This is a genomic window from Pseudomonas sp. LB3P93 (assembly GCF_054898025.1).
Window position 1 is genome coordinate 3,667,018 of record NZ_CM142713.1, and the last position, 115,343, is coordinate 3,782,360.

A 115,343-nucleotide genomic window follows, 5' to 3' on the forward strand; every position below is an offset into this window, starting at 1 on the left:
CCCCCGGCGGCAATGCGGCCAGGCTGTCAAAGAGGCGCTGATCGGCCCATTGCTTGTAATCGGCAAGCATGCGGGCAGTGCGTACGTTGATCATCACAGTTCTCCCATTACGATGGGCGCACTGGCAAGCATAGCCCTCACAGCGGGCGGCATTGCAAAGGCTGATAACCGGCACTTCGCCACGATGCGTTCGGTGTAGCAGCTGCCGAGCAGCGCGAGGCTGCGTTCGGCTGCGCAGCAGTCGTGAAATCAGGCAATGCAGTGTTTCAGAAAAACCGCGTGCGCAGGATTTACGTCTGCTGCGCAGCCGAACGCAGGCTTCGCCAGCTGCTACGGGTGCGTTACGACTTCGGACGGTGGGTGTCAGCGTATCGCGACCGGGTTGATGTTGACCTGGGTCGAGCCCTTGTACAGCGGCTGTCCGAGGACAAACATGAACTCCCACGCCTTGTCTTTGACCAGCGCGCGGCTGTCGATCAACTCGAGGTTGTAGATGCCGTTCTTGGCCAGCATGAATTGGTTGACCGGGAATTCCTGGCCGTCTTTGGCCGGGTAGATTTCCGAAGCCCAGGTGTCGCCGCCGAACGCGACGATCTGCTTGTCCACCAGCCATTTGGCCGCAGCCATGCCGATGCCCGGTTCCACGGCGAGGAATTTTTCGTTGTCCTTGCCCAGCAGTTCCAGCCAGCCGGTGTTGAACAGCACCACGTCGCCCTTCTGAATGCTGATGCCTTGCAGGTCCAGTGCCTTCTGAATGTCGGCGACGCTGAACTCGGTTTTTTCCGGCACGATGGCGCTGCCGTAGACGGCGGTCATGTCCAGCACCACGCCACGGGTGACGATGGGCGGGACTTTTTCGATGCCGAGCTTCTTCACCCCTTCCACGGTCACGAAGTCGGCGGCACGGTTACCGTTGTAGTAGACGTTGTCGATGCCGATGTGTCCGATCCCGTTGAGCTGGGTGCCGACGCCGGTCCAGCCGACCACCAGCTCATCGTTGAAGGTGAATTTGTTCGGCCCCATGGTGGTGCCGCCCGCCTCGCCTGGCTGGATGTTGGTCAAGTGAAAGCTGCGATGACGGAAGGCCGGCAGGGTTTTGTCGATGGGCACGGCCAGCGGGTAGGTTTTGCCGGTCTTGATCAGTTTCGAGGCGTTGATCACCGACTCGGCGTTGAGCAGGTTCAGCGCACCGATTTCATCGTTGGCGCCGTATTTCGAGGGGTACCATTTTTCGGCATCCGCCGCGTGGGCGGCATTGAGGGTGAACAACAGGGCAAACGGCAGTACCAATCGATTGAGCATGAGCGAGTCCTTGTGAGGTTGCAGTGGACCCAAGGTACGCAGCCCGTCTGTGGCGAAACAGACAAGGATGGGCAATACAATTGTTCTGGATTGTCACGAGTGACACTTGTAGGAGTGAGCCTGCCTGCAATGACGGCGGCACATTCAAGAGTTGCGCTGTCAGAGATAGACCTATCGCCAGCAGGCTAGCTCCCACACTGGATGGGCGTCACTCCAGGTTTTTTTGACCATCGCTGAACCCCTGTGGGAGTGAGCCTGCTCGCGATGACGGCGGCACATTCAACAGATGAGCTGGCAGGCAGACCGCTATCGCCAGCAGGCTAGCTCCCACACTCGATGGGCGGCACTCCTGGTTTATGTGACCACCGCTGAACCCCTGTGGGAGTGAGCCTGCTCGCGATAGCGGTGGGTCATTCAGCACCGACGTGGCTGACAGACCGCTATCGCGAGCAAGCTCACTCCTACAGGGAATGTGGTAAGCCGACTGGTATTCATGGGACTGGCGGCCACTTCGTCGCTTGAAGGTTGAACTCTGCCGGCAGCAATGACATAAACCCCGGAAATCCAGCCGCTTGAACCGGCGTCGCTGACACAGAAGCCCATGAACGACATAACCCGAACACCTCAGCCCGATCAGCCGCGCTCTATCGTGTTCGTCGCGTTCCCGGAGATGGGCCTGCTGGATCTGACCGGGGCGCAAACCGTGTTCTGGGCGGCTTCCAAAGCCATGGCCGAGCGCAGTTTGCCGGGTTACATCCGGCACACCGCCAGCCTCACTGGCGGGTTGATTCAGACCGCGGAAGGTCTGTCGGTAGACACGTTGCGATTGAGCGACTTCGACGAGCATTCGATCGATACCCTGATCGTCCCCGGCGCGCCGGATATTCGTCATGCAATGAGCAGTTCCCAGGCGTTGGTCGCCTGGCTGAAATCGGCAGCGGTCAACGTCAAGCGTACCGCCTCGGTGTGCAGCGGCGCCTTCCTGCTGGCGCAAGCCGGTTTGCTCGACGGCCGTCGCGCAGCGACTCACTGGGCCATGTGCGACATGCTCAAGCGGGGATTCCCGTCGATTGAAGTCGATAGCGATGCGATCTTCATCCAGCAAGGTTCGGTGTGGACATCGGCGGGTGTCAGCGCCGGAATCGACTTGGCGCTGGCGATGGTGGAAGCCGACTGCGGCCGTGAAGTGGCGCTGGAGGTAGCTCGGGAACTGGTGGTGTTTCTCAAGCGTCCCGGCGGCCAGGCCCAGTACAGCCAATTGCTGCAATCGCAGACCGAGGACGGTGCCGCCTTCGACGATTTGCACCTGTGGATCGCGCAAAACCTGAGCAGCGAAAAGCTCACCGTCGAAGCGCTGGCAGAAAAGATGCAAATGAGCCCGCGAAATTTTGCCCGGGTCTACAAACTCAAGACTGGCCGCACCCCGGCCAAATCGGTGGAAGTGCTGCGACTGGAAGCCGCCCGACGCCTGCTGGAAGAATCCGAGCGCAACATTGATCAAATTGCCCGGCAATGCGGGTTTGGTGATGAAGAGCGCATGCGCTTTACCTTTCAGCGCAACCTTGGCATCTCGCCAAGGGATTATCGCAATCGATTCTCCCGTTAATCACGGAGCATGCAACTAACTGTCATTTAGCTGAACCCGTTTCAACTTCAATATGAAGATTTGAAGTTTTTCCATTCAATTCGGTATTTAGCGGACATTGAAGGTTGACTTCACCCACCTCCCTGAGTAAATTGCCCGGGCCTTCGAAGAAGGCCTTTTTTCAACTCACAAAAGAATCCAATGGACACAGTATCTAGTCGCTGTCGGGACACTGCGAATTCGCGGAACCTGGCACATAACCCAGTAAATGACGGGACTCGACTTTTCGGTCGGGTGAGCTGCGCTAGAGCTTGATGCTCCACCGTAACTTGCCTCACCGGCGTCCGTCCGGTCCAGAGGCATGTTATGAACTTCAAAACCACCGTAATGCCGGGCGTACGCGCCTTTGCATCGACCATGCGGGTCAAGCTGTGCCGTGAGCGTCTATTGACGACTCGGGTCAGCGCCCCGTTTTCCACCCCTTCTTCCCCTGCCAAGGCACACCCTCGTGCCAACTGGCGCGTCTGCCCGATGACGGGCCGGCTTCAGCAACGCTGGAGCTTCGACGACAGCCAGGAACCACCGAGTCGGCGCATCGCGCGAATGTTCGGCCTGACCCTCGGGGCCTGCACTTTCAGCTGATCTGAAGGCACTTCAAAGTCCTTCCATCGACGTCTTCCTTAATACGGAATTCGGCAACTTCCTGTTGCCTGTTAAAACATAAAGTTGTTGGAGTTAGTTATGGACGAAGCCAGTAGACGGTTCGCTGCGCATCAACTTTTCGTTGATACGCAGCGAACGTTAAAACACAAGAAAACAACACTTTCGAAATTGATCGCCTGTTTGCGACTCGACATACATTCGCTCGCCTATGAATAGATGAGTGGGCTGTGTGTCGTGCCGCAAGTCGGCGGCAGGAGCACACACAATGACGACTGTAAAAACTCCGGATACTCGCGCCAAAGGCGCCAGCAGCGACAACGCCAAACTGTCGATGCGCGCCGCCCGGGAAGCGCAAAACGGCCTGGCCGTGACCCTCGCCAATCTCAACGCCACCCCTGACGGTTTGACCGAACTCGAGGCCGAAGGCCGGCTGGCGCGTGCAGGCTTCAACGAAGTCGCCCACGACAAGCCGCCTCACGCCATCGTCCAACTGCTCAAAGCCCTGAACAATCCCTTCATCTATGTCCTGCTGACCCTGGCCGGCATCAGTTTCTTCACCGACTACTGGCTGCCGATCAGCCAGGGCGAAGGCGACGATGCGGACCTGACCAAGGTCATCATTATCATGACCATGGTCACCCTGAGCAGCCTGCTGCGGTTCTGGCAGGAATACCGCTCGGCCAAATCCGCCGAAGCCCTCAAAGCCATGGTGCGCACCACGGCGACCGTGTTGCGGCGCGGACAAAACGGCAACAGCCCGGTGCTGCGCGAAGTGCCGATGCGCGAACTGGTGGCCGGCGACATCGTGCAGCTCAGCGCCGGCGACATGATCCCGGCGGACATCCGCCTGATCGAATCCCGCGACCTGTTCATCAGCCAAGCGGTGTTGACCGGCGAAGCCTTGCCCGTCGAGAAGTACGACACCCTGGGCGACGTTGCGCAGAAGTCGGCGACCTGCAACGCAGCCGATCAATCCAACCTGCTGGACCTGCCAAACATCTGCTTTATGGGCACCAACGTGGTCAGCGGCACCGCCAAAGCGGTGGTGGTCGCGACCGGCCCGCGCACCTATTTCGGTTCGCTGGCCAAAGCCATTGTCGGCTCGCGGGTGCAAACGGCATTTGACCGTGGGGTGAACAGCGTCAGCTGGTTGCTGATCCGCTTCATGCTGGTCATGGTGCCGATCGTGTTCCTGCTCAACGGTTTCTCCAAAGGCGACTGGAGCGACGCGTTCCTGTTTGCCCTGGCGGTGGCGGTCGGCCTGACCCCGGAAATGCTGCCGATGATTGTCAGCGCCAACCTGGCCAAGGGCGCGATGGCCATGGCCAAGCGCAAAGTGGTGGTCAAGCGCCTCAATGCAATCCAGAACTTCGGTTCGATGGACGTGCTGTGCACCGACAAGACCGGCACCCTGACCCAGGACAAGATCATTCTTGAGCACCACGTCGACAGCAACGGCCGGCGCGACGACACGATCCTCGAACTGGCGTGGCTCAACAGCCATCACCAGAGCGGTCTGAAAAACCTGATGGACCAGGCCGTGGTGCAGTTCGCCAATAGCAATCCAAAATTTCGCGTGCCCTTTGCCTACAGCAAAGTCGATGAGTTGCCGTTCGACTTCGTCCGTCGGCGCCTGTCGATCATCGTCAAGGACAGCCGCGACGATCACTTGATGGTGTGCAAAGGCGCGGTCGAGGAAATGCTGACCATCGCCAGCCACATTCATGAAAACGGCACGGTCGTGGCACTCGATGAGCAGCGCCGCAAAGACCTGCTGGCCCTGGCCAACGAGTACAACGAGGACGGTTTCCGGGTACTGCTGGTCGCCACCCGCGACATTCCGAAAGCGCAAAGCAAAAACCAGTACAACACCGCGGATGAACGCGAACTGGTGATCCGTGGCTTCCTGACCTTTCTCGATCCACCGAAGGAAACCGCGGGCCCGGCGATTGCCGCGCTGCGCGACATGGGCGTGACCGTCAAGGTGCTGACCGGCGACAACGCCGTGGTGACCTGCAAGATCTGCCGCGAAGTCGGGCTGGAGCCCGGCACGCCGCTGCTCGGGCAAGACATCGAGAACATGGACGACACCACGCTCAAGCTGCGGGTTGAAGAACGCACGGTGTTCGCCAAGCTGACGCCGCTGCAAAAATCCCGGGTGCTCAAGGCTCTCCAGGCCAACGGGCACACCGTGGGTTTCCTTGGCGATGGCATCAACGACGCCCCTGCCCTGCGCGATGCCGATGTCGGCATTTCCGTGGACAGCGGCACCGACATTGCCAAGGAATCGGCCGACATCATTCTGCTGGAAAAGAGCCTGATGGTGCTGGAGGAAGGCGTGCTCAAGGGCCGCGAAACCTTCGGCAATATCATGAAGTACCTGAACATGACCGCCAGCTCCAACTTCGGCAACGTGTTCTCGGTGCTGGTGGCCAGTGCCTTCATTCCGTTCCTGCCGATGCTGTCGATTCACCTGCTGCTGCAAAACCTCATGTACGACATCTCTCAGCTGTCGCTGCCGTGGGACAAGATGGACAAGGAGTTCCTGCGCAAACCACGCAAGTGGGATGCGAAAAACATCGGGCGTTTCATGTTGTGGATCGGGCCGACCTCGTCCGTCTTCGACATCACCACTTTTGCCCTGATGTGGTACGTGTTCGCCGCCAACAGCGTGGAAATGCAGAGCCTGTTCCAGTCCGGCTGGTTCATCGAAGGGCTGCTGTCGCAGACGTTGGTGGTGCATATGTTGCGCACCCAGAAGATCCCGTTCTTCCAGAGCACGGCGGCGTTGCCAGTGATTTTGATGACTGGGTTGGTGATGGCGTTGGGGATCTACATTCCGTTCTCGCCACTGGGCACGCTGGTCGGCCTGCAACCGCTGCCGTGGGCGTACTTCCCTTGGCTGGTGGGCACCTTGCTCAGCTACTGCGTGTTCGCGCAGGTCATGAAGACGATCTACATCCGCCGCTTCAAGCAGTGGTTCTGAGGGCCTGAGCCCCTGAAGCACGGGGACAAACCCAAATATCTTGAACACCACATAAACCTGTGGGAGCGAGCTTGCTCGCGATAGCTGACTGACATTCAAAAGAGATGTCGACTGATACACCGCCATCGCGGGCAAGCCCGCTCCCACAGTTTTTGTGGTCGGGCCATAAATTAATGCAACACGGAAAAAGGGAGAGTCCTGATGTCGGGAACTACTCTACTGATCAACCTCGCAGGCTCCATCGCACTCTTGCTGTGGGGCACTCACATGATTTCTTCGGCGTTGTTGCGCGGCTTCGGCACGCCACTGCGCCAGTGGCTGGGCCACAATTTGAACAACCGCTGGATGGCCTTGCTCTCGGGTATCGGTATCACCGGCATCCTGCAAAGCAGCACCGCCGTCAGCCTGATGGCGACGTCGTTCACGGCCGCCGGCACCCTGGGTCTGGCGCCGGCGCTGGCGGTGATGCTCGGTGCCAATATCGGTTCGACCCTGGTGGTGCAACTGCTCAGCGTCGACGTTTCAATCCTCACGCCCATCGTGTTGCTGGCGGGTCTGATGGTGTTCCGTCTGCGCGATGACTCGCGCTACGAAAGCGTCGGTTGTGCGCTGATCGGTCTGGGGCTGATGCTCCTGGCCCTGCGCATGCTCGGTTCGACACTGGCGGACGTCGAAGGCACGCCGGTCTTCCAGTTGATCATACAGAGCCTGGACGGTGATCTGTTGATTGCGCTGCTGGTGGCGCTGATTCTCACGTGGCTGTGCCATTCCAGCGTGGCCGTGGTGTTGCTGATCGTCTCGCTGTCCGCTACCGGCATGCTGTCGCCCACCACCCTCGTCGCGCTGGTACTGGGCGTGAACATTGGCGGTGCGCTGCCCTCGGTCATCAATGCCGGTTCGAGTGTCGGCCGACGTCTGCCGCTGGGCAATCTGCTGGTTCGTACGGTCGGTGCCCTGGTGGTGTTGCCATTCGCCGGGCTGCTTGCCGAGTTGAAGCTGGAACCCTCGGTGTTGGTGGTGTCCTTGCACAGCGGTTTCAATCTGCTGCTGGCGCTGGTGTTCATCGGCCTGACCGATGTGCTCGCCAAATGGCTCACTCGTCTGCTGCCGGCACCTGAGCGGGATGTCGACCCAGGCATGCCGCACTACTTGGACGAGGCGGGTCTGGAAGTGGCCAACATCGGCCTGTCCAACGCTGCCCGCGAAGCGTTGCGCATGGCCGACATGCTCTCGGCGATGCTCGGCCGACTGGTGCAGCTGTTCCACACCTCGGCGCCCGCCTGTGCCGATGAAGTGCGGCGCATCGATCAATCACTGGACCTCCTGGGCGCCGCCATTCGGGCTTATCTGGCGGATATCGGCAAGGAAGGCATCAGTGACAGCGATGCCGATCGCTCCCAGGAAATCCTGATGTTCGTGATCAACCTGGAACATGCCGCGGACATCCTTTCCAGCAGCCTGTCGCAGTTGGCCATGCGTCGCTTGCGCCGTGGCGAACAGTTCTCGGCGTTCGAGCTGGGCAACATCGCGCCGCTGCACGATGCGCTGCTGGAAAGCCTGAACCTGGCGATCACCGTGTTCCTGCGCGAGGACATTCCCACCGCGCACCATTTGATCCATCGCAAGGAGACCGTCAGAAGGCTCGAAGCACACGCCAGCCGCGAGCACTTTCGCAAGTTGCAGGAGGACAAAAACACCTGGGCGGAATCCGGCGACATCTTCCAGCGGGTCCTGCGTGATTATCGCCGCGTGCATCACCACATCGCCGCCCTGGGGTATCCGCTGCTGGAGCGTGCCGGTGAACAACCGGTCGAGAGCACCGACCTGACCAAGGAAAACCCGTCATGCGCCTCTTGATCTGCGCGGGTCGCCATTACGCTGACAGCCGTCTGTGCCGGCGGGTCCTCGATGCCTTCCACCGAATGCACCCGGTGCGCGTGCTGATCCATGGCGGCAATCAGTACCTGGGCGGCGACATCGAAGAGTGGGCCCGTGAAAAAGGCGCCGACATCGTGCGCTACCCGCCGAACTGGCAGCGTCACGGGAAATCGGCTGAACGCCTGCGTAACCACTTCATGTTGCTCGACAGCCGACCAGACGTGGTGATCGCCCTTCCCGGCGGTGAAGACACCGAAGAACTGGTCGCCCAGGCCCGAACGGCCGGTTTGCAAACCTTATCGGTAGAGGATCGGGGCTGAGCCAGATACCAATCCCCGCCACAACGCGATCCTGTAGCAGCTGTCGAGCCTGCGAGGCTGCGTTCGGCTGCGCAGCAGTCGTGAGTCCGGCTGACGCGGTCTGCCTGACGTATCGCAATCGCTGGTTTTACGACTGCTTCGCAGCCGAACGCAGCCTCGCAGGCTCGGCAGCTGCTACAGGACCGCATCAGGGCTCAACCGCTGCTCGCTATCAAAAAATTTTGAGGTCACTTTCATGCCAAAACCAACTCGTCTGTTAGCGTCCTTCGTACGCAACCTGCCGCCCTCTCAGGGCCGGACCCTGCGGCGAAATCTGTTGTTCGTCAGCCTCACCCTTAGCCTGATTGCGTTGCTCAGCATCATCTCCAGCGCCAACGCTGCCGGAGGTGCCTATGCGGTGGATGACGCCGGGATCAACGCGCCCGGTGAATGCAACATCGACGCCTGGTACCAAAACGGTCGGCACAACTCATCCAGCACCAGCGTGCTGTCACAGGACTGCACATTGAAGGGCTTGCCCAACGTGCAACTCGGCGCGGCCGTGCAGCACAGCCGCGATGATGGGGATTCGGAAACCCAGTTGAGCCCGCAATTCAAGGCGCAAATATTCTCCCGGGAAGACCTCGGCCTGGCATTGGCGCTCGCAGGTTCGGCGCACTTTGCCTTCAATCGGGCCCACGCCTTCGATGGCGCCGACCTGAATCTGCCATTCACCTACCAACCGCTCGAAACCCTGCGCCTGAACCTCAATGCCGGCTGGACCCACGCCTATGACGATGGCGAGCAAAATTATCGATGGACCTGGGGCACCGGCGTCGAATACGACCTGGCCCGCTCCCTGACACTGATCGCTGAACGCTACGGTCAACAAGGCGGCGAACAGGCCTGGCAAGCCGGACCGAGGCTGCATATCGGTGAGCGCATCGACGTCGATCTGGTGGTGGGGCGCAACCTGACGGGGGAACGTGATCAGTGGTTGACCACTGGGGCAACGCTGCGGTTTTAAGCACTATCGGGCGCGGAGAACGCATCAACAGGGAACTCCTGACGATCGCCGCGCATCCTAAATGATGAGGTACTTCCTTTTTGCTTCACGCTTTCAGAGGACACCGTCATGCGCCGTCTGATTATCATGTCTTCCCTTTTGCTGTGTTTACCCTTCGGCTCCGCGATGGCCAAAGTGGATGCGGGCGATGTCGCCACCTCTGCCGGGGTTTCCGCATCGCTGTACTCGACGTTCAAGGACAACAAACTGGCGATTCCGGCCCGTGATGACGCCTCCAGCTTCGTGGCCAGTGGCGGTACGATTCGCGGTGTGTACCTGGAGTCGGTGTTGAACCGGATTCGCCAGGCAAATCCCGGACTCAAAGCAAGCGACGAAGAGCTGGCCAGAGCGATTCTGATCCATGAAACCGTTGCTGGCCAATGAAGGTTGAGATGGGGCTCGCGATAACCGGATGATTTGCAGCCCTGCCTTGCTTCACCCTGCGGATAAGCGCGCCCATCCGGCCACCAACTGCGCGCTGATGCTGACCCCGCCACACACCACAATCACCACGTCATGGGCTTCGGCAATCGCCGGATGATCCAGGTACGCCACCGCCAATGAAACACCGCACGCCGGCTCGACCAGTTGGCGCAGATCGTTGGCGTAACGCACCACGCCCATGATCGCCTCGTCATCACTGAGCACCACACATTCGTGAGGAAATTCGAGGATGTGCTGCACCGGCCACGCGGCGACTCTTGCAGCGCCCAGCGATGTCGCGACGGTGTCGATGCGTGGAAGTCTGACGGGATGCCCGGCCTCGATGGCGGCAGCGAAAGATGCCGCGCCCCGGGTTTCGCACGTGACGATCCGGCAGTCCATGCGATGGTGCCGCATCAATCCAGTCAGGATGCCCGCCAACAAACCACCGCCGCCCACCGACGTCACCAGCGCATCGACTTGAGGACAATCCTCGAGGACTTCATCAATCAGGGTGCTGTGCCCTTCCCACAACACGGGATGATCGAAAGCAGGCACGTATTCGGTGTCCGCATCCTGTGAAAGTTCTTTCGCCCGTTGATTGGCCTCGTCCCAGACCTTGCCGTGAACGATCACCTCGGCACCGGTTTTCCTGATCCTGGCACGGGTGGTTTCCGGGGTGGTGTGCGGCACCACTATGCAGGCTTTCAGCCCGAGGGCAGCGGCGGCCACGGCGGTGGCAAAACCGGCGTTACCGCCGGAAGGACAGACGACTTTGCGCTTGCCCTGCGCCTTTGCCTGACTGCACAAAAGGCCCATGCCCCGTAGCTTGAACGAGCCGCTGGGTTGCAGGTTTTCCAGTTTGAGCCAGATGCGCCGGGTCGGCGTTGACAAGCCTGGGTGCAGAATCAAAGGTGTCCTGATGTGTAGCATCGCGAGCTCCCTTTGGCAGCACCGGCGTGTCGAGGTGTCGACGCGCCGGTGATGAACGATCCTTATCCAAGCTTAGTTCACCCTGCCCCACGTTCACCGTCTTACTGATAACGCGGCGCTGCCGATGAGTGGCCGAACGAACCGGACAGCACTTGACGTTGGGCTTCGTAGGTGTCCCATTTGTCGCCCTCGTGCAGGCCCGGGATCGTCACCACTTCTCCTTTCGCCAGCCCTGCCAGCGCGGCGTCGACCATCTCCTCGGCGGACATCACGATCTCTTGCGGCAGGTTCTCAACCGGGTTGCCGGCCTCGCTCCAGAAGTCGGTGGCGGTGGCGCCGGGCAACACCGCCTGAACGCGAATGCCTTTGTCGGCCAACTCATGGTGCATCGATTGGCTCAGGCCCAGAACGAATGCCTTGGTCCCGCCGTAAACGCCGTTGAGGATTTCCGGAGCGATTGCCACGATGGAAGAAATGTTGATCACGGTGCCGGCGCCCCGTGCGACGAAGCCAGGCACCACGGCGTAGGACAGACGCATCAGCGCGGTGATGTTAAGTGTGATCATGTCTTCCATGTCATCCACCGGGCTGCCGAGCAACGGCATGACACCGCCAACGCCGGCGTTGTTGACCAGCAAGGTGATGCTGGCGTCGTTGCGCAGAATGTTTTCAACCCGCAGCAGGCCGGTCTTGTCTTTGAGGTCGGCGGCGACCACTTCCACGGCGCGGCCGGTTTCGTTGCTCAGGTGGTTGGCCAGCGCGTTGAGCTTACCTTGGCTGCGGGCGACCAGAATCAGGTCGTAACCCTGCCGGGCGAGACGGTCGGCATAGACCGCGCCGATGCCCGAAGAAGCGCCAGTGATCAGTGCGGTGCCTTTGGATGAGAGAGCCATGTTCAATTTCCTTCACAGTGAGGCGATAAGGTCGCCGGGTGTGAACCGTTATAAATTGACTCACGCTCGTCTCAAATGACGTTTAAAGTACGTTTTCAGGACATAGCTTTTTGAGGACTTGATCATGACTTCCGTGGCATTCGTGGTTTTCGAGGGTTTCCAGTCCATGGCGCTGGCGGCCATGCCGGTGTTCGAGTACGCCAACTTCAGTGCCGGTGAAGCACTTTATGACGTCAGCGTGATCTCTGAGGATGGCTGCAACCTACGGGCTTCCGGCGGTTTGAGCGTCGGCACCCAGGCGTTCGATGAGCGGGTGTTCGACACGGTGATCGTGGTCGGCGGCGATTCGATCCTCGAGCAGGCGCCCGAGGGTGTGCTGGCGTACCTGCGCGACAGCGTGAAAACCGCGAGACGCACGGCGTCGATTTGTTCGGGCGCGTTCGTGCTGGCCCAGGCCGGTCTTCTCGACGGACGGCGGGCCACCACGCATTGGGCGTATGCGCGAGAACTGCAAGCGCGGTTTCCCTCGATAAAAGTGGAGGACGACCGGATCTACGTGGTCGACGGTTCCATCTGGACCTCCGCCGGTATGACCGCTGGCATCGACCTGGCGCTGGCCATGGTCGAAAAGGACCATGGCGCCGAACTGGCCCGCGCCGTCGCGCAGAAACTGGTGATGTACCAACGCCGTGCGGGTGGCCAGTCGCAGCATTCGGCATTGCTGGAACTGGAGCCCAAATCCGACCGCATTCAGACCGTCCTCGGCTACGCCCGGGAACACCTGACATCTGCGTTATCGGTGGAACAACTGGCGGAAGTGGCGCGCCTCAGTCCACGGCAATTCAGCCGTACCTTTCGCGCCGAGACCGGGCAGTCCCCGGCCAAGGCCATCGAAAACCTGCGCCTGGAGGCGGCGCGTCAGATGCTCGAACGCGGGCGCCTGACCCTCGATCAGATTGCCGCCGAAGCCGGCTTCACCGACCGCCGCCGCATGCGCGAAGCCTTCCTTCGGGCGTTTGGCCAGCCGCCGCAGGTGATTCGGCGTAATGCCAGGTCACAGATGACTGCGTGAGCGTTATCGCGCGGGAAGCGCTGCCTTCAGATCAACCGCTTCATACAAAGGCATCAACCGCAGGGCCACGCCATCGGCCAGGGCCATAGGCATCAAACGTTGCATCGCAATATCGAACTTGTCCATCCACTCGGGCATGGGGTGCAACCCCTTGTCGAGGGGCTCGAAAAAATTATCCCAATGGATCGGAATCACCAGCCGTGCGCCGGTGGCTTGCACCACTTCGTGCCAGTAATCCCGCGCAAACTGGAGGTCTTGTTTGCCGAGGAAACCGATGCCCAGAAATACAACGTCTGCCTTCACGTTCTTGAACATGTCTTTTGTGAAGTTGGCGCTGGGGTGGATGAGAATCCGTAGTCCATCGGACTGCTCGACCAAGTAAGAGTAATTGCCACCTTCCTTGTACTCACTAGCTCTGGCGGGTGCTTTTAGCGGCACGTCGATGGTCCCTGGGTATCTTGCATCAGGAGAGTGCGGCGACCAGAAGGCTTGCACCTTGAATTCGCTGAACTTGCCGAACTCGAAAGATCGCTTGTTTTCGACAGTCTCGATTCGCTCGGGTGGAAGTCCTGCGCCTGATCCGATATTGGCGACCGAGGCGGACCCTACCAGCACCGCCCCCGTGCGCAACGCGACCACGGCGGAGTCCAGTGCATGATCGTAATGCGCGTGCGCCACCATCAACGCGGCCAACGTTGGATAGCCGATAGTGCGCAACCCCGTATCGATGCGCTCGCAGTCCGGTCCGATCCAGCCCAGCGCCACCCTCAAGAATTCCGGACGGGAAAAGAAGCCATCGGTCATGATCGATGTGTTGCCATCACTGAGCATCAGGGTCGACACGCCCATGAATCGCGCGGTCAAAGGGCTGGATGTTGGCCCTGACGGAGGTAGAACCAGCGGTGAATAGGGTTCGAGCGAGGGTGTCGAGCAGGCGACGACGCCGCCTCCGAAGAGGGCCAGAAACATCACACTCACCATCAAGCGACGAACGCCGCCAAAGACCTCTTCGCTGCCCCGATTTGAATGGTTCATGCGCTCCTCCTTTCGCCCGACTGAACCGTTCAGTGAGGCTAGCCCAAACCGGCGATTCAACATGACCATCTACACTTAAAACATCGGTTAAAAGCGGGAATGGGTGCGCATGAAAATCTCGGTCAGACTGGCGTTTTTCGCCATCGTCTCCACCCTCGCCTACCTCGGTCTCGCGGTGTGGGGGCTGGGTGGGTTTGCGAAGTTTTTCGCGCATGCGCCGCTGGTGGTCGTTGTCATCGCAACGTTGGTGATGGCCGTTGCCTCGCTGTTCACCGAGGTCAATCTGAGCTCCGGGGTACGTGAAGACCGGGGCAATCGCTGGGTGCTGCCAGCGTTTGGCGTCATCGGACTGTTGAGCGGATACCTGCCGGCGTACACCGACCGCATCGACTTCTGGACTTTTGGTGGCGAGGGGGTGCGCTGGCTGGGGGCGTTGCTGTTCATCGTCGGCGGCGCGTTGCGGATGTGGCCGGTGTTTGTGCTGGGCAATCGTTTTAGCGGGTTGGTGGCGATTCAACCGGGACACAGTCTGGTCACCGACGGGATCTATCGCAGCTTGCGCAACCCCAGTTACCTGGGGATGTTGGTCATTGCTGTGGGCTGGGCGCTGGCGTTTCGCTCTGGGGTTGGGCTGTTGCTGGCGGCGCTGACGGTGATTCCGCTGATCGCACGGATTCACTCGGAAGAGGCGCTGTTAAGGGCGCAGTTCGGGGGGGAATATGAGGCGTACTGCGCCCGTAGCTGGCGGTTGATTCCCGGAGTTTATTAGTCAGTTCACAAATCCAGTGTGGGAGCGAGCCGGCTCCGGGCGGCGTTCCGACGATAGCGATGGCACATTCAGCATAGATGTGACTGAGAAACCGCTATCGTCGGAACGCCGCCCGGAGCCGGCTCGCTCCCACATTTTTAGATTTTCGTCAGGCGGATAAGGTTTTCGGGAGCCAGTTGCACTGAAACCAGCTCGTAACTGGCCAGCGTGGCATGCACCGTCTGAATCGGATGGTCATGCGTCGAGGTAATTATCACAAGGTCCGCCCCAGCCGCCTCCGCCGCAAGAATCCCCACTGTGGCATCTTCAAAGATCAGGCAATCGGTCACCTCAACACCTAACCGTCGAGCCGCCAGCCGATAACCCGCAGGATCAGGTTTTCCGGCACTGACATCTTCGGCAGTGACCATGACACCCGGCTCGGGAATTCCCGCCGCCGCCATTCGGCGCAACGCCAGCGCCCTCGGTGCGGAGGTAACGATCGCCCATTGATTGACCGGCAAGGACCTGAGGAAATTCGCCGCGCCGGACACCTCGACAATCCCCTCCACGTCCTCGATCTCAGCCTCGGTAATCCACGCTGCCTGTGCCTCGGCATCCACTCCGGGCAAGGCCAGACGGTTGATGGTGTCGATGGCGCGGGCGCCGTGAATGGTCGGCAGGAAGGATTCGACATCCACCCCGTGGCGCAGGGCCCAGGTGGTCCAGATCCGCTCGGCGGCGGCGATGGAGTTGAGGACGGTGCCGTCCATGTCGAACAGAAACGCGCGATACGGCGTATTGAAAACGGAGTCATGGGCAGACAAGGATGAACTTCCTTCGTGTGTCAGGCAGGTCCGTCAATGTACACGACCTACACAGGCCGTCGCGGCTTGAAGGCCCCTTCGACACAATCCAGCAGTTGCCCCAACGCCCAGGGTTTCTTGATAAAAGATACTGCGTGCCGCACCCCTGAGGTTTCCGGGGTTTCATATCCGGACATGATCATGATCGGCTTTTCCGGCCAACGATCGCCGAACTGGTTGGCCAGATCCGCGCCGTTGAGTTTGCCGGGCATGGTGATGTCCGTCAGCAACAGGTCCACCTCGTTCGCGTGCAACTCCAGGTACACCGATGCGGCGTCCGCGCTGACGTGCGGTTCTACCTTGAATCCTTCCTCCTGAAGAATTTCGCAGAGAAACTCCAGGATCAACGGGTCGTCCTCGACCACAAGAATCAACTTTTCAGGAAGCTGCTCGCCCGCCATCGATATTGGACACATGACTTTGCCTCTCCCTGATTGCCTAATGATTTCGCGGGCTCAAATCCGCTGCCTACAGGTATGAGCAGCGGACTCGGCGGAAATTCATTTTTGATACAGGAAGATGACGAAATCAGGCGTCCTGCAGAATAAGATCGGCGCCTTTCTCTGCCACCATCAGCACCGCCGCATGGGTGTTGCCGGAGGTTACGTTGGGGAAAATCGACGCATCAACAATGCGTAAACCGTTCAGACCATGGACCTTAAGACGCTTGTCGACCACTGACTGCTGCTCGTCCGCGCCCATCGCGCAGGACCCGCACAAGTGATAAATCGAACCACTGTTTTCACGAAAATACTGCAGCATCTGCTCGTCGCTTTCGATGGACGGGCCGGGCAGTATTTCCTCGACGGTGATGCCTTTGAGCGCCGGCGCCTGCATGATTTTGCGCATCAGGCGGCTGCCCTGGATCACCTCGTCGATGTCCTTTTGTGTGCTCAAGTAATTCGGGTCGATCAGTGCGGCGTCCCGTGGGTTTTTCGAAGCAATCTCGATGTGCCCGCGGCTGGTCGGCCGGCACGGGTTAAAGCACAGCAGGAAGCCTGAGTACGGCTCGGGCTTGAGGCTGGCCTTGTTGTTTTTCGGAATCTGGTACGACAACGGGTTGAAGTACAGCTGCAGGTTCGGATTGGCTTGCTGTTCGTTGCCACGGAAGAATCCGCCGGCCTGATTGACGCTCATCGCCAGTGCACCCTTGCGGGTGAACAGGTATTTGAGACCCAGCTTGAACTGGCCGAACAGCGAGCTGAGTTGGTCATTGAGCGTCGGGATGTTGGCCTTGTAGTAATAACTGGCGCACAGGTGGTCTTGCAGGTTTTGCCCCACCGCCGGCAGGTGTTTGACCAACGGGATGCTGTGCCTGGCCAGCAGCGCCTGATCGGCGACACCGGACAATTGCAGAATCTTTGGCGTGTCCACGGCACCGGCACAGAGGATCACTTCCTTGCTCGCGGCAAAGGTGCGTACCACGCCGTGCTGGGTGATGGAAATGCCGGTTGCACGACCGTTGTCGAACAGCACCCGATCCACCAGCGCGTAATGCTCGACCGTCAGGTTTGGCCGGCTCAATGCCGGATGCAGATGGGCAAAACTGCTGGAGCAGCGTTGACCGTTGCGGGTGTTGACGTCGTAGATCCCCGAGCCTTCGAATTTCGGCCCGTTGAAATCGTCGCTGTGCGGATAGCCGAGTTCGTCGCAGCCCTTGAGGAAAACATCACAGATCGGATGGGTCTGGCCCTTCATCGGGGTGATGCTGATTGGACCGCTACCACCGTGATACTCGCTGTCGCCCAGTGGATGGTTTTCCAGTTTGCGGAAGTACGGCAGCACGTCCTTGAAGCCCCAGCCCTCGTTGCCGTTGGCCGCCCAGTCGTCGAAGTCATGGGCCTGGCCACGGACATAGATCATCGCGTTGATCGAACCCGAGCCGCCCTGCACTTTTCCGCGAGGGGCGTAAATTTCACGGTTGTTCAGCTGTTTTTGCGGCTGGCTGTAGTACATCCAGTTGAAGGTCGGGTTGTAATACATTTTGGCGAAGCCGACCGGGATTTTGAACCACAGGGAACTGTCCTTGCCGCCCGCTTCCAGCAGCAGCACCGAGTATTGCCCCGAAGCCGACAGCCGATTGGCAAGAATGCAGCCTGCGGCGCCAGCGCCAGCGATGATGTAGTCGTAAGTCATGCACGGTTACCGCGTAAGTCGTTGTACAAAATTCGAATGAACGAGGCGATTCCCTGTGGGAGCCAGCCTGCTGGCGATGACGGTTTGACATTCAACATCAATGTCGACTGATTCACCGCTATCGCCAGCAGGCTGGCTCCCACAGTAGCTACTCCTGCCCCCGTCAGCCTCGGGCTGGCGATGTGTCTTTGACGTCAGCCGGGGTCGGCGCCATTTGCAGGTGCAGGCGCTCGCCGGTGTACGGCGAATGCTTGCGCACCACGTCCATGTTCAACTCCACGCCCAGGCCCGGCTCGGTGGACGGGATGATGTAACCGTCCTCCCATTGCAGCGGCTTGGTCAGAACTTCGGCATGAAAACCGCCCCAGGTCATGATGCTTTCCTGGATCAGGAAATTCGGCGTGCAGGTGGCCAGCTGGAAACTCGCCGCCGCGCCGATCGGCCCGTTGTAGAGGTGCGGTGCGATCTGCGCGTAATAAGCCTCGGCCATGCTCGCAATTTTCTTGGCTTCCAGCAGTCCGCCGCAACGCGCTACGTTCATCTGCAGAATTGACGCACCGCCAGCCTGCAGCAGCTTGAAGAATTCGTACTTGGTGGTCAGGCGTTCGCCGGTAGCAATCGGGATGCTGGTTTTGGCTGCGACTTGCGCCATGGCCTCTTCCTGGCCTGGTGGCACCGGTTCTTCGAACCACAGCGGGTCGTACTTTTCCAGACGCTTGGCCAGGCGGATGGCCGAGGACGGCACCATTTGCCCGTGCGTCCCAAACAGCAAATCGCACTTGTCGCCCACCGCGTCGCGGATCTTGCGGCAGAAGGTTTCGCAGCGTTCCAGCACTTCCAGCGAAATCTGATGCCCGGAGTACGCGGTGTAAGGCCCGGCCGGGTCGAACTTCACGGCGGTGAAGCCTTTGTTCATGTTCTCGATGGCGCACTCGGCGGCCAGGTCCGGGTCGTCATAGTCGTACTCGCCCTTGCTGTTGACCGGGTACAAATAGGTGTAGGAACGCAGGCGTTCGTTGACCTTGCCACCGAGCAATTCGTAGACCGGCTTGTTCGCCGCTTTGCCGATGATGTCCCAGCAAGCCATCTCCAGGCCGCTGACCACGCCCATCATGGTCAGGTCCGGACGCTGGGTGAAACCGCTCGAATAGGCCTGACGGAAGAAGCGTTCGATGTGGTGCGGGTCGTGGTTGAGCAGGTAGCGTTCGAACACGTCTTCGATGATCGGCAGCATGGCTTTGGGGCCGAACGTCGCAGCGTAGATTTCACCTACGCCTTCGATGCCGCAATCGGTCTTGAGCTTGACGAACAGCCAGTACATGCCGCCGATGTGCGGTGGCGGTACGGCAACGATATGGGTTTCAAGGGCGACGATTTTCATCTCAGGCACCTGTCTTGTTCAAAGTTTTACGGTTGATTCGAGCGCGCAGGGTCAGGGCCGCCAGGGTCCCGAGCAGGCCGACGAAAGCGATGTAGCCGAAATACAGCTTGTAACCAGGGGCACCGGGGAAATGCTCAGTGAGGTAGCCATTGATCAAGGGAATAAAGGCGTCCGGCAGGTAACCGACCACCGAGACAATGCCGATAGCCAGGCCGGTGATGCGCAGCGGAATGTTGCAGGTGTCGAGGATCGCCCAGTACAAGCCGCGAATGGCATAGGTCATCAGGCCGATGAAGATCACTGTGCCAATCAGCAGGCCCATGCTGTTGAGCGCCGGGAACACGATCAGGCCGACCATCGCCAGGGTCGCGAGGAACAGCGCCACGATCAGCACCGAAATGTTCGAGAACTTGTCACCCAGCCAGCCACCGCCGATGCCGCCGATGGGGCGCATCCACAATTTGATGGTGGTGATGGTGCCGGCCATGACCGCGGTCATGCCGCCGCCTTGCAGGTAATCGGAGAAGCTGTAGGTGGCCCAGAAGATGTGATAACCGCAAAACACGATGGCCGTCACCAGCCACAGTTCTGGAATTTTCACCAACGTCGTCAGGTCGCTCAGCAGGTTGTACTTGCCCTTCTCCACCGACGCCGTGTCTTCCATGGACTTCGGGTCCTTGATCAACACCAGCACACAGCCGATGGCGATACAGGTGAAGGCATAGAGGTAGACCACGTGTTTGAAACCTTCGGCGGCTGACTCACCACGAGTTTCAGTGGCGAAGGCAAACAGCCCCAGTGCGACGGTCGCCAGCAAGGCTTCGACCAAGCCGCGACCGCCATCGAGGATGCCGAAGAACCGGCCCTGTTCAGTGTGATGAGCGATCATCTTCACGCGCTTGAGTACCGAGGCCCAGAACGTCAGGCCGGTGGTCAGGCCCCAGCAACCGAAGATGATCATCAACCCGGTCATCGACGGCGCGGTGGAATACCAGAGGCCCAAGGCGCCGGTGGCGACCAGCGAAAAGAAGATCAGGAAACGCGGAGCAATGCGGTCGGCCAGCCAGCCGCTGGGTAAGTAGCTGAGAAGGAAAATCGTGCCAAGCATCGAGTACAGATAACCCAGCTCGCTGTGGTTGATCTGGAATACTTCGAGCATGGTGGTCTGGTAGACCTGGCGCAGGTACAGGATCGGATAGATCGCACCGGCGGCCAGCACCAATAGCATCAGTTGGAAATAGCGACTTCCCTTGTCACTGTGGCTTTTTGAACCCGCGTTCGAACCCTGAACAGCGGCAGCAGTGGATGCATGCTTGGACATCTAGGAGACCTCGGGCAGCCCGGTGGTCCGGGCGCCCCTCATAATTGTTTTTATGGGTGCAGCGTGAGGCGTGTAACGGGTGGATCAGTACTTCATCACGACCAAACGGGTCTGGGTGAATTCGAGCATGCCGTGCTTGCCGTCATCGCCGCCAAGGCCCGAGCGTTTCCAGCCGGCGTGGAAGCCCTGGTACGGGTCCGCCGGGGTGCGATTGACGTACAACTCGCCAGCCTCGATGGCGTTGGCGACTTTCATAGTGGTGCGGTAGTTCTCGGTGTACAGCACCGAAGACAGGCCGAACTGATGGTCGTTGGCCATGGCCAGCGCTTCGTCAATGTCGCGGTACTTGAGCACTGGCAACACCGGGCCGAAGATTTCTTCCTGGATGATTTCCATGTCCTGACGGCAGCCGCTGAGCAGGGTCGGCGGGTAGAAATGGCCCTTGCCTTCGGGCAACACGCCACCTGTTTCCAGTACAGCACCTGCAGCGATAGCGCGCTCGACCATGGCGTGAATGTTCTGTTGCGCGCTGGCGTTGACCAACGGGCCCATGAGGTTCGCATCGGTGGCGCGGTCGCCAAACTTCACGGCGCTGATTTTGGCTTTCAGCAGGGCGAGGAACTGCTCGTAGACGCTTTCTTGCACATAGACCCGCTCCACCGCCGTGCACAACTGGCCGCAGTGCGTGGTCTTGGAAGCAACGATCGCGGTAGCGGCGGCTTCAAGGTCGGCGTCGGCTTCGATGATCGCCGGGGTCTTTCCGCCCAGTTCCAGCGACGGCTTGGCGATGTTGGCCTTGCAGTAATCGAGCACGATGCGCCCGGCGTTGACGCTGCCGGTCAGGGTGATCAAACCGACCGCCTTGTGCGTGCAAACGGCGGCGGCCGTGGCGTGATCCATGGTCAGGATGTTCACCACACCGGCCGGCAAACCGGATTGCTGCACCGCCTTGGCGATTTCGAATGCCGAGGTCGGGGTGTTGTTGCTCGGGCGCACCACCACGGTGTTGCCGGCAATCAGCGCCGGGGCGATTTTGCGCAGCAGGGTGTAGACCGGGTAGTTGAACGGAATCAGGCACGCGACCACGCCAATCGGTTCGCGGTGCAGGAAGAGGTTTTCGTTCGGGGTGTCGCTGGGAATGATTTCGCCTTCGATGCGGCGCGCCCATTCAGCGTGGTAACGGGTGATCTGCGCCGCGTAGCGGGCTTCGTTGCTGGCATCGGCAACGCTCTTGCCGGATTCGGCGGCCAGGGCTGCACCGATGTTTTCGGCGCAGGCATCAAGGGCGTCGGCGAAGGAACGCAGGTGCTCGGCGCGTTCGATGCTGGTGAGTTTGCCCCAGGTTTTCTGGGCTGCAGCGGCGGCTTCGACCGCATTGACCGCTTCATCGGCGGTCGCCGCCGAGACGTGGCCCACCAGCGCTTCGGTGGCCGGGTTGAAGACTGCAATCAGCGCTTCGCTGGCAGGTTCAATGAAGTGACCGTTTACAAAGTTTCGCTCGAGTCGCATGTGCATCGCCCATCGTTGTTTTTATCCAGTTCCCCCAGTCTTGGTATCTGAACCGAGTTGAACAAACGATTTATTGAGCGATGTAACATTCAAAAAATGCAGGTTACCTGTAAGAGCACTGCCATTCGTTGTAGGAGCCGGCTTGCTGGCGATCCATACGACGCGGTGCGTCAGACGGACCGAGGCGCCTGGATCGCCAGCGAGCCGGCTCCTACAGTGGGGCGGTGGTGGTCAGTTGGCGGCGGTCGAGGGCTCCAGTTGGCGTTGCGCCAACCAGATTTCTTCCTGCAACCATTGGCTGAACACCTGCAATTGCGGCATCTGCGTCTGTTCCGGCCGAGTCACCAGCCAATAGGATTGATGTCCTTCCACGTGCACGTTCAGCACTTGGGTCAACTGCCCGCTGGCCAGTTCCGAGGCGACCATGTGCCAGTCGGCGATGGTAATGCCCAGCCCGTCGATGGCCGCGCGGATCGCCAGGTCGAGCAGGTCGAATTCATAGCCGCCCTGGGTATCGACGCCGGTGATGCGCGCCGCGTCCAGCCAGTGTTTCCAGGTCAGGTAGCGTTGATCTTCCCGGGCCAGTACGTGCAACAACGTCAGGCGATTGAGATCAATACCCTGCCCGCTCCATTCCCGCGCATACAAGGACGGCGCGCACACCGCAATATGCCGCTCCTGGATCAGCAGCGAGCTGTCCAGCCCGTCCCATTCACCGTCACCGAAACGGATCGCGCAATCCAGCGTGCTGGTCTCGGCCAGGCTGTCCTGCAACCGTGTGGTGATGCTCAACTCCAGTTCTGGATGCTTTTCCCGCAGGCGTCCCAGGCGCGGCATCAGCCAGCGATTGGTGAAGGTCGGCGGCGCATTGATGTGCAGCCGATTGGCGTGGGATTTCTGCTGGATGCTGCGCACCGTCAGCTCAATCTTGTCGAAGGATTGATGCAGTGCCCGCAGCAACACCCGGCCGGCGCTGGTCAGTTCGAGGTGATGATGCCGGCGCTCCAGCAAATTTTCGCCGAGCTGTTCTTCAAGCTGGCGTACCTGCCGGCTGACTGCACTCTGGGTGACATTGAGCAACTCCGCCGCCCGGGTAAAGCTGCCGGTGCTACCGGCCACTTCGAAGGCTTTGAGCGCATTGAGCGCGGGCATTTTGCGTTTCATGAAAAGTACTCACGCAGGGGCTGACGAGCGCCAAGCATCCCACGGCTTGTGGGAAATTTCCTGAGTAACATGCATTTTTGTGTTGTGTAGGACGATTTCAATCTGATGATGAGCAGCTTTGGGTGCGAGCGGGCTTGCTCGCGAAAGCGGTGAATCAGGGAACATCTTTGTCGAATGACCCACCGCTTTCGCGAGCAAGCCCGCTCCCACATTTGAATTCATCAGGTGATGCCGAACGGTCTAGCTCAAGCCCCCACCTTCCCTACGCTCAGTAACATGCCTTTATCGAACGTTTGCGCGTTGAATTTATCGTTTGTCGATCTTTGCGCCGATGACAAAACTGCGGGCATCTCAAATAAAAACAACATGAGAGCTGCCCCATGCCCCATCTCGACGAGCTAACAACTCTGGACGGCGCCCTGCCACATCCAGCAGTCAACGACCTGTGCATTCAAGTCAAAAGTGGCGAGATCAATCGTCGACAGTTTCTGCGCACCGCCGCCCTGCTGGGCGTCACCGTGGCCAGCGCCAGCACCTTTCTCGGCTCTGCGCTGCTTGGCAATTCAGCCCGGGCAGACGATGCCATCGCGCCGCGACAGGGCGGTAGCCTGCGTTTTGCCTGTGCCATCCAGGAAATCCAGGACCCGATGCTGATCACCTGGATCGAGGCTTCAAACCTGCTGCGCAATTCCCTGGAATTCCTGACCTGGGTCGACGCCGACAACATCACGCACCCGTACCTGGCCGAAAGCTGGACCCCGTCCGAGGACCTCAAGACCTGGACGTTCAACCTGCGCCAGGATGTGAAGTGGAGCAACGGCGACACCTTCAACGTCGACGACGTACAGCACAACATTCAGCGCTGGATTGCCGCCGACTCCAAGTCAGTCAACCGCACCGCGTTCCAGGACATCAGCGCCTTCGAAAAACTCGGTGATTTCCAGTTCCGCCTGGTGCTCAAGCGACCGATTCTGGCGATCCCGGAAATGCTCAACGCCTTCACTTGCGCCATCGTTCACCGCAGCTTCAAGGCCGGTGACGACTGGGCGAAAAACCCTCTCTGCACCGGTCCATTCAAGCTTGTGTCGTTTGCCGTCAACAAGCAGGCGACCTTTGCCAAGCGGGCCGATTACTGGCGCAAACCGGCCAACCTCGACGAGTTGCGCTATGTCGACATGGGCACCGACATTTCCTCCCATCTGGCGGCATTGCAGGCCGGGCAAGTGGACGTGTTGTACCGGGTGACCGTGGCGGAACTCGACCTGGCCAAACGTCTGCCCGGCGCGCAATTGCTGACCTGCAAATCGGCGCAGACCATCGTCATGCGCATGGCTTGCGACCAGAAACCTTTCGACGACTTGCGCATTCGTAAAGCGGTGGTGCTCTGCGCCGACAACGCTCAGATGCTGAAAATCGCCTATCGCGGCATGGGCACGCTCGGCGAAGACCATCACGTCGCACCGTCGCACCCGGAATACTTTGCACTGCCCAAACGTGCCCGGGACGTGACGGCGGCGAAGAAGCTCCTGGCCGAAGCAGGTTATCCGAACGGCATCGACATCGATCTGATCGTCGGTAACACCCAGGGCCGCTACGAACAGGACTGCGCACAGATCCTGCAACAGAACTGCGCCGAAGCCGGCATCCGCATCAACCTGAAAGTGATCCCTGCTACCCAATACTGGCCGATCTGGAACAAGGCAGCGTTCAGCCTGACTTACTGGGCCCACCGCCCGCTGGGTGTGATGTCCCTGGAACTGGCCTACCGCAGCGGTGCGGCCTGGAACGAAAGCCACTACAGCGACCCGGCCTTCGACGCCGCGCTGGACAAAGCCATGGGCATTGTCGACCCGAAGCAGCGGGCCATGGCCATGAAAGAAGTCGAGCGAATCCTGCAAGACGCTTGCGTCATGGTGCAGCCGTTCTGGGGCGACAACTTCACCGCCACCAGCAAAAAGGTCCAGGGCTTCAAGGTCCACCCTTCGCACTTCTACCCAATGGATGAGGTCTGGCTGAGCGCCTGATGCACAGCCCCACAACCGCTCGCCACACCTGCGGGTGCGGCGGGCCGGCCTCCCTTGAATAGCCGGAGCTTGCAAGCATGGCTGAATTTCTGTTGCGCAAATTACTGGCGTTGATAGCGACCCTGTTGTCGGTGTCACTGATCGTATTCGCGGCCCTCGAACTGAACATCGAAGACGTGGCGATCAATGTCCTCGGCCCCTACTCCGCCGCCGACCAGCGCGCCGCGTGGCTGGTGGAACATGGCTACAACCAACCCTTTCTGTGGCGCTACCTGGTGTGGCTCAAGGATTTTCTCTGTGGCGACTGGGGCACTTCGGTGCACTTTCGTGAACCGGTCATTGACCTGTTGCTGCCTAACCTTGGGCAAACTCTGATCCTCGCCGGGCTGGCGCTGCTGGTCATGGTGCCGGTGGCACTGACCCTGGGCATTCTGGCGGGCATTCGTCAGGGTTCGGCGCTGGATCGCCTGGTGTCGTTCCTGTCGATCGTCACCACGTCGATTCCGGACTTCGCCAGTGCGGTGTTCGTCTCGGCAATCTTCGTGTTCTGGCTCAACTGGCTGCCAGGCGTAAGCAGCATGAGCGACGGTTTCAACGCCGCTGAATTGGCGTTGCCACTGATGGTGCTGTGCCTGTTCGGCATCGGCTATCTGGCACGGATTACCCGCGCCTCGATGGTCGAAGTGATGCAGGCGCCTTACATCCGCACCGCCCGCCTCAAAGGCGCGTCCACTTCGCGCATTGTCCTGCGGCATGCCCTGCGCAATGTGCTGATCGCCCCGATCACGGTGATCATGTTGTACATCCCCTGGCTGCTGTCGAACGTGATCGTGGTCGAAGTGTTCTTCGCCTACAAAGGCTTCGGTTCGCTGCTCTACACCGCCTCACTGAACCATGACGTCTACCTGATCGAAGCCTGCGCCATGATCAGTGGCGTGGTGGTCGGCGCGACAAAAATCTTCTCGGACCTGGCCTACACCTGGCTCAACCCGCGCATCACCTTGCGCAGTCTTGGCGGAGGTGGCCAATGAACTTCCTCCATTCGTTCAAACACCCCTTGGCGTTGTTCGGTTTACTTTTGGTCGGCGGCTGGGTGGTGATGGCGCTGTTCGCGCCGTGGCTGGCGCCCCACGATCCACTGGAAAGCTTCACCCCTCTGCTGACACCGATGACGGGGGACGGTAATGGCCTGAGCTTTTTGCTGGGCACCGACATGATCGGACGGGACATTCTTTCGCGGCTGATCTGGGGCACTCGCACCGTGCTGTTCTGGTCGGTGCTGGCGACATTGACGGCGTTCGCCGTGGGCATCGCCATGGGCTTGTGTGCCGGTTACTTCAATGGCCGGGTCGACGCCTTGCTGTCCTATGTCGCCGACACCGTGCTGTCGTTCCCGGTGCTGGTGTTGTACATCGTGATCATCATCGCCCTCGGTGCCTCGGCACTGAATATCCTGATTGCGGTGACCTTCACCAGTGCCCCGGCGATCTTCCGGATCATGCGTGCATTGACCATCGACATTCGCTCCCGCGACTACGTGCTCAGCGCCATCACCCAGGGCGAAGGCCCGCTGCGAATCATGCTGGTGGAAATCCTGCCTAACTGCGGCGGCCCGTTGATCGTCGATTTCTGCCTGCGCATCGGCTACACCGCCATCATGATCGGCGCCCTCGGCTTCCTTGGCCTTGGCCTGCCACCGCCAACCCCGGACTGGGGCGGCATGATCAACGAAGGCCGCAGCATGGCCATCGCCTTCCCGCACCTGGTGATTTTCCCGTGCATTGCCATCTCCACCCTGATGCTGGGCCTGAGCCTGTTGGCGGACGGTCTGGACGAACACGCCCAGAAAGGCACAAGGAGTTGAGCATGAGTCAACAGCAGAACTTGCAACAGGTGCTGAGAGTGGAAAACCTCTCCATCGAACTGCCTGCCGGCGCCGACCGAAGTCATGCCGTCAAAGGCATCAGCCTCGATGTGCGCAAGGGTGAAATTCTCTGCGTGATCGGCGAGTCCGGCTCCGGCAAATCGGTGCTTTCGGCGGCGATCATGGGCGACTACGCCAAAGGCCTGCGGCACAGCGAAGGGGTGATCGATTTCCTCGGCGATGACATCTGTCAGATGGACGAACACTCGTTGCGCAAGTTGCGTGGCAACCGCATCGCAATGATTTTCCAGGAGCCGATGGCGGCGCTGAACCCGGCGATTCGCATCGGCCAGCAGGTCGAAGAAATCTTCGACATTCACGCACCGACCATGCCCGCTGCCGAGCGCCGGGAACGCATGCTCGCCCTGCTCGACTCGACCCAATTGCCCGACCCGCCACGGATCGCCAACAGCTTTCCCCACCAACTCTCCGGCGGCCAATGCCAACGGGTAGTGATTGCCATGGCACTGGCGATGAACCCGGACTTGTTGATTGCCGACGAACCGACCACCGCACTGGACGTGACCACTCAGGCCCAGGTGCTGAAACTGGTGCGCGATCTGCGCGGTCGCGGTCAGCACGGCATTCTGTTCATCACCCACGACTTCGGCGTGGTGGCGGAAATTGCCGACCGCATCGCCGTCATGGAGGGCGGCGCGCTGGTGGAAATCGGTGAACGCGATCAAGTGCTGAATGCGCCGAAACACCCGTACACCCGCAAGTTGATCGCCGCCGTGCCGGCGCTGCATCCCGAATTGCACGCACCGTGTGCCGAGGGTGAGTTGGCGTTGCGCATTGAACATCTGACCAAAACCTACAACGTCGGTGGCCGTTTGGTGCCGGCGCTCAAGGATGTGTCGCTGCAATTGCCTCGGGGCAAGACCCTGGCGATTGTCGGCGAATCCGGCTCGGGCAAAAGCACGTTGGTAAAAGCCGCGATCCGGCTGGTGGACAGTGATAGCGGTCATGTCTGGGTCGGCGACACAGACTTCCTCGCGTTGCGCGGCTCGGCCCTGGCGGCCAATCGGCGGCGGATCCAGATGATTTTCCAGGACCCTTACGGCTCGCTCAATCCGCGCCATCGCGTCGGCGACATCATTGCCCGCGCGGCGCAACTGCGCGGGTTATCGGCCAAGGATGCGTGGACCGAGGCCGGCGATTTACTGGAGCAAGTCGGGCTCAAACGCGATGCGCTCAAGCGCAAGCCGCGGCAGTTCTCCGGCGGCCAGCGCCAGCGCATCGGCATCGCCCGGGCCCTGGCGATGCGTCCGCAAGTGTTGATCGCCGATGAAAGCGTCTCGGCGCTGGATGTCTCGGTGCAAAAGCAGGTGCTTGAGTTGCTCGCGGAGCTGCAACAGCGCCTCAACCTGAGCATTTTGTTCATCACCCACGACTTGCGCGTGGCGGCGCAGATCAGCGACTACATCGCGGTGATGCGCCAGGGCGAAGTGGTGGAATACGGCACGGCGGAACAGGTGTTGCTGCGACCGCAAAACACCTACACCCAGACCTTGCTGGCGGCGGCCCCCGGCGCTTCGGCGATACCGGCGGTGCCTGTCGCGGAGCCAGCGCTGAGGCTGATCCGACCTCAAGCCAACTGAATCAATAACCCTTTCCCCATGCCGCAGCGTTCGCTGCGGCCCGGGCTGCTGTTGCCAACAATAATCAGAAAATCGGGAGTATCACAGTGCGCGCAATCCCCCCTCGTGCTATCCGTTCCATTGCTTTGATTCCAGTCCTCGGCGCCCTCGCCGCCCCGGCCATGGCGGTTCAAGTGACCGACAACCTCGACCTCGGTGGCGCCGTGCGCGCCCGTTGGGACTATGACCCGGACCGCGACATCCAGAAGTTCGGCCTGGACACCGTGTTCCTCAGCGCCAAGTACAACTCCGACACCTGGATCGGTGAGGCTCAGTACCGTTTCTACGGACGCTCCTACCCTTACCAGTACACCAAGGACTACGGCGATATCCAGTTCGCCAAGTACGCGTGGGCCGGCTACAAGTTCAACCCCGACCAGCAAGTACAGGTCGGCCTGAACACTGTGCCGTTCGGTTTGCAGCCGTACTTCGGCAGCACCTTTTACGAAACCCTGGGCAACGTCATCGGCCTGGAAGATGTGCAACAGGTCGGTGCCAAGTACATCCAGCAAAGCGGCGACTGGAACGTTCAGGCCGGCTACTACCTGCGCCCGGCATGGCAAGGCAAAGGCACCAGCAAAGGCGTGACCTATTCCAGCGTGGTGTCCGGGGCCGACAGCTACGTGGGCGACGGCAGCGACAACCAGGAACGCAACACCATCGTACTTCGGGTGGCCAAGGCCCTGGACCTGGGGCCATGGAAATCCGAAGTCGGGATCTCCGGCCTGACCTCGACCCTGGAGAACAAGGACACCGACAACGACGGCCGACGCAACGCCGTGGCCGTGCACTACCTGGGCAAGAACGGTCCGTGGGGCGTGCAACTGCAAGCGGCGCGGCAACAGATGTCGCCGCGTAACGCCGGCACCGATGAACTGGTGACGCTGGGCGGTTACGACGGCACTTATAACGTCGCCAGTCGCGGCAATTTGTATGTGGCGGACCTGAGTTATGACGTGGCCGGCAAATACCTGTTCGACCAGATCAGCGGCGTGAAGCTGTACGCCAACTACAGCGCCTTCGACAAATCCGCCAGCGAGTTCAAGACCTCGGAGCGGCTGATTCTCGGCACGTCGTTTTCCTTCAGCAAACTGTGGATCGCGACGGAGTGGCTGTATGGCAAGAATGACCCGTATATCGGTGGCAGCAGCTACACCCAGAGCCTGGGGGCTGGCGGGACGGATCATTGGGAGAATCAGTTGTACATGAACATCGGGTACTACTTCTGATCCCGCCTTTGTAGCGTCCTTCAGTACGCCATCGCGAGCAGGCTCGCTCCTACAATTGATCGCATTCCCCTGTAGGAGCGAGCCTGCTCGCGATGGGTCCCGCCCAAACACCACTTGCATCAACCCATTGCTAATAGTCAGATAGGCACCACAAAACCATCCAAATACAACAAACCGGCCCGACGCATCACCCGAGGCCAGTGCGGAGCCCTCCTTCCATGCGTCAACTCCCCTCGCTCAACATGCTGCGCGTCTTCGAAGAGGTCGCGCGGCATCGTAGTTTCAGCCAGGCGGCGCTCGGTCTGAATGTCACCCAAGGCGCGGTGAGTCGTCAGATCAAACAGCTCGAAGAGTACCTAGGCGTCGCACTGTTCATGCGCACCCCACAAGGCCTGTCCCTGACCGAAACCGGTCTCGCCCTCTCCCCGCAACTGAGCGACGCCTTCGACCACGTCGAACGCGCCTTGCAAGCCGTGCGTGTGCCCAACCTGCGCCAGCGTCTGCGCATCGTCGCGCCACCGACCTGGGCCACGCGCTGGTTGTCGGCGCACCTGCGCGCCTTTTGCCAACGCTACCCGGACATCAGCCTGAGCGTGACCAACCAGAGCGGCCACGACAACCTTGCGGAAATCGACTGCCACATCCGCTTCGGCCTCGAAGCGGCCAGCCATTGCAGCAGCCAGTTACTGGTGATGGAGCGGCACATCGCAGTGGCCAGTCCCGAACTGTTCAACGACGGCCAGCCGCCTGACCTGCGGCAGTTTCCGTTGCTGCACATCTTGCACGACGGCAAGCGTTTGAAGGTCTGGGAGAACTGGCTGGCGGCGATGGGCCGGGACGATGTCGATGCCGGACAAGGTCTGGAATTCAGCACCCTGGACCAGGTGATTCACACTGCGCTGGCGGGGGGTGGATTGGCAGTAATTGATCGGCAGATGATCGAGAAGGAGCTGGCTAATGGTAGTTTGTTGCCGATCACCCCGGTGGAAGTGATCGGGCCTTACGGGTATTGGCTGGATGTGGCGAATGACAAGCAAGGGTTGTCGAAAGTGCGGTTGTTTACGCAGTGGCTGGAGCTGGTCAGTAATCCCTGAAAACACACAACCTGTAGCAGCTGCCGAGCCTGCGAGGCTGCGTTGGGCTGCGAAGCAGTCGTAAAACCATGCACTGCGATGTCTCAGACCAACCGCGTATTCAGGATTTACGACTGCTGCGCAGCCGGACGCAGCCTCGCAGGCTCGGCAGCTGCTACAGAAGACGGTGGTGAGCTTCGATTAAATTGGTGCTGCGACTTTCACAACTACCGATGCGCCTCCCTCCACCGGGCTCTGCGCCTTGCACGCCTGGCTCAGCGTCAACGACTTCGTCTCCGGCGCCCAGGCCCAGGACAGCAACGCCCCCAGCGCCAGAATCGCCGCCAGAATGCCCATGGTCGGGCTCAAGCCAATCCCAGCCACGCTCACCGGCAACAGGAACGTACTCACCGCCGAGCCCAAACGGCTGACGGCAGTCGCCAGGCCAATGCCGCTGGCCCGCACTTCCGTCGGGAAGCTTTCGGCCGGGAATACCCCCACCAGGTTGCTCACCGCCGACAACACCAGCGTAAACAAGCCAAACACCAGCACCATCAGGAACGCCGCGCTACTCGGCAACACGGCCAACATGAACAACGCGACCGCCAGAATGATGAACGAGTTGATCAAGAACCCGCGGCGGGAGAATTTGATCGTGCACCAGATCCCGATCAGCGCGCCGAGGATCAGCAGCATGTTCAGCATCAGTTCCGTGCCAAAGCCTTCGGCCAGGCCCATCTTCTGCAGAATCGAAGGCAGGAAGGTGTAAATGGCAAAGTACGGCATCACGATGCACACGAAGAACAGGCAGTTGAACGCAGTGCGTTTGCGGTATTCACGGCTGAACAGCACGGCGTAGCCGGAGCGGGTTTCGGTGGATTGGGTTTCGTCGAGTTCGACATTGTCACCCAGGTGTTTCTTGACGATCGCCCGCGCCTCGGCGATTCGGCCCTGATTCACCAACCAGCGCGGCGACTCCGGTGTACCAATGCGGGCGATCAGGATCAACGCCGCCGGGATCGCCGACGAGGCCAGCATCCAGCGCCAGGCATCGTCGCCAAGGCTCAGCATGGCGGTACCGACGAAGGTGGCGGCGACGTAGCCGAAGGTCCAGATCACGCTGAACGAACCGAGCAGCACACCGCGATGTTTCTTCGGCGCGAACTCGGCCAGCATGGCGTGACCGACGCTGAAGTCACCGCCTAAGCCGATACCGATCAACACCCGGCAAAGAAACAGACCCATGGCGGTCTCGGCGTAGAACTGCATGACCGAGGCAATGGTAATCAGCACGAAGCTGACCAGGAAGATTTTCTGCCGGCCGACCTTGTCGGAGATCCAGCCGAAAAACAGACTGCCAAGAAACAGACCGATGAGTGCCGAAGCGCCGATCAGCCCTTGCCAGAATGCATCCAGTTGCATCTGCGGGCTCAGCAGTGTGAAAGCGATACCGATCAGGCCGAGGATGTAGCCGTCGGTGAAGTGCGCGCCAAAGGTCAGGCCGGCGATTTTGAGGTGGAAGCGCCCGATGGGCAGGTCGTCGATTTTTACCGGTTGTACGGACATTTTCGTCTCCATTTGTTGTTATTGACGGAGAAATGAAACCGATAGCGCTGATTTCCAATTGTGGGAGCGAGCCTGCTCGCGATAACGGAGGGTCAGTCAACATAGATGTTGAAAGTTATGCCCTCATCGCGAGCAGGCTCGCTCCCACAGGGTGAAGCTGTGGGGGGTTAGAGGCCACCCATCAGCAGGTATTTGATTTCCAGGTAGTCATCCAGACCGTACTTCGAACCCTCGCGCCCCAGGCCCGATTCCTTGATGCCACCGAACGGCGCCACTTCCGTGGAAATGATTCCTTCGTTGATTCCGACCATGCCGGCTTCCAGCCCTTCGGCCATGCGCCAGACGCGGCCGATGTCGCGGCTGTAGAAGTAAGCCGACAAGCCATACGGCGTGTCGTTGGCTTTTTGCAGCACTTCGGCTTCGTCCTTGAAGCGGAAGCAGGCCGCTACCGGACCGAAGGTTTCGTCCTGGGCGATCAGCATCTCGCTGTTGGCTTCGGCGAGGATGGTCGGCTCGTAGAACGTGCCGCCCAACGCATGACGACGGCCGCCGCACAACAGCTTGGCGCCCTTTTCCAGCGCATCGCCGACGTGCAGTTCAACCTTGGCCAGCGCCGCTGCGTTGATCAGCGGACCTTGCTCTGTCTCACCGTCCAGCGCACTGCCGACGCGCATCGCCGCCACGGCTTCGGCGAGTTTGCCGGTGAAGGCTTCGTAGACGCCGTCCTGAATAAAGAAGCGGTTGACGCAAACGCAGGTTTGCCCGGTGTTGCGAAATTTCGAGGCCATCGCGCCTTTGACGGCGGCGTCCAGATCGGCATCGTCGAACACGATAAACGGCGCGTTGCCACCCAGCTCCAGCGAGACTTTTTTCAGTGTGTCCGCCGCTTGGCGCATCAGCAACTTGCCGGTGCGGGTGGAGCCGGTGAAGGACAGTTTGCGCACGATACCGGAGGCTTGCAGCGCGCCGCCAATGGCCAACGCGTCGCCCGAAACGATGTTGAACACACCCGCTGGAATCCCGGCCTGCTCGGCCAGTACCGCCAGGGCAAAGGCCGACAACGGCGTCTCTTCCGAGGGTTTGAGAATCATTGTGCAACCCGCCGCCAGCGCCGGGCCAACCTTGCGGGTGACCATGGCCAGCGGGAAGTTCCACGGGGTGATTGCCGCGACTACGCCAATGGCCTCCTTGACCACAATGATCCGTGCATCGGCCTTGTGGCTCGGGATCACGTCGCCGTAAGCACGCTTGGCTTCTTCAGCGAACCACTCTAGAAAGCTCGCGGCGTAGACCACTTCGCCCATGGCTTCGGCCAACGGCTTGCCTTGTTCGCGACTGAGCAAGGTGGCCAGATCCTTCTGGTTGCTCAGCATCAGCTCGCTCCAACGCTTGAGCTTCTGGCTGCGTTCCTTGGCGGTCAATTTGCGCCAGGCCGGCAAGGCACGGTTGGCGGCGTCGATGGCTTGGTTGGTTTCTTCGGCGCCGGCCTTTTGTACGTCGGTGATCAACTCGCCATTGGCCGGGTTGAACACCGGGTAGGTCGAACCACCGCTGGACCATTGGCCGTCGATGAAATTGCCGTTACGGATCAGCGCGCTCATGCCACAGCCTCGGTCAGATTGAAGCGTTCCAGACCCGGACGGGCCGAACGCAAGATGCGCTTGCCGGCGGTGTAATCGTTGATCACGTCGCACGGGGTGTAATTGCGTTCCAGCTCGTGCAGCTCATCGGCGTCGAGTTTCGTTTCCAGCGCGGCCAGGGCGCTGTCGAACTGCTCGGTGGTGTCGGCGCCCACCAGCATGCAATCCACGCCCGGATGGTTGGCGACCCAGGCCTGGGCGATCTGTGCATTCGACACACCACGGGCACGGGCCACGCGCTGTACCGAATGGGCGATCTGGAACGAGGCTTCGTCGCTGTACATCTGTTGGGTAAAGAAGTCGGTCTGGTTGCGGGTCGACTGCGCGTCACCGGTCAGCAAGCCGCGGGCCAGCGGGCTAAACACCGAGACGCCCAAGCCCTGATCGCGGCAGAACGGAATCATCTCGCGCTCTTCCTCGCGGTAGGCGCAATTCAGTTGCAGCTGCATGTTGATCGGCTTGACCCAACCGTTGCGTTCGCAGGCCATGAGGATCTTCGCCAGTTGCCCGGTGAGCATGGTCGACACGCCGATGTAACGGGCCTTGCCGGAACGCACGATGTCGTTCATGGCGCTCATGGTTTCTTCAACCGGCGTGTTCACGTCGAAGTAATGCAGCATGAACACATCGACGTAATCCATCTTCAGGCGCTTCAGCGAGGCGTCGATGCTGTCCATGATGTGCTTGCGCGAATGGCCGCTGGCGTTGATCCCGGTGCGGGTGCCGTAGCCGACTTTGGTGGTGATCACCAGGTCTTCGCGACGGGCCAGACGCTTGACGATGCGCCCGACGACTTCCTCGCCGACGCCAGCCGAATAGAAGTCGGCGAGGTCGATGAAGTTCACGCCGTTGTCCAGCGCGTGCGCGACGATCGGTTCGCTCTTCTTCTCATCGAAGATCCACGGCTTCCAGTCCGGGGTGCCCATGTTCATGGTGCCCAGGCACAGGCGGGACACTTGCAGGCCGGAGTGACCAAGACGAATGTATTGCATGGCGCGGACCTCAGGCTTTTGGCGTGTAGAAAGGGTTGCTGATGTGATTGACCACATCCGCCAGTTGCGCGGTTTCCGGCTTGCCGGTCAGCGCGGCGCGGATTGCGGTGCGGCAGGCGTTGTAGTTATTCAGGTAGACCGCATCCAGGTCATCGCAGGCCGGGTTGACCCAGTTTGCGGTGACGATGGCCCATTCGTCTTCGGCTTCCGGCGGCAAGGTGCCATCGAGCAGCGCTTCGAGAACAGCCTTGGCAATACCTGCCTGGGACGCGCCCCAGGTGGCGTTGCCGTGCAGGTCGCTGCTGATCGCGGCTTTGTTGACATACAGCGTCATCGGCTTGACCGGGATGTTCGGCTGGGCAATGACCATGAAGGGGCAATGGCCCTGGCTCGGCGACGCCAGGCTGTTGGCAAACGCCTGCCCCGCCGGGCCGTTGCGCGGCCCGATCAGAATATTGATGTGCGCGGCGTTCACGCCCGGGCCTTCGAAGCCTTCACCGATGTACAGGTCGAGTTCTTTCATGGGTCATTACTCTTCAGTGATTTTTGGGGTGATCAGAAATGCACGCGGACCGTGGAGGTCGCGTGGCAAATGTCAGGGATTGAAGAGCGCTGGATGTGGCGGAGAGGATCAGTCATGGGTGCAAACGCTCTTTTTTGTTGTTGATGAGCTGTGTTTGCGATTTTTTAACACTGGGGGATTGAGGGGCTGTAACCATTAAAAGTCATGAGGGTATGAGTTTTCTTCACACCCCTCAGGTTGAAGGTTTGCCAGCGTTCATTTTTTGGGAAAAGAAATTGGATCCGATGACGGCCTATTGATATCATTCACACGAGCTACACCTCACGAAAATCTCATCTCTCATATGAAAGGAAGCAGTTTTTGGGCATTAGATCAGCTTTAATTGCACACATTGCAGGCACCTTGTTCGCTGCCATCCTGGTGTACTTTCTTTCGCCTTTTATGGCCGAAATCAGCGGCATGACGACCACTTTTGTCTATATCGTCATGTACGCTCTTCTCGCAATCTGGAGTTGGCGAGAAGGAAAAAAAATTAAATCTGGGAAATACCAAAAAGCTGACGAGACTACCAAGACCTTAGATAAGTATTCTGAATAATGGTGAATTTATTACTTGGCATATTAGGAGGCATTGCGGGCCTCCTAATATTTTACATTCGGGTAATCAGTGTTGTTATCGATGAACAAACCGGTATCGAAAACGAGCAGGAGTTTATCAACAGGCATAGAAAATCGGTAAAATTGTCGATGTTTCTCGAAAGGATCTGGCCAATAGTCCAGCCCTGGACTCCCCCGGGATGGCAGAGACTGCTGGCGTTTTCTTCAACAATCGTTACATTGTTGATTTTTGCATTTGCCTTGTTTTTCAAAGACTACTTTACCGATTACGCAGGAACACTTCTGGTTTTGCTTTTTTTCACATCGTCGTTATCCAGCGGCCCAAATAGTCTCAAGCACTACCACAAAATAAAGCCCTATGTACACATCATTCTCCCGGCACTTGTTTATATGGGGCTCACCATGATGGAAACCAGCCATCCAAACCATATAGTTGCACTTACATTTCCGGGACTGACATTCGAGCAATCAAAACTCATTGCCGCGGCACTGGCCTTTGCAATGGCGTTTATCCTCCCTTACCCAATAGCAAAATTCGACGCAGTGTTTTCTAGCCTTATTGCAAGCAGCACACTTTACTTCCTGAAAGACCTATTAAGGCTGGGCATAAAACCTTCAAGTGAAAACGATATAAAATATAGAAAAATCGCCAAGGAAACTGTTTCCTTTGCATTGAAAGTAATACTTGTCGTCATTGCCATCATTCTTTACTTCAAAAAATCTTCAGGCTAGATCGGCACAATCGCCTTCCTCGGTCGAACGAAAACCGATTGGTACAGCGACAGAATTTCAAGTTCACGGAACGTCACAACCGGATTATGGGTAAAATGCCGCCCCCTCAAATCGCCGACCCGACCCGATGAATTCAGAAGCGCTCACGACCCTCCACGACCATCTGCTGACCGCCCTGGCAACGGCCCCCGCAGAAACCCGCCGCCTGTTCCACGGCCGCGGACGATGCTGGCCGGGGCTGGAGCAGTTAACCGTCGACTGGCTGCAGGGCGTGGTGCTGGTGTCGCTGTTCAAGGAACCGGAAGCGGCGCAGCTGGATGCGTTGAAACAGCGGCTGATGGAGATCACCCGGTCACCCGAGTGGACACAATCTGGCGCACACACCCTGGCACTGCAGCATCGTTATCTGCTGCAAAGCACTACCGAATGGTTGATCGGGGAAGTGATCGAGGACATGAACATCACCGAGGGCGGCTTGCTTTATCGCGTGGACCTGGGCCGCAAGCAGAACACCGGGTTGTTCCTCGACATGCGTTATGGCCGTGATTGGGTGCGGGCGAATGCCGATGGCAAGCGCGTGTTGAATCTGTTCGCCTACACCTGCGGCTTTTCGGTCGCCGCCATCGAGGGTGGCGCCGAGCACGTGGTCAATCTGGACATGTCGAGCCCGGCCCTGAACCGTGGTCGCGACAACCATCGGCTCAACGGCCACGACATGAGCAAGGTGAGTTTTCTCGGCCACGACTTGTTCAAGTCCTGGGGCAAGGTGATCGGCAAGGGGCCTTACGACTTGGTGATCATCGACCCGCCGTCCTTTCAGAAAGGCAGTTTTCTGCTGACCAAGGATTACCAGCGCGTGTTGCGTCGGCTGCCGGAGTTGCTCAGTCCTGAGGGTACGGTGCTGGCGTGCATGAATGATCCGGCGTTCGGGGCGGACTTTCTCATTGATGGCGTGATGCGTGAAGCGCCGGCGTTGCGGTTTGAGCAACGGCTGGAGAATCCGCCGGAGTTTCCGGATGCCGATGTTGAATGCGGGTTGAAGGCGTTGGTGTTCACACTCGGCGATTGAGTGCTGCTTTTTGTGGGAGCGAGCCTGCTCCGGGCGGCGTTCCGACGATGGCGGTGGGTCAGTCGATATCCGCGTTGAATGATGAACCGCTATCGCGAGCAGGCTCGCTCCTACAGGGGATTGGGGTGAGGCCACTGTTTGGGCTAACGCGGCTGCAACACCAGCGCAAACAGCTCGCCGTGACCGTTCACGTTGAGCTTGTGATAGAGATTGCGTCGATGCACTTTCACCGTCTCCGGGGAAATACCCATTTGCTGGGCGATGGCTTTGCTGGAGAAGCCCTGGAGAATCAGTCGCGCCGTTTCGACTTCCCGCACGGACAAGCGCGCGTCGAAGCGATCCAGCAGGGTCGCCAGATCGCCGGCTACCGGCTCGGCCGTCGCGCCCTCCGGCGGCATCAATTGCAGGTGTCGGCGCGTCGCCGCCAGCACCCAATCCCGCACGCACAGCAGACGACCCTGCTCTTCGAGGGTGAACCGCGTCGAGCGCCCCAGGGATAAACCGAGCACGGCGCCGTCGATGTTGACCATGAACTGCAACTCGTCACCGCCCACCACCGAACGGAAGTAGCTCAGGTAATACTCGCTCTGCTGAAACTGGTCGGGGGCCAGCGAATCGAGGCTGTGCAAGCCATCGGCAATGCCGGCGCAAGCCGCCTGGTAAAACGGATCGAGCAGGTACATCCCGGCGCTGTAGTCCGCCAGTTCATCGTGCTCGGTGGCACCACCTTTTGAGTCGAAGTCGATCAGCAAGCGCGGCACTCGCCCCGCCTTTATAACCGCGACCAACGCGTTGTCCAGCGGCACCAGCAGCCGCAGCGTGTCGACCAGCGCCCGCCAGAAACCGTCCTGACCCAACGCGCCAAATACTCGCGCCAGCCCCTGGTGCAGCGGCAACTCTTTCAACAACGCGTCCACGCACTACCCCTTTCGAGTAACCCATGATGGGAATGGGTGAGTACCCCGCCTGCCGATACGCTGCAAGCACCTGTTCATCACCGGCCTGCAGCAGGCCAGGAGTGCCGCATCATGAGTCGTCCCCGTAACCAGATCAATCTTGGACTGAGCGCTTGTTTGTGCGTTTCGCTGTCGGCGATTGCTGCCGAGGGTCCCACGGTTCATGTCTATAACTGGTATGACTACATCGGCCCCAACACCCTCCACGACTTCAAGCTCGACACGGGTATCGAGCCGGTTTACGACACCTTCGACAGCGCCGAAGTACTGGAAGGCAAACTGCTGACCAGCCGCAGTGGGTACGACGTGGTGGTGGCGAGCAACTTCAGCCTGCCGACCCTGATCAAGGCCGGTGCCCTGGCACCACTGCCCCGCGCACAGATGCCGGACTTCAAGAACATGGACACCGATCTGCTGGCGAAACTGGCCAACAACGATCCGGGCAACCAGTACGCCGTGCCGTATCTGTGGGGCACTAATGGCATCGGCTACAACATCGACAAGGTCCGCGCCGCCCTGGGTGACAAGGCGCCGGTGGATTCCTGGGACCTGGTGTTCAACGAACAGAACCTGGCCAAGCTCGGCCAGTGCGGTGTGGCGATGCTCGACTCGCCAGCGGAAATGCTGCCGGTCGCCCTGCACTACCTGGGCTTGCCACCGAACAGCACCAATCCCGAAGACTACAAAAAGGCCGAAGCGCTGCTGCTCAAACTGCGTCCGCACATTGCCTACTTCAACTCCTCAAAGTTCATCAGCGACCTGGCCAACGGCAATATTTGCGTAGCGGTGGGATGGTCCGGCGCGATGCTCGAAGCCAGGAAAAATGCCGAGCAGGCCAACAACGGCGTGAAGATCGCTTACAGCCTGCCGAAGGAAGGTGCGCCGGTCTGGTTCGATACGCTGGTGTTGCTCAAGGACGCACCGCATCCGGAGCAAGGCCTGGCCTTCATCGACTACCTGATGCGCCCCGACGTCATCGCCCCTGTCAGTGATTACCTGTCCTACCCCAACGGCAATCGCAGCGCGACGCCGCTGGTGGCCGAAGCGACCCGCAACAACCCGGCGGTTTACCCGTCGGCCGAGGCGCTAGCCACGTTATTCACCCTTCAGCCCTTGCCGCCGGCCACCGAACGGGTGCGCACGCGGATCTGGAGCAAAGTGAAAAACGGTCAGTAATCCCAGCGAGACCTGTAGCAGCTGGCGAAGCCTGCGTTCGGCTGCGAAGCAGTTGTATTTTCAGAACACTCGGTATGTCAGGCGAACCGAGCAAGCCGGCTCTAAGACTGCTGCGCAGCCGAACGCAGGCTTCGCCAGCTGCTACAGGGATCGCGTCAGCCACGCATTTTTTGAATGCATTGAAGATGAGAAAAACGATGAAACCACGTGCCCGCGACTTGAACATCCAGTTCGGCCAACTGCAACCCGGCCCCCTTAACGCCATCACCGATGTGCCCGGCGTGCGCGTCGGCCACAGCGATGTGCGCGGCCGCACCGCCAGTGGCCGCGACATTTTCACCGGAGTGACCCTGATCGAACCGCGTGCCGGGTCTACCAATCAGCAACCGTGTTTCGCCGGTGTCCATGTGCTCAACGGCAACGGCGACGCCACCGGCCTTGAGTGGATTCGTGAAGCCGGGCTGCTGACCAGCCCGATTGCCTTCACCAACACCCACAGCCTGGGCGTGGTGCGTGATGCGCTGATCGCCCTGGATCGTCAGGCCCAGCCCGATGATGGGCGACTTTACTGGAACATGCCGGTGGTGCTGGAGACCTTCGACGGCCTGCTCAGCGACATCAACGGCTTTCATGTGAAGCCCGAGCATGTGGCCGAGGCCCAGCGCAATGCCGCAGGCGGACCGGTGAAGGAAGGCGCGGTGGGCGGTGGCAGCGGGATGATCTGTCACGAATTCAAGGGAGGCATCGGCACGTCTTCGCGCCAATTAAGCAAGGCTCAGGGCGGCTGGACCGTCGGCGCCATCGTCCAGGCCAACCATGGCATTCGCAACGAACTGCGCGTCGATGGTTACCCGGTCGGGCGCTATATGGAACAGGCTGATTCACCGTTCCTCCGGGCATCGCTGCCGTATCCGGGGATGGGCTCAATCGTCGTTTGCCTGGCCACCGATGCGCCGCTGCTGCCGCATCAATGCACGCGCCTCGCGCAGCGTGCCAGCCTCGGGCTCGCCCGTACCGGCGGCGGCAACGAAGACCACAGCGGCGACATTTTCATCGCCTTCGCCACCGGCAATCAACACGTGCCACCGGCCGCTTATGAAGGCAAAGGTGCGCCCACCTGCGACAACCTGAGCATGGTCAACAACGACCACATCAGCGAGTTGTTTCTGGCCGCGACTGAAGCGGTGGAGGAAGCGATCATCAACGCCCTGCTGGCCGCTGACACGACTGAAGGTAACGGCCACACCGTGCCGGGACTGGACGCGAAAACACTGCTCAAGGCATTGCGCCAGGCCGGTTGGCCTGGGGAACAGTCGGGATCTGAAGACGCTGTTTAACGATGACGCCCGATGCACTGCATCGGGCGGCTATCGCTTACTTTTCCAGGATCAACAGCGGCGTATCTTTTTTCACGAGGTAGGTCGCCAGCTCAGAGGCTTTGCCGTCACCGACGTTCTTCGCCACGTGCGCAGTGCCTGCTGGGATGTACAAGGAGTCGCCGGCTTTGAGTGTCACTGGCGCCCGCCCTTCGAGCTGATACTCAAACGTACCCGAGATGACGTAGGCGACTTCCACCCCAGGATGGGAATGCTTGGGGGATGTGACGCCCGGGTCGAAATCGACACGAACCTGAATCACCTCACCCTTGGAGATGTCGAGGTCCTGGCGCACCAGGTCCGTACGGTGAAGGCCTGTCTGCCAGCTTTTTGCCGGAGTGGCTTGCGCGGGCGCTTTCACTTCTTCAGCCGCGAATGCGTTGAGTGATACAGCGGCAGCCAGGGCGATGCCGAGCAGGCCTGCGGTGTGACGGGATTTGATACGGGACATCGCAATTCTCCAATGAATGCCGCGGTTGCGGTGGCTTCATTAGGAGGTCGCTGTGTATCGCGCAGGTGTCGAAAAAAGCATGGTTTTGTATGCCCAGGTAACTACTGGCGCTGGGGATACGTTCGGATACAACGCGCAGGCACGTCAGTGCGGTACGCCCAATTTGGTCACGATGTCTTCTGGTTGGAGGCGTCGTCCATCCGTTGAAACCAACTGCAGTTTCTGGATCGGCTGACGATCCTTTGCATCGACCATCACGGATCCCGCTTCGCCGGGCTCGTACAAAAACTCGTTGCCCCACTGCGAGAGGGCAATGAGGACGGTCTGCAAGGCCCTGCCCTTTTCCGTCAGCACATATTCCTTGTAAATACTGCCGTCAGCGGCCGGTTCCAGGCGCATCACGCCTTCTGCCACCAGGCCCTTGAGGCGGGTGCTCAAAATGTTCTTCGCGACGTTCAGGCTTTTCTGAAAATCACTGAAACGCTTCGAGCCTGAGAGCGCCTCACGAATGATCAGCAAGGACCACCAGTCGCCAATGAGATCCAGGGATCGAGCAATCGGGCAGGGACTGCCCTGCAAACTTTTGCGCTTCACGTAACCGAACCTCCAACAAAAGGGTGCCAACGCTGACGCTAATTAGTCAGATGGCAAGTGGTTGCATAATACAACCAACGCTGGTAAAAATCACTTCCATTGGTTTCATCATGAAACCGATAGTCCGATTTCGAGTGATTCCCTGTGCCAAACGCACAGTGATTTCGCCCTCAATGGTTGCATGATAAAACCGTAGGAGATTCCCAATGAAACTGGCTGGAAAAACTGCATTCATCACCGGCGGCAACAGCGGCCTTGGCCTGGCCACCGCCAAACTGTTCATCGCTGAAGGCGCAAAAGTCGCGATCACCGGTCGCAGTCAAAAAACCCTGGATGAAGCCCGCGAATCGCTGGGGCCAAACCTGCTGGCGATCAAGGCAGACCTGACCGACGTGAAAGAGATCGAGCGCGCCGTTGCCGAAGCCGTCGCGGTGTTCGGCAAACTGGATATCGTATTCGCCAATGCCGGCATTGCGGGTTTGACCCCGGTCGGCGGCACCACACTGGAAACGTTCCAGAACATCATCAACACCAACCTCACCGGTACATTTTTTACCGTGCAAGCAGCCGAACCGCACCTCAATCCGGGCGCTTCGATCATTTTGAACGGGTCGGTGCACGCCGATATGGGCTGGCCTGCTTACAGCGCCTACGCCGCCACCAAAGGCGCCGTTCGCTCCATGACACGAGTGATGGCCGCAGAATTTGCCCCGCGTGGCATTCGCGTCAATCAAATTACGCCCGGGGCTGCACGCACGCCGGTCTGGAACCCTCACGCCGCCAAGGTTGGAATGGATGCGCTGGAGGAAAAACTCAAGACCACTATCCCGCTTGGGCGCATCGGTGAAGCGCATGAAGTTGCTACCGTGGCGTTGTTCCTCGCCTCCAGCGATTCTTCAAACGTCGTAGGCGCGGAAATTGTCGTCGATGGCGGTGCAACCAGCTCGCCACTGGGCGCACCAGCTCACAGAAAAAACTGGCAGGCGTAACGGGATTTGTATCGGTGTGTATTTTCGCTAGCGATCTTACACAGCGTTACACAACCACCGGATCAGGACACATAGGCACTACATAAAGGTGAAAAAGTGGGGACCTCACCCCGTCGTCCATAAACCAGCGGCAGAACGGGTGAGGCCCCCAACCTTTAGCAGGAACCCCGTCATGATCAATGAAATCGACACCGTGCTTTATACCGGCAAGACCCACACCATCGGCGGCCGCGACGGCGAGTCGCGAAGCGATGATGGACGTCTGGACATCAAGCTTTCCCCGCCTGGCTCTTCAGGCGCCGGCACCAATCCCGAGCAACTGCTGGCTGCAGGTTGGTCGGCCTGCTTCATCGGTGCGATAGGCAAAGCGGCAGCCGCGTTGAAGGTCACTTTGCCGAGCGATGTCGCCGTAGATACCGAAGTGGATCTGGGCAAGACCGAAAACGCCTTCTTCCTCCAGGCACGCCTCAATGTCAGCCTTCCGGGACTGGAGCCTGATGTTGCAAGAGCGTTGGTCGATGCCGCGCACCAGACCTGCCCGTACTCCAAAGCGACCCGTGGCAACATCGACGTCACGATCAATCTGATCTGATCCGGGCACCTGATGCGGCCTGCTTTCCCAGCAGGCTGTACCCGATAGCAGTTTTCCATCCTGCCACTTTTCCGGAAGGATGAAATCGGTCTAAAAAGCCCGGTATGCGCTGCGCAGCCTTTGCTATTCTAAAACCTGTAGGTGAAGACGCAGACTGATGCGCAAGTGGATAGCGAGGAAGCGTGGGGCGCGCTCCAAAGGGTACACGGTTAGAAAGATCTCCGAGGTGAGGTCCAGCCCTTATGCCGTGTGAAGCAGGACAGCACAAAACTGTTCTGTCAGAGGCCTGATAAACCTTGTAAGCCAGAGACCAGCGCTGGCCACCTACTCGATTCCAAAGCCCGCCTTGTGCGGGCTTTTTCGTTGCGCAGAATCGGGAGCCAATGCCACCTCCCCAATCATTCGACCATTCGTCGCCAAGCCCCCACTCCCCCTCTTGACTTGGATTGGCGACTGCGAGAGTATTATTTACATCGCATACGACACAAACGTACACGACATATAAACAAGCCCTAATGCACCTTTGAGGATTCACCCCATGAGCAAGATCGAAAAAGTCCTGGCCTCCGGCAAAACCCATACCACCATGAGCAGCACTGGCACCACTTCCCGCGGCCATAACGGCAGCCTCGACATCGTGCTTTCGTCGCCCGGCAACACCAAGCCAGTCCATGAATTCGAAGGCACCCAGCCGCACCCGAAAGCCGAGCAATTGTTCGCCGGTGCATGGTCGGCCTGCTACATCGCCGCCGTCGGTCTCGCCGCCAAGCAAAGGAACGTTGAGCTTCCAGCCGATTTGTCCGTCGATATCGAAGTCGACCTGGGCCAGACCGGCGACGCTTACTTCCTCCAGGCACGCCTGACGCTGCGCGCTCCAGGCCTGGATCACGGTGTAGCGACGGAAATCGCCCACGCAGCAGACCAGATCTGCCCGTACTCGAAAGCAACACGCGGCAACATCGACGTGGCCCTGAACGTTCTCACGGCCTGAAATACCGGGAAGCTTTAGTACCCTTTTGCATCTGTAGAAGCACCTTATATGTCGCATGCGATGTAAGCGCACACGAATTACAACCCTATTGAAAAATTCAGGTAATCACCCATGAGCAAGATCGAAAAAGTACTGGCCACCGGCAAAACCCACACCACCGCCAGCCGCACCGGCAACACCTCGCGCGGCCATAACGGCAGCCTCGACATCGCCATCTCGTCGCCCGGCAACGCCCAGCCTGCGCACGTGTTTGCCGCTACCCAGCCGCATCCGGCCGCCGAGCAACTGTTCGCCGGGGCATGGTCGGCCTGCTACACCGCCGCCGTCGGGCTGGTGGCCAATGATCTGAACGTGGTGCTGCCGGCGGACATGTCCGTCGACATCGAAGTTGACGTCGGTCAGACCGGTGCGGATTACTTCCTTCAAGCTCGTTTGACCCTGCGCGTGCCCGGCCTGGCAGATGACATTGCGAAGACGCTGGCGCACACCGCCGACCAGATCTGCCCGTACTCGAAGGCAACGCGCGGCAACATCGACGTGGGCTTGAACGTCCTCACGGCGTGATGCGCGGCGCGGCGGGTTCGACTCTCTACGTCGAACCTGCCCTTGCCGTTTATCACGTGCTGGCTTAGAGCACTTACGACACCATCGCACACGAGGTATATTTCACGCACGCGACAAAGCAGTCTTTGACGAACGAGGCGACACATGAAATCCACTACCGACAACGTGGTACCCGACGACCTGAAGCTCTCCGACTTCCTGTGTTTTGCGGTCTATTCAACCAACCTCGCGTTCGGCAAGGCGTACAAGCCGATCCTCGAACACCTGGGCCTGACCTACACGCAATACATCACCATCGTTGCGCTGTGGGAGCAGGATAATCAGACCGTCGGCAGCCTCGGCGAAAAGCTGTTTCTTGAATCGAATACGCTCACGCCGATCCTGAAGAAACTGGAAGCGATGGGCTTCCTGCAACGTCAGCGCGATCCTGAAGACGAGCGCCAGGTGCGCATCAACCTGACGAAACAAGGCAAGGCGTTGCGCGAAGACCAACCGGAAAACGGCCTCGCCGCTGCGACAGGCCTGACGCAAGACGAGTTCACGCTGCTGCAGAAGGCGATCGTGACCCTGCGCAATAACCTGATCAAATCAATGAACACTGAGGAGTAAGCGATGACCACGCAAACTGAAACCGCAATCCTGGCCGGTGGCTGCTTCTGGGGCATGCAGGATCTGATAAGGAAACAAAAAGGCGTGCTGTCGACGCGCGTCGGTTACTCCGGCGGCGATGTGCCCAATGCGACGTACCGCAACCATGGTACTCATGCCGAAGCGATCGAGGTCGTGTTTGATCCGGCGATCACCAGCTACCGTCAGATCCTTGAGTTTTTCTTCCAGATCCACGACCCGTCGACGGCCAATCGCCAGGGCAATGACATCGGCCTCAGCTACCGTTCGGCGATTTTCTATCTGAACGAAGAGCAGCAAGCAGTGGCCGAGGACACCGCAGCCGATGTGGACGCCTCGAAAATCTGGCCCGGCCGGGTCGTGACCGAAATCGTGCCCGCCGGCCCGTTCTGGGAGGCAGAACCGGAGCATCAGGATTACCTCGAACGACTGCCAACCGGTTACACCTGTCATTTCATTCGGCCGAACTGGAAACTGCCGAAGCGCGCATGACGCGGTTAAGCCTGGGTTCCAGCCATGGAACCCAGGCACCGTTGCGTCAGGTGTTGGTTTTCAACTTGGTCCACAGACGTGTGCTCAGCCGTGCAATCGCGGCGGGCAGGTCTTCGACGGTGAACAACTTGTCCATGACGCTTTTCGGCGGGTAGATCGCCAGGTCCTGTTTCACCGCCGGATTCACCAGCGTGTCCGCCGCCAGGTTCGGGTTGGCGTAATGGATGCTGTTGCTGATGTTGGCGATGACGTCAGGCTTCAACAGGTAGTTCATGTACGCGTAGCCATCCTTTTCATGGGGCGCGCTCTTGGGCATGACTACCATGTCCAGCCACAGCGTCGAGCCTTCGTCCGGGATCGAATAGGCGATCTCGATGCCGTTCTTGGCTTCCTTGGCGCTGGCCGCCGCTTGCACCACATCACCGTTGAAGCCGATCACCGCGCAAATATTGCCGTTGGCCAGGTCGCTGACGTACTTGGACGCATGGAAATACTGGATGTAAGGCCGGATCTTGAGCAACGCCTGCTCGGCTTTCTTGTAATCGGCCGGCTCATGGCTATGGGGCGGCAGCCCCAGGTAATTGAGGGTGATCGGCAGGATTTGCGTCGGGTTATCGATAATCGCCACACCGCATTCACTCAACTTCTTGATGTTGTTCTCATCAAAAATCAGGTTCCAGGAATGGGTGACATCGGTGGTGCCGAAGATCGCTTTGATTTTCTCGACGTTGTAGCCAATACCGGCCGTGCCCCACATGTATGGGTAGCCGTACTGGTTGCCCGGGTCGTTGACCTCGAGCTTTTTCATCAGCGCCGGATCGAGGTTTTTCCAGTTGGGCAGCTGGCTTCTGTCCAGCTTCTGAATCGCGCCGGCCTTGATCAATCGCGACAGAAAATGGTTCGAAGGGCTGACCACGTCATAACCGGTGTTGCCAGTCATCAGTTTTGATTCCAGCACTTCGTTGCTGTCGTGAATGTCGTACGTCGCCTTGATCCCGGTTTCCTTGGTGAAGTTGACCAAGGTGTCGTCGGCGATGTAGCCGTTCCAGTTGGAAATATTGACCTCTTCGGCCGCGTGAGTGGCCGCCGAAAACGCCGTGAGCGCAACCATCAGGGAAATCGTATTGACCTGCATGTTCAATCACCTTTTTGTTCTTTTGTGATAACCGGAATCTAGATTTCTGTCCTGGCCCGGACGGCTTCGACGCGCATCCGAAACAGCGCGCCAATGTCGAGCAAGGGCCGCGGCGGGAGCCAGCCGGGCTGCGCTCGATCCATCACGGAATCGAGGATGGGCGAGCCGACACCAGACGCCAGTTCGGCAAGCAGTCGCCCCCAAAGAGTGCCGCGCGCCACGCCCGAACCGTTGCAGCCGGCCACGGCAAATACACCCTCTTCCACCCTGGAAAAAAACGGCTGCCCGGAGCGCGAGGCGCTCAAGTGTCCGGTCCAGGTGTGCTGGATATCCTGCTCGATCAGCCACGGAAAACGCCGCTGCAAACCCACGACATGGTGCTGGCGACGGATCGCCAGTTCATCGCCGGACAAATCTCGCGAGCGGTATTCCGCGGTGTTGCGGATCATTACCCGACGATCGGGAGTCAGCCGCACCGTGGCGCCAAGCGGACGGGTGGACAGCACGCCCCATGGCTCGACACTGCCGATGTTGCGAAATTCTTCGTCACTCAACGGTCGCGTAAGGCTGGCGCTGAGTTCCATGGCAAAGGTGCCGCTGTCCTGGATGCCGGCTCGCGGCACGAAGGCGTTGAGGCAGATCAGCACCTGCCTGGCCTCGATGCTGCCATCGATGCCGTTGGCCCGCACGCGCCCTTTACCCAGGCGTTCAAGGCCGGTGATGTCGGTGTTTTCGTAGACAGTGACCGACTCCGGTAGCGCCTCCAGCAAACCCTTTACGTACTTCGCCGGTTGCAGCAACGCATTGCCCTTGCCGCACCAGATCGCGGCGCGGTAATGCCGGGTGCCGAGTTTTTGATTCAGTTGCTCGCCTTCGAGAAACTCTGCGGATGCGCCAAGTGCTCGCAAGGTTTGCAGCTTCTCGTCAATGTGGGTCAACTTGCCGGGATCGCTGACGGCGAAGAAATAGCCCGAGTCCCGGAAGTCGCACTCGATGCCATGACCGGCAATCATCTTGCTCACTTCCGCACTGGCGGCACGTGAAATCGTCGTGTCCACTTCAAACCCGGCAAACCCGGAATTGCCAATCAATTCATCGTTGGCGGGGTGTTCGTGGGCCACCACAAATCCGGAATTACGCGCCGAAGCGCCCTGCGCCGCGCGCTGCCGGTCGACCACCACGATGCGCGCCTGCGGGTGCATTTGCGCCAGCGCATGGGCGGCACTCAGGCCGGTAATGCCGGCACCGATGATCAGCCAATCAGCCTTTTGCGCACCGATCAGACGCTCGCGTGCCGGAGCACTTCCTGCTTGCGCGATCCAGCCACATTCATTATTCATGCGTCACCTGCCTAGACTGTCATTCTTAGCCAGCGCATGCGGTAATTGCATAGGCAATCTGTGATGGCGGCTGCTAGCGCTAGAATCTATTAGGTCTTCGGTGATACAACCAACGTTATAAATTCATTGAGCTATTCACAAAACGCATGGATAAAATTCGTCACGTCCCTTCCCTTCAAGCCATGCAGGCACTGGTGGAAGTTGCTGATTCGGGCAGCTTTACCCAAGCGGCGCAGAAACTCTGCCTGACCCAAAGCGCCGTCAGCCGGCAAATACAGCAGCTGGAAAGTCATTTCGGCGTGCCGATGTTCATCAGGAGCAGCCGCAGCATTCGCCTGACCCCGGAAGGCGAACAGGTATTGGCCAGCACGCGCAGTATTCTCGAACAACTGAAAACCCTTGAGGATCGGCTGTCTCCGCAGAAACGCCCGTTTCGCATCCGCATGCATGTGTCGCTTGCGGTGCGCTGGTTGCTGCCGAAATTGAGCGATTTTTATCGCTGTCATCCGGACATTTCCCTATCGATCGAAACCGTGGCGACGGAGATCGTCGAGCCGGCCAGTGACAGCGACGCCTACATTCTCTATCTACCCGAACCGTCCAGCGATCCAACCTGCCTGACCCTGTTCGAGGAAGCGCTGGTGCCGGTGTGCGCGCCCGGCCTGGCCAGCGCCACCCAGCCGCTGGCGTCGATGGAGGATCTGGTGCGCTTCCCGCTGCTGCACCGTTCGGCCGACCAGCAAGCCTGGATTGAGTGGTTGGCTGCCAATGAAGGCAAGCCGCTGGGGGACTATCGGCACATCCCCTTCAACCTCGACGAGTTGGCGCTTGATGCGGCGGCGCGAGGGCTTGGGGTGGCGGTGACGGATCTGACCCTGGCGCAGGAATCGATTGATCGCGGAGTGCTGGTCGTTCCGTTCGGCAGCCCGTTGAAGACCCGAGGCGTCTATTCGCTGTGCGTGCAACCTTCGGCGGCGTCTCATCCGGCGTGTGCGCTGGTTATGCAATGGTTCGCCGGGCAGGCTGAACAGGACTGTGGGAGCCAGCCTGCTGGCGATGAGGGTGTGTCAGTCAAAGAATAGGTGCCTGTCAGACCGCTATCGCGAGCAGGCTCACTCCCACAGTGTTTTTGTGTTTATCCAGGGATTCAGGCTACTTGTTGCACCACGCCCCGCTCCTCCAGCAACCTCACAAACATGGTCAAGCTCTGCGACACCGTCCCTCTGCGCCACACCAGCCAGGTGCGTAAATACCGGAAGGATTGCGACAACGGCCAGACGCTGACCGTGGTGCAGCCCGGCATGCTTTCGAGCATGCTGCGCGGCATCAGCGCCAGGCCTGCACCGGCGCTGACGCAGGCCAGCATGCCGTGATAGGACTCCATTTCGAAGATTTTCCCGGGCACCGCGGCGTCCTTGCTGAACCAGCTTTCGAAGTGATGTCGGTACGAGCAATTGGAGCGGAAGGCATAGATGTTTTCGCCGTTGACGTCCCGCGCGCGATAGATCGGTGAATGGTTGAGCGGCGCGATCAGCACCATTTCTTCCTCGAACGCCGGCACGCCTTCCAATGCCGGGTGCAGCACCGGTCCATCGACAAACGCAGCGGCCAGTCGGCCCGACAACACACCGTCGATCATGGTCCCGGAAGGTCCGGTGGACAGGTCGAGCTCGACCTTGGCGTGCTTCTGGTTATAGGCGGCAAGCAGCTCAGGGATGCGCACCGCCGCGGTACTCTCCAGCGATCCCAGCGCAAAGGCGCCCTGGGGTTCTTCACCGGCCACCGTCGCCCGGGCTTCCTGCACCAAGTCGAGAATGCGCCGGGCGTAATCCAGAAAACTCCAACCGGCCGGCGACAGGCGCAGGCGGCTTTTCTCGCGGATAAACAGGTCCACGCCGAGATCCTGTTCCAGTTGCTTGATCCGCGTGGTCAGGTTCGACGGCACCCGATGGATGTGCTGGGCGGCCACGCTAATGCTGCCGTGTTCGGCCACTGCTTTGAAAATTTCCAGCTGAACCAGGTCCAAGTCATTCTCCAAACGTGAACGATATGCTCAGTATTATTCAGTTTCCAGAAAACAAACGCCACCGTAACCTGAGCGCATTCTCACCTTGCAGGACGGTGCCATGACCAACGTTTCCAGCCTCACCCACGCCATTTCGATCAACCCCGCCAACGGCGAGCAGATCGGCCACTACCCTTTTGAATCCGATTCGGCGCTGCAAGCCGCACTGTCCCGCGCCGCTGCCGGGTACCGCGTCTGGCGCAGCACCGCGGTTGCGCAACGTTCACAGCTCCTGATCGCCCTGGCTCAGGCATTGCGTGACAACGCAGCAGCGATGGCGAAGATGATTACCCTGGAAATGGGCAAGCCGATCACTCAGGCACGCGGTGAAATTGAAAAATGTGCGCAGCTCTGCGAGTGGTACGCCGAACACGGCCCCGCCATGCTGACCGCCGAGCCGACCCTGGTTGAGGGTGGCAAAGCACGCATCGAATATCGCCCGCTCGGCCCGGTTCTCGCGGTGATGCCGTGGAATTTCCCGATCTGGCAGGTCCTGCGTGGCGCCGTTCCTGCGCTGATTGCCGGCAACACCTACGTGCTCAAACATGCGCCGAACGTGATGGGCAGCGCCTATCTGCTGCAAGAAGCCTTCAAGCAAGCCGACTTCCCTGAAGGCGTGTTCGAGGTCATCAACGTCACGCCGGAAGGTGTTTCCACAGCGATTGCTGATCCGCGCATTGCGGCAGTCACCCTCACCGGCAGCGTGCGCGCCGGCATGGCCATCGGCGCGCAGGCCGGTGCGGCGTTGAAGAAATGCGTACTGGAACTGGGCGGTTCGGATCCTTTCATCGTGCTCAACGACGCCGACCTCGACGAAGCGGTCAAAGCCGCTGTGATTGGCCGTTATCAAAACACCGGGCAAGTCTGCGCAGCCGCCAAACGCTTGATCGTCGAGCAAGGCGTTGTCGAAGCGTTCACCCGCAAGTTCGTCGAAGCCACGCGCAAACTGGTGGTCGGCGATCCACTGGCAACCGAAACGTACATTGGCCCGATGGCTCGCTTTGACCTGCGTGATGAACTGGATCAACAGGTGCGCGACACCCTGGAAGAAGGCGCGACGTTATTGCTCGGCGGCAAGAAGGCTGAAGGCCTGGGCAACTTCTACGAGCTGACTGTCTTCGGTGATGTCACCGACCAGATGACCTCGTTCAAGCAGGAATTGTTTGGCCCGGTGGCCTCGATCATCACCGCCCGCGATGCAGCCCATGCGCTGGAACTGGCGAATGACAGCGAATTCGGCCTCGCCGCGACGATCTACACCGGCAACGTGGAACGTGCCCAGCAGATGGCCGGCGAACTGGAAACCGGTGGCGTGTTCATCAATGGCTACTGCGCCAGCGACCCGCGTGTCACCTTTGGCGGCGTGAAGAAAAGCGGTTTTGGCCGCGAGCTGTCGCACTTTGGGGTACGCGAGTTCTGCAACGCGCAGACCGTGTGGCTGGATCGTCGCTGATCGCCTCCAGTGGCCCGGAAGTCGTTTGATTCCCGGGCCACCACGCTTTACTCGTTCAAAAAATACACCTTGTTAACAATCATCCAGCGTTCATTGATTTTCAGTAACGATAGATAATCCGTGAAGCGCATGCCGACGTAATCATCAATGACTTTTACGGCGGCGGCATCACCCGTTATGTCAACGCTAACGGTTTGCCAAAACGGTTCGACCTCTTTGGCCGCCGGGCCTTCGGCCTTGATCGCGCTGATGAAGTCCTCCAGCGATAACCATTCCAGTGCTTGTTGATAGTGACCGATGATGCGACAAGCAGGATGAAAAGCCTGCCGCAGCAACGCTTCGTCCGCGAAAACCATGCCCTCCACGTAATTGCGCACCACAACACCGATGTGCTCTTTGTCCATCGATTGAGCCGTCATGTCATACCTCCAACAGACTCATCCCACCTCAAAAGTCTAGCACTGCGCCCCGGACATTCTCGGGCGGCGGCTATGCTGATGAAGGCAACTTTTCAGGAGGAGCTCAAAGATGTCGCTGACGCTTTACTACCATCCGCTGGCCTCGTACTCCTGGCGATTGTGCGGCGACCCCGGCGCTGTTCTATGCCAGCACTCTGCAACCGATCCCCGACGATTGCCGCCACTTGAACGCGTATTTTGAGAGGTTGATGACCCGGCCGTCAGTCCAGCGGGTCCTCGACGAGGCCAAACCCTACTTCTCGATGTATCCGTTTGCCGAGGCCATCCCGGAACGGTTTCGCTAGGGCTTAACCGACAATATCGATCAACTGCTCACGCTGTGCACCGGTCAGCATCGGCCCGAATCCGGCACCGGCATTCTCCGCCATGTAGCGCGGGTTGCCGGTGCCGGGAATCACGCAGGTCACCGCGGAATGCGACAGCAGGAACTTCAGCGCCATTTGCGCCCAACTGTTGACCCTCACGTCCGCCGCCCAGCGTGGCAGGGGTTTGTCCTTCAAGCGGGTGAGCAAGTCGCCGCCACCGAACGGCCGATTGCAGATCACCGCCACGCCGCGCTCGCGACACAACGGCAGGATGCGTTTCTCGACGCCACGATCGTCCAGCGCATAGTTGATCTGCAAGAAATCCAGTGGCTCGGCCTTGAGCACCGCTTCCACCTCGTCATACGCCGAGGCCGTGTAATGGGTGATGCCGATGTAGCGGATGCGCCCCTCTTCCTTCCATTTGCGCAAGGTCGGCAGATGGGTTTGCCAGTCCAGCAGGTTGTGGATCTGCATCAGATCGATGCGATCGGTTTGCAGCAACTTGAAGGACTGTTCCATCTGCGCGATGCCTTCTTCGCGACCCCGGGTCCAGACCTTGGTGGCCAGGAATGCGGGCGAACGCGGCTCATGAATCGACAGCAATTCACCGGTCGTCTCTTCGGCCCGGCCGTACATCGGCGAGCTGTCGATCACCGTTCCACCCTTCTCGAACAATGCACGTAGAACGGCGGGCAGCTGTTTGTAGGCGGGGCTCGAAAGCTCGACATCAAAACCGCGATAAGTGCCCAACCCGACGATGGGCAATGGTTCGGAGCTGGAAGGAATGGCGCGGGTCTGCATGTTCTTGCCTCCTGTTTCCTTCGACGGCGTGGTTTCAGCAAAGACCGGGCCGAAGGTGAAAACCGCCGAAGCACCGGCAGCCAGCGTGAGTATTTGGCGACGCGTGTACCGATCAGTGTGGCTCATGGAATTGCCCTTCCACAGTTTTGCTGTCCGCCGTTTGTTCCTGGCGCCTGGCCAGCCAAAGGCATAACCAGCCCCACAGCCCGGCAAACGGCACGATCAGCAACGCCACCAGACCAAAACCCGCGCCCAAGGCCGTCAAACCGACCGACAACCAGCCACTGGCGGCATCTCCGCCGCGATACACCAGGGTTTCGATCACATTCTTGGCCTTGTACTTTTCCTCGCGGCTGACCACGGTCCACAACACCTCCCGCGCCGGACGCACGATGGCAAACTCGACCGCACGACGCAGCCCCTGCGCCAGGGCGACGGTGGCGGGCACGGGCGCCAGGGCCATGGCGGTAAAGGCCACGAGGGTCGCCAGTGGCAACGCCGCCAGCGTCCCGCCTACACCGACCAGACGAATCAACGGCGCCGTCAGCAGCAGTTGAAAGATCAAGGTCAGTGCCGACACGATCAAATCGACCACGGCGAAGAATTGCGTCCGGCTGGCCACATCAGCATAGCTACCCGCCACAATCCGTCCCTGCTCGAAATACAACAAGGTCGCAGCGCTGGTGTGCAGCAGCATGAATAGCACCAGCCCCAGCAGATAAGGCGAGCGCAAAATCAGCGTGATCCCGCCCAGCATGCTGCCGCCCATGCGCCGATCATCCAGCAAGCGGCTGCCGGACTGCGACCGGGTCCGGGCCAGCAGCGCCCGATAGCAGCGCACCGCGATTTCCAGCAGCAGCGCCGCCGCAACGGTCAACGCCACCGGGCCCAAACGCGTTGCCATGGTCGCCGCCAGCAACGGCCCGATGAACGTGCCCAGGGTGCCACCCGCAGCGATGAAGCCGAACAACCGCCGTCCTTGTTCGCTGGAAAACCGATCAACCAGCACGCTCCAGAAAATCGTGACGATGAACAGGTTGTAGATGCTGATCCAGACGAAAAACACCCGCCCGACAGCCACCGGCGCGATGTGGTTGGCGATCAACACGCCAAACACCAGCATCGACGCGGCGATCACGCGATAGATCAACGGCACGAAACGCGTGGCCGGCAGCCGCGAGGCCAACGCACCAAACACCGGCACCATCAGCAGCATCACCACAAAGGTCGCCGTGAACAGCCACTGCAACTTGTCGGCACCGCCCTCAAGGCCCAAGGCATCGCGCAGCGGGCGCACCAGGTAATAACCGGCCAGCACGCAGAAATGGAACGCGAACCCGAGCATCAGGGCGGTTCTTTCGCCGGGTTGCACATTGAGCCACTTTGCAGCCATGGGCATGGACGCCCTCCTCTGTAGCCGGGCTCGGAATGCCCCGCTACCGATGAACTAAACTCTGGCTCCAATCCCGTGGATTGGGTTCCTCAGCCCAGAGCCGTCAATGTCGCCCACTAAAGTTAGTCGAATGCCACGAACCCTAGTCTTAATCGTCGTCATCCTGGCAGCGTTTTACTTGGCGCTGTGTGCGGCGCTGTTCGTGTTTCAGCGCGCGCTCATCTACTTCCCGCAACCCAGCGCCATCGAGACGCCCGAAACGCTGCTCAAGCTGACGGTGGAGGATGCGCAGGTGATGGTGTCGGTAAGGCCCCACGACGGACCGAAGGCGCTGATCTATTTCGGCGGCAATGCCGAGGACGTCTCTCGCAACCTCCCCGTATTCGCGCAGGCTTTCCCGGAGCATGCGATCTACTTGCTGCACTATCGAGGCTTCGGGGGAAGCTCCGGCTCGCCGTCCGAGGAGGCCATCCAGCGCGATGCCATGACCTTGTTCGACAAGGTCTACGACACTCATCCGCACATCGCCGTGGTCGGGCGCAGCCTCGGTTCGGGGGTCGCCGTGCGCCTTGCCAGCCAGCGCCCGGCCTCCCGCCTGATCCTGATCACGCCCTACAACAGCCTGGAAGACCTCGCCGTGCGCCAGTTCCCGTGGTTTCCGGTGAAGTGGTTGCTACAGGAGCGGTTTGAATCATGGAAGTACGCGACGCACATCACGATACCGACGCTGTTGATCGCCGCGGAGCACGACGAAGTCATACCGCGCTCAAGCACGGAAGAGCTATACACGCATTTCGCCAAAGGCGTTGCGACGCTGCGGGTCATACCGGGCGTGGGCCACAATTCCATCTCCGAGAGCCCCGAGTATCTAAAGTTGCTGGGCGATGCGTTGTGAACCATGCCACACCGCGACCCGTAGCAGCTGTCGAGCCTGCGAGGCTGCGTCCAGCTGCGCAGCAGTCGTAAAACCAGTACTCGCAGTGTATCAGTCAGACCACGGAAGCCGGATTTACGACTGCTGCGCAGCCGGACGCAGCCTCGCAGGCTCGGCAGCTGCTACAAAGTAAGAGTGTGAGTCATAGAGCCCATCGATCACTCGGTCATCAACAGTGATTGGACGCACAGCCCACAGGCTCTTAGCCTGCGCCCGATCTGAATCACCCGTTTTCTCCGTAGGCGGAACACCATGTCCCCGCACACCCGTCAACCATGTGTCCGGTCCATACACAAGGTCAGCGCGACGCCCTTCACCCTGCTGGGTTTGTCGCTGTCGATCTTCATGAGTTTTCGCAACAACGCCTGTTATGACCGCTGGTATGAAGCCCGAAAAGCCTGGGGCGACGTGACGGTCGCGATTCGTTCGATGATTCGCGAAACCCGGGTCATCAAGGACGACAATCAGCGCCGAAAAATGCTTCATCATCTGTGCGGCTTTGCCCATGCGCTCAACGCAAAGCTGCGCCTGGAAAATCAGTTGGTCGCCAGTAGCCGCTGGCTCAACCCGGCACCGGAGGACAACGCGCCTGATTTCAGCGGGCACATGCCTCCAGCGCTGGAACCTGTGGATTTTGTGTTGGGGTGAGCCCGAAAAACCTGCGCTCTACTCGGGTTAAGACGTTGTGTCGAGCGGAACCGACAACCACTTGTTCCTGGTCAGCCTGATTCGTCAGGGCCTGACCGGCAAAGACGCCGACGCTGCCCTCGGCCACGCCGGTATCACCGTGAACAAGAACGCCGTACCGAACGAGCCGCAATCGCCGTTCGCGACCTCCGGCCTGCGCATCGGTACGCCGGCGATAACCAGCCGTGGCTTCAAGAAAGCCCAGAGCACCGAGCTGGCCGGCTGGATCTGCGACATCCTCGATCATATCGGAGATGCCGATGTCGAGGCGCACGTCGCCAGACAAGCCGCTGCCATGTGCAGTGATTTCCAGGTCTACCGCGACTGATTGCCAAACTCGCTCCCACAGGTTCCGATGCGATCTCGCCGGTTCCACTCGACAGAAGAACACCACACGGATTCCGCCCCCTTTAAATCATCGGCGAACTGCTCACCACGCGCAGTGCCAAGCCTTCATAGGCATCCAGCGTAATGGTGAAGTCGCCCTCAGGCGTGAGATCGCCTTCGACGCGCTCGTTGATGATGTCGACCACCGGCCCCGGCGCGATATTGGGCAGGTGCAAGGTTTCGGTGATCGGCGTCGAGCCGAAGTTCAACGCGGTGATTTGCGTGCCTTTGCCGGCCGGCAATTCGTGGACCATGATCAACAGCCCGGGGTGCTGGACATCCGGGATCAGAATCTGACGACTGGCGGCGATGTCGTAGGCGCGGCGCGCGGCGAGGACTCTTCTGAGTTGCGAGACGAACGAATCCGGGTCCTTCAATTGGCTGGGCAGGCTGCCATACAAGGTCTTCGGACGTGGCATTTGACCCGCGGACAGCGGTGCTTCCGGATTGAGGTCCACCAGATCGTAGGCGCCGCGATGAATCCAGCGGGTGTCGCCGTCGCCCATCAAGTGCTCGACCTGTTCGGCCGGCAGCGGCAGCGCGCCGACCAGGTCCCAGCCGGACAGCGCAAACACCCCCGGTTGCATGGCGTTGTACATCACCAACAGCAAATGGACCTGGCGAATCTGCTGGATATCCGCTGTCGTAATCGCGTCGAGATCGCGAATCCCCAACGCCGCCGTGATGATGCTGGCGGTGGTGCAAGACACGCCGTTGGTGACGAATTTCAAGTTGTACGGCGCGTGCTCGCCCGCCAGACGTTCATACATCTGCTCGCGAATGTGTTCGCGCAAGATGCTGCCGGGAAAGGTCTGCCCTTGATAGAGGTAGGTGTCATGGGCGTGCAGCGTCCAGAAATGCACCAGTTCCAGGGTCAGTTCGTCGTGGTTTTGCAAGGCATGGATCAGCGAACCGGGGTCGATGCCGAGGGTGTGCATCTGGCGCAGCATCAAGCGCAGGAACTCGGTATCGCCCATCAGCAACGCGTGCTGGTAGGCCGGTCGGGTGATGAAGTCATACGAGAGATCGGCGCCGCCGTGGGACATGCTGGCGATGTCGTCGACGGTCAGGTTGAGTTCCTGAAAACTGAAACCGCCGGCCTTGCGGATCGCCCCGCCCAGCAACTGGTTGCCGGTGATCGATAACGGGTGGCTTTCAGACCAGGCTGTGCCGTCGAGCTTGCGCTCCACACCGAGGAATCCGTTGGCGTCCAGACGCAGGATTTTCGCGCCCATGACGTCAATGGCGTGCAGGGCATCGCCGATGATCATCTGCTGCGCGGCGAAGGTCGGGTCCAGCCAGTTCAGTGACGGCTGCCCTTCCTTGAAGTAATGCAGATAGACCCAGCGCCGCGGTTTGCCATCGACGCCGATCACGATCGGTGTCGCGCTCCAGTCGGTTTCCTTGACGCCCGGCTCGAAGAAAATCACCCGCTGCAACTGACCGACGATGTAGTGCTTGTCTCGGAGCACGTCGACCTGCAGCGGACTGAGGTTCTGCGCATCACGGCCGTCGGCGATGTCCGGCAGCAACGGCCAGTCCTCTTCGCGGATTTCGACCATGTGGTAGAGACCCGGATAGTCTTCATAGGCCATCTCGGCCAGGCGGAAATCCGCGCCTTTGCCGGTATGTGAAGGGATCACGTCATCGATGATCACCGCATTGTGCGCGGCGGCCATGCGCACCAGTGCCTGAAGATGCGCCTCGGTGCCCAGGTGCGGGTCGATCTCGAAACTGATGCGGTCGAAATTGCCATCGATGGTCGGCGTGCGTTGGGTGCCCGTCAGGCCGCCAGACATTTTCAGTGGACCGTTATGAATGCCCTGGATGCCGATTTTCGACAGGGCGTGCCATAAGGTTTCATCGCCCAACGCCTCGAGCACGCTGCCGTCTTCGCGGGTGACGATGGACGCCGGGTAGGCGGTAAACCACACCGACGCCAGGGCTGAAGCATCACGTGGCCGGGTATGGGCATACGGCTGTTGCCACAGCCGACCTTGCCCGGAGTAGAGCTTGGCGCGCTGCCTGGCGGCATGCAGCATCGATTGTTCCACCAGCCAGGTCACATGATTTTTGTCAGCCGCGGTCATAAAAACAGTCACCTGTTGTCGGGGTAAATTTGCGCTCGACCATCCCATGCGTACCTGCACCGGTGGCCCCGTCCTTTTCATATGAGGCCCTGAGGCGGCATTCGTTGCATTGACGCTTGAGGATTCAGGACGCGCCCTCTGTGGCAAGTCATACCTGAGGATGGGTGGTTAACACCTAGATATCCCCGTGAGCAACCTAGGCATAAGTGACGTGATGACGCCTCTCTTTAAGATACAGCCATCAAATGCCAAGGCTTGATCAAACCAAAAACTGTCCGGGGTTCGAGTCAATTCGACGAAAACTCACGAACAGCTGCATTCCTGCAAAGCCCCTTGGTGTTTGGACACCCCCTGATCACATAAGGAGAACAGGATGAAAACTCCAAACGTTGTATTGAGCATTGCCCTCCTTGCCGCCACCGGCTTGATAACGGCGACGACGCACGCGGCCGAACCTCGTGAGGGCGCTGCCAGTGGAAGCCGAACAGGCGGGGATCGGGATGCAGCTGCACCCCTGGTCCAACACACCTCAGATAAACCCGCCAACCAGCACGTTGCTGAAGGCGGTGCTGATCGCTTGAAAGAGAGGCAACTGGCCGCGGACGGTTCCGACCGCCTCAATCAGAATCGTGTCGCCGAGGGTGGCGCCGATCGCCTGAAAGAAAGGCAACTTGCGTCGGACGGCTCCGAACATCTCAAACAAAATCGCGTAGCGTTCGGTGCCAACAGTCGGATGCGCGGTACGCGTGTAGCGGAGGGTGGTTCCGACCGTTTGATGCAGAACCATGTGGCGGATGGTGGCTACGATTCCGGTTCGGACATTAACGCCGACTTCTGCTTCGCCTGCCGCTGATCGAGCATTGATTCACCGCACGACTGCCGGATTCGTTAACAGAAGCCCCTTCATGAGAGTCATGCGGTTCACTTAAGCGCGGTACTTCAGACACAGCTACTTTTGTGGCGAGGGAGCTTGCTCCCGCTGGGCTGCGTAGCGGCCCCAAAAATCCGACAACACTGCCGATTTTTGTGAGTGCTCCGCACTCAAGCGGGAGCAAGCTCCCTCGCCACAGGTTCTCTGTGACTGAAGAGATTTAAGTGAACAGCATCACCTCCACGAGGGGCTTTTTTCATCCGCCAACATTCAGGACGATTTTGGCCGAAATTCAGGGGTTTATGTCCTATTGAAGGGGAAACGATTGCTTCTAGGATAGCCCCCCTACTCCGCCCCCCCGAAATCTGGAGTGCATGACCGAAATGAAAAACAACAGGTCTGACATTGCGCGCAAAAACTTTCCATTTTTCAACAGCGCCAACAGCAAAGGACTGCGCACACCCTGCGAGACGAGCGCAAATGCATCGATCGGCATCAGTTCAAATCCGTTGATCGAAGCCCTTGGATGGCTGATAGGGCTGGTGGTGGCCTGCGGCATCGTGATCATTAATTCCGAGACGAACACCGACCTCGCCCCGACGATTCTTTACATCACTTTGCTGTTGATGGCGGCCAATCTGTTTTCAATCAACGTCGTGATTTCAATCGCGCTGATGTGCATGCTGCTACTGACCGCGACGTTTCTCTACAACGGCGGATATCAACGGTGGGAGTCGACAACGGGGTTCTTCCGCTGCCTGACCGCCCTGTCCGCGATCACCTTCCTGGCGCTGCGCAGCAAGTATGCTGCCGACCGGCTGCGCCATAACGAGGTGTACCTGATCGGCGCCCAACGCCTGAGCCAGACTGGCAGCGTCGGCTTTCGCGCCGGCGCCGAAGCGATTTCCTGGTCGGATGAATCGGCGAGGATTTTCGAGTATCCGCTGACCGATGCTCCGACCTTCTCGAAGGTCCTGGCACGTACCCATCCCGATGACCTTCCACTGGTGCACGAAGTCTTTGCAAAGGCTACACGCCATGAAGCGCTGATTGAGGTCAAACACCGATTGCTGATGCCAGACGGACGCATCAAACATGTCCACATGATCGCCAGTCCGCTGTTCACCCAGCACGAATGCTCCAAATATGTCGGCGCACTGATGGATATCACCGCCAACAAGCAAGCCGAAGAGGCCCTCCTATGCGCCCAGGCCCAACTGGCACACGTCACCCGCGTCACGTCGCTGGGCGAACTGGCGGCGTCCATTGCCCATGAGGTGAACCAGCCACTCACGGCCATCACCAGCAGCAGCGAAGCCTGTCGCCGATGGCTCGACCGCCCTGTCCCGGATCTGAATGAAGCGCTTGCGTCCCTGGATCGCATCATCGCCAGCTCGTGCCGCGCCAGCGACGTCATCAGCCGGATCAGGACGCTGTCACGCAAGTGCGGTCCGATGCGCCAGAGCGAGTCGCTGAACGACATCGTCAACGAGACGCTGAGCCTGGTTCAACAAGAGTTGGCTCACCACAAAATCAGTCCGAAAGTCGAACTGGCCGCGCGCTCGGGTCGTGTCCATGCGGATCGGGTACAGCTACAGCAAGTGATCATTAACCTGATCATCAACGCCTGCCACGCCTTGGCCGAGGTCGAACTCGAGGCGTGTGAACGGATTCTGCATGTGCGCACGTGGATCAAGGATAACGAGGCGGTGGTGGAAGTGGCTGACCTGGGTTCGGGCATCGCGGCCCATGTCCTGCCGTCCTTGTTCACTCCCTTTTTCACGACCAAGGAAAACGGCATGGGCATGGGCCTCTCCATCTGCCGCTCGATCATTGATTTTCATGGTGGGCGGATCTGGGCTACCAGCGCCCTTGGCCACGGCACGTCTTTCAAGGTCGCGCTGCCGCTACTCGTCACTCGTGAAACGGCCTGAAACACCAGGACAACTGCTCACAGGGAAGCTCCATGAACAAACACCACCCCATGAACAAAACCGGCCACAGCGAGCCTCTGGTCTTCATCGTCGATGATGATGCGCCGCTGCGTGAAGCGGTCGGCAGCCTGCTGCGTTCCATCGGCCTCCAGGTCGAGTTGTTCGGCTCTGTCGCCGACTTCATGAAGTACAACCGCCCGGCCATCCCCAGCTGTCTGGTGCTGGATGTGCGGCTGCAAGGCACCAGTGGCCTGGATTTCCAGCAGGAACTGGTGGCGGCCAACATCAACCTGCCGATTGTTTTCATGACCGGGCACGGCGACATCGCCATGACGGTCCGGGCGATGAAGGCCGGCGCGGTGGATTTCCTGGAGAAACCCTTTCGCGAACAGGACTTGATCGATGCGGTATCCGCGGCCCATGCACGAGACAAAGTACGGCGTGAATCGGAGCGCGAAAACGAGGAGTTGCTCAGTCGCTATGCAACGCTGACGCCCAGGGAGCAAACAGTGATGGCTCTGGCCGTGTCGGGCCTGATGAACAAGCAGATCGCCGGGGAAATCGGCTTGAGCCAAATTACCGTGAAGATTCACCGCGGCCAGGCCATGCGCAAGATGTTCGCCCGCTCTTTTGCCGACCTTGTCCGAATGGCGCAAGCACTGGGACTCAACCGTCCTTAGTGACGTGGCTATACGCAGGTATACTGTCCCGCGCTTGGGGATTGCGTATCTTGCAGTGATGGCGGGCACTCTTTATGGGCTACCCGAAATCACCCAGGTACTTAAATGTCCCAACCATTTATTATTTCCGTGGTCGACGATGATGAATCGGTTCGTATTGCACTGGACAGTTTATTGCGCTCCAACGGATACACCGTCCGGGTATACGCCACTGCCGAAGCGTTCCTCTCCAGCAACGGCCCGCAGATCACCTCCTGCCTGATCTGCGATGTACAAATGCCCGACCTGTCGGGCATTCAAATGTATGAACAACTTTCGGCCCGGGGCATTCATCTGCCCGTCATCTTCATCAGCGGCTACCTGGAATCCCCTCCTCAGGTCAGCGCAACAGCCGTCGAACCCATCGCGTTTTTTCCAAAGCCATTCCCCTGCGGCGAACTGATTGCCTGCATCGAAGACATCCTCAATCGCCACACTTGATTTCGCCCTCTTAATACATGGGTATGCCTCGCTCATACGTAGGCGTGTTTGCACTGACCCCAGGTAGAAGTGTCCTGCTCTCCCCCCATCGATAACATCTCCTTTGTCTTCAGGAGTAATGCGGTGATCGACATGTATGGCTTTTTTGAGCAACCGAATCGAGTGTTGAAGTTGTCTCATGTGCTGTTGATCGGTGGGCTGATCATGCTGGTGGTCGGGATCATCCTGGCGTACGGCTGCGACGCCTGGCTGACACTGCCGGCCTTGGTGGGTGCCCATGCCATGACGATTCTCGGCCCGACGGCGATCAAGCTCGGGTATGTCATGCGGCTGCTGGCCCATAACCGCCTGCGCCTCAATCTGAAAGCGCAACTGCAGGGCACCGCTGCCTGAGTCACGTTTTGTTCACGACCCGGGCCAGCTCCCTCCTTGCTGAACCGGCGATTCCAAAACGCCCGCCAACCCGTTTTTTTGGCGGGCCTTTTTTTTTTGCTTCGGATTTACGCCACCGCGCGTTCACTTTTCAGGGCTGGCAGCGCGATGGCGAGCGCCAGGCCAATCAGCCCCGCCGCTACCGCAAAGGTGATTGCCATGCCATGGGCGACCGCTTCTGGCGCTGCATGGGTGACGTCGGTCGCCGATGAAGCCAGCGCAAACACTGCGCCCATGACCGAGGCGCCGGTGATGAGCCCGAGATTGCGTGACAGGCTGAGCAGGCCGGCAATGACGCCTCGCTGATCCTGGCTCACGCCACTCATGATCAACGTGTTATTGGCCGCCTGAAACAGCGCATAACTGGCGGTGATTACAGCAATGGGCGCAAGGTAGCCGAGGACGCCGAGGACGCCGAAACGCGTCGGCATCATGGACAGAACACAGGCGCCGAGCGCCATCGCAACGAGCCCGGAAACGGCCATGCGCTGCGGGCCAAAACGGTCTACCAGGCGGCCGGCGGGTACGCCAGCCAACGCGGCAACCAGCGGGCCGACTGACAACGTGAGCCCGACCAGCGCTGCATTCAACCCAAGCGCGCCCGAGAGATAGAACGGCCCGACCACCAACGTCGACATCATCACCGTCGAGACCAGCATGCTAATGACCAGGCTCGCGCTCAACCCCCGATCACGCAACAGCGCCAGTTTGATCAGCGGCGTTTCAACCGTTGCCTCGATGAACAGGAAAATCCCGGTCCCGGCAATAGCGATCAGCAGTAATGCGAGGTTGAGCGAATCCCAGACACCACCGCCCAGCGTCATCGCCAATGCATAAGCACCGAGTGTCAGCGCCAGCACCAACGTGCCTGCAACGTCAAAACCATCGCGCTGAGTCGTCGGCGTTGGGCGATCAGCGGGCAAGTAGAGATACGCGAGTACCCCGTTCAAAACACCCAGCGGCAGGTTAACCAGAAAAATCGCCTGCCAGCCGAAACCGGAGATCAACACGCCACCGAGCGATGGCCCAAGTGTGGTGCCTATCGCCGACATCGTGCCGAGCAATCCCATGGCGCTGCCGGTTTGCGCCTTGGGCACCGTCTCGCCGACGAACGCCACGGTGAGCGCCAACATGATCGCCGCACCGAGGCCTTGCACCGCCCGGGCGGCGACCAGCCACCCCAGCGAAGGCGCCACACCACACGCCAGCGAAGCCAAGGTGAAAACGGCGATGCCGGCCAGCAACAAGCGACGGCGACCGACGATGTCGCCCAAGCGTCCAACGCTGACGATCAACGTGGTGATCGCGAGCAGATACGCCAGGACGATCCACTGCACTTCCTGAAAGGAAGCGTCGAGTGCCTGGGACAAGGTCGGCAAGCCTGCATTGGCGATGCTGGTGTCGAGTGAAGGCATCAACATCGACAGCGAAAGGCTGGCGAGCGCCCAGCGGACCGAGCCGGGTTGCATGGTGAGTTTCATGGTTTGGCCACTTGATGAAGAGTTGACCTTCAGCGTATGCCCGCGCCTGACATGGCGGAAGACGCACCACTTGCACTTGATACCTGCGCACAACGCCATGTCATCACTCAGCCGTGCTACCGTTGAAACATGACGACTCCCGATCTGAATCTGCTGATTACCCTCGATGCGCTGCTCGCTGAAGGCAGTGTTGCGCGTGCCGCCCAACGATTGCGTCTGAGCCCCTCAGCGATGAGCCGGGCCCTGGCACGATTGCGTGAAACCACCGGCGATCCATTGCTGGTCCGCGCCGGACGGGGCCTGGTGCCGACGCCCCGAGCGCTGGAACTGCGCGAGCAGGTCAGCCAACTGGTGCAGCACGCCGAAGCGGTGCTGCGCCCCGCCGAGCACCTCGACCTCAAGCAACTGGTGCGCACCTTCACGCTGCGCACCAGCGACGGTTTTGTCGAAAACTTCGGGCCGGCGCTGATTGCTCGCCTCAGCGACGAAGCACCCGGCGTACGGCTGCACTTTTTGCAGAAACTGAACCAGGACAGCACGCTGCTGCGTGACGGCACGGTTGATCTGGAGACCGGTGTTGTCGCCGACACCACCAGCCCGGAAGTGCGCACCCGCGCGTTGTACCAGGACCGTTTCATTGGCGTCGTACGCCCGGGGCATCTGCTGAGCAAGGGCAAGATCACGCCCGCCCGGTATGCGTCCGGCCGGCATGTGCTGGTCTCGCGGCGTGGACGGGACAAAGGGCCGATGGATGACGCCCTGAGACCGCTTGGACTGGCGCGGGAAATCGTCACGATTGTCGGCGGCTTTTCCGCAGCCCTGGCGTTGGCCCGGGCCTCGGACCTGATCGCTACGGTGCCCGAACGCCACACCCACAATCTGCGGGCCGGCCTGCACAGTTTCGCCCTTCCGGTTGCCACGCCAGTGATCACCATTTCAATGCTCTGGCACCCGCGAATGGACGCCGATGCAGCGCACCAGTGGTTGCGCAGATGTATTCGGGAGGTGTGTGCGGCGCCGCTGGATTAGCAACTGATTTTTGTCGCCGTCAGGTCTAGACTCAACCCGTTGCTTCGGGCCACACCGGTCGGGCCAGCGATCTGGATATGAGGGAACGTCATGAGCGACAAAATCGATTTGCGTAAGTACTCCTCTCAAGTAGTCGACGGCGTGGAGCGTGCGCCCGGCCGTTCCATGCTGCGTGCCGTGGGCTTCACGGATGAAGACTTCAAGAAACCGCAGATCGGTATTGCCTCGACGTGGGCGATGGTCACACCGTGCAACATGCACATCGACAAACTCGCCGTAGAAGCGGAAAAAGGCGCGAATGCTGCGGGCGCCAAGGGCGTTATTTTCAACACCATTACCATTTCCGACGGCATCGCCAATGGCACCGAAGGCATGAAATATTCGCTGGTGTCGCGGGAAGTGATCGCCGATTCCATCGAGGTGGTGGCCGGTTGCGAAGGCTTTGACGGTCTGGTGACCGTGGGCGGTTGTGACAAGAACATGCCGGGCTGCCTGATCGGCATGGCGCGACTGAATCGCCCGTCGATCTTCGTCTATGGCGGCACCATCCGCCCGGGCGCTGGCCACACCGACATCATTTCCGTGTTCGAGGCCGTGGGGCAGCACGCTCGCGGCGATATCAACGAGATTCAGGTCAAGCAGATCGAGGAAGTAGCGATTCCCGGTCCCGGCTCCTGCGGCGGCATGTACACGGCCAACACCATGGCCTCGGCCATCGAGGCATTGGGCATGAGCCTGCCCGGTTCCAGTTCCCAGGACGCCGTCGGCAGCGATAAGGCATCCGACAGCTTCCGTGCCGGTCAACAGGTCATGGAGCTGCTCAAGCTCGACCTCAAACCGCGCGACATCATGACCCGCAAGGCCTTCGAAAACGCCATCCGCGTGGTCATCGCCCTCGCCGGCTCGACCAACGCCGTGCTGCACCTGTTGGCCATGGCCCATGCGGTGGATGTCGAGCTGACGCTGGATGATTTCGTCGAGCTGGGCAAGGTGTCCCCGGTGGTCGCCGACCTGCGCCCCAGCGGCAAATACATGATGAGCGAGCTGGTTGCCATTGGCGGCATCCAGCCATTGATGAAACGCATGCTCGCCGCCGGCATGCTGCACGGCGATGTGCTGACGGTGACCGGCAAGACCCTGGCAGAAAACCTGGAAAACGTGCCCGACTACCCCGAAGGCCAGGACGTGATTCTGCCGTTCGACCGCCCCATCAAGAAGGACTCCCACCTGGTGGTGCTGCGCGGCAACCTCTCGCCGACGGGCGCGGTGGCCAAGATTACTGGCAAGGAAGGCTTGCGCTTCGAAGGCACGGCGCGTGTGTATCACGGCGAGGAAGGCGCGTTGGCCGGGATTCTCAATGGCGAAGTCAAAGCCGGCGACGTCATTGTGATTCGCTACGAAGGGCCCAAGGGTGGGCCCGGCATGCGCGAAATGCTCTCGCCGACTTCGGCGGTTATGGGCAAGGGGCTGGGCAAGGAAGTTGCGCTGATCACCGACGGTCGCTTCTCCGGCGGCTCCCATGGTTTTGTGGTGGGGCACATCACGCCGGAAGCCTTTGAGGGCGGGCCGATTGCGCTAATTGAAGATGGCGACAAGATCACCATCGACGCTGAAACCCGGCAGATTACGGTCGATGTCTCCGACGCCGACCTGGCCGAGCGCAAGACCCGTTGGGTGCGTCCGGAATCCAGGTACAAACGCGGGGTGCTGGCCAAGTATGCCAAGACCGTGTCCAGCGCTTCGGAGGGTGCGGTTACCGATAAGTATCTTTAGGGGATGGGGTTTTGTGTTGTCTGAACTGACGTCATCGCGAGCAGGCTCACTCCCACATTGGTTCTGCATTGAGCACAGGATTTGTGTTCGACGCAGATCACATGTGGGAGTGAGCCTGCTCGCGATGAGGCCCGGACAATCACCGAAAATCAATTGACCAGTACACCAGCCTCAAAGCCGAAACCGATCCACCGACTGCGAAAGCTTACCCGCCAAAGTCGACAGTTCATCAGTCGTCGAAGCCGTCTGCCCAATCACCTTGCTATTCCCTTCCGACATCCCGGCAATCATGTCCACCTGATGGGCGATTTCGTTGCTGGCCAGGCTCTGTTCACCGATCGTGCGGGTGATGTCATTCACCAGCTCGGTGGTATTGAGCGTGGCTTGGAGAATTTCTCGGATGGCGCGCTCGACATCGGCGGTCACGGCCATGCCTTTGTCGACCTGCGCAACGCCCGCCTCCATGCTGGTCACCGCCTCGCGGGTACTTTGCTGGATGCGCGAGACCATACTGGCAATTTCCTGAGTGGAAGCGCTGGTGCGTCCGGCGAGGCTGCGGACTTCGTCGGCCACCACGGCAAAACCACGGCCCTGCTCACCGGCGCGAGCGGCCTCGATGGCGGCGTTGAGTGCCAGCAGGTTGGTTTGGTCGGCGATACCCTTGATCACTTGAATGATGCTGAAAATACCCTCCGACTCCTTGTCCAGCGTGCGAATAACCTGGGCTGACTGCTGCGCCGAACGCGCAATGCCGTCCATGTCGTTGACCACCTGATGGATCACGCGTCCGCCGTCCTTGGCCAGCGCCTCGGCCTGATTGGCCATGTTCAGCGCGCGCTCGGCGTGGCGGGTGATTTCCTCGATGCTCGCGGTCATTTCACTCGCGGCAGCGGCCATGGTGCTGGCGGCGACGCTTTGCTGCTGGCTGCTGTCGGCGACCTGATGGCAGCCGCTACTCAACTGCACGCTCATGCCACTCACGCCATGGGCATTGCTGCGCACCACCTCGATCATGCCGCGCAGGTCACGTTGCATGGTCGCCAGACTGCGGATCAATGCGCTGGCTTCGTCTTTATGGGTCGGCTCGACGATAGGCTCGCTCAGGTTGCCGTGGGCGATGCTTTGGGCAATGCGGCTGGCCGTCTGCAACGGACCCATGATGCTCGAAATCACCCAGCGCCCCTGGATAAGCAACAACAAAAGGCTGGCGATCAGCACGATTCCCAGGGTGAAGTTGGCACTGCTGATGGCCTGTTCGGTGCCTTTGCTGGTCTGCTGGGTGTTGGTTTCGATCACCTCGCTGAGGGCCGCCATCTGGTCTTCCAGTTGGCTGAACGCGGTATTGAACGTGCCCAGTTCCTTTTGCGCGGAATCCGGGTTTTCCAGGGCCAGGCCGACAATGCGCTCGGCCGCACTGATGTAGGTATCGAGGCTCGGCTTGACCTTGTTCAGGCCCGTCTTGATGGTGTCATTGACCGGCAACTTGAGGTTTTCGCCCAGTACTTCACGAAAATGCGCCGCATGTTCTTCGATGGAGCTGCGCACCTCAGCTTTGCTGCTGGTGCTTTTACCCAGCCCGACCACCATCGCGGACAGCACATCGGCGCGCAGTGCGTCGTGCATCATGTCGGCTTCGAGGTGATTGCGCAGCGCGGTCATGCTGACCTCGTTGTCCTGCACCGCTTCAGCCATCCGGGTGTTTCCCACGTAACTGACCAGGCTCACGATCAACGCGGTGAGCAAGCTCGTACCAATCAGTAGCAACAAGCGTAATTTTATAGACATCGGGTAGCCCTCTCGGTACGTCGCTTTTATGAACACGTTATCGGCTGCGTCGGCCACTTATTGAAGCCGGACGCCGTACTTTCGGTGCTTTGCGACATGCGGTAGGCGGCCTGTACTTCAGCGTGATTCCGCGCCGCTGCTTTCTGAGCGCTGCGGCCATGGCCAAACCTTGTACCGGACCGCTAAAGTAGCGCCACGAAAATCAGGGACTCGATGACGATGGACGAGCTTCACCAAGGCAGCTGCCTATGCGGCGCCGTTAAATATTGCGTATCCGCCGAGCTGAAAGCCGTCACCCATTGTCATTGCAAACAATGCCGAAAAAGCCATGGAGCAGCTTTCGCAACGTATGCGAGCGCTCCGAGGTCGGCGGTTTCTGTCTTTGCGGGTGAAACGGCACTCAAGGGTTACGAATCGTCCAAAGGCGTCACACGCCAGTTCTGCTCGAACTGCGGCTCTTCGCTGTTCTGGTCTGATTCGAAGGGGGCGTTTTCGGAGTGGGTTTCGATAGCGATCGGTACGTTGGATTCGCCTTTCCTGGCGTTGAAGCACAAACACTCTTTTCTTGAATCGAAAGCCTGTTGGTACGAAGTAGATGCAGTGAAGGATTAGCGCTTGCGTGCCAGACGATTCTGCCAATTGCCACCATTGGCACGCTGGCATTGCTCTTCAGAATCAAACTGCACATGGGCCGAGACCGAGCTGACGAGAACATCTGCTTCGCTTAAGGCGATGGCCGTCAGTTCGACCATGCGCTCGCCCTGCCCGCTCGCCAATGCCTGATCCTTGCTGGCTTGGGTGTCGAAGACCCAGACAACCCTCAGGCTGGAAGGAAATTCGGCGTAATCGACTTCGTGGGTCAGCCATTCAAATCCGATGATTTGCGCTTTGGCCGTTTCACACGCCTCGGTCAAAGTGGCAACCAGGCGACGTTCGATGCATGTCTGATCGCGTTTGCTTAAACCCATGGGGAATCCTTGTGATTGTCTCAATTTTTGACTGCTCTCAATCGTGCACGCCTTCGGGCACTTGATGCTCCCTGCAAATCAAACCGATTTCGCAGGACTCCAGGGGTTCCTGAGTCAGTCCACAAAAAGCCCCGCCAGCCACTGTCTGATGAAAGCGGCAGCTTCGGCAAAGGCCGAAGCTCGGTACATTTTCCCCTTGCTGAATATTCCTCAACAGTTCCAGCAGCAGCCCTTCCAGGTCCTCTGAACGAGCGCCCATGCGCTTGGCGGCAGCAACCAGAAAATCCGGTGGCATCACGGCGTCCAGCAGGGCTCTCGCCGGTTCGGTCAGCTCCAGGTGCACGCTGCGCTTGTCCTTGGCGTCCGGGGTTTTGATCAGCAGTCCGTTGGATTCCAGCGCCTTGAGCGATTGCGACACCGTGCCCTTGGTCAGCCCCAGATACTCGGTCACCGCCAACGGCGTGTTGGAGTAACGATTGCAGCGGTCCAGGTACATCAGCGCGCTCAACTGAATCGGCTGCAGATCCGTCAACTTCGGGTGTTCGCGAAACCAGACGCGCGTCAGGCTCGACAGTCTTTCCAGCAGATCGAACAACACGTGGCAATTTCCAGATCAAGCGTGTTGATAAATAGTATCGGATAAAAACCATACTGACAAAAAGCACTCTTGCCGTAGGCTTTGGTATCGATTCGAAACAACTAGTCATAACCCGGCACCTGGAAACTGAAGGAGAGCAAATGATGAGCGTTAAAGTGTTTGATACCCACGTACGTACCAAAGATGGCCGCTACTTGCATTTCGATGTGTTGATCGACAGCAACGACCCTGATCTGGCGAAGTCGTACGCCCGCCGCTTCCTTGATGAACAGGGCATTCAGGACGAAGATATTTCCCAGAATGAATGCCGGTTCTGCCACGTTGAACCGACCAATCCGGTCGTCGCCGAGGCGATCAGCAAGCAAGGTCACTTCATCATCAAACTGCAAGGGTGCCAGGAGTAACGAGATGAACGCGTATCAGCCTTTGAACTGCGATCTGCACGATTATCTGGAGATCGCCTGCCTGCGCGGTTATCGACTGGATATCGAGCTGAACGACGGCGCACGCCTGGTCGCCAAAGCGCTGACGACGCGAACCTCCAGTGACAAGGAAGAGTTTCTCTGCCTTGAAACGGCTGACGGCCCGCAGGAAATCCGTCTGGATCAACTGCTGGCTGTCACGCCGATGGACGCCGGCGCGCAGTTTGGGCGGGTGGTGTTCCAGGGTGCGGTTTGCAGTTTTTGAGCGCTTGGTGATAGTCCTCACCCGCGATGGCGCGCAGGTACGCTTGATCCGCCTCAATCCTGAGGTCGCGCCATTCTTGCCAACTCACCATTCCCAAGCGGTCCATCTCGTCAGACTGACGAATCAGTTCCTCGTGCCAGGCGTCGGGACATTCCATGCGCAGCCTCAAGTCATCCAGCACGAGATGCCAGGTGTTGAGCGCGCGCAGTTTTTCCTCTTGCGCCGGAGTCAGCAGATTGGCAAACGAGTGCATGGCAGCGCCCCCCGAGAGTTCTTTCAGAATGGATCAACCCATCGTGAATCCGGTTCAGGCACTCCGACCAAAGGCAGGTTTTTCAATGCTGCGCCCCGAATGGCGAGGCGCAGTCCATCGCTCTGGTTTTATTTCGCGTTAAGAAACTCAACCGTTTGCGCGGTGGTCCACAAGGCATTGGCGATGTAGCGATAGTTGATCAGCGCGGCAAGGTAGCCATCGCCTTCGGGGGTCGTCGGGCCGGCGGTGGCGTCCCGAACCACGGCCACTTCAAAGCCGAGTTCCAGCAGTTCACGCAGGTGCGACTCGACACAGAGGTTCGCCGCCATGCCCGCCAGAATGATTTGTGACACACCGTGCTTGCGCAGCTGCAGCGCCAGGTCGTTGGTTTCCGGGCCGTAAACCTTGTGCGGTGAAGCGATGATGGTTTTACCGTCGAGGATGTAGGGCTTGTACTCGGGCATGAAGTCGGCACCGGAGTTCTCGAAACCCTCGAGGGTCAGCGGCCCCTTGCGATCAAACATGCAGATGCTGTGCATGACCTTCTCGAGCGGTCCACCGAAATGCCAGTCGTGGTCACACGGATAGTAATAGTGCGGCGAAACGGCGACCGTGATGCCCGCGCCCTTGGCGGCAGCAAACAACTGGCCGATGTGTTTGACGGTATCGTGCTCGACGATGCTTTTGCCAAATACGCCCCAGCTCACGCCTTCGGGGCTGAGGAAGTCGATTTGCGGATCGATGACCACCAGCGCAGCCCGCGAGAGGTCAAGCTTCATACCGGGATCGGGCAGCGCAGGCTCTGCCGGGTCTGCGTACTGGGGTGCGATGCGGTCTGAATCGTTGCTCATGACAGTGGACTCCGGTCGGTAACAAGAAAATCGATCTGCGCCATGGCGCCCGGGTGGGGCGTTGTCTACCATCGGCGAGAACGTCATCCTATTGCCCTGCCCTGCGCAGCTTTTGCCAAGACGTGCAGAGTCTTTACCCGGTCGTCTCTATCATGGATATCCTGTCCGAATTCTTCGAACGCACGAACCTTCAGGGCAGGCTGTTCTTCTCTGGTCGGGTCGATGGCACGCTGATCCTCGACAAGCCTCCCGGCATGGCGTTCATCCATGTCATCAGCCAGGGCGGTATCGACATGGTGCAACCCGGTTTGCCGAAGCTATCGATCACCGAACCCAGCGTGTTGTTTTGTCCAAGCAGTTGCCGCTATCAGTTGCGCTCAAGTGCAGCACCCGGCGCGGAGCTGATCTGCGCCTCGTTCCAGTTCGGGCGAAACGCCCTGCAACCCTTCCCGCTCGGTCTCAAGGAAACACTGGTTTTCCCGTTCAGGGACCTGCAGAACATCACTCCCGTGATCGGCTCATTGCTCGCCGAATTCCAGGATCAGGCCCCCGGCAGAACCAAAGCGCTCAACCTGCTGCTCGAATACATTTTCGTGGTGTTGGTGCGCCGTTCGGTGGTCGAGCAAAAGATTTCCAGCGGCCTGCTTTATGCGCTTCAGGATGGCCGTCTCGGGGCGGTTTTCCAAAGTATTCACCAGGAACCTGAAGCGCTGTGGACCGTGGAGAAACTTGCAAGCCTGGCGAACATGTCCCGGTCGAAATTCTCTGCGTACTTCACGCAGATCATGGACACATCACCGATGGGCTACGTGACGGCCTGGAGAATGAAGGTGGCCCAGGACCTGCTACGCGATGGGGTTCAGATCAAGGTGATCGCCGCGTCGGTCGGTTACAGCTCGCAAGCTTCTTTCTCCAGAACTTTTCTCAACGTGATTGGCTGTCCACCGGCCGAATGGTTGAGACGTGGTGCCAGTGGGGAGGTGCCGCTGGTGACAGCGCATGTGCAGCGAACGCGGCCGGATGATTCGGCCATTGAAAAGGCGTGATCCCGCTGCTTTGTGTTTCTGGTTAGCGGCCGTTGGGGCGGATCGCGACTTTATTTTTACAAATAGATCGCCCCTTTTGGAGGATCACCTGGGATTTGATCGGGAAGCGTTGGTGGTTGTGCCGGCCTCTTCGCGGGCAAGCCACGCTCCCACAAGGGATATAGGTCGTTGTCCAGTATGTGAACGACATAAATCTAATGTGGGAGCGCGGCTTGCCCGCGAAGAGGCCCGTACAAAAAGCCCAAATCCTGATGACTGCACTGTTACCGGCCAGACTTTTGCGACCAGCGGCCGAAACTGCCTCCAGCGCCTGACAATCTGCCTAGTCCAGCAGTCTCAGCCCCTCAAACATACTTCTCACGCCGCCAAGCCAGCACGCTACAAATACCTGCTTACAATTTAGCAAATCATAAAACCCGTTCGTGTACTACGGAGTGTTACGTTAAGCGCCTTTTCGGGCCAGAGATGCCAAGTAGTCATGCGCATCAAACTTCCCAGTATTCCTGCCCTCTGCGCCTACTTCGCACTGTCCTGCCTGTTTGCGACCGCGTGGGTCATCAACCCAGCCAATACGCACTCATCCTTTGCCCTGATCAGCCCAGTGATGGCAGTGGCCGGCAACGTAGCCAAGCCCATTTATACCAGCCGTTTCGCCTCCTCCGGGCTGGTGGATTTCGTGCACTCTTCGGCGGTCACCGCCCTGCCCGACGGCAGCCTGATGACGGTCTGGTTCGCCGGTTCGCGCGAAGGCGCGGCCGATGTGCAGGTGCGCTCCGCCCGGTTCGATTCGAAAACCGGCGAATGGGGGGCTGAGCACGTATTGGCGACTCGGGATTCGACCCAGCAGGGCACTCGAAAATACATTCGCAAACTGGGCAATCCGGTGGTCGCCCTCGCCCCGGATAATCGCCTGTGGTTGTTCTACGTGTCAGTGTCCATGGGTGGCTGGGCAGGCAGCGCGGTCAATGTGATGGTGTCAGACGACTTCGGTGAACACTGGTCGGCTCCGCGCCAGTTGATCACCTCGCCCTTTCTGAACATCAGCACCCTGGTCCGGTCGGCACCGGTGTTTCATGCCGATGGCTCCATCGGCCTGCCGGTCTACCACGAGTTCCTGGGCAAGTTTGCCGAGTACCTCTACCTGAGCGCAGACGGCGATGTGATCGACAAATTCCGCATCAGCCACGGCATGAACTCTCTGCAACCCACGGTAGTTCCGCTGGACGGCCAGCGCGGCATCGCCTTGCTGCGTTATGCCGGCGACACCCATCACCGTGTTCTGGCGACCCGCACCGAAGATGCCGGGCAAACCTGGAGTGAGCCTTATCCGCTCGATCCTTCAAACCCGAATTCTTCGTTGGCGGCCGTCGCAACGCCCGAACACGGATTGCTGGTGGCGCTCAACGACCTGCAGGAAGGTCGCTTCAAGCTAAGTCTGTATGGGACCGACGCCAAAATGGACGATTGGCGCTCGTTGCGGGACCTGGACAAATCACCCGATCCACTGGGCGCTCCGTTTTCTCCAGAAGCCTATAAGGAGATCATCGGCAAAGAGTTCCGCGGGTCCAGCGGCGCACGTCGCCAATCGCTGGAAGCGGAGTTTCTGGACAACCTCGATAACCGTGTCTGTAAAAGCCAAGGCTGTGAATTCGAATACGAGTACCCGTACTTCATCCGCAGTCCTGACGGCATGTATCACTTGGTTTATTCCTGGAACAACACCTTCATCAAGCACGTTACCTTTAACGATGCGTGGCTCAACGAGCGTCTCAAATGATCAGCCTGTGGCAAGCCCATGTCAGCTTCACAATGATCATCTTTCTGGTGCTGCCTTCATTCGGCTTGCCCAGGACCTGGCGAATTGCGCTGCTGGCGGCGTTGCTGGCAGCCAGCTTCATATCGCTGGACGGGTTGTCCCTGGCCGCGTATTTGCGTAGCTACATTGATGACCTTGCGATCACCACCCTGGTGTTCATGGCGTGGGGCTGCTTGCGTCGGCTGGACATGCTGCCGCCGGCGCAGGGCAAAACCGGCGTGTTGATCCTCTTTGCCGCGATGGCCGTCGTGCTGTACCCGGCTACCCTGGGCATGAGTGATCTGGACCCCTATCGGTTCGGCTACAGCCCGCGGCCCATGTTGATTTTCTTTGCAGTGCTCACATTGGGCCTGTTTTACCTGCGCAATGGTCTGGCCGTCTTGATGCTGGCCAGCGCGACCCTGGCGTTCATCGCCGGGATCAAACCTTCGCAAAACTATTGGGATTACCTGATTGATCCGCTGCTGGGTCTGTATTGCTGCGTGGCATTGCTGACGCTTGCGATACGCTGGACGTATCGCCGCTCAAACAAGCGGCGTGGTGCAGTGGGCGACGAATTCAAACCCGTTTGAGATTTAATGACTTTTTAACAGGGGAACAGGGATGGGTTGGCTGCACTCGAGACGTTTACATTACTGGCTAGGCGCTACAGCGATTGCGTTTGTGCTGTTTGCACTGCTGAGGGTGGTGTTTTTCTTCGGCTTTTCCGGGTTCGAACCCAAGGCCCTGATTGACACAAATGGCGTCTGGGAAACCCTGAACATCGGCTTCCGTTTCGATTTGCGCCTGGCCATCCTCACGATGTTGCCGCTGGCGTTGCTGGCCTGGATTCCTCGCTGGAACCTGCTCCGCAGCCGTCTGCTGCGACGGATCGCACGCGTGTATCTGGTCGCGGTCCTGAGCGTCATGCTGCTGATCTACATCATCGACTTTGGCCATTACGCCTACCTGGGCGTGAGGATCAACGCCACCGTCCTGCGCTTCATCGAGGATGCGCAAATCTCCCGCGACATGGTCTGGCAGACTTACCCTGTGATCTGGATTTCACTGGGATGGCTGGCAACAGTTGCGTTTGTGACCCTGGCGCTGGTGCGTCTGGAAAGCGTCACGCTGGACCGCCCTCGCAAAATCATTCACCCACTCTCCGCAACATGGGGTGGCGCGGTCATGGTCGTGCTGGTGCTGCTGGGCATTCTGGGTCGTGTGGAAAACATGAACCTGGAAAACCCGGTGCCGTTGCGCTGGAGCGATGCGTTCTTCTCCGGTAATAACCAGATGGCCGCGCTGGGCCTGAACCCGGTGTTGTTCCTCTACGATACGGCCAAGGTCGGTCAGTCTCGCTACGACGAAGCGCAGGTGCGTGAACATTACTCGGTGATGGCCAACTACCTGGGGGTCGAAAAACCTGATCCGCAGACCCTTGATTTCGTTCGTCACCAGGCGCCACAGCCCTACAAAATTCCGGGTTCACGTCCACCGAACGTGATGTTCATCATGCTTGAATCGCTGGGCACCAGCGCCGTTGGGGCTTACGGCAACCCGATCAATCCGACGCCCAATCTCGATCGTCTGGCCACCCAGAGTTGGTTCTTCAAGCACTTCTACGTGCCAGTGACTGGGACCGCGAAAACCGTCTGGGCCAGCATTAGCGGGGTGCCTGACGTCACTCGACAGGAAACCGCGACGCGTAATCCGCTGATCACCAAGCAAAACACGCTGATCAATGCCTTCACCGGTTACGAGAAGATCTACACCATCGGCGGCAACTCCGGCTGGGCCAACATGAATGCCCTGATTCGGCAAAGCATCGACGGTGTGCGCTTGTTCGAAGAGCGGGACTGGAAATCGCCGGTGGTGGATGTCTGGGGCATTTCCGATCTGGACCTGTTCAAGGAAACCGACCAGATCCTGCAAGCACTGCCCAAGGACAAACCGTTTTTTGCGTATGTGCAGACGGCCGGCAATCACCGTCCGTTCACGATTCCCAAGAGCAATGACGGCTTCGAGGTCAAGCACCCTACCCTGGCTGAAGTACAGGCCGCAGGATCGCGCAGCGTCGAGCAGTACAACGCCGTGCGCTTGCTGGACTTCAACCTCGGACGCTTGATGGAAATCGCCAAGGCCGGCGGCTGGTACGAAAATACCATCTTCGTGATGTTCGGTGATCACAACACCCGGATCGCGCAAATCCCGTTCCTGGCACCGGCCTACGAGCAACTGGGCCTGGAAAGCAACGCGGTGCCGATGATCATCCACGCGCCGGGCTTGATCGGGACGCGCAAGGTCGAGGAAGCGGTCGGCTTGGTGGACTTGCTACCTACCGTGGCAGGGATGGCCGGTCTTGAGTTTCGCAACAGCGGCATGGGCCGTGATATCCAGCAGCCGGCGCCCGAGGGTGAACGCGTGGTACCGCTGGTATTGCGTGAGGGAACGTTCCCGCTGATTGCCGGCGTGACTCAACACTACATGGTGCAGATGGAGCACGACGGCAGCTCGCCGACCCTTCACGACCTGGCTTCGATGACGCCGCTGGACAACGTCGCCGAGAAAAACCCAGAAGAGTTCAAGCGGCTGTCGGAGCTGACCCGCGCCATGCATGAAACCTCTAGATTGATGCTGTACCAGAACGTGCAAAAGTAAGCTCTCAGGCCTGAAAACTCGCGTCTAAGCTTCAGATAGACGCGGGTCCTCCCCGCGACACCCGTAAAAGCCTTTGCCTATCAGCCCCCAATACTCCTCCTATTAGCTGACTTCCCAAGTGGGGTCTAACCTGTATCCAGCGCTGGCGGAACAAGCTGGCCGGTTTAGTGCTGATAGGGAGACAGGAATGAGTCCGAAGCTTGACTAGGCCACCCGTGGGCCACCGCACAGGCAACTCGATCGCCGCTGTTCAGAATTCCCGTGTGGTCCAGACAATCTGTTGATCCAACTGCTGGCCCTGCAGCCTATGTCATTGATTTCGCTCGTTGCTATCCAACGCCCACCCCGGGCAGATAGCCGGATGAACACGACCAAAGGTAGCTCGCACATGGCAAATGAATCGAAATGCCCGTTCAATCACGCCGCTGGCGGTGGCACGACGAACCGCGATTGGTGGCCGAACCAACTGAATCTGAAGATCCTGCACCAGCACTCGTCCCTGTCCGCCCCCACGGACGAGGGCTTCAACTACGCCGAGGAATTCAAGACCCTGGACTTCGAGGCGGTCAAGCGCGACCTGACGGCGCTGATGACCGATTCGCAAGACTGGTGGCCGGCGGACTTCGGTCACTATGGGCCGCTCTTCATTCGCATGTCCTGGCACGCCGCAGGCACGTACCGCACGGGTGACGGTCGTGGCGGCGCCGGTTCAGGCCAGCAGCGCTTTGCACCGCTCAACAGCTGGCCGGATAACGTCAGCCTCGACAAGGCGCGCCGGCTGCTCTGGCCGATCAAGCAAAAATACGGTCGTAAAATCTCCTGGGCAGACCTGATCGTCCTCACCGGCAACGTCGCGCTGGAGTCCATGGGCTTCAAGACCTTTGGTTTTTCCGGCGGTCGTCCGGACGTGTGGGAACCGGATGAAGACGTCTACTGGGGCTCGGAAAACAAATGGCTGGGCGGCGACACCCGCTACGGCAAAGAAAACCAACCCATGCAAGAGCCCGGCGAAGGCCCGCTCGTTGCTGAGCCAGGGGAAAACGAGGAGAGCCGTACCGAACAAGGACGCAACCTGGAAAACCCGCTCGCCGCCGTGCAAATGGGCTTGATCTATGTGAACCCCGAAGGCCCTGAAGGCAACCCGGACCCTGTCGCTTCGGCCAAGGACATTCGCGAGACGTTCGGGCGCATGGCGATGAATGACGAAGAAACCGTGGCGCTGATCGCCGGCGGCCACGCCTTCGGTAAAACCCACGGCGCCGGACCTGCCGACAACGTCGGTGCCGAGCCCGAAGCTGCCGGCCTTGAAGCCCAGGGCTTTGGCTGGAAGAACAGCTTCGGCACCGGCAAAGGCCCGGACACCATCACCAGCGGCCTGGAAGTGACCTGGACCACCACGCCCACCCGGTGGAGCAACAACTACCTGGAAAACCTGTTCGGCTTCGAGTGGGAACTGAGCAAAAGTCCGGCCGGAGCGAACCAGTGGGTCACCCAAAATGGCGCCGGTGCCGGGACGATTCCGGATGCGCACGATCCGTCCAAACGACGCAACCCCACGATGCTGACCTCGGACCTGGCCCTGCGATTCGACCCGATCTATGAGCCGATCTCGCGGCGCTTCCTGGCTAATCCGGATCAGTTGGCCGACGCGTTTGCCCGTGCCTGGTTCAAACTGCTCCACCGTGACATGGGCCCCCTCTCCCGCTACCTCGGCCCGGAAATGCCCAGCGAAGAATTGCTGTGGCAAGACCCGATCCCGGAGGTCGACCATGCCTTGGTCAACGACAGTGACGTCGCAGCGCTCAAGAGCAAAGTGCTTGCTTCGGGCCTGAGCGTCTCGCAACTGGTATCAACGGCTTGGGCTGCCGCTTCCACCTTCCGCGGCTCCGACAAACGTGGCGGCGCCAATGGTGGTCGCCTGCGCCTGGCTCCACAGAAATTCTGGCAAGCCAACCAGCCTGAGCAACTGGCGAATGTGCTGGCGAAACTCGAGAGCATCCAGAGCGAGTTCAACAACAGCGGCAAGAAAATCTCGCTGGCAGACCTGATCGTGCTGGCCGGTAACGCGGGTGTCGAACAGGCGGCGAAAAATGCCGGACACAGCGTCACGGTGCCTTTCACACCGGGTCGGGCGGACGCCTCGCAAGAGCAGACGGATGTCGAGTCTTTCGGCTTCCTCGAACCCATCGCCGATGGCTTCCGTAACTTCCTCAAATCCCGCTACAGCGTGTCGGCCGAGCATCTGTTGATCGACAAGGCGCAACTGCTGACGCTCACCGCGCCAGAAATGACCGCGCTTGTGGGTGGCCTGCGCGTGTTGAACACCAATGTCGGGCAGACCAGACATGGCGTGTTCACCAAGCAGCCAGAAGCGTTGACCAACGATTTCTTCAAGAACCTGCTGGACATGGGTGTGGAATGGAAACCGACCTCGGAGGCTAACGAGGAATTTGAAGGACGCGATCGCAAAACGGGCGAAGTGAAATGGACCGGGACGCGTGTTGATCTGGTCTTTGGCTCTCATGCGCAGTTGAGGGCGTTGGCTGAGGTTTACGCGAGCAGTGATGCAAAGGAGAAGTTTGTTAAGGACTTTGTGGCGGCGTGGACCAAGGTGATGAACCTGGATCGCTTCGACGTGAAGTGATGCAATTGTTGAATCTGTGAGGCCTTGAATGGACCACCTCGACCCGGTGATACGGGTCGGGGAGGTTCACGCTGCCCGGTTTCATCGAACAAAGTGCAGTTCAAGCATCGCCCATGCCTGGGCAGTAAAGCGGTAGCTCTTGTCTGCCTGAAACACGATTACCCCCTCGTCACAGAGTCGCTTGAGCACTTCGCGCACGCTGATAAACGGCAAATCGGTGGAAGACGATTGAAGCCAGGAATGCACGCCGCGCACACCGACAGGATTTCCATCCCGGGCGGCGACCAGCAAGGCGTCGATTACCTTCAATCGGATCAGGCTGGTGCGCAGTCCGTAAAAACGCAGTAGCTCGCGGATGTGCTCATTGATGCTGCGATCGAATACGAACGCTTGGTGAGAAGTCGAAGATTGGAATTTCGAAGGTGCGGAAGTCGCCGACGCTGAGTGGTTTAACATACGAATACTCCTTTTCAGAAACGTTCAGTCATCAAGACAGCACGTAGATCGTTGCCTCCCCTTCCCCCGATCACGCGCCGGTCAGGCACGTGATCGAGACGTTTGGAAGGCTCGAGAACCTCTGTCAGAAATCGACCGTAGCCGACAACTGCAGCGTCCGCGGATAACCCGGGGAGAACGCGCCATACGAGGCGACCCCTGACCAGTATTCTCGATCAAACACGTTCTGCACCGTCGCGCGGAACGTCGTAGGTCGGCCTTCGATTTTGGTGGTGTAGCGAGCGCCTGTATCGAAGCGTGTCCAGGCATCCAGCTCCTGGGTATTGGCCTGATTGACGTATTGGCTGCCGGTATAGATCGCACCACCAGTAAGGGTAAAGCCCTCCAGCCACGGCGTATCCCATTCCGCCCAAAGGTTCGCTTGTACATCGGGCACGCCCACCGGCTCGTTGCCCCGGTTAGCGGCGGTGGCCGAATCAGTCAGTTCGCCATCGAGGAAGGTCACACCGCCCATCAAGCGAGTGCCCGGCGCGATTTCCCCGAACATGCTCAGCTCAACGCCGCGGTTACGTTGTTCTGCCTGCACCGAGAACACGTTGCCCACGCCAATTTCGCCGCTGGGCTTTTCAATCTGGAACAACGCCAGGGTGGTCATGAACGTGCCATGTTCATATTTGACGCCGATCTCGTGTTGCTTCGACTCATAAGGTGCGAAGGTTTCGCCGGAGTTAGCGGCGGTGCCCGGTGCGATATCACCCTTACTCAAACCCTCGACATAATTGTAGTAGAGCGAAACGTCCTCCCAGGGTTTGACGACGACGCCCACCAGCGGGGTCGTGGCGCTGTCGTCATATTTGGAGCTGACCGAACCGGTCGCGTTGTAGTTGCGCGACTCGATGTCCTGTTTACGCACGCCCAAAGTCAACTGGATGCGGTCGTCCAGCACAGACAGCGTGTCGGTCAACGCGACGCCGGACAACTCCGACTCGGAAATGCGCAGCACCTTTGGCGCCCTGATGAATTGCTCGGGCACATCCACTGGGTGATAGATGTTCGAATTGATCGCCGTGCCGTTGTTGATCCCCCGGGAGAGTTCATCCTGATACCGGGTCGCCATCAGCGTGGTCGTGTGCGTGACGGGCCCGGTGGCGAACACGCCACGGATACCCACATCGGCCGTCGAGCGATCGACGTTGAATTTGTAGTAACCGGGAATGTTGCTGGTATCGCCTGCGTCGTTGAGGATTCTCGGCACCTGATCGGACTTGCGCTTGACGTCTGCCTTGCCGCCACCGGCGTGGGCGAACACAGTGACCGCATCAGTCAGGTCATATTCGCCACCCAACAAGGCCGACTGCTCCTTGGTGTCGGACCATCCCCAAGCCTGCGGCAGGTTGGTACGACCATTGGGCGCAGAGGGAACATCGATACCCGGCGCCACCGTGAAGGGCCGCGATGGCGCCTCAAAGCTTTCTTTCTGACTGATGAAATCAAGGTTCAGGCGCAGACGCTCTCCTTGGTAATCGAGCGCAATCGCACCGATATCGACCGATCTTTCCTGGTCGTCAACGGCGGTATCGCCACCCTGGAGACTGCCATTAAAGCGCACGCCGAACTGATTCTCGTCGCCAAAGCGCCGGCTGATATCCAAATGACCGCCCGCTTGCGAATCCGATGCGTAACTGGCGGTAAAGCGCGTCAGGTCTTCGGCCAGTGGCCGCTTGGGAACGATATTGATCACGCCGCCGACACCGCTGTTCGGTGAGATCCCGTACATCAGGGCACCCGGCCCCTTGAGCACTTCGACGCGTTCGGCGTAGTCGGTGAACACCCGATAGTTGGGCGCCACGCCATACACGCCGTCGAAGGCCAGTTCGCCCAGGTTGCCTTCGCCAACCGCGAAACCGCGGATGAAAAAGGAATCGACGATGCCCCCGGTTTGACCGGTGGAGCGCACTGATGGATCTCGTTCCAGGGCATCGGCAACGGTCACCGTTTGCAGGTCGGCCAGGGTCTTGGCGGTATAGCTGGTTACGCTGAAAGGGGTGTCCATCACATCCTTGTTGCCCATCATTCCCAGGCGAGCACCGCGAGCAACCTGGCCACCGGCAAGGACTCCCGGCAGTGCGGTCGGGTTGTTGTAATCGGCAGTGATGTTGGTAGCGCCGAGTGTCAGCCCATCCGCACTTGGGCTTGCCGAAGCATCAGGTGTCTTGGCGCCGTCAGCATCCTGTTGCTGTGGGGCGGCAGCCCAGGTGTTGGCGCTTCCTGCGACCAGGGCAAAACTCAGCATGGCGGTACGAATGGCCTGCGTTAACGCGCGCTCACCGCATGGTCGACTGGCAACGGACATGACGTAAGGATCCTTTTTGGGCAAGAGAAAATGGTAATCACTCCTATTGCCAGTCGACCCGCGAAAAAGTATCACCCTCTCCTGCAAAATTTTTGTGCCCCTCGGCCGCAAAGCCGAGGGATCTGCTCGGTCAATCACGCGTACAGGCAGTCCAGCGGTATCGCGATCACCGGCAGGGCCGGGTCAAACGCGTGCCGCGTGGTCTTGTACGGAAACATCTCGCCGCGTGCGATCGTGGTGAAAATCCGTGCCACCTCGAATGTTTGCCCGGTCTGCCAATGCCGCACACAGACTCGCGGATCGGCGTAATCGAGCTGGATGCACGGCACCCTTTTCAATCCCAACTGCAACGCCGCGTTGAACCGGTGATTGCCGTCCATCACGATGCCTTTCGAGCGCTCGACGATGATCGGTTCCAACCAATGCCCGGCGCGGATGATGGCCTCGCGAAGCAACGCCACACTGGCTGGATCGACCTGCTCCGACTGCAACACCTCGCACAATGGCCGCAGCGCAATCTGATAACCGTGCCCCATGGTTTATCTCCTGTTCGACGGCAGTTCAGCAGGCATCTGCCTTGGCGACCAACGCGTATCGGCTGGCTACGTCGAGCAGGCGTTGCGCGTGTTCGATGAGGGGCAGATCGACCATCTCGCCATCCACTTGCACCGCATGACTGCCTCCGGACACGGCACTCAGCACCCGATCCGCCCAGGCCAACTGGCGCGCATCGGGCAGGAAGGCACGCCGGACCGTGTCCAACTGTGCGGGATGGATACAGAGCTTGGCGCCAAAGCCCAAAGACCGGGCGTAATGCGACTCCTGCGCAACGACCGCCAGGTCACTGATCGCCGGCGTCACGCCATCGATCGGTGCCGGCAAATCGGCGGTACGCGAGGCCAGCACAATGCGGTTTCGAGCGAAGAGAAAGGCCTCGGGGATCTGGCTGCAATTGATGTCCAGGGAAAAATCCAGCGAGCCAAAGGCCAGGCGCGCCAGCCCGGGTATTGCGGCAATCGCCTCGACCTGTTGCAAGCCTTTGGCGGTCTCGATAATGGCGACAATCTTGAGTTCGGGATTCCATGCCAACAGGTCTTCGACGACTCGGGACAGGTCCTCGGGACGCTCCGCCTTGGGCAGGAAAATACCCGCGCAGCGCTCGGGATAACGCATGTCCCTGAGCCAGGTCAGGTCCTGGCGAAAGAGCGCACTGCTGACGCTGTTAAGACGGATGTAACGCTGGCAGCGGACAGTCGGTGTGCTCTCCTGCCAGGCCCAGATGGCGGCACGCGCGGCGGCTTTGCTGGCGGGATGAACGGCATCCTCGAGATCAAGAATGATTGCGTCCGGTGCGGCATCGACCGCTTTGGAGAAACGCTCGGGGCGATTGCCCGGAACGAACAGGTAGCTGATGGGAAGCGTGGCTGGGGGGCTGAGATGATCAGTGGTCATTAAATCTCTCCGTGGCGTGAATCAGTCGTGTGTTTTCAAAAATTTTCGGGTAGCCGGGGCGTGGGATTTTCGAGCCCGGAACCGGCGTGTTGAATCAACCCTTAACGCCTTGTTGATCAAGGTATTAAGGGATTTTTTTATGTGGGAATGAGTGCTTGCAAGAGTGGGCAAATAAACGCTTCTGCACTCTCGTTGAACGGGTGGTTATTCAAAACATCTGAAAACCTTACTTGATAATCGTTCGCGTTAGCAATATGGTTCTCGCCGCCAAGAGAAACAATTCACGTATCAAAGCAAGCGTTCATGTTCACGGGAAGTACAGCGCAATGATGTCATTTGAATGTCAGTGGCTGGCACTTTACAGAGGGTTGGGCCATCAATTAATGGCCTATCAATCTGTCCGTATAAACCTTATGGAATGGGGTTCTCATGCCATTGTCTTGTGAAGTATTTATTACGCTTACTGCCCCTGATTTATCGTCAGGTTTTGTATGGCATCCGCCTCCTGAACCGTTAATCGCTCGCTTCTGACGAGCAGAAAAATCACATCTATCGATAACGCTTAGTTGTCGAAATATGAATGGCGACGTTTTCGATGCCAGGGGTTAATTATGCCTATTACAATTGCGCCGTCATTAGACGAGCGAATCGAAGTTCATCAGCCAGAACTGCTTAAACCGCTGCTCGACCCTGTTGCGGCTCGATTGATTGAGCATTACCCACAAACACTTTTTGAACTCGTGTCTCAATACGGATCACCGTTGAATCTGGTATGGCCGCATGCTTTTGAACTCAACACCCGCGCCCTGCAAGCGGTGTTGAAACAGCACGATGTGCAACACATTATTTTTTACGGCGCCAAAGCCAACAAGTCCCAATGCGTGCTTGGCGCGGCATCAAATGCTGGCATCGGTGTCGACGTTTCAAGCATCCACGAAATGGACGCGGCGCTGCGATCCGGCATGCCAGCCGAACGTCTGTGTGCGACGGGACCGGCCAAAACCACGGTGTTTCATCGGGCATTGGTGCAGGCCGGCTCACTCATTTGCGTGGACTCACTGGAAGAGTACGGACACCTCAGAGCGTTGATCGAAACAATATCTGAACCCGTCAAAGCCAGGGTTTTACTGCGGTACAGACCGAAAAGCTGCCCGACGAGTCGCTTTGGAATGGGTGCGGACGAGGTGCTTGAATGTCTACAACACCTCACGGAACAACGCGAGACCTTCCACTTTGAAGGTTTCCATTTTCATCTCGGCGGCTATGGATTCGAAACCCGGGCACAGGCCTTTCGCGAGGTGAGCGGATTCGTCGAAGCGGCGCGGGAAATGGGTTTGAACCCAACCATGATCGACATTGGTGGAGGCTTGCCAATGCGTTATGTCGAGCCGCAGGTCTATGACAGTTTTTTACAGAACGACAATAAGCCAAGCCACTATTACAACCATGTTGTTCCTAAGTCTTTTTACCCATATGGCAGCAGCCTAACAGCCTGCCAATGGTTGGCCTTATTTCTTGAAGCCGATCATTCAGCAGGACTGTCCATTGCGGGTTACTTGAAAGCTCAGAATATAACGCTGGCGCTGGAACCCGGTCGAAGCCTGGTGGATCAGGCCGCCCTATCGGTGTTTCGCATTACACGCACAAAACAGCTGGCCAACAACAAAACCGTCATATTTGTTGAAGGCAGTAGTTTCAGCGCCTGCGAAACCTGGTTCTCCTCCGAATATCTCGTTGATCCAATACTGATCAGCACCCGACAACTACCGCACAACCCTATAAACGCCTACATCGCAGGCCACAGTTGTCTGGATGACGATGTCATCACTCACCGCTTGATCAACTTCAGTACTTCACCGCAAGCAGGCGATTTATTGATTTACGCCAATACCGCCGGTTATCAGATGGACTTGCTGGAGAACGAGTTTCATCGCCATCCCCTGCCCCGGCGATTGATGGCGACCTGTTGTACGGAAGGTAACTACGCGTTTTCACCGGACTATTAGAGGGAATACTTCAAATGATATTGAATAAAGTCTCGGACCTTATTGGCAATACGCCGATGTTGGGTATTGATGTTCCCGATACAAACGCCAGACTGCTGCTCAAGATTGAGAAGAACAATCCCGGCGGCAGCATAAAAGACCGCATGGCGCGCAACATGGTGCTGGCTGCGCTCAAGTCCGGACGACTAAAGCCTGGTGGCGTGGTCGTCGAATCGTCTTCCGGCAACACCGGCATCGGCCTGGCCATGGCGGCCGTCGAGTTCGGCCTGCATTTCATCGCAGTGGTCGACCACCACGCGGCTCAGGACAAGATCGCCGTGATGAAGGCACTGGGCGCCGAAGTCCGGTTTGTTGCGGGGACCTATCGCGAAGATGAAGTCGCCGTGGTCGAGCGCCAACGGTTAGCGGCCGAACTCGCGTCGCAGATTCCGGGCGCGGTGTTCATGAACCAATCCGACAACGCCGCCAACGCCGGCGGGTATAGCGACTTCGTGCGCGAAACCATTGCCCAGGCCGAAGGTCGCGTCGGTGCCTACGTTGGTTGCGTCGGCACCGGCGGTTCGATGACGGGAATCGCTCGCGGGTTGAAACTGCACAACCCCGACACCGTCACTGTCGCTGTCGAACCTGCCGGTTCCATCGTCTTTGGCCATCCCGGCTATCCGTACTATCAATCAGGCACCGGCACCCCGGCCGGCGACACCGTGGGCCTGGTGCTCGACTACAGCTGCATCGACCTGGGTGTGCAAGTCACCGACTCTCAAGCCTTCGAAACGGCACGCTATATCGCCCGCAACCTGGCATTGCTGGTCGGCGGATCAACCGGTGGTGCGATTTTCAAAGCACTGGAACTGATCCACAAAGGCGTGTTGACCGGCAACGTCGTGGTGCCGATAGCCGATGGCGGCGAAAAGTACCTGCACACGGTGTTTGACGATAAGTGGCTGGAAGAACGCGACCTGCTGGATCCGAATGTCGCGCCGCAGCTGGATATCTGGCTGGGCAAAACCCAATGGCTGGATTCCGTCTCTACGCCTCTGCAATTGAGCGTCGCATGACGCTTCTCCCACACAGGAACGCCTCTCAATGAAACCGCTGAAAGTCGCCATCTGTGGCGGAGGCAGGACCGGTCACCTCAACGCCATCCTGTTCAAACAGCTGCCCAATGTTCAGGTCTCGATGCTCACCAGCAATCTGGAGATCGTCGACCAACACGCTCGCCACACGCCGATGCAGGCGTTGATGCCGGATGGCTCGACGCTGAGCGCCCGGCTGGATCGGGTGACCACCGATGCACGCGCCGCTGTCGAGGATGCCGACATCGTCATCATCACCGTGCCGGCCCATGCCCGACCGCAAACCCTGCAAGCCATCGCACCGCATCTGAGTTCGAGCAAACCGGTGTACATCGGCGCCATTCCCGGTTTTTGCGGTTTCGACTGGCTGGCCGAAGCCACGCTCGCCGACCGGCCGAACCTGGTGATTTGGGGCATGAAGGATGTCCCGCACACGGCGTTCGATTTAAAGCCCGGGCTGTCGATCAAAATGGGCGGCGGAAAAAGCCAGCTCTATGTGGCGACCCACGCCCGCGAGTCGCAAGCGTCCCGCCAGCACCTGCAAGCGATGCTCACCGTGCTGTACGGGCCCTGCGTGACGATGCTCGACAACTACCTCGAAATCACCCTCACCCCGGGCAATCCGATCATGCACAGCTCGGTGATTTACGGGCTGATCGGGCCCTACGGCCAATGGCATCGCAAGATCTTTCCCCAGCGTATGTGCTGGTGGACCGAATGCCCCGAACTGGGCGCCTATTTCCTGGAGCGCATGGATCAGGAAAGTCAGGACTTGTGCGCCATCATCAGCCAGCGAATGGGGGTCGACCTGTCTTCGGTCAAATCCCTGAAGCAGGAAATTGTCGAGGCGTACGGCGAACAGATTCGCGACCAGAGCAGCATGCTTTCGATTCTGCGCACCAATCAGGCCTACAACGACATCCTCGCGCCGATGGTGCCCGCCGATGACAACCGCGCCGGTTACGTGATCGAGCGCGAGAGCCGCGCCTTCAACGAAGACGTCGCCTACGGCCTGGTGCTGTTGGTGGAAATGGCCAAGCGTTTCGACCTGAAAGTCCCCTACATCGAAGAAGTCCTGCACTGGAGCGTTTCCTACATGCAAGGCCTGCGCGACTCGGCGCTGGATTACTTCCCAAGCCACTGGCCGCGCACCGCATGAGTCGCACCCTCACCTCTTCTTTTACTTATCGACGAGCAGATTGCTGATATGGATGACTTCAAGACACTGATCGCCTACTCCCGTAAAAACGCCCTGCGACGCTTGCTTCGTTGCCTGTTTGCCGAAAACATTCTGGACCGTTCGGCCCTGGTTTTTTCCGCCGAGGGCAACCAGGCCACTTACCCACTGAAGGCCGCCCGTGCGCATGTATTTTTCACCGACATTGCCATGGGACCGGCCGACACCCTGGTCAACGACGGTGATGTTCTGTTGGTAACCGACGAAGGCGTACGCCAGGTGATTCACAGTCATCAGGATTTGCTGGATGTGCTGCGCGACAGCTTCGACTTCGAACCGACCGACGAAGGCATGGCCGGGCTCAAGTCGGACATGGAAAACAGCCTGCTGAACGATGCCCATGCTCGCCAGTATCGGCAGGAATGGAACTCGCGCCTGGCCGAGGCCGCCAAAAGCCATGGCCTCGGCAGCCTCACCGACTACCTTCGCCAACACGCCAGCACCAAGGACGCGGCCATCCTGCTGGACCAATGGGGTTCGCTGGAAGGTCACCCGTATTACCCGACGTGGAAATCCCGTCCGGGCCTGACCGATGCCGAAGTCGAGCAACTGTCGCCTGAATTCAACGCTCAGGTGCCGCTGCGCATTGCCGCGTTGCGCGCCGACATGGCTAAAAGCGAAAGCATGCCGCACGTAACCAGCTATCACGCCTGGTTTGCCACGAACTTCCCGGTGCAATGGGAACAGTGGAAGTCTTCGCTCAATGACAAAGGCCTGGATGAAACCCAGTGGCTACCGTTGCCGATTCACGCCTGGCATTTGCAGGCCTACGTCCTCAAGACGTTTGCCGCGGAAATCGAAGAAGGCATCCTGATCATTGAAGGGCCGGACATTCAGACCCTGCCGACCATGTCGTACCGGACGATGATGCCAGTGCTGAACCAGTCAGCGCCGCTGATCAAGTTGCCGATCGCGCTCTGGATGACCAGCGAGCTGCGCAGCCTGCAAGCCAAGTCGATTCACATGGGGCCGCGCATCAGCACGGTGATCACAAATATTCTCGCCGCCGAAAACGGCTTCGACCGGCAGCTGGAGATCTTCCCGGAAGAGATCGGCGTGCGTTACAAAAACGCGATCACCCAGGACGATGCGCCAGGGCGTCATCTGTCCGTGGTCTATCGCGCCAGTCAGCAGGCGTTTGAACGCAGCGACGATTGCCTGCCGATTACCGTGGCGTCGTTGTTCACCCGTTTGCCCGGCAGCGGTCGTCCGCTGTTTACCGACCTGATCGAGCGCGACGGCGTTCGGGCCAGCGCCGACACGGTCGAGAGCTGGTTCCGCCAGTACGCCAGCGTGGTCACCCATCCGGTGGTCGCGATCTATCTGCTGTACGGCATCGGGCTCGAAGCGCATCAGCAAAACACCATGGTGCTGTTTTCCCCCGATGGCAAAGCACGTAGTCTGCTGATCCGCGATTTCGGCGATGGCAGGACCTATGCTCCATTGCTGGAGGAGCGCGGTTACACCCTGCAACCGCATGTACAGCCTGGGATCTTGCCGACGGTGTTCGTCGGGGACATCGAGCCGGTGCGCATGTTCGTGCTGGACGCGGCGTTCCTTACGCACCTTCACGAAATGGCCCTGTGGCTGACGAAGGAGTACGCGTTGGACAGCAAACGGATGTGGGAAGTATTGCGGGAGGAAACCGAAAACGCCTTCGCGGCCGTCCGTGATCGCGTCTCGCCAGCGCTGTGGGAAGTCGAGCGCAAAGCGTTCGTTCAGGACCCGTGGCCAACCCGGTCGTTGTTGCGCATGCATTTGATGCAGTACTCCAACTATCGTTTGCAGCACACGCTGACCAACCCGCTTGATGCCGTTTAACCACCGAGGCTGACTCATGTCCCATGCAGGTCCCATCCAGGGTTCGCGAGTAAGAATCCTGATTTATCTCCTGTTCGCGATCCAGCTCATCTCCATGGGCGCGATGGAAATGAGCGGGCCGTTCTGGCCCGTCCACCTGCGTGGGCTGACCGCTTCGGAATCGGTATTCAGCTTCGCCAGCATCGCCGTCTACGTCGGTCCGATGCTGGGCATTATTCTGACCAGCGCCTTTTGGGGCCGTATCGGCGACCGCTACGGCCACAAGTTGATGATGATCCGCGCCCTCGCCGGTTTATCGTTGACCCAGCTTGGGCTGGCCCTGTTCAGCGACATCTGGGTGATCCTGGTCCTGCGCTTTTTGCAGGGGGCTTTTGCCGGGTACATCGCCCCGGCACAGGCTTACGGTGTCAGCATCGAAGCACCTTCGCGGCGGGCGCGGCTGTTCGCGATCCTGCAGATATCAACCAATGTCGGCTCGTTACTCGGCGCGGTCGTTGGCGGGCTGATCCTCGATTACGCGACCTTCTTCTGGATCAACATCATCGCCTCGGCACTGTGCGCCATTTGCACCGTGGTGGCGGCCGTGACGTTGCCGGATGTTCCGCCCGTAAAGAAAGCGCCGGTCGTGGACACAGCGACGCCGGTCAGCCGTTCAGGCAGCGTCTGGCAAGGTTCGCCGCTGTTGTCGCTGCTGGGCGTGATGGGCATTTTGCTGCTGGCGCGGATGCTGCCGCAGACCTCCTTCTCGCTGTATGTCAGCTCGGTGTTCGAGGTCAGCAACTCGGTCGTCGGTCTGTGCTACGGCTTGCTGGCACTGGGTTTCATTCTCTCGGCCACGGCGTGGTCGCGCTACTTTGAGCACCGCACCCAACAGGAAACCCTGCACCGCATCACCTACATTGTCATCGGTTGCGTCGTTTTGACCGCCATCGCCGGCGTCACACGCAACCCCGCCGTTTTTGTGATTGCCTACTTCATATGGGGCGTTCTACTGGGCGCCACCACCCCGGTGCTGATGGCCCTGATCTCGAAAACCGCCGACAGCTCACAACAGGGCTACGTGCTGGGGATTGCGCAAAGCACCGCGCAATTCGCCTCGATTGCAGGCATCTCGGCCGGTGGTTTGCTCAGCCAGGTCTATGGCTTGCAGTACACCTACCTGTTCGTTTGCCTGGCTTACGTGGTCGCGCTGATCCCCATTGTCGCCCTGCGTTACTGGCCGGTGGTCATGCAGCCGAGCCAGGCGCCGCCCGGCGAATGATCAAGGAGTCTGCTTTTGAACATTGAACAACTGCGCGCCGACACACCAGGTGTCGAGCAGCTGATTCACTTCAACAACGCCGGCGCGGCTTTGATGCCTGACCCGGTGATCGACGTCATGACGCGCCACCTGCAACTCGAAGCGCGCCTCGGTGGCTACGAAGCGGCCAGCCTGCGCGCGGCTGAACTGGACAATGTCTACGGCGCCATCGGCCGCCTGATCAACGCCGATCCCGACGAAATCGCCGTCATCGAAAACGCCACCCGCGCCTGGGACATGGCCTTTTACTCATTGCCGCTGCAACCCGGTGATGTGGTGCTGACCTCCACCACCGAATACGCCGGCAACTTCATTCCCTATCTGCAACTGAAACAGCAGCGCGGCATTGAGATCCGGATCATCCCCAACGATGAACAGGGTCAGGTTTCGCTTCCCGCCTTGCAGGACATGCTGGGCGATGATCGCGTGGCGTTGGTGTCGTTGCCAGTGATCGCTACCAACGGCGGACCGGTTCAGCCTATCGAGCAGATCGGCGCGCTGGCCCGGGACGCGGGCGTGCTGTTTTTGCTCGATGCCTGCCAGGGCGTCGGGCAAATGCCGATCGATGTACGCAAAATCGGCTGTCACCTCCTCGCCGCGACCAGCCGAAAGTACCTTCGGGGCCCCCGGGGCATGGGCTTTCTCTATGTTGAAAAGGCCCTGTGCCAAAACCTCGAGCCGGCGTTTCTCGACCTGCATGCCGCGTCGTTGCTGACGCCAGACACGTTCAAGATTCGGGACGATGCACGACGCTTCGAAAACTGGGAGTGCAACGTGGCCGCGAAACTGGGCCTGGGTGCAGCGGTTGAATACGCACTGGCGCAAGGCATCGAGCCGATGTGGCAGCGCATCCAGCAATTGGCCAACCACTTGCGTCAGCGACTGGCCGAAGTGCCGGGCGTCACACTTCAGGACAGGGGCGCCCTCACGTCAGGCATCGTGACGTTTACGCGCCAGGGCAGCAGCGTCACGGAGGTACAGCAATGGCTGGCGGGACAAGCCAAACGGATCAACGTGTCCACTTCGACATTCCGATCCACCTTGCTCGACATGCAGCAACGGGGTTTGCAGGAAGTCAGCCGTGCCTCGGTCCACGCTTACAACACCGAAGGCGAAATCGACACCCTGATTGAAGCACTGATGCGCCTGCCGCGAATCTGAAAACGGGAGACAGAATCACCCTTGCGTCGGAGAGTCTTTGTCAATTAGCATTGGGAATACTTCTCAATTGCAAAAAACTGCCGCCATGAGCGATACCCTTCCCGCGAACAACAGCAATCACCTGCGCGCGATCGAGGCCCTGTACAGCGGCCATCACGGCTGGCTGTACGCCACGCTGCGAAAAAAACTGGGTAACGCCATGGATGCGGCGGATCTGGCGCAGGACACCTTCACGCGCATACTGGCCTCCCAGGTCACGGTCATCGAGCAGCCCCGGGCCTACCTGAGCTGCGTGGCCAAGGGCATTCTCGTCAATTGGTATCAGCGCAAGGCACTCGAACGCGCCTACCTTGATGCCCTCACACACCTGCCCGCGCCCGAAGTGCCTTCGCCGGAATTGCGCTTCATGGTGCTGGAAACCCTGCACGAGATCGACGCGATGCTCGACACCCTCCCACCGCTGGTCAAGCGCGCGTTTTTACTGTCGCAGATCGGCGGCCTGAAATACGACGATATCGCCACGCAACTGAACGTCTCGCTGATCACCGTCAAGCGCTACATGAAGCAGGCCTTCGTGCAGTGCCTGATGCTGGTGGAATGAATGCTCACTCGTCGCAATGACTCGCAACTCGACAGCAAAGTGCTCGAAGAAGCCGCCGAGTGGCTGATGCGCTTGAGTGAAAGCGAGCTCAGCGACGCCGAGCGTGCCGAATGGGAATGCTGGAAAGCCAGCACTCCCGAACGTGATCGTGCCTGGTCTCGCGCGCAGTTACTGCAGAGCAAGCTCGGCGGGTTGCCATCGTCCTTGGCGATGTCGGCGCTGGATCGCCCGAGCAATCCCGAACGCCGCGTGGCCCTGGGCAAACTGGCCCTGCTTCTGGCGGTGCTACCGGCCGGTTGGGGTAGCTGGAAACTGCTGGAATCGCAGCAATGGTCCGCCGACTACCGCACGGCTGTAGGCCAGCGGCGCGAGTTGACCCTGGCCGACGGCTCGCACATCACCCTGAATACCGACACCGCCATCAATGTGATCTTCGACGCCAATCAGCGGCTGATCAACTTGCGTGAAGGTGAAATACTGGTGCAGACCGCGCCCGATATTTCGCCGCTGGCACGCCCTTTCCTGGTCAGCACACGCCAGGGACGGATGCAGGCACTGGGCACGCGATTTACCGTTCGCGAACTGCAGCCCCGCACCCATCTCGCGGTACTGGACGGCGCGGTGAGGATCGAATTGGCGGAAAGCAGCCAGGCCGCCCCGTTGATCATCAACGCCGGACAGCGCACCGATTTTTCATCCCGCACGTTTGGCCCGGTAAACCCGACAGACCGCTCTATCGGTGCCTGGACCCAAGGCATGCTCATGGCCGACAAGATGCGTCTTGCGGATTTCGTCGCCGAGCTGGCGCGTTATCGAAAAGGCTTCGTGCGGTGTGATCCGGCCATTGCCGAGCTGCGCATTTCCGGCGCCTTCCCCATCAACGATACCCAGCGCACGCTGAACATGCTGGTGCAAACCTACCCGGTACTCGTCACCGGCCACTTGAGCGGTTACTGGGTGACGCTCTCCCCCGCCTGACCTCGTGCAAAAAAAGTTGCCGCAGGGTGATACTTTTTTTGATCTCAACTGGCAAGGAGAGGAAGAACATTTTCCTCTCGTCTTTAGGGTCATCCATTAATGCTCGTTGCACGACCCCTGCGCCCGGATCGTCCGCTCAAGGCAGTGATTCGCAGTGTGTTGCTCAGTCTGGTCCTGACTGTTGCCGCCTGCCCGCTTGCCTTGGCCGCCGAACCGGCGCAACGGGACGTTTCCGTGGTCCGTGCTTACACCATTGCCTCCGGGCCGCTTGGTGTAATCCTGTCGAGCTTTGCCGTGGATGCCGACATTGCCTTGTCGTTCCAGCCATCGTTAACCGAAGGTTTGATCAGTCCAGGGTTGTCCGGCACTTACTCCACGCAGGAGGCGATCAAACGCTTGCTGGCCGGAAGTGGCCTGGAAATGGTGTTACGCGACGACGGCAGTTACACCTTGGTAGCACGCCAGTTGACCCTGGAGGAAACCTCGATCAATGGCACCGACCGACGTACCGACAATTTGCCCCCCGTGTACCCGGGAGGCCAGGTCGCCAGCGGTGGACGCCTCGGCATGCTGGGCAATACCGATGTGATGGACGCGCCTTTCAGCATCAGCACCTACACCTCGACATTGATCAAGGATCAGCAGGCGATCACCGTCGGCGATGTGCTGGAACGTGACTCCTCGGTGCGCTCCACGGGCCAGACCGGCGGTATCGTCGATTCGTTTTTCATCCGTGGATTTCCCGTCGGCGAAGGCAATCTCGGTGAACTGGCGTTCGACGGTGTGTACGGTGTGGCGTCCAACTACCGGGTGTTCACCGAGTACGTCGAACGCATCGAAGTGGTGAAAGGCCCCGGCGCCCTGCTCTATGGCATGTCACCCAATAGCGCCGTTGGCGGTGTGATCAACGTCGTGCCCAAGCGCTCCCTTGACGAGGACTTGACCCGGTTCACTGCCAGCTACGGCATGGATTCGCAGCTCGGTGGCCACATCGACGTCAGTCGGCGATTCGGTGAGGAGCGCCGGTTCGGTGTGCGGATCAACGGCAGTGTCCAGCAAGGCGACACGGCAATCGACAAGCAATCCCGGGACATCGACATCGGCGCCATCTCCCTGGACTATGAAGGTGACCGCCTGCGGACCAGCCTGGATCTGATCAGCCAGAAAGAACAATTCGACGCCGCGTCCCGACCGTTTCTCATCGCACCCGGCGTACCGATTCCCTCTGCGGCCAACGGCCGTACCAGCGTGAGCCAGGACTGGGGCTGGTCCGAAACCCGTGACCAGTCGGCGTTGTTCGGTGGCGAATACGACCTTGACGATGCCCTGACCGTATTTGCCCACGCCGGTGGCGGCAAATCGGAGGTGGCGCGCATGTCCGATCAGACCCCGACCATCATCAACGCAGCCGGCGACACGTCTTCAATCCCCGGCTACTACAAGTTCGAAGTCCAGCGTTACACGGTCGACGCCGGAGCTCGCCTGCGCTTCGACACCGGGCCGGTCAGTCACAGCGCCGCCCTGCAAGTCACCCGCTATCGCGATGAGTTGTCCCGAGGCATCATTTCCGGCCCGGCGATCCTGTCGAATATCTATCACCCGGTCGACCGTCCAGAACCCTCCATCGCCAAACCGGACACACCGAAAATCTCCGAGAGCGAACTGTCTGGCGTGGCCCTGGCCGATACCCTTTCGGTGCTGGACGAGCGTTTGCAAGTCACCGTTGGCGTGCGCAAACAGAACATCAAGTCCGATAACTACAATGCGGCCGGGACGGTCACGACCTCCTACGACAAAAGCGATACCACGCCGCTGTTCGGCGTCGTCGCCAAACCCTGGGACCACGTGTCGTTCTACTACAACTACATCGAAGGCCTGAGCAAGGGTGACATCGCGCCGTCCGCCGCCTCGAACGCGGGGGAGATTTTTTCACCTTACATCTCCCGGCAACAGGAAGTCGGCGTAAAAGTCGACTACGGCAGCTTCATGTCCACACTGGCCCTGTTCCAGATCCAGAAGCCCAGTGGCGAGCTGTCGTCCGGGAGGTTCTCGGTACAAGGCGAGCAGCGCAATCGCGGCATCGAGTTGAGCCTGTTTGGCGAAATTGCCCAGGGCACGCGCCTACTCGGTGGCGTGACACTCCTCGATGGGGAACTGACCAAGACCGGTGTTGCCGCCAACCGTGGCAATAAACCGGTTGGCGTCCCGAACGTTCAAGCCAACCTCTGGGCCGAATGGGACACCCCGTGGATCGAGGGTCTGACGCTGACCAGTGGCGCGATCTACACCGCCAGCCAGTACGTGAACCAGGCCAACACCCAGGAACTCGATGCCTGGACCCGCTTCGATGCCGGAGCACGCTTTGCTACCCGCATTGCGGACCACCCGACGACATTGCGCGCCACCGTGCAGAACGTGTTCGACCGCGAGTATTGGTCGGGCGTCGCTTCCTACGGGGCGTTCTCCCAAGGTTCACCACGCACCCTGCTGCTGTCGGCCACCGTCGATTTCTGAAACGTCCGCCCCGGCGCGGCGCCGTGAGCCGTTGTCCGGTCTGGCTTCTGCAAAGGAATACACCATGGTTACCTTCTTTCGACGACCCCAAGCCTTCGCTGCGCTGCTGTTCGCAGGACTGCTGGGCCTGTCGCTGTGTGCTCTGACACCTCACCACGCACTCGCAGCCGACCCGGATCCCGCGCTTGGTTCGGTAACCGATCTGCTGGGGCGCAAGGTCAAGGTGCACCTCCCGGTCAGGCGCGTCATTCTCGGTGAAGGCCGCCAGTTGTACCTGGTCGCCGCGCTGGATACGCAAAACCCCATTGAACGCATCGTCGGCTGGCGCAAGGACTTGATCCAGTCTGACCCGGACACCTACGGCGCCTACCTGCGCAAGTTTCCCGCCATCGCTAAGATCCCGACCTTTGGCGGGTTTGAAGATGGCACCTTCGACATCGAACAGGCGATCTCCCAGCGACCCGACGTGATCATCCTCAACATCGAGGCGCAGCACGCCACCGAAGATGCGCGTTACATCGAGAAACTCGACGCCCTGGGAATCCCTGTGGTGTACGTCGACTTTCGCAACAACCCGATGCAGAACACCGAGCCGACCATGCGCCTGTTCGGCCAGCTGTTTGGCAAGGAAGAACGCGCCGAGGCCTTTATCGACTTTCGCAATCAGCAGATCCATCGCGTCACCGACGTCATTGAGGCGCGCCATCCGTCCCGCCCCAGCGTGTTTATCGAGCGCATCGGTGGCTACACCGATGATTGCTGCCTGAGTTTCGGCAACGAAAATTTCGGCCTTTTTGTCGACATGGCCGGTGGCAACAACATTGCCCGAAGCATCATCCCCAGCACCTTCGGCCAGTTGAACCCTGAGCAAGTCATCGTCGCCGACCCGGACCAGGTGGTTGTCACCAGCGCCAACTGGGAAGCCTTTGCACCCGGTGGCCATTGGGTCGGCGTCGGCCCAGGGGCGGACATGACCCAGGCCAGACACAAACTGGCGTGGTACACACAACGCCCTGCCTACGCGGGCATCAAGGCTCAGAAGGATCAAGCCTTTCATGCCATCTGGCACCAGTTTTACAACAGCCCCTACCAATTCGCGGCCATCCAGCAACTGGCGAAATGGTTTCATCCGACGCTGTTTGCCGATCTGGACCCGGACGCGTCGTTGCGCGAGTTGCATGAGCGGTTTCTGCCGGTGCCGTACGAGTCCGGATACTTTGTCAGCCTGAACAAGCCTGAGGCCAAACAATGACTTCACTGAACGAAGCAATGGTCGTTCAGCGCGACACTTACCGTCGATTGGTGCTGCGCAAACGCCTGATCCTTGGCGGGCTCGTGGTGTTATTGATTTGCAGTGTGCTGCTTGATCTGGCCCTTGGGCCGGCGAGCTACAGCCTCACTGAAGTGCTCGGCGCGCTGTTTTCACCGGACACCGCTTCAGCGCAAGTACGGGTGGTGATGTGGGAAATCCGTCTGCCCGTGGCGCTGATGGCAGTTGCGGTCGGTGCCGCGCTGTCGTTGGCCGGCGCGCAGATGCAGACGATCCTCAACAACCCGCTGGCCAGTCCGTTCACGCTGGGCATTTCCGCCGCCGCCAGTTTTGGCGCAGCCATGGGGCTGGCATTCGGCGTGGCGCTGTTCCCGCTGGCGGCGCAGTACATGGTGCCAGTGAATGCGTTCATCATGGCCATGCTGTCAGCCCTGCTGATCCACTTCCTGAGCATGCGCCGCGGGGTCACCGCCGAGACCATCGTGCTGCTTGGCATTGCCCTGGTGTTTACCTTTAATGCGCTGTTGGCCCTGGTGCAGTTTTTTGCCACCGAACAAGCCGTGGCGGCCGTGGTGTTCTGGACCATGGGCAGCCTGACCAAAGCCACGTGGCCGAAACTCGGGGTCATTTGCCTGGTCATCCTGATCACCGTGCCGATTTTTGCCAAACGCGCCTGGGCATTGACTGCCCTGCGGCTGGGCGATGACAAGGCCGCGAGTTTCGGCATCAACGTGCGCAGTCTGCGTTTTCAGACCCTGATCATGGTCAGCCTGCTCGCCTCGTTCCCGGTGGCCTTTGTCGGCACCATCGGGTTTATCGGACTGGTCGGCCCGCACATCGCCCGGATGCTGATTGGCGAGGATCAACGGTTCTTCCTGCCGGCCTCTTTACTCACGGGCTCGCTGATACTTTCCGCCAGTTCGGTCGTCAGCAAAACCCTGATCCCGGGCGCAATTTTCCCCATCGGCGTCGTCACCTCATTGATCGGCGTGCCGTTCTTCATATCTCTGATTCTCAGCGGGAAGAAAAACTCATGGTGAAGATCCAGCTCGATAACCTCGGCGCCCGTTATGGGCAGCGCGAGATCATTTCAGGCGTCACCACAGCCTCTTTCACGGGTGGTCAGGTGGTTGCCGTGGTCGGGCCGAACGCAGCGGGTAAATCCACCTTGTTCAAACGCATGGCCGGGCTGATTGACGGGCCCGGCCAGGTCATCCTGCAGGACTCGAAAAAGGGCCATCAGGGCATTAGCTACATGCCTCAGGGCTTGAATGTCAGTGCGCGTCTGACGGTCTACGAATCAGTGCTTCTGGCGCGTAAACAACTGACACCGGGCTGGGTCGTCCACGACGATGAATTGAATCTGGTCGACGAGATTCTCGGCGCGCTCGGGATCACCGAACTGTCCTTTCGCAACCTCGGTGAACTCAGCGGCGGCCAGCAACAGTTGGTGTCAATCGCACAAACGCTGGTGCGCGAACCGGAGATCCTGTTGATGGACGAGCCGACCAGCGCGCTGGACATGCACCGGCAGGTGCAAGTGCTGAATTTCATGCGGGCGCTCGCTCGTAAACGCGAGGTTATCGTGTTCATCGCGATTCACGATCTGAACCAGGCGTTGCGCTTTGCCGACCAGGTGTTGGTGATCGCCGATGGGACAGCTCAAGGCAGCGGACCGAGCAACGAGGTGATTACCGAATTGATGCTGCGCAACGTCTACAAGGTCGAGGCGCGGATCGAAACGTGCAGTCGGGGGCAGCACCATATCCTGATTGACGATATCGTTTGATCCCGTGAGTCCTCTTACCGATCGGTCGTCGGATGAAGGGATTCTCAAGCCGCCAACCCTACTCTCAATGAACCCCTCCCAACTCGAAAGGTCAGCTCTATTATTACTTCTGCGGAATAAGCTCCCATGTCTGCTCACCACAGCCTTGTTGTACTCGCTCGGGGAGGTTATGCCGCTCGAGGTGTTCTTTACCTGATCATTGGGATCTTCGCGCTGCTCGCGGCTCAAGACTCGACAAAACCGAAAGACAGCCACAAGAGCCTGGAGGCACTGTTAAGCCAGCCATTCGGTTATGTTTTAGTCGGATTGGTGGTGGCGGGCCTGCTCGCCTTCGCCGGTTGGCGTGTGTTGCAAGCCATACGCGATGTTGATCATCACGGTAACAAAATGAAGGGTTTGGTCATTCGGGTCGGGCTGTTGGCGGGAGGTGTGGTCAACGGTGCGCTGGCGTTTTTTGCGTTGGGCCTGCTCATTGGCGGCATCAGAAGCTCGGGAAATTCCGGGGGCGGACAAACCAGGGATTTACTGGCGCATCTGTTGTCCTGGGACCACTCAAATGTAGTGGTGTACCTGGTCGCACTCGTCCCTCTCGGCGTAGGCATTGCTCACATCATCAAGGGATGGAAGTCGTCGTTCGAGAAATACTTTGAAGCTGACGAAGACGTCATGCGGTACGTCCGTCCAGTGTCTCGGTTCGGTCTTATAGCCCGTGGCGTCGTCTTTATCGAGATCGCAGTGTTGCTGATATTCAGTGGCTCCCGCTATAAAGCCATGGATCCGCCAGGCATGAAGGAAGCTCTCGATGCGCTCCAGAACCTGCCGGCCGGAGGCGTGATTTTGATGGTGATGGCCTTGGGGTTGATCGCTTTTTCGGTTTACAGCTTGTCCGAAGCCGCGTGGCGCAAGATAAACATGGATGTGCCTGGAGTACAGAAAGCATAGCGGCATAAGTTTCACTGACGGTGCTGCTGGAACTTGGGATAGCCGCTGGACCATCCCTTTTTTGTCACGCCACTTTCCTGCGGACAAAACAAAACCCCAACTGCTTGCGCAATTGGGGTTTCGGAATTTAATCTTGACGATGACCTACTCTCACATGGGGAAACCCCACACTACCATCGGCGATGTATCGTTTCACTGCTGAGTTCGGGATGGGATCAGGTGGTTCCAATGCTCTATGGTCGTCAAGAAATTCGGGTACTGAGTCGTGACCTGTTGGTCTCGCTTCAGCAAATTGGGTATGTGACAGCTTTCGGTGTTTTGTGAGTATCTCGAACTTTCGGTTCGTTTCGTCTTCACACACCGCAATCTGATGCTCTTTCGAGTAGTCAAATTGCTTGGGTGTTATATGGTCAAGCCTCACGGGCAATTAGTATTGGTTAGCTCAACGCCTCACAGCGCTTACACACCCAACCTATCAACGTCGTAGTCTTCGACGGCCCTTCAGGGGACTCAAGGTCCCAGTGAGATCTCATCTTGAGGCTAGTTTCCCGCTTAGATGCTTTCAGCGGTTATCTATTCCGAACATAGCTACCCGGCAATGCCACTGGCGTGACAACCGGAACACCAGAGGTTCGTCCACTCCGGTCCTCTCGTACTAGGAGCAGCCCCTCTCAAATCTCAAACGTCCACGGCAGATAGGGACCGAACTGTCTCACGACGTTCTAAACCCAGCTCGCGTACCACTTTAAATGGCGAACAGCCATACCCTTGGGACCGGCTTCAGCCCCAGGATGTGATGAGCCGACATCGAGGTGCCAAACACCGCCGTCGATATGAACTCTTGGGCGGTATCAGCCTGTTATCCCCGGAGTACCTTTTATCCGTTGAGCGATGGCCCTTCCATACAGAACCACCGGATCACTAAGACCTACTTTCGTACCTGCTCGACGTGTCTGTCTCGCAGTCAAGCGCGCTTTTGCCTTTATACTCTACGACCGATTTCCGACCGGTCTGAGCGCACCTTCGTACTCCTCCGTTACTCTTTAGGAGGAGACCGCCCCAGTCAAACTACCCACCATACACTGTCCTCGATCCGGATAACGGACCTGAGTTAGAACCTCAAAGTTGCCAGGGTGGTATTTCAAGGTTGGCTCCACGCGAACTGGCGTCCACGCTTCAAAGCCTCCCACCTATCCTACACAAGCAAATTCAAAGTCCAGTGCAAAGCTATAGTAAAGGTTCACGGGGTCTTTCCGTCTAGCCGCGGATACACTGCATCTTCACAGCGATTTCAATTTCACTGAGTCTCGGGTGGAGACAGCGCCGCCATCGTTACGCCATTCGTGCAGGTCGGAACTTACCCGACAAGGAATTTCGCTACCTTAGGACCGTTATAGTTACGGCCGCCGTTTACCGGGGCTTCGATCAAGAGCTTCGCGTTAGCTAACCCCATCAATTAACCTTCCGGCACCGGGCAGGCGTCACACCCTATACGTCCACTTTCGTGTTTGCAGAGTGCTGTGTTTTTAATAAACAGTCGCAGCGGCCTGGTATCTTCGACCGGCATGGGCTTACGCAGTAAATGCTTCACCCTCACCGGCGCACCTTCTCCCGAAGTTACGGTGCCATTTTGCCTAGTTCCTTCACCCGAGTTCTCTCAAGCGCCTTGGTATTCTCTACCCAACCACCTGTGTCGGTTTGGGGTACGGTTCCTGGTTACCTGAAGCTTAGAAGCTTTTCTTGGAAGCATGGCATCAACCACTTCGTGTTCTAAAAGAACACTCGTCATCAGCTCTCGGCCTTAGAATCCCGGATTTACCTAAGATTCCAGCCTACCACCTTAAACTTGGACAACCAACGCCAAGCTGGCCTAGCCTTCTCCGTCCCTCCATCGCAATAACCAGAAGTACAGGAATATTAACCTGTTTTCCATCGACTACGCTTTTCAGCCTCGCCTTAGGGACCGACTAACCCTGCGTCGATTAACGTTGCGCAGGAAACCTTGGTCTTTCGGCGTGGGTGTTTTTCACACCCATTGTCGTTACTCATGTCAGCATTCGCACTTCTGATACCTCCAGCAAGCTTCTCAACTCACCTTCACAGGCTTACAGAACGCTCCTCTACCGCATCACCTAAGTGATACCCGTAGCTTCGGTGTATGGTTTGAGCCCCGTTACATCTTCCGCGCAGGCCGACTCGACTAGTGAGCTATTACGCTTTCTTTAAAGGGTGGCTGCTTCTAAGCCAACCTCCTAGCTGTCTAAGCCTTCCCACATCGTTTCCCACTTAACCATAACTTTGGGACCTTAGCTGACGGTCTGGGTTGTTTCCCTTTTCACGACGGACGTTAGCACCCGCCGTGTGTCTCCCATGCTCGGCACTTGTAGGTATTCGGAGTTTGCATCGGTTTGGTAAGTCGGGATGACCCCCTAGCCGAAACAGTGCTCTACCCCCTACAGTGATACATGAGGCGCTACCTAAATAGCTTTCGAGGAGAACCAGCTATCTCCGAGCTTGATTAGCCTTTCACTCCGATCCACAGGTCATCCGCTAACTTTTCAACGGTAGTCGGTTCGGTCCTCCAGTTAGTGTTACCCAACCTTCAACCTGCCCATGGATAGATCGCCCGGTTTCGGGTCTATTCCCAGCGACTAGACGCCCTATTAAGACTCGCTTTCGCTACGCCTCCCCTATTCGGTTAAGCTCGCCACTGAAAATAAGTCGCTGACCCATTATACAAAAGGTACGCAGTCACCCAACAAAGTGGGCTCCCACTGCTTGTACGCATACGGTTTCAGGATCTATTTCACTCCCCTCTCCGGGGTTCTTTTCGCCTTTCCCTCACGGTACTAGTTCACTATCGGTCAGTCAGTAGTATTTAGCCTTGGAGGATGGTCCCCCCATATTCAGACAAAGTTTCTCGTGCTCCGTCCTACTCGATTTCATGACTAAGAGATTTTCGCGTACAGGGCTATCACCCACTATGGCCGTACTTTCCAGAACGTTCCGCTAATCTCAAAGCCACTTAAGGGCTAGTCCCCGTTCGCTCGCCACTACTAAGGGAATCTCGGTTGATTTCTTTTCCTCAGGGTACTTAGATGTTTCAGTTCCCCTGGTTCGCCTCTTAAGCCTATGTATTCAGCTTAAGATAACCATCTTATGATGGCTGGGTTCCCCCATTCAGACATCTCCGGATCAAAGTCTGTTTGCCGACTCCCCGAAGCTTTTCGCAGGCTACCACGTCTTTCATCGCCTCTGACTGCCAAGGCATCCACCGTATGCGCTTCTTCACTTGACCATATAACCCCAAGCAATCTGGTTATACTGTGAAGACGACATTCGCCGAAAATTCGATAATACTCAATTAAGAGCAACTCACAAATTTTACCTTAGCCTGATCCGTTACCAGTGAAAGTAACGTTCAGTCTATCTTTCTATCACATACCCAAATTTTTAAAGAACGATCTAGCCAAAGACTAGAAATCAACATTCACCATGTCACCATGGAATGCTCATTTCTAAGCTTTCAACAAACAGAAGCAGTTAGTGGTGGAGCCAAACGGGATCGAACCGTTGACCTCCTGCGTGCAAGGCAGGCGCTCTCCCAGCTGAGCTATGGCCCCGTATTTCTACAGGCGTTTCCCACACAAAATTGGTGGGTCTGGGCAGATTCGAACTGCCGACCTCACCCTTATCAGGGGTGCGCTCTAACCAACTGAGCTACAGACCCAATTTCGGGCTGCTTCTTATCGTCTTCTTCAATGAATCAAGCAATTCGTGTGGGAACTTATGGAGCAGCTGATGTCGTCGATTAAGGAGGTGATCCAGCCGCAGGTTCCCCTACGGCTACCTTGTTACGACTTCACCCCAGTCATGAATCACACCGTGGTAACCGTCCTCCCGAAGGTTAGACTAGCTACTTCTGGTGCAACCCACTCCCATGGTGTGACGGGCGGTGTGTACAAGGCCCGGGAACGTATTCACCGCGACATTCTGATTCGCGATTACTAGCGATTCCGACTTCACGCAGTCGAGTTGCAGACTGCGATCCGGACTACGATCGGTTTTCTGGGATTAGCTCCACCTCGCGGCTTGGCAACCCTCTGTACCGACCATTGTAGCACGTGTGTAGCCCAGGCCGTAAGGGCCATGATGACTTGACGTCATCCCCACCTTCCTCCGGTTTGTCACCGGCAGTCTCCTTAGAGTGCCCACCATGACGTGCTGGTAACTAAGGACAAGGGTTGCGCTCGTTACGGGACTTAACCCAACATCTCACGACACGAGCTGACGACAGCCATGCAGCACCTGTCTCAATGCTCCCGAAGGCACCAATCCATCTCTGGAAAGTTCATTGGATGTCAAGGCCTGGTAAGGTTCTTCGCGTTGCTTCGAATTAAACCACATGCTCCACCGCTTGTGCGGGCCCCCGTCAATTCATTTGAGTTTTAACCTTGCGGCCGTACTCCCCAGGCGGTCAACTTAATGCGTTAGCTGCGCCACTAAGAGCTCAAGGCTCCCAACGGCTAGTTGACATCGTTTACGGCGTGGACTACCAGGGTATCTAATCCTGTTTGCTCCCCACGCTTTCGCACCTCAGTGTCAGTATCAGTCCAGGTGGTCGCCTTCGCCACTGGTGTTCCTTCCTATATCTACGCATTTCACCGCTACACAGGAAATTCCACCACCCTCTACCATACTCTAGCTTGTCAGTTTTGAATGCAGTTCCCAGGTTGAGCCCGGGGATTTCACATCCAACTTAACAAACCACCTACGCGCGCTTTACGCCCAGTAATTCCGATTAACGCTTGCACCCTCTGTATTACCGCGGCTGCTGGCACAGAGTTAGCCGGTGCTTATTCTGTCGGTAACGTCAAAACACTAACGTATTAGGTTAATGCCCTTCCTCCCAACTTAAAGTGCTTTACAATCCGAAGACCTTCTTCACACACGCGGCATGGCTGGATCAGGCTTTCGCCCATTGTCCAATATTCCCCACTGCTGCCTCCCGTAGGAGTCTGGACCGTGTCTCAGTTCCAGTGTGACTGATCATCCTCTCAGACCAGTTACGGATCGTCGCCTTGGTGAGCCATTACCTCACCAACTAGCTAATCCGACCTAGGCTCATCTGATAGCGCAAGGCCCGAAGGTCCCCTGCTTTCTCCCGTAGGACGTATGCGGTATTAGCGTCCGTTTCCGAGCGTTATCCCCCACTACCAGGCAGATTCCTAGGCATTACTCACCCGTCCGCCGCTCGCCACCAGGTACAAGTACCCGTGCTGCCGCTCGACTTGCATGTGTTAGGCCTGCCGCCAGCGTTCAATCTGAGCCATGATCAAACTCTTCAGTTCAAACATCTTTGGGTTTTTAAGAAACCCTAAACTTGGCTCAGCAATCGTTGGTTACATCTTTGATTTCTCGCGGAGTAACTTGTGATGCTGATAATCTTGTTGACTATCAGTCTGACTCCACAAGCACCCACACGAATTGCTTGATTCAGTTGTTAAAGAGCGGCTGGTTAAGATCTTTCGTCTCAACCGAGGAGCGCACTCTACAGCACGCCCCCTCAAACTGCAACCCTTAAAAGCTTCTGATTTTGTTAACAAAATCAATTACTTAAGCTGAAGCCAGCATCAAGCTGCTCGTCAGCGGGAGGCGAATAATACAGGATCAAAATACGTGGTCAACCCCCTTCTACAAATTCTTTTCCTTACCAAGGAACCCAGCTTGCCACTATGAAAGCATCCAGGGTCCGTAAAAATCATATAAGGCAGTAGAGCCCCCAGATCACATCATTACTGAAGCACAAGTCATCTTCTGCCCTTGGCCTATGCCGCCCCTATCGATTCCCCAGCGTAAGGTGCACATAGGGCGAGTCTTTACCGACAGATCTCGTGGCACGGTAGGCGTTGATCACGCAGGCACCACACTGACTTTGATTGTCAGGCGCGACTGGAGGTGGGGAGTCTAGCTACGTCGAGCTTGTTGCGTGGCGTGTCTGCAAATAGTCAGTGGCTGGACACTCTCTGAAGTAGCATCACCCCAATTCAACCTGGATTCGAAGTCAGGGTAGATGCAGGACTATTAAGAAAAGCATTCCACACTTCATAAGCATCGTGATGTCGTTTAGTCGCGTCGTCCCAGTCGGGTCCGGAAACACAGCGGGATGAAACCAGCGTCATGATGCCCATGGTGGCAGCATCCAGTTCGATCAGCAGTGCATGTGAGTGGATTCTGAAGTCATCTAACGAAGTCATGATGTGAGCCCCAGCGGGGTATCACCGCTATGTGAGAAGCAGGCACCTCTCAAGGAGTGGAGTGCTGCCACCTCGAAAGATTCATATTCTCGGACTTCTTCTCTTCATCGCCCGAAGCTCGCACTCATTGTCTCCTTTGAGTTGACAGTTAAACCGTTTTCACCCTCTTTTTCCCTTTCTCGCAGATGATTAATCTGAGCCCATGTTGAACGACGCCACTTACCCATCTCGATAAAGGATTTCATCATGAGCAACGCCACTTTCAGCCGCCTGAACAAAGACGACGCCGTAGTCCTGATGATCGACCACCAGACCGGCCTGATCTCGCTGGTGCAGGACTTCTCGCCCAATGAGTTCAAAAACAATGTGCTGGCCCTGGCTGACGTGGCCAAGTTCTTCGACCTGCCAACCATCCTGACCACCAGTTTCGAACAAGGTCCCAATGGCCCGCTGGTGCCGGAGCTCAAGGAAATGTTTCCGGACGCGCCTTATATTGCCCGTCCTGGCCAGATCAACGCCTGGGACAACGAAGACTTCGTCAAGGCGATCAAGGCGACCGGTCGCAAACAACTGATCATTGCCGGCGTCGTGACCGACGTTTGCGTGACCTTCCCGACGCTGTCGGCCCTGGCTGAAGGGTTTGAAGTGTTCGTGGTCACGGACTCTTCCGGCACCTTCAACACCACCGTGCAACAGGCGGCGTGGACCCGCATGACGCAAGCGGGTGCGCAAATGATGAACTGGTTCTCGGTAGCCTGCGAGTTGCAGGGCGACTGGCGCAACGACATCGAAGGCTTGGGCAATCTGCTGTCCCAGCGCATTCCGAACTACCGCAACCTGATGAACAGCTACTCGGCATTCACAGCGCGCCAGGCGTAAACCTCACTCGCAAAAACAAAAGCCCGCTTTCGCGGGCTTTTGGCATAAGTCGCCAGGATGGACCTCAAATCGAAGGCTTTAACGTTTGTGCCTGGGCAAGAAACCCAATCGTGTCCATCAGTACCGATAAGTTGCCTGCACTGAAAATCCATTCGCACTGTTTTCATAGTTGGCACTGTATGCCGGTTGAACGCCAGAGTTGTTCGACTGTTTTACCGAGACTTTGGAATCCCAGAGATAACCATAAGCAAAGTCAATCGTCAGATCGGAATTCGGCGAATAGGCGCCACCCAAGGTCACGGCTTGGCGATTCCCAACCGGAATGCGTACGCTGCGATCAGCATTCCTGATTGGCGACGGATCATAGGCATAGCCGGCGCGCAGCAGCCATTGTTGGTTCAATTGATAGGAGGCGCCAACTGCGGTACTCCAAGTGTCGCGCCAGTTCATTTCTTCGATCACATTTCCCATGCCAGCCGCTTGGCCCACGGGAGAAAGACCGCTGTTGACCGCCTCGACCTTCTGGATCCGACTCCAACGTTTCCAGGTTGTCCCCAGGTAGCCCGTCCAGCGATTATTGAAATGATGGGTGATCGACGTGTCCACGGACTCGGGCATCGTGAGGTCTATCTTGTTGTCATACTTTCCGTCCAGCGGGATAACGCTCGGGGAGCCAGAAACCTCGGTATGCCCTTCGAGTTCATAGTCCACCTTCGAGTGATAGTTAATCCCCCAACTGGTTGCTTCAGTAAAGTCAACCAGGATGCCGACGTTATAACCAAGTGATGTGTCATCGCCTTTGATGGTGACTAGTGTGTCCTCGCCGTTGTTCAGGGCGCCAGTGGCCAGGTAATTCTGAAGTTTTGCATTGAAACGATTTATGGTCGGGCCGCCACCAATGGATACGTAATCATTGATCCGCCAGGCAATGGTGGGCTGCAGGGTTATTTCCTTGGTCGTGCTATAGGAGCCATGGTAGCGCCCCTGAAAAGTGCTCTCGTAATCATTGATCAGACCACTCGGTGCATAGAGCCCCAGACCAATCGAAAGGCGATCATCAAGTGGCGTTGACATGTAAGCGAAAGGCACGGCCCCCAAAGGTACCGAGTCCCCCTTGTTCGTTCCCGCGACGCTGCTCTGCGCGTCACTGATGTCATCACTCACCGAGATAACTGCGGCCCCGCCGGAAATCTCAGTGCGCTTCAACTTGGTCAAGCCTGCCGGATTGCCAAAGATAGTGCTGGCGTCCAGTGCAGAAGACGACCTTCCCGCATAGGCAGTTCCCGCACTGCTTGCACTTTGTTCGTTAAGGGCAATGCCATTGGCGCCTGCCATTGTAGAGACGCCAAGGAATGCCATGGCATTGGTGAACTTAATCCAGACAGCACACTTTCGCTGAGCAGAGAGACACGGGATCACACGGCTATCCAGTTTCATTTTCCACCTCTTGTTTATTGTTTTTGTTTATTGCACGCAGGCAAGGCTTCGCCGCCCAGTGCACTTCTCAGTGCCGGTTGGAGTTGATCGAAGTTTTGTAAATGCCCTGGCTTAACAGTGCCAGGGCATGACTGCTGGACTTACAGAGTGCGAATCAAGAACTCAATTAATCCACTCGACTTGAAAGCTGTAACGCCCCAAAAGCGGAGCCAGGACTTCCTGACCAGTGCCGGCCCTGACGCAGGCAACCTGCCCACGACGATTGTCCTGCACGACTTCAACAGCAATATCCGAGAGCCCCAGACGTTCGACTTCCTGCTGGACTACTTTGGCAATCTCCCGCTGCTGCAAAGCCGGCTTGAATATCTTGCCCACGGCAGTCAGTGGCAACGCTTCGAGGATTTCAATGCGCTTGGGAACTGCTGCCCGCTCGCTGATGTTGTGATGGGCGAACTCTTGAAGTTCTTCGGCGTTGCACACTTGCCCGGGACGCAGTTGAACGTAGGCGACCGGCACCTCGCCCGAATAGGCATCGGGGCTGCCGATTGCAGCGGCCAAAGCGACGGCGGGATGCGCCTGAAGCGCTTCTTCAATTTGCTTGGGATCAATGTTGTGGCCGCCGCGGATGATCAGCTCCTTTTTACGCCCGGTCAGCCAGAAGTAACCTTGTGCATCCTGGCGACCCAGATCGCCCGTATTCAGCCAGCGCTGACCGTCGATATCGATCCAGAGGCCCTGGTTATGACGCTCCTCCAGATAGCCCTCAAAGAGGTTCGGACCACTGATCGTGATGATGCCGATCTCATCCACGTTGGCGTCGCGCAGATACTCTCCCGAATCATTGAGCAAGACCGCGCGCATATTCTGGTAGGCGATCCGTATCCCGATGGAGCCGATGCAGCGCTCGCCATGGGGCGGATTGATCGAGGAGACACAGGCGCCCTCAGTCAGACCGTAACCTTCAAGGATTTTCACCCCGGTCCGGCGCTCGAACTCCCGGAAAAGCTCAGCTGGCATGGGGGCGGCGCCACACATGGCAAAGCGAAGACTGGACAGGTCGCGACCCTGCCATTCATTTTGCAGCAGCGCGGCGTAGACCGTTGGCACGCCGGAAAAGAGGTTGATACCGAAGTGCTCGACCATCTCCCAGAATCGTAGGATCACCCCCTCGCCTCGATACCCATGAGGCGTCCCGAGGATCACATGGTCGCCTTGAGTCCAAGGCATCAGTCCAGTCACCAGCTGGCCATTGACATGAAACAGCGGCAGACCACAAAAGATAACCTGGCCACCACTGCGTGGCTGCAAGTGTGCGGCCACGGCCCATGCATTGAATACTTCAGAGCCATGGGTACGCGCGGCGATCTTGGGAAGTCCCGTGGTGCCGCCCGTACAGATGTAGGAGGAGCACTCATCCTCGCGGATTTGCCGACCGCTCTTGAGGTAGGTGTGTGGCTGAGTATTCACCAGCGATTGCCAATCGTGAATCGCGATGCCGCTGTGTAAGTCTCGTTCCTTCAGTGCCGCAGCTTTCAAAGCCCCACGTACAGGCTCTGCGACATAGGGCTCCATGCTTACCCAGACAACAGACTTGACCGTGGGCAAATGAACCAGCTGCGATGCCAACTTGGGCCACAGATCGCTGCCCGCCGTCGGCGCGAGCGTCACCACCACGGAAGCCTTCGCGGCATTCAGCAAGCCAGCCATCTGCTTGGCTTCAAGCAGAGGATTGATCGCCATGGCGATCCCCGCCGCCTCCCCGCCCCATAGAGTGAGGTGGGTTTCCGGCAGGTTTGGCAGGATGAAAGCAATCACCTCGCCCGGTTTTATGCCCAGGTCATCGAAGGCATTCGCCGCGCGGGTAATATCTCCAAAGAGCTGGGAGTAACTCCACTCGTGGGTGCGCTTGAAATCGGCGGCATCGACGAAGAAGCTTAGCGCCGGTGCCTGGGGGGTGCGCTCGGCCGCCACACGCAGCGCTTCATAAGTGCTGCAAGCCAGACCACGCTCCGACAAGGGGACTCGTTCGAGACTTTCGATGTCATCCAGGGTCTGCACAAGCATCAGGCTTCCCCCACAACGCGGTTGCGTTGTACGCCGAGGTCGATAACACCATCGGCGCTGCGAATGCGCGCCTCGACCATGTCACCGACCTTGAGATACTGCGTCCGGCCTTCCTGCGCCTTGAGGAAAAGCTTCCACTTGGTGGCTTCCGGCAGCAGGGCTGCAATGCGCATTTTGGCAGGCGAAGGGATCGTCAGCGCACAGCCGGCAGGCGTACCGGTGGCGATCAGGTCACCAACGGCGAGATCTTGCAAGGCGGAAAGTTCGGTCAGGGTTTCAGCGGGGCCGTAAACCAGGTTGGCCGTGCTGTCGTTTTGTCGAACCTGGTCGTTGACCGTCAGCTTCAGCTGCAGTGCCTTGAGGTAATGCATGTCCTTGGCATCCAGAAGGCACAGGTACGGACCGACCGGGCCGAAAGTGCGGTAGCTCTTGCCCTTGTAGAACTGCATCTGGGGAATCTGAATGTCACGCGCCGAGTAGTCGTTGACAATGACAATGCCTGCAATGAACTCATGCAGATTGGCGTCGGTGACAGCAATGGCGCCGGTGATCGAGCGCTTCATCACCAGGCCCAGTTCGATCTCGTAGTCAAGGAAGCGCACGTGGTGTGGCTTGATCAGGACGCTGTCAGCCGCCACCAGGCAACTCGTCGCCTTGGTGAAGATCATGTTGAATTTCTTCGCATCCGGGTCCATGCCCGACTCGATCATGTGCTGACGGTAATTGGCACCCTGGCAGACGAACTGCTGGTTACGGGTCACCGGCGACAGCAGTTTTACGTCGCCCTCTTCCAACTCCGAACCTTTCAGTTGAGCGAGGTCGTCGAGACTGTTCTGGCTAATGAAGTCACCGGTGGTTTCAAAAACACCGGGAACAACTGTGATACGGCCCTGGCGAAGCACGCCCCAGTGGATACCGTTCTGAAATTCAAAGCGGACTACGTGTACAGCAGACATTGAAGGTACTCCTGGAGCAGTGTATTTCCCATGCTCGATGGCATGAGAATTCTGGTGTTGTTCTTGTAAAGGGCTGGTAACGCTGTAAATCAACGAGCCGCCAGCGATCACAGCGCCGGCTTTGAGCACATCGCGCCGGCCGTATCTGGTTGAATTGCCCGACATGGCGGCAGCTCTACCCGAACATCCGCATGAGTGTTACCAACTTTCTAAGGGTCAGGTCCGGGCTGCGTCGCAGGTTTCGGATCAGCAGAAGCAGATTGGCCAGGCTCATCTTGGGTTTGGTAAAACTCCTGGGCATGCGCTGCCCCCACTGCGCCATTGCCTCGGGGCTCACCGGATGAATGCCCGTAGGCCGGGTGGCCGTGAAAATATCCCCGTCGCAGTAATGCTCGTGCTTGTCACCCCAAGGGTCTTGCCAGTAATCGAAGATCTGACTGCCCAGAATGTGCCGGCCGATGCCCCATGAGTGCTCCCAACCGCGCTCGCGCAAAACGCGCTGCCCCATACCCACGGCGTCTGCATCGACGACTTCATAGGCGCTATGGCTGTAGGTGGCCATGAACCCTTGTGCAATCGCGAGCGTATGGTGATCCGCGGGAATATCACCGAGATCAAGGCGCATGAAAGTGACAATAGGTGTGCCGTCGGGGAGTACCT

Annotated in this window: 99 protein-coding genes, 2 tRNA genes, 3 rRNA genes and 4 pseudogenes (2 of these 108 only partly in view); 61 read left to right on the top strand and 47 right to left on the bottom strand. The window is 58.8% G+C overall.

From position 1 onward, the window contains the following. Both ACYZT8_RS16505 and ACYZT8_RS16510 read right to left on the bottom strand, forming a co-directional pair. Positions 1-94 carry the 5' portion of a DinB family protein gene (locus ACYZT8_RS16505; RefSeq protein ID WP_461974245.1) on the bottom strand. The gene continues 500 nt to the left of window position 1, outside the view, so 94 of the gene's 594 nt are visible here — the first part of the coding sequence; it begins with the start codon at positions 92-94; its stop codon lies off the left edge, out of view. Between the two features lie 269 nt (positions 95-363). Beyond that, complete coding sequence (locus tag ACYZT8_RS16510) at positions 364-1,302, bottom strand: cyclase family protein (protein WP_461974247.1); 939 nt, start codon at positions 1,300-1,302, stop codon at positions 364-366. Between the two features lie 601 nt (positions 1,303-1,903). On the opposite strand from ACYZT8_RS16510, the gene ACYZT8_RS16515 reads away from it, so the two are divergent. The 7 genes from ACYZT8_RS16515 (at position 1,904) to ACYZT8_RS16545 (ending at position 10,163) form a co-directional block, all read left to right on the top strand. Continuing rightward, entirely contained in the window at positions 1,904-2,908 is a 1,005-nt protein-coding gene (locus ACYZT8_RS16515) for a GlxA family transcriptional regulator (RefSeq protein ID WP_461974249.1), read from the top strand. 345 nt (positions 2,909-3,253) lie between these two features. After that, positions 3,254-3,529, top strand: coding sequence for a hypothetical protein (locus ACYZT8_RS16520; protein WP_461974251.1), 276 nt, complete (start codon positions 3,254-3,256; stop codon positions 3,527-3,529). A 286-nt stretch (positions 3,530-3,815) separates the two neighbouring features. After that, positions 3,816-6,536: a magnesium-translocating P-type ATPase gene (gene mgtA / locus ACYZT8_RS16525; protein WP_461974252.1), complete on the top strand. Its 2,721-nt coding sequence runs from the start codon at positions 3,816-3,818 to the stop codon at positions 6,534-6,536. 201 nt (positions 6,537-6,737) lie between these two features. Continuing rightward, positions 6,738-8,393, top strand: a complete 1,656-nt coding sequence (locus ACYZT8_RS16530) for a Na/Pi cotransporter family protein (RefSeq protein ID WP_461974254.1) — start codon at positions 6,738-6,740, stop codon at positions 8,391-8,393. Then, positions 8,381-8,734 carry a DUF2493 domain-containing protein gene (locus ACYZT8_RS16535; protein WP_461974256.1) on the top strand — a complete coding sequence of 118 codons (354 nt, stop codon included), beginning with the start codon at positions 8,381-8,383 and terminating at the stop codon, positions 8,732-8,734. Before ACYZT8_RS16530 ends, ACYZT8_RS16535 begins: the two co-directional genes overlap by 13 nt. Positions 8,735-8,969: 235 nt before the next feature. Beyond that, positions 8,970-9,740 carry a hypothetical protein gene (locus ACYZT8_RS16540; protein ID WP_461974258.1) on the top strand — a complete coding sequence of 257 codons (771 nt, stop codon included), beginning with the start codon at positions 8,970-8,972 and terminating at the stop codon, positions 9,738-9,740. Between the two features lie 108 nt (positions 9,741-9,848). Next, complete coding sequence (locus ACYZT8_RS16545; RefSeq protein WP_461974260.1) at positions 9,849-10,163, top strand: DUF2388 domain-containing protein; 315 nt, start codon at positions 9,849-9,851, stop codon at positions 10,161-10,163. Positions 10,164-10,214: 51 nt separating this feature from the next. Here the strand turns inward: ACYZT8_RS16545 and ACYZT8_RS16550 are convergent, their stop codons facing one another. Together ACYZT8_RS16550 and ACYZT8_RS16555 are read right to left on the bottom strand one after the other, a co-directional pair. Next, the gene (locus ACYZT8_RS16550; protein ID WP_461974262.1) at positions 10,215-11,135 is read right to left on the bottom strand and encodes a pyridoxal-phosphate dependent enzyme; all 921 of its coding nucleotides are present in this window, start codon (positions 11,133-11,135) and stop codon (positions 10,215-10,217) included. A 101-nt stretch (positions 11,136-11,236) separates the two neighbouring features. Further along, positions 11,237-12,028, bottom strand: coding sequence for an SDR family NAD(P)-dependent oxidoreductase (locus ACYZT8_RS16555; protein ID WP_461974264.1), 792 nt, complete (start codon positions 12,026-12,028; stop codon positions 11,237-11,239). 124 nt (positions 12,029-12,152) lie between these two features. Between ACYZT8_RS16555 and ACYZT8_RS16560 the strand changes: the two genes are divergently transcribed. Further along, a complete protein-coding gene (locus tag ACYZT8_RS16560; RefSeq protein ID WP_461974266.1) occupies positions 12,153-13,100 on the top strand; it encodes a GlxA family transcriptional regulator in 948 nt (315 codons plus the stop codon). A gap of 3 nt (positions 13,101-13,103) precedes the next feature. Here ACYZT8_RS16560 and ACYZT8_RS16565 read toward each other — a convergent pair whose 3' ends face one another. Beyond that, positions 13,104-14,135 carry an MBL fold metallo-hydrolase gene (locus ACYZT8_RS16565; RefSeq protein WP_461974268.1) on the bottom strand — a complete coding sequence of 344 codons (1,032 nt, stop codon included), beginning with the start codon at positions 14,133-14,135 and terminating at the stop codon, positions 13,104-13,106. A 109-nt stretch (positions 14,136-14,244) separates the two neighbouring features. On the opposite strand from ACYZT8_RS16565, the gene ACYZT8_RS16570 reads away from it, so the two are divergent. Beyond that, positions 14,245-14,904 (top strand): methyltransferase family protein, encoded by a 660-nt coding sequence (locus ACYZT8_RS16570; RefSeq protein ID WP_461974270.1) that lies wholly within the window; start codon positions 14,245-14,247, stop codon positions 14,902-14,904. A gap of 137 nt (positions 14,905-15,041) precedes the next feature. Here ACYZT8_RS16570 and ACYZT8_RS16575 read toward each other — a convergent pair whose 3' ends face one another. The 7 genes from ACYZT8_RS16575 to ACYZT8_RS16605 all read right to left on the bottom strand — a co-directional run bounded on the left by ACYZT8_RS16575 (position 15,042) and on the right by ACYZT8_RS16605 (position 23,260). Then, entirely contained in the window at positions 15,042-15,710 is a 669-nt protein-coding gene (locus tag ACYZT8_RS16575) for an HAD-IA family hydrolase (RefSeq protein ID WP_461974272.1), read from the bottom strand. A 47-nt stretch (positions 15,711-15,757) separates the two neighbouring features. Further along, positions 15,758-16,165, bottom strand: a complete 408-nt coding sequence (locus tag ACYZT8_RS16580; protein WP_461974274.1) for a response regulator — start codon at positions 16,163-16,165, stop codon at positions 15,758-15,760. A 112-nt stretch (positions 16,166-16,277) separates the two neighbouring features. Beyond that, positions 16,278-17,885 (bottom strand): GMC family oxidoreductase, encoded by a 1,608-nt coding sequence (locus ACYZT8_RS16585; protein WP_461974276.1) that lies wholly within the window; start codon positions 17,883-17,885, stop codon positions 16,278-16,280. 163 nt (positions 17,886-18,048) lie between these two features. Continuing rightward, the gene (locus tag ACYZT8_RS16590; protein ID WP_461974278.1) at positions 18,049-19,266 is read right to left on the bottom strand and encodes a mandelate racemase/muconate lactonizing enzyme family protein; all 1,218 of its coding nucleotides are present in this window, start codon (positions 19,264-19,266) and stop codon (positions 18,049-18,051) included. A gap of 1 nt (position 19,267) precedes the next feature. Then, a complete protein-coding gene (locus tag ACYZT8_RS16595) occupies positions 19,268-20,587 on the bottom strand; it encodes an MFS transporter (RefSeq protein ID WP_461974280.1) in 1,320 nt (439 codons plus the stop codon). Positions 20,588-20,671: 84 nt separating this feature from the next. After that, on the bottom strand, positions 20,672-22,096 hold the full coding sequence (gene aldA / locus ACYZT8_RS16600; RefSeq protein WP_461982492.1) for an aldehyde dehydrogenase: 1,425 nt from the start codon (positions 22,094-22,096) through the stop codon (positions 20,672-20,674). Between the two features lie 231 nt (positions 22,097-22,327). Beyond that, positions 22,328-23,260 (bottom strand): LysR substrate-binding domain-containing protein, encoded by a 933-nt coding sequence (locus ACYZT8_RS16605; RefSeq protein WP_461974282.1) that lies wholly within the window; start codon positions 23,258-23,260, stop codon positions 22,328-22,330. Positions 23,261-23,640: 380 nt separating this feature from the next. Here ACYZT8_RS16605 and ACYZT8_RS16610 point away from each other — a divergent pair, with 380 nt between their 5' ends. From ACYZT8_RS16610 to ACYZT8_RS16635, 6 genes are all read left to right on the top strand, one after another. Continuing rightward, a complete protein-coding gene (locus tag ACYZT8_RS16610) occupies positions 23,641-25,284 on the top strand; it encodes an ABC transporter substrate-binding protein (RefSeq protein ID WP_461974284.1) in 1,644 nt (547 codons plus the stop codon). Positions 25,285-25,361: 77 nt separating this feature from the next. Next, on the top strand, positions 25,362-26,315 hold the full coding sequence (locus ACYZT8_RS16615) for an ABC transporter permease (RefSeq protein WP_046055845.1): 954 nt from the start codon (positions 25,362-25,364) through the stop codon (positions 26,313-26,315). Further along, a complete protein-coding gene (locus ACYZT8_RS16620; RefSeq protein ID WP_461974286.1) occupies positions 26,312-27,148 on the top strand; it encodes an ABC transporter permease in 837 nt (278 codons plus the stop codon). Before ACYZT8_RS16615 ends, ACYZT8_RS16620 begins: the two co-directional genes overlap by 4 nt. A gap of 2 nt (positions 27,149-27,150) precedes the next feature. Next, positions 27,151-28,809 (top strand): dipeptide ABC transporter ATP-binding protein, encoded by a 1,659-nt coding sequence (locus tag ACYZT8_RS16625; RefSeq protein WP_461974288.1) that lies wholly within the window; start codon positions 27,151-27,153, stop codon positions 28,807-28,809. A 161-nt stretch (positions 28,810-28,970) separates the two neighbouring features. Continuing rightward, positions 28,971-30,077, top strand: a complete 1,107-nt coding sequence (locus ACYZT8_RS16630; RefSeq protein WP_461982494.1) for a hypothetical protein — start codon at positions 28,971-28,973, stop codon at positions 30,075-30,077. Positions 30,078-30,295: 218 nt separating this feature from the next. Next, complete coding sequence (locus ACYZT8_RS16635; protein WP_461974290.1) at positions 30,296-31,171, top strand: LysR substrate-binding domain-containing protein; 876 nt, start codon at positions 30,296-30,298, stop codon at positions 31,169-31,171. Between the two features lie 180 nt (positions 31,172-31,351). Here ACYZT8_RS16635 and ACYZT8_RS16640 read toward each other — a convergent pair whose 3' ends face one another. The 4 genes from ACYZT8_RS16640 to fae all read right to left on the bottom strand — a co-directional run bounded on the left by ACYZT8_RS16640 (position 31,352) and on the right by fae (position 35,871). Continuing rightward, positions 31,352-32,716: an MFS transporter gene (locus ACYZT8_RS16640; protein ID WP_461974292.1), complete on the bottom strand. Its 1,365-nt coding sequence runs from the start codon at positions 32,714-32,716 to the stop codon at positions 31,352-31,354. A 167-nt stretch (positions 32,717-32,883) separates the two neighbouring features. Next, positions 32,884-34,317, bottom strand: coding sequence for an NAD-dependent succinate-semialdehyde dehydrogenase (locus ACYZT8_RS16645; RefSeq protein ID WP_461974294.1), 1,434 nt, complete (start codon positions 34,315-34,317; stop codon positions 32,884-32,886). Continuing rightward, positions 34,314-35,348, bottom strand: a complete 1,035-nt coding sequence (locus tag ACYZT8_RS16650; RefSeq protein ID WP_461974296.1) for an aldo/keto reductase — start codon at positions 35,346-35,348, stop codon at positions 34,314-34,316. Before ACYZT8_RS16650 ends, ACYZT8_RS16645 begins: the two co-directional genes overlap by 4 nt. A gap of 10 nt (positions 35,349-35,358) precedes the next feature. Continuing rightward, a complete protein-coding gene (gene fae / locus ACYZT8_RS16655) occupies positions 35,359-35,871 on the bottom strand; it encodes a formaldehyde-activating enzyme (protein ID WP_008043405.1) in 513 nt (170 codons plus the stop codon). A gap of 360 nt (positions 35,872-36,231) precedes the next feature. On the opposite strand from fae, the gene ACYZT8_RS16660 reads away from it, so the two are divergent. The 3 genes from ACYZT8_RS16660 (at position 36,232) to ACYZT8_RS16670 (ending at position 38,289) form a co-directional block, all read left to right on the top strand. Beyond that, entirely contained in the window at positions 36,232-36,468 is a 237-nt protein-coding gene (locus ACYZT8_RS16660) for a hypothetical protein (RefSeq protein WP_461974298.1), read from the top strand. Further along, positions 36,468-37,220: a hypothetical protein gene (locus tag ACYZT8_RS16665; RefSeq protein WP_461974300.1), complete on the top strand. Its 753-nt coding sequence runs from the start codon at positions 36,468-36,470 to the stop codon at positions 37,218-37,220. The genes ACYZT8_RS16660 and ACYZT8_RS16665 overlap by 1 nt, the downstream gene beginning before the upstream one ends. Before the next feature lie 127 nt (positions 37,221-37,347). Further along, positions 37,348-38,289, top strand: coding sequence for a class I SAM-dependent methyltransferase (locus tag ACYZT8_RS16670; protein WP_461974302.1), 942 nt, complete (start codon positions 37,348-37,350; stop codon positions 38,287-38,289). A 143-nt stretch (positions 38,290-38,432) separates the two neighbouring features. On the opposite strand, the gene ACYZT8_RS16675 is transcribed toward ACYZT8_RS16670, so the two are convergent. Next, on the bottom strand, positions 38,433-39,206 hold the full coding sequence (locus ACYZT8_RS16675) for a helix-turn-helix transcriptional regulator (RefSeq protein ID WP_461974304.1): 774 nt from the start codon (positions 39,204-39,206) through the stop codon (positions 38,433-38,435). A 111-nt stretch (positions 39,207-39,317) separates the two neighbouring features. Between ACYZT8_RS16675 and ACYZT8_RS16680 the strand changes: the two genes are divergently transcribed. Further along, positions 39,318-40,421, top strand: a complete 1,104-nt coding sequence (locus ACYZT8_RS16680; RefSeq protein ID WP_461974306.1) for a polyamine ABC transporter substrate-binding protein — start codon at positions 39,318-39,320, stop codon at positions 40,419-40,421. Between the two features lie 197 nt (positions 40,422-40,618). Beyond that, on the top strand, positions 40,619-41,758 hold the full coding sequence (locus ACYZT8_RS16685; RefSeq protein WP_461974308.1) for a DmpA family aminopeptidase: 1,140 nt from the start codon (positions 40,619-40,621) through the stop codon (positions 41,756-41,758). A 37-nt stretch (positions 41,759-41,795) separates the two neighbouring features. Here the strand turns inward: ACYZT8_RS16685 and ACYZT8_RS16690 are convergent, their stop codons facing one another. After that, on the bottom strand, positions 41,796-42,248 hold the full coding sequence (locus tag ACYZT8_RS16690) for a cupin domain-containing protein (RefSeq protein WP_461974310.1): 453 nt from the start codon (positions 42,246-42,248) through the stop codon (positions 41,796-41,798). 144 nt (positions 42,249-42,392) lie between these two features. Then, on the bottom strand, positions 42,393-42,842 hold the full coding sequence (locus ACYZT8_RS16695) for a winged helix-turn-helix transcriptional regulator (protein WP_461974312.1): 450 nt from the start codon (positions 42,840-42,842) through the stop codon (positions 42,393-42,395). A 206-nt stretch (positions 42,843-43,048) separates the two neighbouring features. On the opposite strand from ACYZT8_RS16695, the gene ACYZT8_RS16700 reads away from it, so the two are divergent. From ACYZT8_RS16700 to msrA, 6 genes are all read left to right on the top strand, one after another. After that, positions 43,049-43,831 carry an SDR family NAD(P)-dependent oxidoreductase gene (locus ACYZT8_RS16700; RefSeq protein ID WP_461974314.1) on the top strand — a complete coding sequence of 261 codons (783 nt, stop codon included), beginning with the start codon at positions 43,049-43,051 and terminating at the stop codon, positions 43,829-43,831. Between the two features lie 172 nt (positions 43,832-44,003). Further along, positions 44,004-44,423 carry an organic hydroperoxide resistance protein gene (locus ACYZT8_RS16705; protein WP_461974316.1) on the top strand — a complete coding sequence of 140 codons (420 nt, stop codon included), beginning with the start codon at positions 44,004-44,006 and terminating at the stop codon, positions 44,421-44,423. A 538-nt stretch (positions 44,424-44,961) separates the two neighbouring features. After that, complete coding sequence (locus ACYZT8_RS16710) at positions 44,962-45,414, top strand: Ohr family peroxiredoxin (RefSeq protein ID WP_461974318.1); 453 nt, start codon at positions 44,962-44,964, stop codon at positions 45,412-45,414. A gap of 111 nt (positions 45,415-45,525) precedes the next feature. Further along, the gene (locus tag ACYZT8_RS16715; protein WP_461974320.1) at positions 45,526-45,978 is read left to right on the top strand and encodes an Ohr family peroxiredoxin; all 453 of its coding nucleotides are present in this window, start codon (positions 45,526-45,528) and stop codon (positions 45,976-45,978) included. Between the two features lie 144 nt (positions 45,979-46,122). Next, positions 46,123-46,587 (top strand): MarR family winged helix-turn-helix transcriptional regulator, encoded by a 465-nt coding sequence (locus ACYZT8_RS16720; RefSeq protein ID WP_461974322.1) that lies wholly within the window; start codon positions 46,123-46,125, stop codon positions 46,585-46,587. A 3-nt stretch (positions 46,588-46,590) separates the two neighbouring features. Beyond that, positions 46,591-47,097, top strand: a complete 507-nt coding sequence (gene msrA, locus ACYZT8_RS16725) for a peptide-methionine (S)-S-oxide reductase MsrA (protein ID WP_461954488.1) — start codon at positions 46,591-46,593, stop codon at positions 47,095-47,097. Between the two features lie 46 nt (positions 47,098-47,143). Here msrA and ACYZT8_RS16730 read toward each other — a convergent pair whose 3' ends face one another. Both ACYZT8_RS16730 and ACYZT8_RS16735 read right to left on the bottom strand, forming a co-directional pair. Further along, positions 47,144-48,232 carry a polyamine ABC transporter substrate-binding protein gene (locus tag ACYZT8_RS16730; RefSeq protein WP_461974324.1) on the bottom strand — a complete coding sequence of 363 codons (1,089 nt, stop codon included), beginning with the start codon at positions 48,230-48,232 and terminating at the stop codon, positions 47,144-47,146. 38 nt (positions 48,233-48,270) lie between these two features. Then, the gene (locus tag ACYZT8_RS16735) at positions 48,271-49,572 is read right to left on the bottom strand and encodes an NAD(P)/FAD-dependent oxidoreductase (protein ID WP_461974326.1); all 1,302 of its coding nucleotides are present in this window, start codon (positions 49,570-49,572) and stop codon (positions 48,271-48,273) included. A gap of 146 nt (positions 49,573-49,718) precedes the next feature. Between ACYZT8_RS16735 and ACYZT8_RS16740 the strand changes: the two genes are divergently transcribed. Further along, positions 49,719-50,654 carry a LysR family transcriptional regulator gene (locus ACYZT8_RS16740; protein WP_461974328.1) on the top strand — a complete coding sequence of 312 codons (936 nt, stop codon included), beginning with the start codon at positions 49,719-49,721 and terminating at the stop codon, positions 50,652-50,654. A 65-nt stretch (positions 50,655-50,719) separates the two neighbouring features. On the opposite strand, the gene ptrR is transcribed toward ACYZT8_RS16740, so the two are convergent. Further along, positions 50,720-51,598 carry a putrescine utilization regulator PtrR gene (gene ptrR / locus ACYZT8_RS16745; protein WP_461974329.1) on the bottom strand — a complete coding sequence of 293 codons (879 nt, stop codon included), beginning with the start codon at positions 51,596-51,598 and terminating at the stop codon, positions 50,720-50,722. 100 nt (positions 51,599-51,698) lie between these two features. On the opposite strand from ptrR, the gene ACYZT8_RS16750 reads away from it, so the two are divergent. After that, complete coding sequence (locus ACYZT8_RS16750) at positions 51,699-53,090, top strand: aldehyde dehydrogenase family protein (protein ID WP_461974330.1); 1,392 nt, start codon at positions 51,699-51,701, stop codon at positions 53,088-53,090. Positions 53,091-53,137: 47 nt separating this feature from the next. On the opposite strand, the gene ACYZT8_RS16755 is transcribed toward ACYZT8_RS16750, so the two are convergent. Further along, complete coding sequence (locus ACYZT8_RS16755; protein ID WP_461954495.1) at positions 53,138-53,509, bottom strand: nuclear transport factor 2 family protein; 372 nt, start codon at positions 53,507-53,509, stop codon at positions 53,138-53,140. A gap of 152 nt (positions 53,510-53,661) precedes the next feature. Between ACYZT8_RS16755 and ACYZT8_RS16760 the strand changes: the two are divergent. After that, positions 53,662-53,853 (top strand): annotated as a pseudogene (locus ACYZT8_RS16760) (glutathione S-transferase family protein); the annotation flags it as partial. Between the two features lie 3 nt (positions 53,854-53,856). Here ACYZT8_RS16760 and ACYZT8_RS16765 read toward each other — a convergent pair. Together ACYZT8_RS16765 and ACYZT8_RS16770 are read right to left on the bottom strand one after the other, a co-directional pair. Then, positions 53,857-54,801, bottom strand: a complete 945-nt coding sequence (locus ACYZT8_RS16765) for an aldo/keto reductase (protein WP_461974332.1) — start codon at positions 54,799-54,801, stop codon at positions 53,857-53,859. Beyond that, a complete protein-coding gene (locus ACYZT8_RS16770) occupies positions 54,788-56,074 on the bottom strand; it encodes an NTP/NDP exchange transporter (RefSeq protein WP_461974334.1) in 1,287 nt (428 codons plus the stop codon). Before ACYZT8_RS16770 ends, ACYZT8_RS16765 begins: the two co-directional genes overlap by 14 nt. A 100-nt stretch (positions 56,075-56,174) precedes the next feature. Here ACYZT8_RS16770 and ACYZT8_RS16775 point away from each other — a divergent pair, with 100 nt between their 5' ends. The 3 genes and pseudogenes from ACYZT8_RS16775 to glyA form a co-directional block, all read left to right on the top strand. Continuing rightward, positions 56,175-56,963 (top strand): alpha/beta hydrolase, encoded by a 789-nt coding sequence (locus ACYZT8_RS16775; protein WP_461974336.1) that lies wholly within the window; start codon positions 56,175-56,177, stop codon positions 56,961-56,963. 333 nt (positions 56,964-57,296) lie between these two features. After that, positions 57,297-57,611, top strand: a pseudogene (locus ACYZT8_RS16780) (bestrophin family protein); the annotation flags it as partial. Positions 57,612-57,681: 70 nt separating this feature from the next. Continuing rightward, positions 57,682-58,017 (top strand): annotated as a pseudogene (gene glyA / locus ACYZT8_RS16785) (serine hydroxymethyltransferase); the annotation flags it as partial. A gap of 82 nt (positions 58,018-58,099) precedes the next feature. Here the strand turns inward: glyA and treS are convergent. After that, positions 58,100-60,166, bottom strand: a complete 2,067-nt coding sequence (gene treS, locus ACYZT8_RS16790; RefSeq protein ID WP_461974338.1) for a maltose alpha-D-glucosyltransferase — start codon at positions 60,164-60,166, stop codon at positions 58,100-58,102. A 373-nt stretch (positions 60,167-60,539) separates the two neighbouring features. Here treS and ACYZT8_RS16795 point away from each other — a divergent pair, with 373 nt between their 5' ends. From ACYZT8_RS16795 to ACYZT8_RS16815, 5 genes are all read left to right on the top strand, one after another. Beyond that, positions 60,540-61,019 carry a phage infection protein gene (locus ACYZT8_RS16795; RefSeq protein WP_461974340.1) on the top strand — a complete coding sequence of 160 codons (480 nt, stop codon included), beginning with the start codon at positions 60,540-60,542 and terminating at the stop codon, positions 61,017-61,019. Between the two features lie 401 nt (positions 61,020-61,420). Beyond that, positions 61,421-62,971, top strand: coding sequence for a sensor histidine kinase (locus ACYZT8_RS16800; protein WP_461974342.1), 1,551 nt, complete (start codon positions 61,421-61,423; stop codon positions 62,969-62,971). 32 nt (positions 62,972-63,003) lie between these two features. After that, positions 63,004-63,651 carry a response regulator transcription factor gene (locus ACYZT8_RS16805; RefSeq protein WP_461974344.1) on the top strand — a complete coding sequence of 216 codons (648 nt, stop codon included), beginning with the start codon at positions 63,004-63,006 and terminating at the stop codon, positions 63,649-63,651. Between the two features lie 105 nt (positions 63,652-63,756). Beyond that, a complete protein-coding gene (locus tag ACYZT8_RS16810) occupies positions 63,757-64,131 on the top strand; it encodes a response regulator transcription factor (protein WP_461974346.1) in 375 nt (124 codons plus the stop codon). A 132-nt stretch (positions 64,132-64,263) separates the two neighbouring features. Beyond that, a complete protein-coding gene (locus tag ACYZT8_RS16815) occupies positions 64,264-64,524 on the top strand; it encodes a transmembrane sensor/regulator PpyR (protein ID WP_461982496.1) in 261 nt (86 codons plus the stop codon). Positions 64,525-64,631: 107 nt separating this feature from the next. Here ACYZT8_RS16815 and ACYZT8_RS16820 read toward each other — a convergent pair whose 3' ends face one another. Continuing rightward, the gene (locus tag ACYZT8_RS16820; RefSeq protein WP_461974348.1) at positions 64,632-66,044 is read right to left on the bottom strand and encodes an MFS transporter; all 1,413 of its coding nucleotides are present in this window, start codon (positions 66,042-66,044) and stop codon (positions 64,632-64,634) included. A gap of 129 nt (positions 66,045-66,173) precedes the next feature. Between ACYZT8_RS16820 and ACYZT8_RS16825 the strand changes: the two genes are divergently transcribed. Further along, positions 66,174-67,073 carry a LysR family transcriptional regulator gene (locus tag ACYZT8_RS16825; RefSeq protein WP_461974350.1) on the top strand — a complete coding sequence of 300 codons (900 nt, stop codon included), beginning with the start codon at positions 66,174-66,176 and terminating at the stop codon, positions 67,071-67,073. 90 nt (positions 67,074-67,163) lie between these two features. Further along, positions 67,164-68,846 (top strand): dihydroxy-acid dehydratase, encoded by a 1,683-nt coding sequence (gene ilvD / locus ACYZT8_RS16830; protein ID WP_461974352.1) that lies wholly within the window; start codon positions 67,164-67,166, stop codon positions 68,844-68,846. A 171-nt stretch (positions 68,847-69,017) separates the two neighbouring features. On the opposite strand, the gene ACYZT8_RS16835 is transcribed toward ilvD, so the two are convergent. Then, a complete protein-coding gene (locus ACYZT8_RS16835) occupies positions 69,018-69,881 on the bottom strand; it encodes a methyl-accepting chemotaxis protein (RefSeq protein ID WP_371922082.1) in 864 nt (287 codons plus the stop codon). 42 nt (positions 69,882-69,923) lie between these two features. Continuing rightward, positions 69,924-70,631, bottom strand: a pseudogene (locus ACYZT8_RS16840) (MCP four helix bundle domain-containing protein); the annotation flags it as partial. Positions 70,632-70,850: 219 nt separating this feature from the next. On the opposite strand from ACYZT8_RS16840, the gene ACYZT8_RS16845 reads away from it, so the two are divergent. Further along, entirely contained in the window at positions 70,851-71,243 is a 393-nt protein-coding gene (locus tag ACYZT8_RS16845) for a GFA family protein (RefSeq protein WP_461974353.1), read from the top strand. Here the strand turns inward: ACYZT8_RS16845 and ACYZT8_RS16850 are convergent. Then, entirely contained in the window at positions 71,240-71,599 is a 360-nt protein-coding gene (locus ACYZT8_RS16850; protein WP_461974355.1) for a hypothetical protein, read from the bottom strand. The genes ACYZT8_RS16845 and ACYZT8_RS16850 overlap by 4 nt on opposite strands. Positions 71,600-71,636: 37 nt before the next feature. Next, positions 71,637-72,197 (bottom strand): MarR family winged helix-turn-helix transcriptional regulator, encoded by a 561-nt coding sequence (locus tag ACYZT8_RS16855; protein WP_461974357.1) that lies wholly within the window; start codon positions 72,195-72,197, stop codon positions 71,637-71,639. 143 nt (positions 72,198-72,340) lie between these two features. On the opposite strand from ACYZT8_RS16855, the gene ACYZT8_RS16860 reads away from it, so the two are divergent. Further along, complete coding sequence (locus ACYZT8_RS16860) at positions 72,341-72,601, top strand: DUF2024 family protein (RefSeq protein WP_461982499.1); 261 nt, start codon at positions 72,341-72,343, stop codon at positions 72,599-72,601. 4 nt (positions 72,602-72,605) lie between these two features. Further along, a complete protein-coding gene (locus tag ACYZT8_RS16865) occupies positions 72,606-72,884 on the top strand; it encodes a Rho-binding antiterminator (protein WP_461974359.1) in 279 nt (92 codons plus the stop codon). On the opposite strand, the gene ACYZT8_RS16870 is transcribed toward ACYZT8_RS16865, so the two are convergent. Both ACYZT8_RS16870 and ACYZT8_RS16875 read right to left on the bottom strand, forming a co-directional pair. Continuing rightward, the gene (locus ACYZT8_RS16870; protein WP_461974361.1) at positions 72,817-73,137 is read right to left on the bottom strand and encodes a hypothetical protein; all 321 of its coding nucleotides are present in this window, start codon (positions 73,135-73,137) and stop codon (positions 72,817-72,819) included. The two genes, ACYZT8_RS16865 and ACYZT8_RS16870, sit on opposite strands and share 68 nt — an antisense overlap. A 128-nt stretch (positions 73,138-73,265) precedes the next feature. After that, entirely contained in the window at positions 73,266-73,988 is a 723-nt protein-coding gene (locus ACYZT8_RS16875) for a cysteine hydrolase family protein (protein ID WP_461974363.1), read from the bottom strand. A gap of 152 nt (positions 73,989-74,140) precedes the next feature. Between ACYZT8_RS16875 and ACYZT8_RS16880 the strand changes: the two genes are divergently transcribed. The 5 genes from ACYZT8_RS16880 (at position 74,141) to katG (ending at position 82,134) form a co-directional block, all read left to right on the top strand. Further along, positions 74,141-75,034, top strand: coding sequence for an AraC family transcriptional regulator (locus ACYZT8_RS16880; RefSeq protein WP_461974365.1), 894 nt, complete (start codon positions 74,141-74,143; stop codon positions 75,032-75,034). A gap of 478 nt (positions 75,035-75,512) precedes the next feature. After that, a complete protein-coding gene (locus ACYZT8_RS16885) occupies positions 75,513-76,811 on the top strand; it encodes a sialidase family protein (RefSeq protein ID WP_461974366.1) in 1,299 nt (432 codons plus the stop codon). After that, positions 76,808-77,422 (top strand): hypothetical protein, encoded by a 615-nt coding sequence (locus ACYZT8_RS16890; RefSeq protein WP_461974368.1) that lies wholly within the window; start codon positions 76,808-76,810, stop codon positions 77,420-77,422. Before ACYZT8_RS16885 ends, ACYZT8_RS16890 begins: the two co-directional genes overlap by 4 nt. A gap of 31 nt (positions 77,423-77,453) precedes the next feature. Then, positions 77,454-79,490 (top strand): LTA synthase family protein, encoded by a 2,037-nt coding sequence (locus ACYZT8_RS16895; RefSeq protein WP_461974370.1) that lies wholly within the window; start codon positions 77,454-77,456, stop codon positions 79,488-79,490. A 388-nt stretch (positions 79,491-79,878) separates the two neighbouring features. Further along, the gene (gene katG, locus ACYZT8_RS16900) at positions 79,879-82,134 is read left to right on the top strand and encodes a catalase/peroxidase HPI (protein WP_461974372.1); all 2,256 of its coding nucleotides are present in this window, start codon (positions 79,879-79,881) and stop codon (positions 82,132-82,134) included. A gap of 81 nt (positions 82,135-82,215) precedes the next feature. On the opposite strand, the gene ACYZT8_RS16905 is transcribed toward katG, so the two are convergent. From ACYZT8_RS16905 to ACYZT8_RS16920, 4 genes are all read right to left on the bottom strand, one after another. Next, positions 82,216-82,590, bottom strand: coding sequence for a fe2+ zn2+ uptake regulation protein (locus tag ACYZT8_RS16905; RefSeq protein ID WP_461974374.1), 375 nt, complete (start codon positions 82,588-82,590; stop codon positions 82,216-82,218). Between the two features lie 124 nt (positions 82,591-82,714). Next, complete coding sequence (locus tag ACYZT8_RS16910) at positions 82,715-84,943, bottom strand: TonB-dependent receptor (protein ID WP_461974376.1); 2,229 nt, start codon at positions 84,941-84,943, stop codon at positions 82,715-82,717. A gap of 134 nt (positions 84,944-85,077) precedes the next feature. Beyond that, on the bottom strand, positions 85,078-85,479 hold the full coding sequence (locus ACYZT8_RS16915; RefSeq protein ID WP_461974378.1) for a transcriptional regulator: 402 nt from the start codon (positions 85,477-85,479) through the stop codon (positions 85,078-85,080). A gap of 25 nt (positions 85,480-85,504) precedes the next feature. Further along, on the bottom strand, positions 85,505-86,395 hold the full coding sequence (locus ACYZT8_RS16920) for an HpcH/HpaI aldolase/citrate lyase family protein (RefSeq protein ID WP_461974380.1): 891 nt from the start codon (positions 86,393-86,395) through the stop codon (positions 85,505-85,507). Between the two features lie 611 nt (positions 86,396-87,006). Here ACYZT8_RS16920 and ACYZT8_RS16925 point away from each other — a divergent pair. From ACYZT8_RS16925 to ACYZT8_RS16985, 13 genes are all read left to right on the top strand, one after another. Then, on the top strand, positions 87,007-88,401 hold the full coding sequence (locus tag ACYZT8_RS16925; protein ID WP_461974382.1) for a Y4yA family PLP-dependent enzyme: 1,395 nt from the start codon (positions 87,007-87,009) through the stop codon (positions 88,399-88,401). A 14-nt stretch (positions 88,402-88,415) separates the two neighbouring features. Beyond that, positions 88,416-89,459: a PLP-dependent cysteine synthase family protein gene (locus ACYZT8_RS16930; protein WP_461974384.1), complete on the top strand. Its 1,044-nt coding sequence runs from the start codon at positions 88,416-88,418 to the stop codon at positions 89,457-89,459. Between the two features lie 28 nt (positions 89,460-89,487). Further along, positions 89,488-90,636, top strand: coding sequence for an NAD/NADP octopine/nopaline dehydrogenase family protein (locus ACYZT8_RS16935; protein ID WP_461974386.1), 1,149 nt, complete (start codon positions 89,488-89,490; stop codon positions 90,634-90,636). A 48-nt stretch (positions 90,637-90,684) separates the two neighbouring features. Next, complete coding sequence (locus tag ACYZT8_RS16940; RefSeq protein WP_461974388.1) at positions 90,685-92,535, top strand: IucA/IucC family protein; 1,851 nt, start codon at positions 90,685-90,687, stop codon at positions 92,533-92,535. 16 nt (positions 92,536-92,551) lie between these two features. Further along, the gene (locus ACYZT8_RS16945) at positions 92,552-93,796 is read left to right on the top strand and encodes an MFS transporter (protein WP_461974390.1); all 1,245 of its coding nucleotides are present in this window, start codon (positions 92,552-92,554) and stop codon (positions 93,794-93,796) included. A gap of 15 nt (positions 93,797-93,811) precedes the next feature. Beyond that, positions 93,812-94,996: an aminotransferase class V-fold PLP-dependent enzyme gene (locus ACYZT8_RS16950; protein WP_461974392.1), complete on the top strand. Its 1,185-nt coding sequence runs from the start codon at positions 93,812-93,814 to the stop codon at positions 94,994-94,996. Positions 94,997-95,081: 85 nt separating this feature from the next. Further along, a complete protein-coding gene (locus ACYZT8_RS16955; RefSeq protein ID WP_461974394.1) occupies positions 95,082-95,597 on the top strand; it encodes a sigma-70 family RNA polymerase sigma factor in 516 nt (171 codons plus the stop codon). After that, positions 95,598-96,575, top strand: a complete 978-nt coding sequence (locus ACYZT8_RS16960; RefSeq protein ID WP_461974396.1) for a FecR domain-containing protein — start codon at positions 95,598-95,600, stop codon at positions 96,573-96,575. It begins immediately after the preceding gene. Between the two features lie 99 nt (positions 96,576-96,674). After that, entirely contained in the window at positions 96,675-99,089 is a 2,415-nt protein-coding gene (locus tag ACYZT8_RS16965; protein WP_461974397.1) for a TonB-dependent siderophore receptor, read from the top strand. 64 nt (positions 99,090-99,153) lie between these two features. Next, entirely contained in the window at positions 99,154-100,341 is a 1,188-nt protein-coding gene (locus tag ACYZT8_RS16970) for an ABC transporter substrate-binding protein (protein WP_461974399.1), read from the top strand. Next, positions 100,338-101,399 carry a FecCD family ABC transporter permease gene (locus tag ACYZT8_RS16975; RefSeq protein WP_461974401.1) on the top strand — a complete coding sequence of 354 codons (1,062 nt, stop codon included), beginning with the start codon at positions 100,338-100,340 and terminating at the stop codon, positions 101,397-101,399. The genes ACYZT8_RS16970 and ACYZT8_RS16975 overlap by 4 nt, the downstream gene beginning before the upstream one ends. After that, a complete protein-coding gene (locus tag ACYZT8_RS16980; protein ID WP_461974403.1) occupies positions 101,393-102,148 on the top strand; it encodes an ABC transporter ATP-binding protein in 756 nt (251 codons plus the stop codon). Before ACYZT8_RS16975 ends, ACYZT8_RS16980 begins: the two co-directional genes overlap by 7 nt. A 126-nt stretch (positions 102,149-102,274) precedes the next feature. Next, entirely contained in the window at positions 102,275-103,090 is an 816-nt protein-coding gene (locus tag ACYZT8_RS16985) for a DUF1206 domain-containing protein (RefSeq protein ID WP_461974405.1), read from the top strand. 131 nt (positions 103,091-103,221) lie between these two features. Here ACYZT8_RS16985 and rrf read toward each other — a convergent pair. From rrf to ACYZT8_RS17015, 6 genes are all read right to left on the bottom strand, one after another. Beyond that, positions 103,222-103,337: ribosomal RNA gene (rrf, locus tag ACYZT8_RS16990) — 5S ribosomal RNA — on the bottom strand. Positions 103,338-103,496: 159 nt separating this feature from the next. Then, a 23S ribosomal RNA gene (locus tag ACYZT8_RS16995) occupies positions 103,497-106,388 on the bottom strand. A gap of 249 nt (positions 106,389-106,637) precedes the next feature. Then, a tRNA-Ala gene (locus ACYZT8_RS17000) sits at positions 106,638-106,713 on the bottom strand. 30 nt (positions 106,714-106,743) lie between these two features. Next, positions 106,744-106,820, bottom strand: a tRNA-Ile gene (locus ACYZT8_RS17005). An 82-nt stretch (positions 106,821-106,902) separates the two neighbouring features. Further along, a 16S ribosomal RNA gene (locus ACYZT8_RS17010) occupies positions 106,903-108,441 on the bottom strand. The 16S, 23S and 5S rRNA genes sit together here with 2 tRNA genes alongside, the layout of an rRNA operon. Positions 108,442-109,137: 696 nt before the next feature. Next, entirely contained in the window at positions 109,138-109,347 is a 210-nt protein-coding gene (locus ACYZT8_RS17015; protein WP_461974407.1) for a hypothetical protein, read from the bottom strand. 246 nt (positions 109,348-109,593) lie between these two features. On the opposite strand from ACYZT8_RS17015, the gene ycaC reads away from it, so the two are divergent. Beyond that, complete coding sequence (ycaC, locus tag ACYZT8_RS17020; RefSeq protein WP_461974410.1) at positions 109,594-110,226, top strand: isochorismate family cysteine hydrolase YcaC; 633 nt, start codon at positions 109,594-109,596, stop codon at positions 110,224-110,226. A 117-nt stretch (positions 110,227-110,343) separates the two neighbouring features. On the opposite strand, the gene ACYZT8_RS17025 is transcribed toward ycaC, so the two are convergent. The 4 genes from ACYZT8_RS17025 to ACYZT8_RS17040 form a co-directional block, all read right to left on the bottom strand. Continuing rightward, positions 110,344-111,663, bottom strand: a complete 1,320-nt coding sequence (locus tag ACYZT8_RS17025) for an outer membrane protein transport protein (RefSeq protein WP_461974412.1) — start codon at positions 111,661-111,663, stop codon at positions 110,344-110,346. Between the two features lie 162 nt (positions 111,664-111,825). Beyond that, complete coding sequence (locus ACYZT8_RS17030) at positions 111,826-113,727, bottom strand: acyl-CoA synthetase (protein ID WP_461974414.1); 1,902 nt, start codon at positions 113,725-113,727, stop codon at positions 111,826-111,828. Further along, complete coding sequence (locus ACYZT8_RS17035; protein ID WP_461974416.1) at positions 113,727-114,683, bottom strand: fumarylacetoacetate hydrolase family protein; 957 nt, start codon at positions 114,681-114,683, stop codon at positions 113,727-113,729. Before ACYZT8_RS17035 ends, ACYZT8_RS17030 begins: the two co-directional genes overlap by 1 nt. A gap of 175 nt (positions 114,684-114,858) precedes the next feature. Beyond that, positions 114,859-115,343 carry the final stretch of a VOC family protein gene (locus ACYZT8_RS17040; protein ID WP_461974418.1) on the bottom strand. It continues 607 nt past the right edge of the window, so 485 of the gene's 1,092 nt are visible here — the last part of the coding sequence; its start codon lies off the right edge, out of view; the stop codon is at positions 114,859-114,861.

Coding starts and splice junctions, on each gene's coding strand:
- ACYZT8_RS16805 (WP_461974344.1), top strand. CDS start 63,004: ATGAACAAACACCACCCCATGAACAAAACCGGCCACAGCGAGCCTCTG.
- ACYZT8_RS16885 (WP_461974366.1), top strand. CDS start 75,513: ATGCGCATCAAACTTCCCAGTATTCCTGCCCTCTGCGCCTACTTCGCA.
- ACYZT8_RS16890 (WP_461974368.1), top strand. CDS start 76,808: ATGATCAGCCTGTGGCAAGCCCATGTCAGCTTCACAATGATCATCTTT.
- msrA (WP_461954488.1), top strand. CDS start 46,591: ATGACCACGCAAACTGAAACCGCAATCCTGGCCGGTGGCTGCTTCTGG.
- ACYZT8_RS16925 (WP_461974382.1), top strand. CDS start 87,007: ATGCCTATTACAATTGCGCCGTCATTAGACGAGCGAATCGAAGTTCAT.
- ACYZT8_RS16715 (WP_461974320.1), top strand. CDS start 45,526: ATGAGCAAGATCGAAAAAGTACTGGCCACCGGCAAAACCCACACCACC.
- ACYZT8_RS16680 (WP_461974306.1), top strand. CDS start 39,318: ATGAGTCGTCCCCGTAACCAGATCAATCTTGGACTGAGCGCTTGTTTG.
- ACYZT8_RS17035 (WP_461974416.1), bottom strand. CDS start 114,683: ATGTCTGCTGTACACGTAGTCCGCTTTGAATTTCAGAACGGTATCCAC.
- ACYZT8_RS16550 (WP_461974262.1), bottom strand. CDS start 11,135: ATGCTACACATCAGGACACCTTTGATTCTGCACCCAGGCTTGTCAACG.
- ACYZT8_RS16730 (WP_461974324.1), bottom strand. CDS start 48,232: ATGCAGGTCAATACGATTTCCCTGATGGTTGCGCTCACGGCGTTTTCG.
- ACYZT8_RS16625 (WP_461974288.1), top strand. CDS start 27,151: ATGAGTCAACAGCAGAACTTGCAACAGGTGCTGAGAGTGGAAAACCTC.
- ACYZT8_RS16540 (WP_461974258.1), top strand. CDS start 8,970: ATGCCAAAACCAACTCGTCTGTTAGCGTCCTTCGTACGCAACCTGCCG.
- ACYZT8_RS16910 (WP_461974376.1), bottom strand. CDS start 84,943: ATGTCCGTTGCCAGTCGACCATGCGGTGAGCGCGCGTTAACGCAGGCC.
- treS (WP_461974338.1), bottom strand. CDS start 60,166: ATGACCGCGGCTGACAAAAATCATGTGACCTGGCTGGTGGAACAATCG.
- ACYZT8_RS16960 (WP_461974396.1), top strand. CDS start 95,598: ATGCTCACTCGTCGCAATGACTCGCAACTCGACAGCAAAGTGCTCGAA.
- ACYZT8_RS16560 (WP_461974266.1), top strand. CDS start 12,153: ATGACTTCCGTGGCATTCGTGGTTTTCGAGGGTTTCCAGTCCATGGCG.
- ACYZT8_RS16955 (WP_461974394.1), top strand. CDS start 95,082: ATGAGCGATACCCTTCCCGCGAACAACAGCAATCACCTGCGCGCGATC.
- ACYZT8_RS16965 (WP_461974397.1), top strand. CDS start 96,675: ATGCTCGTTGCACGACCCCTGCGCCCGGATCGTCCGCTCAAGGCAGTG.
- ACYZT8_RS16820 (WP_461974348.1), bottom strand. CDS start 66,044: ATGAAACTCACCATGCAACCCGGCTCGGTCCGCTGGGCGCTCGCCAGC.
- ACYZT8_RS16945 (WP_461974390.1), top strand. CDS start 92,552: ATGTCCCATGCAGGTCCCATCCAGGGTTCGCGAGTAAGAATCCTGATT.
- ACYZT8_RS17015 (WP_461974407.1), bottom strand. CDS start 109,347: ATGACTTCGTTAGATGACTTCAGAATCCACTCACATGCACTGCTGATC.
- ACYZT8_RS16645 (WP_461974294.1), bottom strand. CDS start 34,317: ATGAGCGCGCTGATCCGTAACGGCAATTTCATCGACGGCCAATGGTCC.
- aldA (WP_461982492.1), bottom strand. CDS start 22,096: ATGCGACTCGAGCGAAACTTTGTAAACGGTCACTTCATTGAACCTGCC.
- ACYZT8_RS16635 (WP_461974290.1), top strand. CDS start 30,296: ATGCGTCAACTCCCCTCGCTCAACATGCTGCGCGTCTTCGAAGAGGTC.
- mgtA (WP_461974252.1), top strand. CDS start 3,816: ATGACGACTGTAAAAACTCCGGATACTCGCGCCAAAGGCGCCAGCAGC.
- ACYZT8_RS16825 (WP_461974350.1), top strand. CDS start 66,174: ATGACGACTCCCGATCTGAATCTGCTGATTACCCTCGATGCGCTGCTC.
- ACYZT8_RS16880 (WP_461974365.1), top strand. CDS start 74,141: ATGGATATCCTGTCCGAATTCTTCGAACGCACGAACCTTCAGGGCAGG.
- ACYZT8_RS16535 (WP_461974256.1), top strand. CDS start 8,381: ATGCGCCTCTTGATCTGCGCGGGTCGCCATTACGCTGACAGCCGTCTG.
- ACYZT8_RS16770 (WP_461974334.1), bottom strand. CDS start 56,074: ATGCCCATGGCTGCAAAGTGGCTCAATGTGCAACCCGGCGAAAGAACC.
- ACYZT8_RS16865 (WP_461974359.1), top strand. CDS start 72,606: ATGAACGCGTATCAGCCTTTGAACTGCGATCTGCACGATTATCTGGAG.
- ACYZT8_RS16585 (WP_461974276.1), bottom strand. CDS start 17,885: ATGACTTACGACTACATCATCGCTGGCGCTGGCGCCGCAGGCTGCATT.
- ACYZT8_RS16735 (WP_461974326.1), bottom strand. CDS start 49,572: ATGAATAATGAATGTGGCTGGATCGCGCAAGCAGGAAGTGCTCCGGCA.
- ACYZT8_RS16980 (WP_461974403.1), top strand. CDS start 101,393: ATGGTGAAGATCCAGCTCGATAACCTCGGCGCCCGTTATGGGCAGCGC.
- ACYZT8_RS16915 (WP_461974378.1), bottom strand. CDS start 85,479: ATGGGGCACGGTTATCAGATTGCGCTGCGGCCATTGTGCGAGGTGTTG.
- ACYZT8_RS16580 (WP_461974274.1), bottom strand. CDS start 16,165: ATGTGTCCAATATCGATGGCGGGCGAGCAGCTTCCTGAAAAGTTGATT.
- ACYZT8_RS16930 (WP_461974384.1), top strand. CDS start 88,416: ATGATATTGAATAAAGTCTCGGACCTTATTGGCAATACGCCGATGTTG.
- ACYZT8_RS16765 (WP_461974332.1), bottom strand. CDS start 54,801: ATGAGCCACACTGATCGGTACACGCGTCGCCAAATACTCACGCTGGCT.
- ACYZT8_RS16685 (WP_461974308.1), top strand. CDS start 40,619: ATGAAACCACGTGCCCGCGACTTGAACATCCAGTTCGGCCAACTGCAA.
- ACYZT8_RS16710 (WP_461974318.1), top strand. CDS start 44,962: ATGAGCAAGATCGAAAAAGTCCTGGCCTCCGGCAAAACCCATACCACC.
- ACYZT8_RS16705 (WP_461974316.1), top strand. CDS start 44,004: ATGATCAATGAAATCGACACCGTGCTTTATACCGGCAAGACCCACACC.
- ACYZT8_RS16740 (WP_461974328.1), top strand. CDS start 49,719: ATGGATAAAATTCGTCACGTCCCTTCCCTTCAAGCCATGCAGGCACTG.
- ACYZT8_RS16860 (WP_461982499.1), top strand. CDS start 72,341: ATGAGCGTTAAAGTGTTTGATACCCACGTACGTACCAAAGATGGCCGC.
- ACYZT8_RS16650 (WP_461974296.1), bottom strand. CDS start 35,348: ATGCAATACATTCGTCTTGGTCACTCCGGCCTGCAAGTGTCCCGCCTG.
- ACYZT8_RS16895 (WP_461974370.1), top strand. CDS start 77,454: ATGGGTTGGCTGCACTCGAGACGTTTACATTACTGGCTAGGCGCTACA.
- ACYZT8_RS16970 (WP_461974399.1), top strand. CDS start 99,154: ATGGTTACCTTCTTTCGACGACCCCAAGCCTTCGCTGCGCTGCTGTTC.
- ACYZT8_RS16940 (WP_461974388.1), top strand. CDS start 90,685: ATGGATGACTTCAAGACACTGATCGCCTACTCCCGTAAAAACGCCCTG.
- ACYZT8_RS16870 (WP_461974361.1), bottom strand. CDS start 73,137: ATGCACTCGTTTGCCAATCTGCTGACTCCGGCGCAAGAGGAAAAACTG.
- ACYZT8_RS16620 (WP_461974286.1), top strand. CDS start 26,312: ATGAACTTCCTCCATTCGTTCAAACACCCCTTGGCGTTGTTCGGTTTA.
- ACYZT8_RS16875 (WP_461974363.1), bottom strand. CDS start 73,988: ATGAGCAACGATTCAGACCGCATCGCACCCCAGTACGCAGACCCGGCA.
- ACYZT8_RS16605 (WP_461974282.1), bottom strand. CDS start 23,260: ATGAAACGCAAAATGCCCGCGCTCAATGCGCTCAAAGCCTTCGAAGTG.
- ACYZT8_RS16845 (WP_461974353.1), top strand. CDS start 70,851: ATGGACGAGCTTCACCAAGGCAGCTGCCTATGCGGCGCCGTTAAATAT.
- ACYZT8_RS16545 (WP_461974260.1), top strand. CDS start 9,849: ATGCGCCGTCTGATTATCATGTCTTCCCTTTTGCTGTGTTTACCCTTC.
- ACYZT8_RS16700 (WP_461974314.1), top strand. CDS start 43,049: ATGAAACTGGCTGGAAAAACTGCATTCATCACCGGCGGCAACAGCGGC.
- ACYZT8_RS16850 (WP_461974355.1), bottom strand. CDS start 71,599: ATGGGTTTAAGCAAACGCGATCAGACATGCATCGAACGTCGCCTGGTT.
- ACYZT8_RS16515 (WP_461974249.1), top strand. CDS start 1,904: ATGAACGACATAACCCGAACACCTCAGCCCGATCAGCCGCGCTCTATC.
- ACYZT8_RS16610 (WP_461974284.1), top strand. CDS start 23,641: ATGCCCCATCTCGACGAGCTAACAACTCTGGACGGCGCCCTGCCACAT.
- ACYZT8_RS16510 (WP_461974247.1), bottom strand. CDS start 1,302: ATGCTCAATCGATTGGTACTGCCGTTTGCCCTGTTGTTCACCCTCAAT.
- ACYZT8_RS16985 (WP_461974405.1), top strand. CDS start 102,275: ATGTCTGCTCACCACAGCCTTGTTGTACTCGCTCGGGGAGGTTATGCC.
- katG (WP_461974372.1), top strand. CDS start 79,879: ATGGCAAATGAATCGAAATGCCCGTTCAATCACGCCGCTGGCGGTGGC.
- ACYZT8_RS16935 (WP_461974386.1), top strand. CDS start 89,488: ATGAAACCGCTGAAAGTCGCCATCTGTGGCGGAGGCAGGACCGGTCAC.
- ACYZT8_RS16530 (WP_461974254.1), top strand. CDS start 6,738: ATGTCGGGAACTACTCTACTGATCAACCTCGCAGGCTCCATCGCACTC.
- ACYZT8_RS16565 (WP_461974268.1), bottom strand. CDS start 14,135: ATGAACCATTCAAATCGGGGCAGCGAAGAGGTCTTTGGCGGCGTTCGT.
- ACYZT8_RS16750 (WP_461974330.1), top strand. CDS start 51,699: ATGACCAACGTTTCCAGCCTCACCCACGCCATTTCGATCAACCCCGCC.
- ACYZT8_RS17025 (WP_461974412.1), bottom strand. CDS start 111,663: ATGAAACTGGATAGCCGTGTGATCCCGTGTCTCTCTGCTCAGCGAAAG.
- ACYZT8_RS16775 (WP_461974336.1), top strand. CDS start 56,175: ATGTCGCCCACTAAAGTTAGTCGAATGCCACGAACCCTAGTCTTAATC.
- ACYZT8_RS16665 (WP_461974300.1), top strand. CDS start 36,468: ATGGTGAATTTATTACTTGGCATATTAGGAGGCATTGCGGGCCTCCTA.
- ACYZT8_RS16570 (WP_461974270.1), top strand. CDS start 14,245: ATGAAAATCTCGGTCAGACTGGCGTTTTTCGCCATCGTCTCCACCCTC.
- ACYZT8_RS16975 (WP_461974401.1), top strand. CDS start 100,338: ATGACTTCACTGAACGAAGCAATGGTCGTTCAGCGCGACACTTACCGT.
- ACYZT8_RS16595 (WP_461974280.1), bottom strand. CDS start 20,587: ATGTCCAAGCATGCATCCACTGCTGCCGCTGTTCAGGGTTCGAACGCG.
- ACYZT8_RS16810 (WP_461974346.1), top strand. CDS start 63,757: ATGTCCCAACCATTTATTATTTCCGTGGTCGACGATGATGAATCGGTT.
- ACYZT8_RS16690 (WP_461974310.1), bottom strand. CDS start 42,248: ATGTCCCGTATCAAATCCCGTCACACCGCAGGCCTGCTCGGCATCGCC.
- ACYZT8_RS16640 (WP_461974292.1), bottom strand. CDS start 32,716: ATGTCCGTACAACCGGTAAAAATCGACGACCTGCCCATCGGGCGCTTC.
- ACYZT8_RS16520 (WP_461974251.1), top strand. CDS start 3,254: ATGAACTTCAAAACCACCGTAATGCCGGGCGTACGCGCCTTTGCATCG.
- fae (WP_008043405.1), bottom strand. CDS start 35,871: ATGAAAGAACTCGACCTGTACATCGGTGAAGGCTTCGAAGGCCCGGGC.
- ACYZT8_RS16905 (WP_461974374.1), bottom strand. CDS start 82,590: ATGTTAAACCACTCAGCGTCGGCGACTTCCGCACCTTCGAAATTCCAA.
- ACYZT8_RS16630 (WP_461982494.1), top strand. CDS start 28,971: ATGGCGGTTCAAGTGACCGACAACCTCGACCTCGGTGGCGCCGTGCGC.
- ACYZT8_RS16755 (WP_461954495.1), bottom strand. CDS start 53,509: ATGACGGCTCAATCGATGGACAAAGAGCACATCGGTGTTGTGGTGCGC.
- ACYZT8_RS16720 (WP_461974322.1), top strand. CDS start 46,123: ATGAAATCCACTACCGACAACGTGGTACCCGACGACCTGAAGCTCTCC.
- ACYZT8_RS16800 (WP_461974342.1), top strand. CDS start 61,421: ATGAAAAACAACAGGTCTGACATTGCGCGCAAAAACTTTCCATTTTTC.
- ycaC (WP_461974410.1), top strand. CDS start 109,594: ATGAGCAACGCCACTTTCAGCCGCCTGAACAAAGACGACGCCGTAGTC.
- ACYZT8_RS16795 (WP_461974340.1), top strand. CDS start 60,540: ATGAAAACTCCAAACGTTGTATTGAGCATTGCCCTCCTTGCCGCCACC.
- ACYZT8_RS16555 (WP_461974264.1), bottom strand. CDS start 12,028: ATGGCTCTCTCATCCAAAGGCACCGCACTGATCACTGGCGCTTCTTCG.
- ACYZT8_RS16590 (WP_461974278.1), bottom strand. CDS start 19,266: ATGAAAATCGTCGCCCTTGAAACCCATATCGTTGCCGTACCGCCACCG.
- ACYZT8_RS16920 (WP_461974380.1), bottom strand. CDS start 86,395: ATGACCACTGATCATCTCAGCCCCCCAGCCACGCTTCCCATCAGCTAC.
- ilvD (WP_461974352.1), top strand. CDS start 67,164: ATGAGCGACAAAATCGATTTGCGTAAGTACTCCTCTCAAGTAGTCGAC.
- ACYZT8_RS16835 (WP_371922082.1), bottom strand. CDS start 69,881: ATGCAACGTGACCTGCGCGGCATGATCGAGGTGGTGCGCAGCAATGCC.
- ACYZT8_RS17030 (WP_461974414.1), bottom strand. CDS start 113,727: ATGCTTGTGCAGACCCTGGATGACATCGAAAGTCTCGAACGAGTCCCC.
- ACYZT8_RS16670 (WP_461974302.1), top strand. CDS start 37,348: ATGAATTCAGAAGCGCTCACGACCCTCCACGACCATCTGCTGACCGCC.
- ACYZT8_RS16615 (WP_046055845.1), top strand. CDS start 25,362: ATGGCTGAATTTCTGTTGCGCAAATTACTGGCGTTGATAGCGACCCTG.
- ACYZT8_RS16815 (WP_461982496.1), top strand. CDS start 64,264: ATGTATGGCTTTTTTGAGCAACCGAATCGAGTGTTGAAGTTGTCTCAT.